This is a genomic window from Paeniglutamicibacter psychrophenolicus (genome assembly GCF_030812255.1).
GTDB lineage: Bacteria > Actinomycetota > Actinomycetes > Actinomycetales > Micrococcaceae > Paeniglutamicibacter > Paeniglutamicibacter psychrophenolicus_A.
Genome location: NZ_JAUSSH010000002.1, coordinates 397,232 through 511,625, shown reverse-complemented (window position 1 = coordinate 511,625; position 114,394 = coordinate 397,232). Strand labels below are relative to the sequence as shown.

At 65.8% G+C, this 114,394-nt stretch carries 103 protein-coding genes (1 of these 103 only partly in view); 48 read left to right on the top strand and 55 right to left on the bottom strand.

Annotation, left to right across the window (positions count from 1 at the left end):
* From J2T21_RS05370 to J2T21_RS05360, 3 genes are all read right to left on the bottom strand, one after another.
* A protein-coding gene (locus J2T21_RS05370; protein WP_307579239.1) for a LolA family protein crosses the window boundary here: on the bottom strand, positions 1-156 show its 5' end (the start). The gene continues 1,089 nt to the left of window position 1, outside the view; the window shows 156 of its 1,245 coding nt (coding positions 1-156); the start codon lies at positions 154-156; its stop codon lies off the left edge, out of view.
* A 160-nt stretch (positions 157-316) separates the two neighbouring features.
* The gene (locus J2T21_RS05365) at positions 317-802 is read right to left on the bottom strand and encodes an SRPBCC family protein (RefSeq protein WP_307579237.1); all 486 of its coding nucleotides are present in this window, start codon (positions 800-802) and stop codon (positions 317-319) included.
* Complete coding sequence (locus tag J2T21_RS05360; RefSeq protein WP_307579235.1) at positions 799-1,149, bottom strand: ArsR/SmtB family transcription factor; 351 nt, start codon at positions 1,147-1,149, stop codon at positions 799-801. The genes J2T21_RS05365 and J2T21_RS05360 overlap by 4 nt, the downstream gene beginning before the upstream one ends.
* A gap of 261 nt (positions 1,150-1,410) precedes the next feature.
* Here J2T21_RS05360 and J2T21_RS05355 point away from each other — a divergent pair, with 261 nt between their 5' ends.
* Entirely contained in the window at positions 1,411-1,659 is a 249-nt protein-coding gene (locus J2T21_RS05355; RefSeq protein ID WP_307579232.1) for a hypothetical protein, read from the top strand.
* A 73-nt stretch (positions 1,660-1,732) separates the two neighbouring features.
* Here J2T21_RS05355 and ltrA read toward each other — a convergent pair whose 3' ends face one another.
* Both ltrA and J2T21_RS05345 read right to left on the bottom strand, forming a co-directional pair.
* A complete protein-coding gene (gene ltrA / locus J2T21_RS05350) occupies positions 1,733-3,154 on the bottom strand; it encodes a group II intron reverse transcriptase/maturase (protein ID WP_307579231.1) in 1,422 nt (473 codons plus the stop codon).
* A 472-nt stretch (positions 3,155-3,626) separates the two neighbouring features.
* The gene (locus J2T21_RS05345; protein WP_307579230.1) at positions 3,627-4,724 is read right to left on the bottom strand and encodes a pyridoxal-phosphate-dependent aminotransferase family protein; all 1,098 of its coding nucleotides are present in this window, start codon (positions 4,722-4,724) and stop codon (positions 3,627-3,629) included.
* 340 nt (positions 4,725-5,064) lie between these two features.
* Between J2T21_RS05345 and J2T21_RS05340 the strand changes: the two genes are divergently transcribed.
* Positions 5,065-5,610, top strand: a complete 546-nt coding sequence (locus tag J2T21_RS05340; RefSeq protein WP_307579228.1) for a YceI family protein — start codon at positions 5,065-5,067, stop codon at positions 5,608-5,610.
* A gap of 103 nt (positions 5,611-5,713) precedes the next feature.
* Here the strand turns inward: J2T21_RS05340 and J2T21_RS05335 are convergent, their stop codons facing one another.
* The gene (locus tag J2T21_RS05335) at positions 5,714-6,301 is read right to left on the bottom strand and encodes a dihydrofolate reductase family protein (protein ID WP_307579226.1); all 588 of its coding nucleotides are present in this window, start codon (positions 6,299-6,301) and stop codon (positions 5,714-5,716) included.
* A gap of 282 nt (positions 6,302-6,583) precedes the next feature.
* Here J2T21_RS05335 and J2T21_RS05330 point away from each other — a divergent pair, with 282 nt between their 5' ends.
* Positions 6,584-7,480, top strand: coding sequence for a hypothetical protein (locus J2T21_RS05330; protein WP_307579225.1), 897 nt, complete (start codon positions 6,584-6,586; stop codon positions 7,478-7,480).
* A 377-nt stretch (positions 7,481-7,857) separates the two neighbouring features.
* On the opposite strand, the gene J2T21_RS05325 is transcribed toward J2T21_RS05330, so the two are convergent.
* Together J2T21_RS05325 and J2T21_RS05320 are read right to left on the bottom strand one after the other, a co-directional pair.
* A complete protein-coding gene (locus tag J2T21_RS05325; protein WP_307579223.1) occupies positions 7,858-8,901 on the bottom strand; it encodes an LLM class flavin-dependent oxidoreductase in 1,044 nt (347 codons plus the stop codon).
* 39 nt (positions 8,902-8,940) lie between these two features.
* A complete protein-coding gene (locus J2T21_RS05320; protein WP_307579221.1) occupies positions 8,941-9,612 on the bottom strand; it encodes an NADPH-dependent F420 reductase in 672 nt (223 codons plus the stop codon).
* Between the two features lie 92 nt (positions 9,613-9,704).
* Between J2T21_RS05320 and J2T21_RS05315 the strand changes: the two genes are divergently transcribed.
* Positions 9,705-10,220 (top strand): MarR family winged helix-turn-helix transcriptional regulator, encoded by a 516-nt coding sequence (locus J2T21_RS05315; RefSeq protein WP_307579219.1) that lies wholly within the window; start codon positions 9,705-9,707, stop codon positions 10,218-10,220.
* An 86-nt stretch (positions 10,221-10,306) separates the two neighbouring features.
* A complete protein-coding gene (locus J2T21_RS05310; protein WP_307579217.1) occupies positions 10,307-10,744 on the top strand; it encodes an acyl-CoA thioesterase in 438 nt (145 codons plus the stop codon).
* Positions 10,745-10,762: 18 nt separating this feature from the next.
* On the opposite strand, the gene J2T21_RS05305 is transcribed toward J2T21_RS05310, so the two are convergent.
* Both J2T21_RS05305 and J2T21_RS05300 read right to left on the bottom strand, forming a co-directional pair.
* On the bottom strand, positions 10,763-10,963 hold the full coding sequence (locus J2T21_RS05305; protein ID WP_307579215.1) for a DUF6186 family protein: 201 nt from the start codon (positions 10,961-10,963) through the stop codon (positions 10,763-10,765).
* Complete coding sequence (locus J2T21_RS05300) at positions 10,960-11,601, bottom strand: hypothetical protein (RefSeq protein ID WP_307579212.1); 642 nt, start codon at positions 11,599-11,601, stop codon at positions 10,960-10,962. Before J2T21_RS05300 ends, J2T21_RS05305 begins: the two co-directional genes overlap by 4 nt.
* Before the next feature lie 144 nt (positions 11,602-11,745).
* Here J2T21_RS05300 and J2T21_RS05295 point away from each other — a divergent pair, with 144 nt between their 5' ends.
* A complete protein-coding gene (locus J2T21_RS05295; protein WP_307579210.1) occupies positions 11,746-12,231 on the top strand; it encodes a septum formation family protein in 486 nt (161 codons plus the stop codon).
* 6 nt (positions 12,232-12,237) lie between these two features.
* Here J2T21_RS05295 and J2T21_RS05290 read toward each other — a convergent pair whose 3' ends face one another.
* From J2T21_RS05290 to rlmN, 6 genes are all read right to left on the bottom strand, one after another.
* Entirely contained in the window at positions 12,238-12,648 is a 411-nt protein-coding gene (locus tag J2T21_RS05290) for a DUF2695 domain-containing protein (RefSeq protein ID WP_307579208.1), read from the bottom strand.
* Positions 12,649-12,789: 141 nt separating this feature from the next.
* The gene (locus J2T21_RS05285) at positions 12,790-13,995 is read right to left on the bottom strand and encodes a pyridoxal phosphate-dependent aminotransferase (protein WP_307579206.1); all 1,206 of its coding nucleotides are present in this window, start codon (positions 13,993-13,995) and stop codon (positions 12,790-12,792) included.
* A gap of 127 nt (positions 13,996-14,122) precedes the next feature.
* A complete protein-coding gene (gene trxA, locus J2T21_RS05280; protein ID WP_307579204.1) occupies positions 14,123-14,488 on the bottom strand; it encodes a thioredoxin in 366 nt (121 codons plus the stop codon).
* A 354-nt stretch (positions 14,489-14,842) separates the two neighbouring features.
* On the bottom strand, positions 14,843-15,658 hold the full coding sequence (locus J2T21_RS05275) for an oxygenase MpaB family protein (RefSeq protein ID WP_307579203.1): 816 nt from the start codon (positions 15,656-15,658) through the stop codon (positions 14,843-14,845).
* Between the two features lie 8 nt (positions 15,659-15,666).
* Positions 15,667-16,134 carry a carboxymuconolactone decarboxylase family protein gene (locus J2T21_RS05270; RefSeq protein ID WP_307579201.1) on the bottom strand — a complete coding sequence of 156 codons (468 nt, stop codon included), beginning with the start codon at positions 16,132-16,134 and terminating at the stop codon, positions 15,667-15,669.
* 53 nt (positions 16,135-16,187) lie between these two features.
* Positions 16,188-17,393 (bottom strand): 23S rRNA (adenine(2503)-C(2))-methyltransferase RlmN, encoded by a 1,206-nt coding sequence (rlmN, locus tag J2T21_RS05265; protein ID WP_071214510.1) that lies wholly within the window; start codon positions 17,391-17,393, stop codon positions 16,188-16,190.
* Positions 17,394-17,725: 332 nt separating this feature from the next.
* On the opposite strand from rlmN, the gene J2T21_RS05260 reads away from it, so the two are divergent.
* Positions 17,726-18,292 (top strand): MarR family winged helix-turn-helix transcriptional regulator, encoded by a 567-nt coding sequence (locus J2T21_RS05260; RefSeq protein WP_307579199.1) that lies wholly within the window; start codon positions 17,726-17,728, stop codon positions 18,290-18,292.
* On the opposite strand, the gene J2T21_RS05255 is transcribed toward J2T21_RS05260, so the two are convergent.
* Positions 18,289-19,761: an SDR family oxidoreductase gene (locus tag J2T21_RS05255; RefSeq protein ID WP_307579197.1), complete on the bottom strand. Its 1,473-nt coding sequence runs from the start codon at positions 19,759-19,761 to the stop codon at positions 18,289-18,291. The two genes, J2T21_RS05260 and J2T21_RS05255, sit on opposite strands and share 4 nt — an antisense overlap.
* Complete coding sequence (locus tag J2T21_RS05250) at positions 19,758-20,570, bottom strand: TspO/MBR family protein (RefSeq protein WP_307579195.1); 813 nt, start codon at positions 20,568-20,570, stop codon at positions 19,758-19,760. The genes J2T21_RS05255 and J2T21_RS05250 overlap by 4 nt, the downstream gene beginning before the upstream one ends.
* Before the next feature lie 123 nt (positions 20,571-20,693).
* Between J2T21_RS05250 and J2T21_RS05245 the strand changes: the two genes are divergently transcribed.
* From J2T21_RS05245 to J2T21_RS05205, 9 genes are all read left to right on the top strand, one after another.
* The gene (locus J2T21_RS05245; RefSeq protein WP_113762483.1) at positions 20,694-21,194 is read left to right on the top strand and encodes a MarR family winged helix-turn-helix transcriptional regulator; all 501 of its coding nucleotides are present in this window, start codon (positions 20,694-20,696) and stop codon (positions 21,192-21,194) included.
* Entirely contained in the window at positions 21,191-22,309 is a 1,119-nt protein-coding gene (locus J2T21_RS05240) for a polyprenyl synthetase family protein (RefSeq protein ID WP_307579193.1), read from the top strand. Before J2T21_RS05245 ends, J2T21_RS05240 begins: the two co-directional genes overlap by 4 nt.
* Before the next feature lie 3 nt (positions 22,310-22,312).
* Positions 22,313-23,245, top strand: a complete 933-nt coding sequence (locus J2T21_RS05235) for a phytoene/squalene synthase family protein (protein WP_307579191.1) — start codon at positions 22,313-22,315, stop codon at positions 23,243-23,245.
* The gene (gene crtI, locus J2T21_RS05230; RefSeq protein ID WP_307579189.1) at positions 23,242-24,864 is read left to right on the top strand and encodes a phytoene desaturase family protein; all 1,623 of its coding nucleotides are present in this window, start codon (positions 23,242-23,244) and stop codon (positions 24,862-24,864) included. Before J2T21_RS05235 ends, crtI begins: the two co-directional genes overlap by 4 nt.
* Entirely contained in the window at positions 24,861-25,220 is a 360-nt protein-coding gene (locus J2T21_RS05225) for a lycopene cyclase domain-containing protein (protein ID WP_307579188.1), read from the top strand. Before crtI ends, J2T21_RS05225 begins: the two co-directional genes overlap by 4 nt.
* Positions 25,217-25,573, top strand: coding sequence for a lycopene cyclase domain-containing protein (locus tag J2T21_RS05220; RefSeq protein WP_307579186.1), 357 nt, complete (start codon positions 25,217-25,219; stop codon positions 25,571-25,573). The genes J2T21_RS05225 and J2T21_RS05220 overlap by 4 nt, the downstream gene beginning before the upstream one ends.
* A gap of 2 nt (positions 25,574-25,575) precedes the next feature.
* Complete coding sequence (locus tag J2T21_RS05215) at positions 25,576-26,433, top strand: prenyltransferase (RefSeq protein ID WP_307579185.1); 858 nt, start codon at positions 25,576-25,578, stop codon at positions 26,431-26,433.
* A 43-nt stretch (positions 26,434-26,476) separates the two neighbouring features.
* Entirely contained in the window at positions 26,477-27,877 is a 1,401-nt protein-coding gene (locus tag J2T21_RS05210) for a cryptochrome/photolyase family protein (protein ID WP_307579183.1), read from the top strand.
* 62 nt (positions 27,878-27,939) lie between these two features.
* Positions 27,940-29,484 carry an FAD-dependent monooxygenase gene (locus J2T21_RS05205; RefSeq protein ID WP_307579181.1) on the top strand — a complete coding sequence of 515 codons (1,545 nt, stop codon included), beginning with the start codon at positions 27,940-27,942 and terminating at the stop codon, positions 29,482-29,484.
* 4 nt (positions 29,485-29,488) lie between these two features.
* On the opposite strand, the gene J2T21_RS05200 is transcribed toward J2T21_RS05205, so the two are convergent.
* Positions 29,489-30,574, bottom strand: a complete 1,086-nt coding sequence (locus J2T21_RS05200; RefSeq protein ID WP_307579179.1) for a hypothetical protein — start codon at positions 30,572-30,574, stop codon at positions 29,489-29,491.
* A gap of 182 nt (positions 30,575-30,756) precedes the next feature.
* On the opposite strand from J2T21_RS05200, the gene J2T21_RS05195 reads away from it, so the two are divergent.
* Genes J2T21_RS05195 through J2T21_RS05185 form a run of 3 tightly spaced genes read left to right on the top strand, consistent with a single transcriptional unit; the run spans position 30,757 to position 32,407 of the window.
* Positions 30,757-31,119 carry a hypothetical protein gene (locus tag J2T21_RS05195; protein ID WP_307579177.1) on the top strand — a complete coding sequence of 121 codons (363 nt, stop codon included), beginning with the start codon at positions 30,757-30,759 and terminating at the stop codon, positions 31,117-31,119.
* A 30-nt stretch (positions 31,120-31,149) separates the two neighbouring features.
* Positions 31,150-31,803 (top strand): VWA domain-containing protein, encoded by a 654-nt coding sequence (locus J2T21_RS05190; RefSeq protein ID WP_307579175.1) that lies wholly within the window; start codon positions 31,150-31,152, stop codon positions 31,801-31,803.
* 22 nt (positions 31,804-31,825) lie between these two features.
* Complete coding sequence (locus tag J2T21_RS05185) at positions 31,826-32,407, top strand: protein-tyrosine phosphatase family protein (protein ID WP_307579173.1); 582 nt, start codon at positions 31,826-31,828, stop codon at positions 32,405-32,407.
* Between the two features lie 39 nt (positions 32,408-32,446).
* Here J2T21_RS05185 and J2T21_RS05180 read toward each other — a convergent pair whose 3' ends face one another.
* Positions 32,447-34,984: an excinuclease ABC subunit UvrA gene (locus tag J2T21_RS05180; protein WP_307579171.1), complete on the bottom strand. Its 2,538-nt coding sequence runs from the start codon at positions 34,982-34,984 to the stop codon at positions 32,447-32,449.
* 140 nt (positions 34,985-35,124) lie between these two features.
* Here J2T21_RS05180 and J2T21_RS05175 point away from each other — a divergent pair, with 140 nt between their 5' ends.
* The 3 genes from J2T21_RS05175 (at position 35,125) to J2T21_RS05165 (ending at position 37,168) form a co-directional block, all read left to right on the top strand.
* Positions 35,125-35,616 (top strand): DUF6328 family protein, encoded by a 492-nt coding sequence (locus J2T21_RS05175; protein ID WP_307579169.1) that lies wholly within the window; start codon positions 35,125-35,127, stop codon positions 35,614-35,616.
* Between the two features lie 159 nt (positions 35,617-35,775).
* Positions 35,776-36,330: a Dps family protein gene (locus J2T21_RS05170; RefSeq protein ID WP_307579167.1), complete on the top strand. Its 555-nt coding sequence runs from the start codon at positions 35,776-35,778 to the stop codon at positions 36,328-36,330.
* Between the two features lie 202 nt (positions 36,331-36,532).
* Positions 36,533-37,168, top strand: a complete 636-nt coding sequence (locus J2T21_RS05165; RefSeq protein WP_307579165.1) for a GNAT family N-acetyltransferase — start codon at positions 36,533-36,535, stop codon at positions 37,166-37,168.
* A 21-nt stretch (positions 37,169-37,189) separates the two neighbouring features.
* On the opposite strand, the gene J2T21_RS05160 is transcribed toward J2T21_RS05165, so the two are convergent.
* Complete coding sequence (locus tag J2T21_RS05160) at positions 37,190-37,876, bottom strand: glycoside hydrolase family 3 N-terminal domain-containing protein (protein WP_307579163.1); 687 nt, start codon at positions 37,874-37,876, stop codon at positions 37,190-37,192.
* A gap of 301 nt (positions 37,877-38,177) precedes the next feature.
* Here J2T21_RS05160 and J2T21_RS05155 point away from each other — a divergent pair, with 301 nt between their 5' ends.
* On the top strand, positions 38,178-39,020 hold the full coding sequence (locus tag J2T21_RS05155) for a pyruvate, water dikinase regulatory protein (RefSeq protein WP_307579161.1): 843 nt from the start codon (positions 38,178-38,180) through the stop codon (positions 39,018-39,020).
* 154 nt (positions 39,021-39,174) lie between these two features.
* Positions 39,175-41,571, top strand: a complete 2,397-nt coding sequence (ppsA, locus tag J2T21_RS05150; RefSeq protein ID WP_307579158.1) for a phosphoenolpyruvate synthase — start codon at positions 39,175-39,177, stop codon at positions 41,569-41,571.
* 61 nt (positions 41,572-41,632) lie between these two features.
* On the opposite strand, the gene J2T21_RS05145 is transcribed toward ppsA, so the two are convergent.
* The 3 genes from J2T21_RS05145 to J2T21_RS05135 are packed head-to-tail and all read right to left on the bottom strand — an operon-like array spanning position 41,633 to position 45,152.
* Positions 41,633-42,412 carry an IclR family transcriptional regulator domain-containing protein gene (locus tag J2T21_RS05145; RefSeq protein WP_307579156.1) on the bottom strand — a complete coding sequence of 260 codons (780 nt, stop codon included), beginning with the start codon at positions 42,410-42,412 and terminating at the stop codon, positions 41,633-41,635.
* 25 nt (positions 42,413-42,437) lie between these two features.
* Positions 42,438-44,279: a bifunctional sugar phosphate isomerase/epimerase/4-hydroxyphenylpyruvate dioxygenase family protein gene (locus J2T21_RS05140; RefSeq protein ID WP_307579154.1), complete on the bottom strand. Its 1,842-nt coding sequence runs from the start codon at positions 44,277-44,279 to the stop codon at positions 42,438-42,440.
* Positions 44,280-45,152, bottom strand: coding sequence for a shikimate dehydrogenase (locus J2T21_RS05135; RefSeq protein WP_307579151.1), 873 nt, complete (start codon positions 45,150-45,152; stop codon positions 44,280-44,282). It abuts the gene before it with no gap.
* A gap of 156 nt (positions 45,153-45,308) precedes the next feature.
* Between J2T21_RS05135 and J2T21_RS05130 the strand changes: the two genes are divergently transcribed.
* Positions 45,309-46,670, top strand: coding sequence for an MFS transporter (locus J2T21_RS05130; RefSeq protein ID WP_307579149.1), 1,362 nt, complete (start codon positions 45,309-45,311; stop codon positions 46,668-46,670).
* 79 nt (positions 46,671-46,749) lie between these two features.
* Here J2T21_RS05130 and J2T21_RS05125 read toward each other — a convergent pair whose 3' ends face one another.
* The gene (locus tag J2T21_RS05125) at positions 46,750-48,117 is read right to left on the bottom strand and encodes a plasmid pRiA4b ORF-3 family protein (protein WP_307579147.1); all 1,368 of its coding nucleotides are present in this window, start codon (positions 48,115-48,117) and stop codon (positions 46,750-46,752) included.
* Between the two features lie 112 nt (positions 48,118-48,229).
* On the opposite strand from J2T21_RS05125, the gene J2T21_RS05120 reads away from it, so the two are divergent.
* Positions 48,230-49,048, top strand: a complete 819-nt coding sequence (locus J2T21_RS05120; RefSeq protein ID WP_307579145.1) for an AraC family transcriptional regulator — start codon at positions 48,230-48,232, stop codon at positions 49,046-49,048.
* Positions 49,049-49,065: 17 nt separating this feature from the next.
* Here J2T21_RS05120 and J2T21_RS05115 read toward each other — a convergent pair whose 3' ends face one another.
* Positions 49,066-49,593, bottom strand: coding sequence for a VOC family protein (locus J2T21_RS05115; RefSeq protein ID WP_307579143.1), 528 nt, complete (start codon positions 49,591-49,593; stop codon positions 49,066-49,068).
* Positions 49,594-49,810: 217 nt separating this feature from the next.
* On the opposite strand from J2T21_RS05115, the gene J2T21_RS05110 reads away from it, so the two are divergent.
* Both J2T21_RS05110 and J2T21_RS05105 read left to right on the top strand, forming a co-directional pair.
* Positions 49,811-51,049: an MFS transporter gene (locus J2T21_RS05110; RefSeq protein ID WP_307579141.1), complete on the top strand. Its 1,239-nt coding sequence runs from the start codon at positions 49,811-49,813 to the stop codon at positions 51,047-51,049.
* Positions 51,050-51,582: 533 nt separating this feature from the next.
* Positions 51,583-52,263, top strand: a complete 681-nt coding sequence (locus J2T21_RS05105; RefSeq protein WP_307579139.1) for an HD domain-containing protein — start codon at positions 51,583-51,585, stop codon at positions 52,261-52,263.
* Positions 52,264-52,671: 408 nt separating this feature from the next.
* On the opposite strand, the gene J2T21_RS05100 is transcribed toward J2T21_RS05105, so the two are convergent.
* Entirely contained in the window at positions 52,672-52,845 is a 174-nt protein-coding gene (locus tag J2T21_RS05100) for a hypothetical protein (RefSeq protein WP_307579137.1), read from the bottom strand.
* A gap of 81 nt (positions 52,846-52,926) precedes the next feature.
* Positions 52,927-53,880: a trypsin-like serine peptidase gene (locus J2T21_RS05095; RefSeq protein WP_307579135.1), complete on the bottom strand. Its 954-nt coding sequence runs from the start codon at positions 53,878-53,880 to the stop codon at positions 52,927-52,929.
* Positions 53,881-54,317: 437 nt separating this feature from the next.
* Between J2T21_RS05095 and J2T21_RS05090 the strand changes: the two genes are divergently transcribed.
* Positions 54,318-54,845, top strand: a complete 528-nt coding sequence (locus J2T21_RS05090) for a very short patch repair endonuclease (RefSeq protein WP_307579552.1) — start codon at positions 54,318-54,320, stop codon at positions 54,843-54,845.
* 175 nt (positions 54,846-55,020) lie between these two features.
* Here J2T21_RS05090 and J2T21_RS05085 read toward each other — a convergent pair whose 3' ends face one another.
* The 3 genes from J2T21_RS05085 to J2T21_RS05075 form a co-directional block, all read right to left on the bottom strand.
* A complete protein-coding gene (locus J2T21_RS05085; RefSeq protein ID WP_307579133.1) occupies positions 55,021-55,851 on the bottom strand; it encodes a polyphosphate polymerase domain-containing protein in 831 nt (276 codons plus the stop codon).
* 2 nt (positions 55,852-55,853) lie between these two features.
* Positions 55,854-56,522 (bottom strand): DUF4956 domain-containing protein, encoded by a 669-nt coding sequence (locus J2T21_RS05080; protein ID WP_307579131.1) that lies wholly within the window; start codon positions 56,520-56,522, stop codon positions 55,854-55,856.
* A gap of 287 nt (positions 56,523-56,809) precedes the next feature.
* Positions 56,810-57,706 (bottom strand): LysR family transcriptional regulator, encoded by an 897-nt coding sequence (locus tag J2T21_RS05075; RefSeq protein WP_307579550.1) that lies wholly within the window; start codon positions 57,704-57,706, stop codon positions 56,810-56,812.
* A 185-nt stretch (positions 57,707-57,891) separates the two neighbouring features.
* Here J2T21_RS05075 and J2T21_RS05070 point away from each other — a divergent pair, with 185 nt between their 5' ends.
* The 7 genes from J2T21_RS05070 to J2T21_RS05040 all read left to right on the top strand — a co-directional run bounded on the left by J2T21_RS05070 (position 57,892) and on the right by J2T21_RS05040 (position 66,388).
* Positions 57,892-59,208 carry an MFS transporter gene (locus tag J2T21_RS05070; RefSeq protein ID WP_307579129.1) on the top strand — a complete coding sequence of 439 codons (1,317 nt, stop codon included), beginning with the start codon at positions 57,892-57,894 and terminating at the stop codon, positions 59,206-59,208.
* A 58-nt stretch (positions 59,209-59,266) separates the two neighbouring features.
* On the top strand, positions 59,267-60,958 hold the full coding sequence (locus J2T21_RS05065; protein ID WP_373457898.1) for an acyl-CoA dehydrogenase family protein: 1,692 nt from the start codon (positions 59,267-59,269) through the stop codon (positions 60,956-60,958).
* A gap of 22 nt (positions 60,959-60,980) precedes the next feature.
* Complete coding sequence (locus tag J2T21_RS05060) at positions 60,981-62,156, top strand: CaiB/BaiF CoA transferase family protein (RefSeq protein WP_307579125.1); 1,176 nt, start codon at positions 60,981-60,983, stop codon at positions 62,154-62,156.
* Between the two features lie 40 nt (positions 62,157-62,196).
* Entirely contained in the window at positions 62,197-63,387 is a 1,191-nt protein-coding gene (locus J2T21_RS05055) for an acyl-CoA dehydrogenase family protein (RefSeq protein ID WP_307579123.1), read from the top strand.
* 14 nt (positions 63,388-63,401) lie between these two features.
* Positions 63,402-64,199 carry an enoyl-CoA hydratase/isomerase family protein gene (locus J2T21_RS05050; protein WP_307579121.1) on the top strand — a complete coding sequence of 266 codons (798 nt, stop codon included), beginning with the start codon at positions 63,402-63,404 and terminating at the stop codon, positions 64,197-64,199.
* Between the two features lie 37 nt (positions 64,200-64,236).
* The gene (locus tag J2T21_RS05045; protein ID WP_307579119.1) at positions 64,237-65,112 is read left to right on the top strand and encodes a 3-hydroxyacyl-CoA dehydrogenase family protein; all 876 of its coding nucleotides are present in this window, start codon (positions 64,237-64,239) and stop codon (positions 65,110-65,112) included.
* A 64-nt stretch (positions 65,113-65,176) separates the two neighbouring features.
* The gene (locus J2T21_RS05040) at positions 65,177-66,388 is read left to right on the top strand and encodes a thiolase family protein (protein ID WP_307579117.1); all 1,212 of its coding nucleotides are present in this window, start codon (positions 65,177-65,179) and stop codon (positions 66,386-66,388) included.
* 106 nt (positions 66,389-66,494) lie between these two features.
* On the opposite strand, the gene J2T21_RS05035 is transcribed toward J2T21_RS05040, so the two are convergent.
* Together J2T21_RS05035 and J2T21_RS05030 are read right to left on the bottom strand one after the other, a co-directional pair.
* Complete coding sequence (locus J2T21_RS05035) at positions 66,495-67,775, bottom strand: type II toxin-antitoxin system HipA family toxin (RefSeq protein ID WP_307579114.1); 1,281 nt, start codon at positions 67,773-67,775, stop codon at positions 66,495-66,497.
* The gene (locus tag J2T21_RS05030; RefSeq protein WP_307579113.1) at positions 67,772-68,329 is read right to left on the bottom strand and encodes a helix-turn-helix domain-containing protein; all 558 of its coding nucleotides are present in this window, start codon (positions 68,327-68,329) and stop codon (positions 67,772-67,774) included. Before J2T21_RS05030 ends, J2T21_RS05035 begins: the two co-directional genes overlap by 4 nt.
* 527 nt (positions 68,330-68,856) lie before the next feature.
* Between J2T21_RS05030 and J2T21_RS05025 the strand changes: the two genes are divergently transcribed.
* The 11 genes from J2T21_RS05025 to J2T21_RS04975 all read left to right on the top strand — a co-directional run bounded on the left by J2T21_RS05025 (position 68,857) and on the right by J2T21_RS04975 (position 80,900).
* Positions 68,857-69,882, top strand: coding sequence for a LacI family DNA-binding transcriptional regulator (locus tag J2T21_RS05025; RefSeq protein WP_307579111.1), 1,026 nt, complete (start codon positions 68,857-68,859; stop codon positions 69,880-69,882).
* A 128-nt stretch (positions 69,883-70,010) separates the two neighbouring features.
* Positions 70,011-71,294, top strand: coding sequence for a sugar ABC transporter substrate-binding protein (locus J2T21_RS05020; RefSeq protein ID WP_307579109.1), 1,284 nt, complete (start codon positions 70,011-70,013; stop codon positions 71,292-71,294).
* A gap of 73 nt (positions 71,295-71,367) precedes the next feature.
* Positions 71,368-72,333 carry a carbohydrate ABC transporter permease gene (locus tag J2T21_RS05015; protein ID WP_307579107.1) on the top strand — a complete coding sequence of 322 codons (966 nt, stop codon included), beginning with the start codon at positions 71,368-71,370 and terminating at the stop codon, positions 72,331-72,333.
* 1 nt (position 72,334) lies between these two features.
* Entirely contained in the window at positions 72,335-73,261 is a 927-nt protein-coding gene (locus J2T21_RS05010; RefSeq protein ID WP_373457892.1) for a carbohydrate ABC transporter permease, read from the top strand.
* A 96-nt stretch (positions 73,262-73,357) separates the two neighbouring features.
* Positions 73,358-74,875: a glycoside hydrolase family 32 protein gene (locus tag J2T21_RS05005; protein ID WP_307579105.1), complete on the top strand. Its 1,518-nt coding sequence runs from the start codon at positions 73,358-73,360 to the stop codon at positions 74,873-74,875.
* 48 nt (positions 74,876-74,923) lie between these two features.
* Positions 74,924-75,868 (top strand): carbohydrate kinase family protein, encoded by a 945-nt coding sequence (locus tag J2T21_RS05000; RefSeq protein WP_307579103.1) that lies wholly within the window; start codon positions 74,924-74,926, stop codon positions 75,866-75,868.
* A 176-nt stretch (positions 75,869-76,044) separates the two neighbouring features.
* Positions 76,045-76,443 carry a hypothetical protein gene (locus J2T21_RS04995; RefSeq protein WP_307579101.1) on the top strand — a complete coding sequence of 133 codons (399 nt, stop codon included), beginning with the start codon at positions 76,045-76,047 and terminating at the stop codon, positions 76,441-76,443.
* Positions 76,444-76,779: 336 nt separating this feature from the next.
* A complete protein-coding gene (locus tag J2T21_RS04990; RefSeq protein WP_307579099.1) occupies positions 76,780-77,556 on the top strand; it encodes a DeoR/GlpR family DNA-binding transcription regulator in 777 nt (258 codons plus the stop codon).
* Positions 77,553-78,533 carry a 1-phosphofructokinase family hexose kinase gene (locus J2T21_RS04985; protein WP_307579097.1) on the top strand — a complete coding sequence of 327 codons (981 nt, stop codon included), beginning with the start codon at positions 77,553-77,555 and terminating at the stop codon, positions 78,531-78,533. Before J2T21_RS04990 ends, J2T21_RS04985 begins: the two co-directional genes overlap by 4 nt.
* The gene (locus tag J2T21_RS04980) at positions 78,530-80,575 is read left to right on the top strand and encodes a PTS fructose transporter subunit IIABC (protein ID WP_307579095.1); all 2,046 of its coding nucleotides are present in this window, start codon (positions 78,530-78,532) and stop codon (positions 80,573-80,575) included. Before J2T21_RS04985 ends, J2T21_RS04980 begins: the two co-directional genes overlap by 4 nt.
* A gap of 49 nt (positions 80,576-80,624) precedes the next feature.
* Complete coding sequence (locus J2T21_RS04975; RefSeq protein ID WP_307579093.1) at positions 80,625-80,900, top strand: HPr family phosphocarrier protein; 276 nt, start codon at positions 80,625-80,627, stop codon at positions 80,898-80,900.
* A 470-nt stretch (positions 80,901-81,370) separates the two neighbouring features.
* Here the strand turns inward: J2T21_RS04975 and J2T21_RS04970 are convergent, their stop codons facing one another.
* From J2T21_RS04970 to J2T21_RS04890, 17 genes are all read right to left on the bottom strand, one after another.
* Entirely contained in the window at positions 81,371-82,900 is a 1,530-nt protein-coding gene (locus J2T21_RS04970; protein WP_307579091.1) for a tripartite tricarboxylate transporter permease, read from the bottom strand.
* Positions 82,897-83,427, bottom strand: a complete 531-nt coding sequence (locus J2T21_RS04965) for a tripartite tricarboxylate transporter TctB family protein (protein WP_071214304.1) — start codon at positions 83,425-83,427, stop codon at positions 82,897-82,899. Before J2T21_RS04965 ends, J2T21_RS04970 begins: the two co-directional genes overlap by 4 nt.
* A 44-nt stretch (positions 83,428-83,471) precedes the next feature.
* On the bottom strand, positions 83,472-84,458 hold the full coding sequence (locus tag J2T21_RS04960; RefSeq protein WP_307579089.1) for a Bug family tripartite tricarboxylate transporter substrate binding protein: 987 nt from the start codon (positions 84,456-84,458) through the stop codon (positions 83,472-83,474).
* Between the two features lie 480 nt (positions 84,459-84,938).
* The gene (locus tag J2T21_RS04955) at positions 84,939-85,778 is read right to left on the bottom strand and encodes an SDR family NAD(P)-dependent oxidoreductase (RefSeq protein WP_307579087.1); all 840 of its coding nucleotides are present in this window, start codon (positions 85,776-85,778) and stop codon (positions 84,939-84,941) included.
* An 84-nt stretch (positions 85,779-85,862) separates the two neighbouring features.
* The gene (locus J2T21_RS04950) at positions 85,863-87,524 is read right to left on the bottom strand and encodes an FAD-dependent oxidoreductase (protein WP_307579084.1); all 1,662 of its coding nucleotides are present in this window, start codon (positions 87,522-87,524) and stop codon (positions 85,863-85,865) included.
* A 41-nt stretch (positions 87,525-87,565) separates the two neighbouring features.
* Positions 87,566-88,630: an alcohol dehydrogenase catalytic domain-containing protein gene (locus J2T21_RS04945; RefSeq protein ID WP_307579082.1), complete on the bottom strand. Its 1,065-nt coding sequence runs from the start codon at positions 88,628-88,630 to the stop codon at positions 87,566-87,568.
* Positions 88,631-88,662: 32 nt separating this feature from the next.
* A complete protein-coding gene (locus J2T21_RS04940) occupies positions 88,663-88,947 on the bottom strand; it encodes a YciI family protein (protein ID WP_071214309.1) in 285 nt (94 codons plus the stop codon).
* 52 nt (positions 88,948-88,999) lie between these two features.
* Positions 89,000-90,766, bottom strand: coding sequence for an FAD-dependent oxidoreductase (locus tag J2T21_RS04935; protein ID WP_307579080.1), 1,767 nt, complete (start codon positions 90,764-90,766; stop codon positions 89,000-89,002).
* A 55-nt stretch (positions 90,767-90,821) separates the two neighbouring features.
* Positions 90,822-91,661, bottom strand: coding sequence for an aldo/keto reductase (locus J2T21_RS04930; RefSeq protein ID WP_307579078.1), 840 nt, complete (start codon positions 91,659-91,661; stop codon positions 90,822-90,824).
* A gap of 20 nt (positions 91,662-91,681) precedes the next feature.
* Entirely contained in the window at positions 91,682-92,527 is an 846-nt protein-coding gene (locus J2T21_RS04925; RefSeq protein WP_307579076.1) for a sugar phosphate isomerase/epimerase family protein, read from the bottom strand.
* A gap of 45 nt (positions 92,528-92,572) precedes the next feature.
* Positions 92,573-93,727, bottom strand: coding sequence for a Gfo/Idh/MocA family protein (locus J2T21_RS04920; protein ID WP_071214312.1), 1,155 nt, complete (start codon positions 93,725-93,727; stop codon positions 92,573-92,575).
* A 197-nt stretch (positions 93,728-93,924) separates the two neighbouring features.
* Positions 93,925-95,307, bottom strand: coding sequence for an MFS transporter (locus J2T21_RS04915; RefSeq protein WP_307579072.1), 1,383 nt, complete (start codon positions 95,305-95,307; stop codon positions 93,925-93,927).
* A 245-nt stretch (positions 95,308-95,552) separates the two neighbouring features.
* Complete coding sequence (locus tag J2T21_RS04910; protein WP_307579070.1) at positions 95,553-96,353, bottom strand: IclR family transcriptional regulator; 801 nt, start codon at positions 96,351-96,353, stop codon at positions 95,553-95,555.
* 55 nt (positions 96,354-96,408) lie between these two features.
* Positions 96,409-97,287: a shikimate dehydrogenase gene (locus tag J2T21_RS04905; RefSeq protein WP_307579068.1), complete on the bottom strand. Its 879-nt coding sequence runs from the start codon at positions 97,285-97,287 to the stop codon at positions 96,409-96,411.
* Positions 97,284-98,633 carry an MFS transporter gene (locus J2T21_RS04900; protein ID WP_307579065.1) on the bottom strand — a complete coding sequence of 450 codons (1,350 nt, stop codon included), beginning with the start codon at positions 98,631-98,633 and terminating at the stop codon, positions 97,284-97,286. Before J2T21_RS04900 ends, J2T21_RS04905 begins: the two co-directional genes overlap by 4 nt.
* A gap of 99 nt (positions 98,634-98,732) precedes the next feature.
* Positions 98,733-99,620 (bottom strand): LysR family transcriptional regulator, encoded by an 888-nt coding sequence (locus J2T21_RS04895; protein ID WP_307579063.1) that lies wholly within the window; start codon positions 99,618-99,620, stop codon positions 98,733-98,735.
* A gap of 33 nt (positions 99,621-99,653) precedes the next feature.
* Positions 99,654-101,417, bottom strand: a complete 1,764-nt coding sequence (locus J2T21_RS04890; RefSeq protein ID WP_307579061.1) for an FAD-dependent oxidoreductase — start codon at positions 101,415-101,417, stop codon at positions 99,654-99,656.
* Between the two features lie 450 nt (positions 101,418-101,867).
* Here J2T21_RS04890 and J2T21_RS04885 point away from each other — a divergent pair, with 450 nt between their 5' ends.
* Positions 101,868-102,710 carry a DUF1684 domain-containing protein gene (locus tag J2T21_RS04885; RefSeq protein WP_307579059.1) on the top strand — a complete coding sequence of 281 codons (843 nt, stop codon included), beginning with the start codon at positions 101,868-101,870 and terminating at the stop codon, positions 102,708-102,710.
* Positions 102,711-102,748: 38 nt separating this feature from the next.
* On the opposite strand, the gene J2T21_RS04880 is transcribed toward J2T21_RS04885, so the two are convergent.
* The 5 genes from J2T21_RS04880 to J2T21_RS04860 form a co-directional block, all read right to left on the bottom strand.
* The gene (locus J2T21_RS04880) at positions 102,749-109,054 is read right to left on the bottom strand and encodes a DUF4011 domain-containing protein (RefSeq protein WP_307579057.1); all 6,306 of its coding nucleotides are present in this window, start codon (positions 109,052-109,054) and stop codon (positions 102,749-102,751) included.
* Between the two features lie 391 nt (positions 109,055-109,445).
* Entirely contained in the window at positions 109,446-110,915 is a 1,470-nt protein-coding gene (locus tag J2T21_RS04875; RefSeq protein WP_307579055.1) for an aldehyde dehydrogenase (NADP(+)), read from the bottom strand.
* A gap of 53 nt (positions 110,916-110,968) precedes the next feature.
* Positions 110,969-112,276 carry an MFS transporter gene (locus J2T21_RS04870; protein WP_307579053.1) on the bottom strand — a complete coding sequence of 436 codons (1,308 nt, stop codon included), beginning with the start codon at positions 112,274-112,276 and terminating at the stop codon, positions 110,969-110,971.
* Positions 112,277-112,356: 80 nt separating this feature from the next.
* Positions 112,357-113,439 carry a zinc-binding dehydrogenase gene (locus J2T21_RS04865; RefSeq protein WP_071214527.1) on the bottom strand — a complete coding sequence of 361 codons (1,083 nt, stop codon included), beginning with the start codon at positions 113,437-113,439 and terminating at the stop codon, positions 112,357-112,359.
* 133 nt (positions 113,440-113,572) lie between these two features.
* On the bottom strand, positions 113,573-114,349 hold the full coding sequence (locus tag J2T21_RS04860) for an IclR family transcriptional regulator (protein WP_307579051.1): 777 nt from the start codon (positions 114,347-114,349) through the stop codon (positions 113,573-113,575).
* Positions 114,350-114,394: the final 45 nt, after the last annotated feature.

Below are 114,394 nucleotides of genomic sequence, written 5' to 3'. Positions count from 1 at the left end.
CTTGGAGCCGGCGATCATCTGCAAGACCTGCTGCGGCGTCTTGGGCTCGAGCTGCACCTGCGCGTCGGCAGAGATCGAGGCACCGATGGCGAAGGCCGCAATGACTGCGGGCGCCAGCACGGCAGGTATCCATTTCTTGAGCACAGCGGGTTTCATGATCTGCGATCCGGTTGAAGCGGCCTGGTATCTCCACGGTACGCCGCGGCCGCGGGCTTGGCGATGGCCCACGGCCTGCTTCTACCTGCCGGCAAACGGTATCCTGGCCCGGAAGCGGGCGGGGCTTCTTGTTGCCGGCCCCGCCCGCCCGCGGGATCGTCTATGCGGCGAGCAAAGCGTCGATCTGTCCCATGGCCAGGCCCATGCCTTCCTCCATGCCCATCTTGACCATTTCTTCGAGCTGCTCGGCGCTCTCGAACGAAGAAACCGTGGTCATCCTGGTGGTCCCGCCGTTTTGCTCAAGGGTCACCACGCAGCGGGTGCTACCGAGGAATCCACTGGGCTCCCCGTCGTCCCCGGCGAATCCGTCCTCGAATTCAAAGCCCCTGGGGCCATCCAGCGCGATGATCTTCCACCAGCCACGCGCCTTCTCCCCGTCGGGCCCGGTCATGTAGTACCGGGATTCCCCGCCGACAGCCATCTCGTGGCGCACGAACGTGGCCGGCCAGGTGGGAGGGCCCCACCAACGTTCGAGTTGGCGCGGGTCCTCCCAGATTTGCCAGACCCGATCGATGTCGGCGGGAAATTCCGCGACAAATGTCAGGGTGAGGTTCTCTGTGTCCTTGTGGGTGCTGATGACACTCATGGTTCCGTTCCTTCGGGTTGGTTGGAGAGTATCTCCCCAATGCGGTTTGCCCGCTCGCGCCAGATGTCTTCGTAGGCTTCCAGCAGCCGCGCTGCACGGCGCAGTGATTCGGGATTTGCCTGCACGATTTGCTCCCGCCCGCGTCGTTGCTTGGTAACCAGCGAGGCCCGCTCGAGCACGGCCACGTGCTTTTGTACGGCCGCGAAGCTCATCACATAGCGCTTCGCCAGTTCGGAGACCGATTGTTCCCGGAGCATTGCCTGCTTGATGATGTCGCGCCGGGTTGCATCCGCCATGGCTTGGAAGATGCGGTCGATCTCGGTTTCGTCCAGTTCATGTACAACCATTTGGTTGTAGATTACTCCGCCCGAATGCCTGACGCAATAGATTCTTGGCACATTCCGAAATTCCCCGGCCGCCCGCCACCGAGGTCCCGAAAGGCCGGATCAAGGCCGGGATCGACCGTGCGCGCCACCAGCGCGCCGCTCCCCCGCCTGCCGCCACCGGGCAGGTCCACTTCCCCAAAATGTCGGAGGCCCCTGATCTAATGAAAATACGGCCGTTCCGTCATAGCACTACCGCCTTGGGGGCAGGGAAAGGCAGGGGAAATGTCTGACCAATACGAAATCGTTGAGGACTACAAGCCGTCATGGAGGCCGATGCACACGGCAACCTGCGCCGAGAGGGAATTGATGTTGCGTGAGCTTCGGATCCTGGGCAGCATCGACCCGGGCGAAGAGCTCAACACCGTCAACCGGATCCTTCGGCACCCGTATCAGTCGCTGGATTCGATCCGTTGGTCCGATGCCAACAAGGTGATCGAGCATTGCCAGCGAGTGCGTCGCCGGCGCTTCTGAATCGAGTAGGTGGGAGGGTTTGCCTCCCACCTCTCACACCACCGTACGTGCGGACCTCGCATACGGCGGTTCGCTAGGTCGTTTGAAACCTGTCCCAACTCTGGCGAAACAACACCAAGCCTTGATCCGCCCAATAAGCATTGGGCAGCGCCCGAGTAAGAATCGGAGATCCCGCAATACGCCAGTACGCACGACTTGCCATGCCCCATTGATACGCCAAATCATGGCGTATCCCGAGCCTACGCAAGTTCGCGACCCGCGTATGCGTTCTTTTCCATTCCTTCCACCGGATCTGCCGCATCCGACGTCTAAACCACTTATCCAGCTCGGAGAACTTCTTCGGCGTCTCAGACAGCCGAAAATAACCCATCCAACCCCGCACATAGCGGTTCAATTGTTCGATGCGGTACCCCATGGACACACTCCACTTCCGCGAGGTCAGAACTCGGATGCGGTCCTTCATGCGTTTGAACGCCTTCGGAGCAATCCTGACCTTGACCCCGCCCTTGACGAAGTAGAACCCGAAACCCAGCAATGTTGCAACCTTCGCTGGATTGATCGTGGACTTCTGCCGGTTCACCCGAAGCGACAGGCGCCCCTCAAGCACTTTCGTGGCTTGATCAAGCACCCGGACCGCGGCCCTCTCCGATTTCAAGAACAACCGGATATCGTCGGCATACCGCACGAAACGGTGCCCCCGACGCCAGAACTCCTGATCGAAATCGTCAAGCATGACGTTAGAAAGCAACGGTGACAAGGGAGAACCCTGAGGTGTTCCCTCCACCGCTTCCCGCCGAACACCATCGGCCATGATCCCTGCCTCAAGATAACGGCGAACCAACTTCAAGACCTTCTTGTCTTCCACTTTCCGCGCAACCCTGGCCATCAGCATGTCGTGGTTCACCCGATCAAAGAACGCATCAAGGTCAACCTCGACCACCCACCGATACCCTTGGGAGATCACCGTTTGGGCGACCTTCACCGCATCGTGGGCGCTTTTGCCCGGCCGGAACCCGTAGGACACCGGCACGAACCCCGGCTCGAAAACCGGGGAAAGGACTTGCGCGAGTGCTTGCTGGATCAAGCGATCCAGCACGGACGGCACCCCCAACATCCGTTGACCGCCGTCAGGTTTCGGAATCATCACCTGACGCACCGGCAACGGTGCATACGTGCCAGCGTCCAACGCTTCGCGGGTCTCCGCCCAGTGCTCGGACAGCCAACCACGAAGTTCCTCCGTGCCCAACCCGTCAACACCGGCAGCACCCTTGTTGCGCTCAACGCGTTTCAACGCGACCGACAGGTTCGCTTGGGAAAAGACACGTTCCCACAATTCCTGTCGATCCCTGACGTCATCCCCGATATCCGCCGGAATCCCACTACTACGCACAGACAGGGGCCCTCCCGGATTCACCGGTACCTCCAACAAACCATCTGCTCCGCTCTCCACGGATTTACTGCGATGCCAATGAGTCACGAGTAATATCGCTTCCAATCATCAATTCCCAGCGTTCGGCCCTTCCCCACCACCAACAAGATTCCGGTGGGTACTATGGCGTCTGCTGACTTCTGCCCCATCAGCCACGACCCTTAAGGCCGAACCGCTTCACCCCAACCGCTGGTGACGCACCGGGACAGATCTCCCCAGATAAGAACATTTACTTTCCCCCTGCCGCCGCCGCATTTACACACTGGCCGTTTTGGTGGGACGGGCTTCACCGTCGTTTGCCGGCTTACCCCAACCAGCATGCCTTCTATGCGGTTCGTGTCCCTCGGTGCAGGGTTTTGCCTCCGGCTTCCTTCCCACCCCACCTCGCGGTGACGCAGTTGCCATTGGCTAGAAGTTAAACCACCTTCTCCTTCAGAGGACTTTCACCTCCAAGCAAATGCCCATGCTGGGCGTACAAAGCAAACTGCCCGCCCCCGGAATGGGGACGGGCAGTAAGCACGCAACGGTGAATCGGTTGTTAGACCTTGGCGATGGCTTCCTTCAGTGCAGCAAGAATCAGCGCGACCGAAGCCGGGTTGGCGTTCGGGCCCATGAGCCCGATGCGCCATACGGTGCTGGCGTACTTGCCCACGCCGCCGCCGATCTCGATGTTGAATCGTTCCAGCAGGTAGCTACGGACCTTGGCCGAGTCCACCCCCTCCGGGACATACACGGTGGTCAGCTGCGGAAGGCGGTGGCCTTCGGCGGCGAAGAGCGTCAGGCCCATCTCCTCAAGCCCGTCCTGCAATGCCTGGCCGGCGGCCTGGTGGCGGGCGGTGACCGCTTCAATGCCTTCGGCCAGGATCCGGTCGATGCCGGCCTCAAGCGAGGCCACCATGCCCACCGGCGCGGTGTGGTGGTAGGTGCGCCCGCCGCCGGCACCTCCGGTCGTGTATCCGCCGAGCAAGCCAAGGTCCAGGTACCAGGACTGCGGCCTCTGCACGCGGCGCTCGAACGCGCGCTCGGAAATGGTGAACGGGGCCAGACCCGGGGCCACCCCGATGCACTTCTGTGTTCCGGCGTAGGCGACATCCACGCCCCATTCGTCCACCTTCACCGGCATCCCGCCGATCGAGGTGACGGCATCCATGATCAACAGGGCATCGCCCTTGATGGCGCCAAGCGCTGCAATGTCGGAGATGACGCCGGTGCTGGTCTCCGCGTGCACGGCGGCAATGACCGTCGGATTCGGGTGTGCATCGGCGACACGCTGGGCGTCGACCGGGGTGCCGTACTCGTGGTCCACGCGGACCACTTCTGCGCCGGCGCGCGAAGCGACCTCGCACATGCGCTCGCCAAACAGGCCGTTGACGGCGATGACCGCAACGTCGCCGGCCTTCACGGTGTTCACGAACGAGGCCTCCATGCCGGCCGATCCGGTGGCACTCAGGGGCAGGGTGCGGGAATTCTCGGTTCCCCACAGGGTGCGCAACCCGTCGCAGGTGCGGTCCATGCGGGCAATGAATGCCGGATCCAGGTGGCCCAGCAGCGGCAGGCCAAGCGCCGCGGTGGCTTCCGGGTAGGGGTTGCACGGGCCCGGCCCGAAAAGGTGGCGAACTGGAACGATCTGGGTCATTTGATCTCTCTCTTCTCACTGCAATCGCTGGATACCTCGAAGCCAGCCTATGCCGGAAGACCCCCGCCCGGGCGCATGTGAAGCCGTGGGCCAACGAAACCAATGCCCCCGACCAGGCAATCGGGAAGACTCCTTCACAAGCCTGCCTCCGACGTGTGCACTGGATGTTCATCGCGCATCAACCAGGCGTTCCCCGGGCCGCAGCAGGGGTGCGAAAGATTAAGGAATGTTTCACCACCCAAAAGAAATGGTTGACACGTCAATCATCTTGTGGCATATTTATATGCATACACATGCAATCCGGTCAGTTGCACCGGCTTCCGACAGAAGGAATTTCCCCATGAGCTTTGAAATCATCCCCGGCACCTGGAACCTCGACACCTCGCACACCGAGGTTGGCTTCACGGTCCGCCACGCAGGCATCTCCAAGGTCCGCGGCGCATTCACCGACGTCACCGGCACCCTGACCGTGGGCGATTCGATCGCTTCCTCCAAGGTCGAAGCAATCGTCAAGACCGAGTCCTTCGACTCGAACGACAACAACCGCGACGCCCACGTCAAGGGCGCGGACTTCTTCAACGTTGAGCAGTTTCCGGAAATGACCTTCGTGTCCACCGGCGTTGCAGGCTCCCCGGAAGAGTTCGAGCTGCAGGGCGAACTGACCATCAAGGAAACCACCAAGCCGGTCAGTTTCAAGGTCGAGTTCGGCGGCGTGGCCGTTGACCCGTTCGGTGCCACCCGCGCCGGATTCTCCGCCACCACGCAGATCTCCCGCAAGGAATTCGGCATCACCTGGAACGCCGCCCTCGAGGCCGGCGGCGTGTTGGTTGGCGACAAGGTCACCATCAACATCGATTCCGCATTCGTGCTCGCTTCGCAGAACTAATACTTTTCTGCCTTCGTGTGGTGCCGTCCGCAGGTGCGGGCGGCACCACACGCATTTAACCTCCGCGTGCGGAAACGCCCTTGAGCACCGCATATCTCTTGCCCTACCAGTTAGCCGGGCGGTACACCGCAATGATGACACCGGTTGTGGTATCCAGCGTTTCAACCAGTTCGAGGTCGGTGGCCGGCAAACCCCGGTCAAAGAGGCCTCCGCCGTTCCCCAGGATCAGCGGATGGATCAGCAAGGTGTACTCGTCGACCAGTCCCTCGGCGATCAGGGAACGCAAGAGATTCCCGCTGCCCATCACCAGCAGGTCCGGGCCGTCCTGGCCCTTCAGCTCCGCGACGCCGGCCGCGGCATCGGGCGGCAGGAGCACGGAGTTCGCCCAGGGCAACGGCTCGGCCAGCGTCCGGGAAGCGACATGCTTGGTCATGTTGTTCAACACCATGGTGAAGGGGTTGTCGCCTTGCCGTGGCCAGTACGAGGCGAAATCCTCGAAGGTGCGACGCCCCAGAACCAGTTCGGCGCCCACTCCCATGCCGCGGGCCAAGAACCCCGACATGACCTCGTCGTTGTACCTCATGGCCCAACCCCCGCGGGTGAACCCGCCGCGGGTGTCCTCGTCGGGACGCCCCGGCGCTTGCATGACCCCGTCCAATGTCAGGTTGTTCAACACCGCCAGCTTGCGCATGACCGGCACCTTCCTTCGTCGATTCCCGGTGCGGACCGGTGCCGGTTTCCCGGACAGACGACGGTGAACCAGGGGTCGCGGGCATCCCGGAATCCGAGGCTACACCCACGGCGGCCAAAGGAACACGACCGGGAAACCACGGCACGGACTTGCGCCGGAGTCGGTGGCGGTGCAACGGACGGACATAACTTTTCGGCTCCTGACCTCCACTTGCGCCCGCAGGGTGTTGTACGTTGGGATCAGTCATGCGTTTAACGAGAAGGTCCGGCTGTGGAGGCACCAATGGGTTCATGGAACAAGATGCCCCCGGACCACTCTGACCATCGGCACACGGAGAACGACCTGGATCTGTACGACGCCAAGATCGTGACCAAGGTGTCCGGGCGGACCGCGCTCACCCGCAAGCGCCTGGCCAATGGCCGCGAGACCAGGGCCTTCCTTGACGCGGCGCTGGACCTCACCACGGAATTGTTCACGCCCGGCCTGTCCGAGCAGCTTCTGGACACCGACGAGGAAGACACGCGCCCGGTGATGTCGTACCTCTCGCGCCGCAAGGTCCTGGCCAAGGCACGAAGCAACTGCGGCGAGAACTTCCCGCTGAGCGAAAACATGATGCGCCACCGCTGGAGCTCGCACGGGGATTTCCTGGCGGATTTCATCTCCTACGCGCTGGCGGACAAGCACTGGAGCCTGCAGGTGGCACTCTCGCAACATGCCAAGGACTTGCTCACCAGCGACGACGACTTTTCCCGCGCCGTGCACCGGGTGGCCTACGAGGACCTCAAGCTGATCATGGAACTTCCGGCCTACCGTTTCCAGTTGTTGGCGGTGGCCACGGCCCGGTCCGACTCCGCGTCCGCAGTGGCCCTGAACCGCATGTACAAGAATCTCTCGCAAGTGTGGATGACCCTCTACACCCAGGTCTTTGAGCACTACGGATTCAGGTTCAGGCCCGGGATTGGCATGCGGGAGTTCAACATCCTGCTGCAGGCCATGGCCGAGGGCCTGGGCCTTCGGCTGCTTTCCGAAGTGGACGAGCCGGTGCTCGACCACGAGACGAAGACATCCCTGCTGGGCACCGCGGCGCTGGCACTTTTCATGGCACTCGTGGATCCCGGCGACGGCCTGTCCCTGGAACGGGCTGCCGAACTCGGGATACATCAGCGGCGCTCAACCTGACCCTCGGGGTGTGGTTCCCCGGCGTCAGGGAACGCTGGTGAAGATTCATGGGGGCGGGAGCCGGCCACCCCCAAGTGGCCAGGCGCTCCCGCCCCGGCTGTGCCATTGACGCATGCGCCGCAACACAGGTGGTTCCTGATCCAGCGGGCATCCGCTACTCTCCCGAGAGGACACCCCAAGCCGAATGCCACGACGGGTTCGACCTCCCCCCCCGGATCCGAACGCACGGTCGGTGGAATGCCATGCCCCATGAATGGGAACCACAACCTCCATCCAAGCAAAGAGCCGGCCGGGGTTCTACACGCGTCTGGGCCAACCCACGCGGGGGCACCCAGCCGGGTCCCGTGGCGGGACGTGGCCGCGTTGCCGCACGTCCGCTACTTCTGCGCCAGCAGGCGCGCCACGCGTGGCTTGACCTCGGTGGCCAGCAGCGTGATCGATTCCAGCAGGAGTTCCTGCGGGATGCCGCCCAGGTCCATCTGCAGGAAGTGGCGCATGTGGCCCAGGTGTCCGTGCAGGTGGGCGATGCGCTCGGCGACCTCGTCCGGGGAGCCGACGTAGTAGGCGCCCGGGGCGTCGGCCTGCGCCAGGTAGGCCCGCTTGTCCGGTGCCGGCCAGCCGCGCAGCTGCCCCATTTCCACGTTGAGGTTGTGCCAGCCCGGGTAGAAGCGCTCCAGCGCTTCCTTCTTGGTCGGAGCCACGAAGCCCAGCGCTCCGACAGAGACCTTCAGGGATTCCGGTGCATGGCCCGCGGCGGCGCCGGAGCGCCGGTAGAGCTCGGTCAGCGGGGCGAAGCGGTGCGGGGCGCCGCCGATGATGCCGTAGGAGACGGGCAAGCCCAGCTGGCCGGCGCGGGCCGAGGAGCTGGCGTTGCCGCCGGTGGCCAGCCAGATCGGCAGCTTGCCGGAGGCGGGGCGCGGCACCACGGCCAGGTTGTCTAGCGCGGAGCGCACGGTTCCGGACCAGGTGACGTTCTCGCTGGTCGCATTGTTGATGGTCATGAGCAGGTCGAGTTTTTCGGCGTAGAGCTCGTCGTATTCCTCCAGGCTGTGCCCGAAGAGCGGGAAGGTTTCCACGGAGGAGCCGCGCCCGGCGGTGATTTCCACCCGGCCGCCGCCGGAAATTGCGTCGGCGATGGAGAATTGCTGGAAGATGCGCACCGGGTCGTCGGTGCCGATGATGCTCGCGGCACTGCCCAGGGTGATCTGCCCGGTGGCTGCCGCCGCTGCGGCGATCATGGCGCCAGGTGAGGAGGCGGGCATCGTGGCGGTGTGGTACTCGCCGACCCCGAAATAGTCCAGGCCCTGCGCGTCGGCGTGTTTGATGGCCTCAAAGAGGTTCGCGATGGCCTCGGTCGTGGAACGCAGGGATCCGTCGGGATTGCGTTGGGTGTCGCCAAAGCTGTAGGCGCCGATTTCCATGTGGGTTCGATTCTTTCGTTGAAGGTTTCGGTGAGCGTGTCAGGCGGCGACGAGGCTGGTGTGCAGCTTCACCGACAGTTCATCGGCATTGAAGCGGCCGTTGAAGACATCCGTGCCCGGTTCGAAGGCCCTGCCGGAGGCAAGGTTCCCGGCGTCCACGGCGTCGAAGCCGAGCGCGTCGATGAAGGCGGCAACCTGTTCCGTGGCTGCCGCGTCGTTTGAGGCAATCGCCAGGGCGCGGCGGTCGGCGGCGCCGGGCGCCGCGGAGTCTGGTTCCATCTCGTGGTAGCCGATGTGGTTGAAGGACTTCACGACCCGCGAGGCCGACAAATGTGCCGCGACGACCTCGGAGGAGGAACGGTCGTCGGCCTCGAAGTCGGCAATGTCCCCGTCGGTGACAGACCAGTAGTTCATGGCGTCAACCACGACCCGGCCAGCGAGCGCGTCGGCGTTGACGGACTTGTACTTGTGCAGCGGAACGGCCACGACCACCAGGTCGGAGCCGGAAGCCTCGGCCGCATCGACGGCCTCGGCCCCCGGGGTCACGATCTCGATGATCAAGGCGTTCTCGGCCGCCGGCTTGGAGGTGGCAATCTTCACGCGGTACCCGGCGGCAACCGCCAGGCGTGCGATGGCCGTTCCCACGCGCCCCGCACCCAGAATGCCAATGGTTCCGCGGGAGGCGGTGTGCGCTTGTGCGCCGATGTCCATGTGCCCTACTCTCCGAAATATATGCTGTTACGCAGACTATATTCTGAACAGATCATCTGTGCAACTCCACATATTCGGGTATGATGGGTGCCATGGCCACCACCGCGCACGCACCCCTTTCACTGGACAAGCCCTTGCCGGGATTCATCCCGGGCGACCTCGCGTGGCACCTCGGCATGATCCTGCGTGGCCACCAAACCCACTTTGCGCAGGCCGTGGAGGAAATGCCCTGCTCGGTGCGCGGATACCAAATGCTCTCCACCGTCGTCCACCACGATCCGGCCAACCAGCAGGCCCTGGGCGCGCACCTGGGCATCGACCGCACGGTGCTGACCTACCTCATCGACGACCTGGTCGAGGCCGGGCTCGTCGAACGCGTGCCCGCGCCCACGGACCGCCGGGCCCGGAAAATCGTTGCCACCGAGCAGGGAACAGAGCTGCTGACCCGGCTCGAATCACGTGTCGCCGCCGCCGAGCAGACCCTGCTTGCCGAACTCGATGCCGCGGAGAGCGCGCAGCTCGCGGGCCTGGTTTCCAAGCTCTCCATGGCCATCCATCGCGCGCAGCCGGGCGCGAATCCCTGCGAGGCCATGGACCACCTCGGGTAGTCCGCCCTGTGCACAGCCGGGTGCCACACGCATGGCACCGGTCACGATGAACGTTCCACAAGGCACCAACGCCATAGACTCGTTCCATGAACGCAGGCGACATTACATTCCACACCCGCAAATGGGTCCGTCCCGAAGACCTCAACGCCAATGGCACGCTCTTCGGAGGCAGCCTGCTGCGCTGGATCGACGAGGAAGCGGCGATCTACGCCATCGTCCAGCTGGGCAACGGCTTCGCCGTCACCAAATACATGTCCGAGATCAACTTTGTCTCCTCCGCCCAGCAGGGCGACCTCATCGAGATGGGCCTGACCGCCACCCACTTCGGGCGCACCTCGCTGACCATGCGTGCCGAGGTCCGCAACATGATCACCCGCCAGTCCATCCTGACCATCGAGAAGATCGTGTTCGTGAACATGGGCCCGGACGGAACCCCCACACCGCACGGCTACTCGGAGATCACCTATGACCGCGACCGCATCCCCGGCGAGCACCTGAAGATCAAGCAGCCCGACGAAAGCTAGCCGTCACTGGCGGGGGCGCTATCCGTCCATCAGGAAGTGCCAGCCGAACCACCAGCAGAACAGCACCAGCGTCAGCCGGGCGGCCCGGTTCTCCCACAGCATCCCCGTGATTTCCGAGAGCGGAACCCAGATATCGGGCCACCGACGCGGCAGCAGGAAGAGCACAAGCCCCAGCACCAGAACGAGCAGGTAGCCGGTGATCGCGACGTCGCGGGTCATGGCTCGCCCACCGTTTCCTTGCCGCGGCGCGCACGCAGCACCAGCGCACAGGCACCCAGCCAGGTCACCGTCGCCAGCCAGCGGGTGAACGGCTGCTGGAAGGCCGGCTCCACCAGGTCGGTCAGTGGCGGATACGTGCTGGCCCCCTGCGGGTGGTAGTGGTCGCTGAAGAACATTCCCAGCTCCCAGGCGCACAGATACAGGACGAGAAGCGACCAGGCCAGAAAGGTCCGCCGCACCGCATTCCGGTGCACATGGTCCGACCTCGACCGGCGGGCCGGCTGCCGCCACGCCAGCAAGACCATCAACGCACCCAGTGCCAGCAGCGCGATCGCCAGCCCGTTGCCCAGTGGCAACATGGCCAAGGCCGTGCCCAGCAACACCACGGCCACCCAAAGCCATGGACCGGTCGCCGTCAACGCCGGCCACTGCCGCAGCCCGGACCGTTCGGACTGCTTGGACCCCTGATGCTCCGAGATGAAGATGATGGCCGCGAGCGCCAGATAGGTGGCCCCGTCGACGGGCGCGCCGCGACCCAGGTGAAAGCCCCCGGCCAGGACGAGGACGGCCAACGAACCGGTGGTGAGCCGGCTTTGCACGGCGGAGCCAACCCTTCCGGCCCGCGAATCCTGTGCCATGGTCACAGTCCACCACTGGACTCCGGCAACAAACAGGGACTTAAGGCCGGGGGCGCTCGCGACACGCATGGGCAACTGCCAGCCCGCATGCAGTCGACGGTTACGATGATCCCAACCATCACCCACCTGCAGCGGGAAGCAGCAATGATTCGATCAACGAAGACGGCCATTCTTTTCATTGCCGGCACCCTCGCGCTCAGTGGCTGTGCATGGCTGGGAGCGAGCGAGGCCCCGCGCGACGACACCGGGGCCATCGACAAGAAAACCAACGCCGACGCCTTCTCCATCCGCGTCGGCGACTGCATCAACGATCCGGGCGAAGGCAACATCGACCGCGTCCCGGTGGTCCCCTGCGCGGAACCGCACGAACTCGAGGTCTTCCACGAATTCAGCATCCAGACTGCAGACTATCCCGAGACGCAGGAGGCCATGGACGAACTGACGTTTGAGCAGTGCGACCCCTCATTCAGGACCTTTGTAGGGCGCTCGTATGAGGACTCCCGCCTGGACTACACCTCGATGCAACCCACCAAAAGCAGCTGGGCCGACGGCGACAGGCTCGTGCACTGCCTGGTCACGGACCCCGAAAGCCCCAAGATCACGGGCTCCCTGGCCGGCGCCAACCAATAATCCCGGCTAGGACGCCTTCGTTGCCTGCCGGAAGACTCCCCCGCCCCACTGGACCCCGTTGCGCATGAGCCAGAGTTCGCATGGCTTGATCGTTCCCAGCCGGACCTTGTGGCACTGCGGAACGTAGGTGTCGTCAACGCTTCCGTCTTCCGCGTGAGGCCAAAGCTCGTCGTTGATCCGGAACACGTTGACCAGGACCTCACAGTCGCAGTAGCCGCCGAGCGCCGGAAATTTCCGCTCCATCGCCGTGGCCCGGGGCGCCCGCAGGTCCCGGTACGTGGTGCACCATTTCAGCCCGTTGCACCCATGGTCGAGCATGCGATGGAGGTAGCAGGCCAGGCATTCGTAGCGTGGCGGCAGCAGCCTCTTGACGACCTTGAGTGCGTCCTCAAGTTCCGTGACTGTGTATTGCTCCATGGTGGACTCCTTGGATCTGTGGAGTCTTCAGCATGGGCATTGGATGTTGCCGCACGGACCGCATGCACCCCTGCTGTGCACAAGTGGAACCGCAGGGACGCAAGCAGGCTGTGCGGAGAAGCGGCACTTCGCCGCAACAAGTCAGGCGTTGGCCTGGAACCGCACGATGCGCTCAATGGCCGCGGTGGCCGCCTCGTACCCGGCGGCGAAGCTCAGGCGCACGTGGCTGTTCCCGTTGACCCGGTCAAAGTCATTGCCCGGAACGATCGCAACGCCCTCGACTTCGAGCAACGCGGTGCAATACGCTGCAGCATTTGCGTGGGATCCAAGCTTGTCGCCCAGATCCGCGTACAGGTAGAAGGCCCCGTCGGCCGGTGCGCATTCGCCCCATCCCAAGCGCCCGATCGATTCCAGGACTGCGACGCGGGTCCGCGCGAATTCGGCCACCCGGGCCTCGGCCTCGGCGTAGGAGGCTTCGGTGAAGGCCTCCAGTGCGGCGTATTGGGCCGGCGCCGGAGGGCAGAGCGCGACATTGCCGGCCAGGGCGTCAACGGTGGGCAGCATGTCGTCGGGCACCAGCGCCCAGCCCAGACGCCAACCGGTCATGCCCCAGTACTTGGAAAAGCTCGAAATCACGACGGTGTCGGTGTCCATTTCCCAGGCACTGACCGAGCGGCGGGCCTCGGCGCCCGGCTCCGGGTAGTCGATGCCGTGGTAGATCTCGTCGCTGATCAACCGGACCCCGCGCTCCTTGCACCAACCGGTGAGGGCAGCCAACTCGTCCCCGGAAACCATGGTGCCCGTCGGGTTTGCTGGAGAGGCCAGCATCAGGCCATCGAGTTGCCCGTGCTGCTGCCAGGCCGCTTCAAGCAGCTCCACGGTGGGCTGGTAGCGGGATTCCTGCCCGGCATCGAGCTCGATGACATCGATGCCCAGCGTGCGCAGGATATTGGCGTAGGCGGGGTAGCCGGGACGCGCCAACGCGACCTTGTCCCCGGCGTTGAAGGCGGAAAGGAACATCAGCAGGAAAGCGCCGGAACTGCCGGTGGTGACCGCGACGTTGTCCGCCGAAACGTCGATGTCGTACCAACGCCTATAGTGTTTGGCGATGGCTTCGCGCAGCTCCCGGATACCCAGGGCCGGGGTGTAGGTCATCGGCGTGCCAGCGGAATGGATCATGGCGGCCCGTTGCGAAACGGCGCTCGGCGCGCCATCGCCCGGCTCCCCGGCGCACAGGGAAATGACGTCCCGGCCTTCGGCCCGCAACTGGGCTACCCGATCCAGGATATTCATGACCTTAAACGCCGGAACCTTGGCCCGGTCGGCGACCTTCAAACTGCGCTGCAATCTTCCTCCAGTGAACGTGTGCCTTCTTGCACTCCCCCAAGGGTGTCACAAGCGACGCAGGGAAAGACCGAAGGCCCCACCCGCAGCACCTGCGGGTGGGGCCTTCGAATCTTGGACGCGCCGGTGTTTACACCTGCGATTCGGCTGCTACATCCTTCTTGACCGCTTCCATGTCCAGTCCCTGGACCTGGCCGATCAGGTCTTCAAGGGCCTCAGCGGGCAGTGCGCCGGGCTGGGAAAACACGAGGATCCCGTCGCGGAACGCCATTAGCGTGGGGATGGAGGTGATGTTTGCGGCTGCCGCCAGCTGCTGCTCGGCTTCGGTGTCGATCTTGCCGAAGGTGATGTCGGGGTACTTCTCGCTGGCCGCTTCGAAGACCGGGGCGAAGTTGCGGCACGGACCGCACCACGCGGCCCAGAAGTCCACCAAGACCGTACCGCTGCCGGAGATGGTGGATTCAAAGTTTGCTGCGGTGAGTTCTGCGGAAGCCATGCGTGCTTCTTCCCTTCGAGAGGTTGCGTTTGTCGCGGATAAATTGGTGTACCGCAAATGGCACAACCATACCCACAGGGGTATTATTCCTAGGAGTTCGTAGAAGCTTATTTCCCAAGGAGACACCACATGTGCAAGAAGATCACCTGCGTAGCCTGCGCAAAGCCGACCTGGGAAGGCTGCGGCGAGCACATCGAGGACGCACTCGGTGATGTGGCTTTGGCGGATCGCTGCACCTGCAAGTAACAAAAGCCATCCGCGAAAGGCCCGGCGCGTGCCGGGCCTTTCGCATTCTGCGCTACCGAGCTGGACTATCCCTGCGTTGAACGACAAGTGGTCATGCCCGTTCCCGGCTCACCTGTCAAGACGGCTGAGGTAGTAGTGCATGGGAAAGTGCCTGAAGACCCGCGGCAGGATGCGCATCGAAGCCCTCGCGCAGCGCAGCACCAGCTCCATTCGGCGTTGGTGCCGGGGCTCGAACTCGAATCCGTACATGGTGCGCACCGGCTCGGGCAGAAGGCCGATGGTCATCAGTCGAACCAGCGGCATCGCCGCACGGATCCACCAGGGAGCGCTCCTGGCCGCCAGCAGTTCATGGGCAACGGCGTGTACCGGCTGGTCAACGCCCAACTGCCCAAGCGTCTCGTTCCAGTACTCGGCGAAATCTGCCCGCGTGGCCGGCCACAGGTGTGCGGGCATGCCCAGCTCGGTCCCCAGCTGCGCATACTCGCGGTACAGCGCCTCGGCCGTATCATCGTCAAGCGGAGGGAAGACCGCGTGCTGGATCTGCATCGCGGAGTCGTAGAGCGTGGCGGCAACCCACAACTGGAGTTTCGGATCACGGGCCGAATAGGCAGGGTGCGATCCATCCTTCGCAGCAGGGGCCTTGACCGGGGCGTGCGCAGCGTGCACGATCTCCCGCACCCTGGCCCGTTGCGCGTCTGTTCCGTTGCTCAGTGCGTAGATATAGGTCAGCGTGCCGTTGAGGCGGCCGAGCGGGTTGGCAGCGAAGTTCGAGTGCCTGGCCACGCCGTGGCCGACACCTGGCATCGCCAGCTGCATGAGGATGGCCCGCCCGCCACCGAGCAGGTAGACACATTCGGGGGCAAAGCGCGAGAGCACCGACTCGGGGCGCGCTGGTGCACCCTGCGTTCCGGTCGCGCTCGCCATTGGCCCTGCTACTTCTTGCTCGGGCGCACCGGGTGCTGGGACAGGATGGAGACGCGGTTGAAGGCATTCATGGCGATCGCGGCCCACTGGATCGCGGAGAACTGCGCGTCGTCCAGCACCAGCCGGGATGCGGCGAGCTCGGCAATCCGGGTCTCGGAATCAGGCAGCTCGGTGGTTGCCTCGGCGACCGAGAGCGCTGCAGATTCGAGGTCATCGAAGAGCGAGGTCTCGCGCCAGGTGGCGAGCACCGCGAGGCGCTGGGTGGTCTCGCCCGCCTCAAGGGCCATTCGCGAGTGCATGTCCAGGCAGAACGAGCACCCGTTGATCTGGGAGATGCGCACATTGAGCAGCTCGATGAGCCTGGTGCCCAGCCCGGCGGCATCCGCGGCTTCCTTGACCTTGAGCGAGAGCCCGTTCAGGGCCTTCCAGCTTGCGGTGTCGGACTTGTCCAGGAAGAACGGTGCTGCCAACGACATCTAAAAACTCATCTCATCAATGGCGCATCGCGCCCCAACGTGGTGGTTACAGCCTATTCAGCCGCGGCGAGCTGCCCGCAGGCCCCGTCGATTTCCTTGCCGCGGGTGTCGCGCAGCGTGGTGGGCACGCCGGCGGACTCGAGGCGGTCGATGAACTCGGCGGTGACATCGGGCTCCGAGGAGGTCCAGACCGAACCCGGGGTCGGGTTCAGCGGGATCGGGTTCACGTGCACCCAGCCGCGGCCACGGGCGTTGAGCTTGCGGGCCAGCAGGTCCGCGCGCCAGCCGTGGTCGTTCATGTCCTTGATCAGCGCGTATTCGATGGAGACGCGGCGTCCGGTCTTCACGTAGTAGGCGAATGCTGCATCGAGTGCCTCGTCGACCTTCCACTTCGAGTTCACCGGGATCATTTCGTCGCGCAGCTCGTCGTCCGGGGCGTGCAGCGACAGGGCGAAGGTGACAGGGACGCCCTCTTCGGCAAGCTTCTTGATGGCCGGAACCAGGCCCACGGTGGAGACCGTGATGCCGCGGGCGCTCATGCCCAGGCCCTCGGGGGCCTCGGCGACCATGCGGTGCACGGCGTTCATGACGCGCTTGTAGTTGGCCAGGGGCTCGCCCATGCCCATGAAAACGATGTTGCCCACGCGCTCTTCGGGGTGTTTCTGTCCACCCAGACCGCCCTCGGCGATGACGCGGTTGGCCTGGACGATCTGGTCCAGGATCTCCGCGGTGGACATGTTGCGGGTCAGGCCCGCCTGGCCGGTGGCGCAGAACGGGCAGTTCATGCCGCAGCCGCACTGGCTGGAGATGCACAGGGTGATGCGGTTGCTGTAGCGCATCAGCACCGACTCGACCAGCGAGCCGTCAAAGAGGCGCCAGAGGAACTTGATGGTGCGGCCGTCGTCGGTGGCCAGTCGCTTGACCTCGGTGAGCAGCTTGGGGAACATGACGTCGGCGATCTCGGCGCGGCGGTCCTTGGGAAGGTCGCTCATCAGCTCGGGATCGGTGGTGTAGTGCTGGAAGTAGTGCACCGAGAGCTGCTTGGCGCGGAATCCCGGCAGACCCAGCTCCTTGAGCTTCTCCGCACGCTCGGCCAGGGTGAGGTCGGCCAGGTGCACCGGAGGCTGGCTGACGCGGGCCTTGGCGGTGAACTGGAGCTGCGGGCGGCCGTCCTCGCCCATGGCCTGCTTCCATCCCTCGGCGGTGGGGCGCACCTGGGCGCGGCCCTCGGCCTTGGCCCGGGATTCGGAGATGCGCATTTGCTGGGCGCCCTGCGCCGCGGCCTGGGCAGCACGGCGTGCCGCGGCGTCCTCTGCGGCGGGCGCAGTAGTGGCAGACTCGGTCACTGGGGTTTTTTCGGGGGAAGTCATCGTTTCCATTCTCCCATGTATGTCCAGGATGTGGGCGGTGAGATTGGGCACCACCCCTCGCACGGGTGCGTTTGGGGGCCCAGACAGGGGCCCAACGCGGGTTCGCACTGCGGCGGGCGCGCGGTTGCGGAACCCGGGCGATACCGGCCGCGGCCTGACCGGGTCGTATCATGGGGACGTCGAACCTATCGGCACGCGCAAGGGAAGGAAAGTGGAATCCGGTGGACCGCGAGGAACTTCCCACGATCTTCAACCTTGCCTCGAGCGACCCGCGCAGCGAGTTGATCGACAGGTCGCAGCTCAGCGCGGAAACGCTGCAGCAGATCGACCGGATCATGGCCGAAATGGGTCGGCTGCGGGCGGTGGAGCGCAAGATCTCCCGCGCCTCGCAAAGCTACATGAACCTGAACGAGACCGACATGCGGGCCATCAGGTTCCTGATCTCGGCCAAGCACACCGAGACCGCAGTGACCCCGGGCATGCTTGCCAAGCACCTGGGCATCACCACCGCCTCGGTGACCAAGATGGTTGACCGGCTGGAGAAGGCGGGCCACGTGGTGCGCGCGGCACATCCCACCGACCGCCGGTCCCTGCGCATCACCGTGACCCCCGAGACGCACCTTGCCGCCCGCCAGCAGGTCGGTCGACACCACGCCGCGCGCTTCGGCGCGGCAGCACGGCTGAGCCCCGCCGAACGCGAGGTGGTCATCCGGTTCCTCGCCGAAACGGCCATGGACCTCGAGGACAGCATCGGCTCGGTCGGCGAGCGCAACCCCTCCGAAGGCTAGGCTTCCTCCGTGGCCTCGAGCCCCTCGGCGGCGGTGGTGATGCGACGGGCCATGGAGGAAAAGATCACCCCGTGGAAGGGCAGGATCGCCAGCCAGTAGAGTCGGCCCGCCAAGCCCTCGGGGAAGAACACCGCACGCTGCCGGTAGTGGCTTCCCGATTCGGTCGGTTCCACCGAGAGCTCCAGCCAGGCCCGTCCGGGGACCCGCATTTCCGCCCGCAGGCGCAGCAGGCGATCGGGCACCAGCTCCTCCACGCGCCACCAGTCCACCGCGTCCCCCAACGCCAGGGACGTGCGATTGCGCCGCCCGCGGCGCAGGCCCACTCCCCCGGCGAGCTTGTCCATCAATCCGCGCAGCGCCCAGGCGCCAGGCAGCGAGTAGTATCCGGTCTCCCCGCCGAGTGACGCGATGACCCGGAACAGCGCGGCGGGACTCGCGCTGGTTTCCCGCTCCCGGACATCGGTGAAGACTGTGTGCCCGGCCCATTGCGGATCCGAGGGCAGCGGCTCGGCGGGAGCTTCCAGGGCGTGGGCGGTCGTCCACGTGGTTTCCACGGTGTCGTCGCGCATCTTGGCCAGCGCCAGCTCGACCGAGCGCCGGTATCCGGTCAGCCCCTCGGAGGGGCGGTCGATGACCGCATCGATGTCGCGGTTTCGCATCACGCAGTCGTGCTGCAGGGACTCGACCAGCGGAATGGCCAGCGAGCGCGGGATCGGGGTGACCAGGTTGACCCACTGGGCCGCCAGCCACGGGGTCAGCACCGGCAGCGCCAGGATGACCGGGCGGCGGATGCCCGCGGCATCGGCGTAGAGGCGCATCATGTCCCCATAGCTGTGTGCCTCCGGCCCGCCGATGTCGTAGGTGCCGGACACTTCCGGCGGCAGGCCCGCGCATGCGCCCAGGTAGTGCAGGGCGTCGCGCACGGCGATGGGCTGGACCCGGTTCAGCACCCAGCGCGGGGCCGGCATCACCGGAAGCACGTCGGTGAGGTGGCGGACCATCTCGAAGCTGGCGGACCCGGAGCCGATGATCAGCCCGGCCTGCAGCGTGATGGTGGGAATGCCGCTGGATTCCAGGATCCGCCCGACCTCGACCCGTGAGGCGAGGTGGCGACTCAGCTCGCCCTCGGGATGCAGTCCCGAGAGATAGACCAGACGCCCGATTCCTGCGGATTGGGCCGCTTCCACGATGGTGTGGGCGCAGCGTTCCTCGACGGGGGCAAAATTGCTGGTGCCGCCCATGGAGTGGACCAGGTAGTAGAGGACCTCGGCCCCCTCACACAGTTGGGCGGCTGCCTGCGGATCGGTGAGGTCCCCTTCCACGATCTGCACCCGCGTTCCCCAGGGAACGTCGCGCAGGGCGTTGCCGCGGCGGGTGAGCACCCGCACGCTATGGCCCTGTTCCAGCAGCAGCGGAACCAGTCGCCCGCCGATGTAGCCGGTGGCCCCGGTGACGGCGATGATGCTCATGCCGCCACCGCTGTCGCTGCGTTCCCGCGGCTCCTGCGCCTTGCGGCCGAAACGAGTGCGAAGAGCAGCAGGGCCCCGGCAGCGCAATAGGCGGCGGTCGCGACGGTGCCGGATTCCAGTCCACCGTCGCTGCGTCCCACTCCGATCCAGGCAATGCCCCACACCATGGCCAGGGCGGCCGCGATGCGGCCCCCGGAGAACGCGACCGTCAGGGCTCCGATGAGGGCGGCCACCACCACCAGGACGCAGGCCAGCGCCACGGTCCAGGTCGCCCCGGCACCCACGCCGAGGGAGGAGAGCCACGCGGCGATGTTCGCCACGGTGGCGACGCTGACCCAGCCCAGGTACGGACCGAAGGTCAAACCCATGATCCAGCGCTCGGCACGCCCCTCGATCCGCGGCCGCATCAGCACGAAGATGCCGGCCAACACGGCCAACAGAAACAGCATCACCACGACACTGGCGCCGAGCCAGCCCAGTTGCACCACGCCGATCCACAGCGCGTTGAGGACGGCCGAGCCGGCAGCCAGGGGGCGGATCCGACGCTGTGTGGCACTGCGGGCCGCCTCGGGCGTCAGCTGCCAGATCGCGTAGACGACGAGCCCGAGGTAGACCACGCTCCAGATCGAGAAGGCTCCGGTGCCCGGGGCCAGCAGTGTCGAGTCGGATCCGAGCCGACCGCCGGCGGCCTCGGCAATGGGCGTGCCGCCCAGCGCGCCGCTTCCGATGAAGGCCCCGGCGATGGCGGCGAACACTGCCGCTGCGCAGATGATCCGGCTCGAGATGGACGCCGGTGGTGTCGATTGCATGGGTTCGGTTTCCTTTGCCTCGGGGAAAAAATGCACTGAATCGAGCTGCCCTACTCGACAAACCCTATCTTGTTAACCCATGATGTATCTATCCAAGCTAGTAATCAACCATTCGAGGCATTCGTGATCCAGGTTTCCACCGGCGAGACATCCGGCCCGCACGCGGCGTCCGCACTGCTGCATTCGGTGCTCAGGCGCAACGCCGCGCTGGAGCATGCCCTGTGCCGCCACCTCGGCATCAACGAGACCGATTTCCAGGCCCTGCAGCACCTGATGCTCGACCATCCCATGACTCCCCGGGATCTGGCGGCGAAGCTGAACATCTCCAGCGCCGCCACCACCGCTTTGATTGACCGGATGAATGGACGCGGGTTCGTGATGCGCTTGGCCCACCCCACCGACCGGCGCAGCCTGTTGCTCAGGCCCAGCCCCCTGGCCGTGACCCGGACCATGGCCGCGCTGCGGCCGCTCTTCGACGACGCCGAACTCGCCATCCAGGGGCTGAACCCCGAGGGGCAACGCGCAGTGGTGCGCTACCTGGAACACATCCTCTCCGTCATGCAAACCCGGATCGATTCCCTCACCCCTCCGCCCGCCACCAAGAAACGGAACGAACGATCATGAGCCTGCCCAGCCAAAGTCCCGCGCAGACTTGCAGACCACGACCAGCCCCGGCATCGGACGCGCTCCAGCAGCCTGTCCGGCTCCACCTGGCGGCCGTCATCCAGGAGCAGCGGGAGGCCGCCGGCGAGTATTCGAAGGCCGCCGAAACACTCTGGACCCGCATCGGGCAGGCCCTGGAAGGAGGCAAGCTCACCCGGCCACGGTTGGTGCTGCTGGGCCACGAGGCCTTCGCTTCCCCCGCCGCCGGCGAAACCGAGTCCGCGGAGCGTCTTCAACGCGTCATCCAGCTCGGCTGCGCCTTTGAGTTGCTCCACGGTTCGCTGTTGATGCACGACGACGTGATAGATCGCGATTTCACCCGCCGCGGGCGCCCCACCCTTTCGGCGTTGTACCGCGACGATGCCCTGGCCCGGGGCAAGACCGCGCAGGACGCCGAACACGCGGGGCACTCGGCCGCCATCATCGCCGGGGACCTGCTGCTGGCCGCCGCCATCAAGCTCGCCCGGTGCGCCGCCGATTCGCTGCCCGCTGCCGACGCCATCGAGAATTCCTTCCACCAGGCCATCCACCACGCCGCCGCCGGCGAGTTGGAGGACCTGCTTTTCTCCCTGGGCCCCGTTCCGGCACAGGTACACGAGGTGCTGCGCATGGAGAAGCTGAAGACCGCCGCGTACTCGTTCCAGGTGCCGCTGCATACCGGGGCGCTGCTAGCCGGTGCCGATGCCGCCGGGGCCGCGGCCCTGGCCAACATCGGCAGCCAGCTGGGAGTCGCCTACCAGCTCATCGACGACATCCTGGGGACCTTCGGCGATCCCGAGCAGACGGGAAAGTCCATCGAGTCGGACCTGCGCGAAGGCAAAAGCACCATCCTCACGGCCATGGCCGCGGCCACTCCCGGATTCAGCACCCACCTGCAGCTCTTCCGTGATCCGGATGCGGACGTCCCGGCCATGCGCTCGGCACTGGAAGCCGCGGGCGCGGAGCGCTTCGCCCGGCAACTGGCGCATGACCTGTGCGCCGGAGCCACTTCGGCCTCGCGCACGCTCAACCTGCCCGTGGCCGTCAGCTCCGAGCTCGAGGCCTTCGCCGACCTGATCCTGAACCGGGGTGCCTAGGACATGAACGCCCACACCATGGCCGGAACCGGCGGGCCCACCGCCCTGCAACGCTATTCGGCCACGGCCAGCAGCAGCGCCCGGGTGGTCATCACCAGGTATTCCACCTCCTTTTCGTTGGCCTGCCGCCTGCTGGGCAGCCCGTCCCGCGAGCACATCTCCAACATCTACGCACTGGTGCGACTGGCCGACGAGGTCGTCGACGGGGTCGCCCGCGAGGCGGGCCTCGAGGCCAGGGAGGTCGCCGCGGCCCTGGAACAACTCGAGGCCGAAACCGAGGCGGCGCTGGCCAGCGGCTATAGCACCAACATGATCGTGCACGCCTTCGCCTGCACCGCCCGGTCCCGGGGCATCGACACCGAGCTGACCCGCCCGTTCTTCGCCTCGATGCGCAGCGACCTGCAGGTCGCCAGCCACGACGCGGAGACCCTGAAGGGCTACATCTACGGATCGGCGGAAGTCGTGGGCCTCATGTGCCTGCGGGTGTTCCGCTCCATGCCCGGCGCCCCGGCCGGGCACGAGGCTGAAACCGAGGCCGCCGCCCGGAGCCTGGGTGCGGCCTTCCAGAAGGTCAATTTCCTGCGCGACCTGGCCGCCGACACCTCCGAGCTGGGCCGCAGCTACTTCCCGGGGCTGGATCCGCGCACCTTCTCCGACGAGCACAAAACCGCCCTGGTGCGGGAGATCCGCGCGGACCTCGACGCCGCAGCCCTCGGCATCGAGCACCTGGCCCCCGGCGCCGCCCGCGCCGTGGCCATGGCCCACGGGCTGTTCAGCGAACTGAACCACCGAATCGAACGCACCCCCGCCGCCGAACTCATGACACAGCGGATCTCGGTGCCGCCCGGACGCAAGGCACTGATCGCGCTGCGCACTGCCCTGGGCCGACGCCCCACCACCGCCACCGCCGACGCGGCGACCAAAGGACGACCATGAAAAACACATCGACAGACTCCGGACGCGCGGTGGTGGTCATCGGCGGAGGATTTTCCGGCCTGGCCACCGCCGGCCTGCTGGCCGCCTCCGGCCACCGGGTGACCCTGCTGGAAAAGCAGGAAGAGCTCGGCGGCCGCGCCGGACGACTGCGGCGCGCGGGATTCAGCTTCGACACCGGCCCCTCCTGGTATCTGATGCCGGAGGTCATCGAGCATTGGTTCGAGCTCATGGGAACCTCCACACAGAACGAGCTGGACCTGGTGGACCTGCCCATCGGCTACCGCACCTGGTTCCAGAGCGACTACACCCCGCTGGACATGCCGTCGGGGGCCGGGGCCCGGGACGCCTTTGAGTCCCTGCAGCCCGGTGCCGGAGACGCCTTGGACAACTACCTGGAAAAGGCCGCCGAGAGCCACGACCTGGCCCTGGAGCACTTCCTCTATGCCGATCTGTCCTCCGCCGCCTCCGTGCTCGATCCCCGGCTGCTGCCGCTGCTGCCCAGGCTCGCGCCGCTGCTGGCCGGCTCCCTGGAGTCCTTTGTGGCCAAGCGCTTCAGCGATCCGCGGCTGCGCCAGATCTTGGGCTATCCCGCGGTGTTCCTGGGCTCGAGCCCCAAGCGCACCCCGGCGCTCTACCACCTGATGAGCCACCTGGATTTGACCCAGGGCGTGAAGTACCCGATGGGCGGCTTCGCGCAGCTGGTCGATGCCATGGCCGCGCTCTGCAAGGCTGCCGGGGTCCAGATCATCACCGGCGCCGAGGCCACCGGCATCGAGGTCTCCGGCACCGGCGCGAACGCCCGGGCCCGCGGCGTGCGCTGGATCCAGGAAGGCACCCTACGGCATCTGGAGGCGCAGACCGTGGTGGGGGCCGCGGACCTGCACCACCTGGAGACCGAGCTGCTCCCGGTGGAACATCGCTCCTCCTCCGCGGCAAGTTGGAAGCGGCGCGATCCGGGGCCCAGCGCCGTACTGCTCTGCCTGGGCATCTCCGGCAAGCTCCCGGAGCTCAGCCACCACAACCTGCTGTTCACCTCCGACTGGGACGACAACTTCGGGCGCATCCACCGCGGGGAGGACCTCGCGGAGGAAACCAGCCTGTACGTCTGCATGCCCAGCGCGACCGATCCCTCCGTGGCACCGGCGGACCACGAGAACCTGTTCATCCTGGTTCCCGCACCTGCCCTGCCCGCATGGGGCACCGGCGGCCCGGACGGCACCGGATCGCATCAGGTGGAGAACGTGGCGGATGCCGCGCTCGACCAGTTGGCCGCCTGGGCCGGGATCGAGGACCTGCGCGAGCGCGTCGTGGTGCGCCAGAGCTTTGGCCCCGGAGACTTCGCGCAGAACCTCAATGCCTGGCAGGGCGGGGCGCTGGGGCTGGCCCACACGCTGGGCCAGTCGGCCTTCTTCCGTCCCTCGAACCACAGCTCGAAGGTCAGCGGCCTGCACTATGCAGGCAGCTCGGTGCGCCCGGGCATCGGCATCCCGATGTGCCTGATCAGTGCCGAAATCATTGCCAAGAAAGTCAACGGGATCACGGGCAAGGGGCCCATCGACCCCGGCCACCCGGCATGGGCGGCCGGGCGCACCGCGGCGGCCCGGGAGGCACGCCCGTGACTTACCTGCTGATCCTGCTGGCGCTGATCGCCTGCATGGCCGCCCTGGATGCCAGATACCGGCTGTTCGTCTTCGCCCGGCCCGCACCCGCCCTGCTGGCACTGGCCGGCGGCACCGCGATGTTCCTGCTCTGGGACGTGATCGCCATCGACCTGGGGATCTTCCTGCACCGCGAGTCGGGGCTGATGACAGGGGTGATGCTCGGTCCCCAACTGCCGCTGGAAGAGGCCTTCTTCCTGTTCTTCCTCTGTTACAACGCGATGGTCCTGTTCACCGGCGCCCTGGCCCTGGGGGCACGGCGCGCCGCGGCGGCCCGCATTTCAACGCCCGTTCCGGCCCCGGAGGAAAACTCATGAGCTTCGCCCACCTGTCCCTCTATTTCATGCTCGGCTCCATGGCGCTCTTCGCCGTGGCACTGCGCGTGCGCGGTGTGAGGCTGCGCGACATTGCCCCCGCGGGCGGGCTCACCCTGGCGGTGCTGCTGGTGCTGACCGCGGTGTTCGACAACGTGATGATCGGCTCGGGCCTCTTCGACTACAACAGCCAGGCCCTGCTGGGCATCCGCGTGGGCCTGGCCCCGCTGGAGGACTTCAGCTACCCGTTCTGCGCGGCGCTGGCGGTCCCGGCACTGTGGTGGTTGGCCGGGGGCTCTCCCGCCGGTGCCACGCCGAAGCAGCCCTCCCCGGACGACTCCGGAAGGGAGGACTGAGCATGCTGCGCGAACTGCTGGCGACCTCCAGGCCCGTCTCCTGGGTCAACACCGCCTACCCCTTTGCCGCCGCCTACCTGCTGGTCGCCGGGCGGATCGACTGGCTCGCGGTGGTCGGAACGATCTTCTTCCTCATCCCCTACAACCTGGCCATGTACGGGATCAACGACGTCTTCGACCACGAGTCGGACCTGCTGAACCCGCGCAAGGGCGGCGCGGAGGGTGCGGTGGTGGACCGCAGCCGGCACCGCGGGATCCTGGTGGCCTGTGCGGTGGCCTGTGTGCCGTTCCTGGCGGTGCTGGGCATCGCCGGGTCCTGGCGGGCAAACCTGGTGCTGCTGCTCTCGATGGCCGCGGTCATCGCCTACAGCGCCCCGCAGCTGCGCTTCAAGGAGCGGCCCTTCCTTGACTCATTGACCTCCAGCACGCACTTCGTCTCCCCCGCGCTCTACGCTCTGGTGCTGGCCGGGGCGCACTTCGACTTCGCCCTGGTGGCGATCCTGCTGGCCTTCTTCCTCTGGGGCATGGCCTCGCACGCCTTTGGCGCGGTGCAGGACATCCTGCCCGACCGCGCCGCATCCCTGGGCTCCATCGGCACGGTGCTCGGGGCCAGGTGGACGGTCCGCTTCGCCGCGGCCGCCTACCTCGGCGCCGGCGCGCTGCTGCTGACCACCGACTGGCCCGGTCCGCTGGCCGCGTTGCTGGCGCTGCCATACCTGGCCAATGTGCTGCCATACGCGCGGCTGCGGGACGAGGATTCCGCCGCGGCCAACGCCGGCTGGCGGCGCTTCCTATGGCTGAACTACGCCACCGGGTTCTTCGTCACCATGCTGCTGGTTTGGCATGTCCTGGGTCGCTAGGCCCGACCCGCACCCTCCCCCACTGATCCCGAAGGACCGGACCATGAACGCACCCACCTCCCTGATGTGGTTTCGCGACGATTTGCGCGTCGCCGACAACCCGGCGCTGTCCGCCGCGATGGCCGCCGGGCCGGCCGTTGCCCTGTTCATCCTCGACGAGCAGTCCCCCGGGATCCGGCCGCTGGGCGGCGCGGCCAGGTGGTGGCTGCACCACGGACTGAACGAACTGCGCGATTCCCTGGCGGGGCTCGGCGTGCCGCTGCTGCTTTACCGCGGGGCCGCGACGAACATCCTCCCGGGGCTGCTGGCCACCGGTTCCTTCACCGCGCTGCACTTCAACCGGCGCTACGGCGGGCCCGAACGTGCGGTGGACACCGCGGCGACGGCGTTGGCGGCCGCGGCGGGAATCGAGGTCCAGAGCCATGCCGGCACCCTGCTGCACGAGCCGTGGACCGTGGCGACGCAAGGCGGAACGAACTTCAAGGTGTTCACGCCCTTCTTCAACGCGCTGCAGGCCCTGCCGCTGCGCCGGGCACTGCCGCGGCCCGCCGCACAACACGCACCGGAGATCTCCCTGCCCGCGGAGGAGCTTGCCGCGTGGGACCTGCTGCCGGTGGATCCGGACTGGTCGCACGGCCTGGCGGCCACCTGGGTTCCCGGCGAGGCGGCGGCCCGCGACCGCCTCGGCACGGTGTTGGAGGACATCGCCGGGGACTATGCGCAGACCCGCGACAGGCCCGACACCGACGGGACCGCACGGCTGTCGGCAGCCCTGCGCTGGGGGCACCTCAGCCCGGTCGAGGTCTGGGAGGCGCTGGGTTCCACCCTGGCCCCGCACCCCGACCGGGCGGCGGGGGCGCGGGCCTTGATGCGGCAACTGGCGTGGCGCGACTTCTGCTGGAACCTGCTCTACCACCACCCGGAGCTGGCCACGGCGAACCTGCGCGCGGAGTTCGACGCGTTCGACTGGGCCCGGCCCGGCGCCGGGGACCCGAACGACGAAGCGGAGAACCACTTCGCGGCCTGGTGCGCGGGTTCGACGGGCTTTGGCCTGGTGGATGCGGGCATGAGGCAGCTGTGGGAAACCGGGTGGATGCACAACCGGGTCCGCATGCTTACCGCCAGCTTCCTGGTCAAGAACCTGGGCATCCACTGGCGCTCCGGCGAGGAATGGTTTTGGGACACCCTCGTTGACGCCGATTCCGCATCGAACCCGGCGAACTGGCAGTGGGTTGCCGGGTGCGGTGCCGACGCCTCCCCGTTCTTCCGGATCTTCAACCCGCAGCTGCAGGCCAAGAAATTCGATCCGCGCGGCGCCTATGTGGCCCGCTTCGCACCGCTGTCCCCGGGCGAACCGATCGTGGAGCTGGGACCATCGCGCGCCGGGGCCCTGGAGGCGCTGGCGCGCATGAAGGAGTTCCGGGCCACCGGCGTCGGGGGCTGATGGCCCCGCCACGCGGGGCTCTACCGGTGCGTTGCCGGTGCCGGGGGCGTAGCGTGGGAACCATGGACACCTCACTGCTACACACTGACGTTCTGGTAGTCGGCGCCGGGCCCACGGGCCTGATGGCGGGGGCCTGGCTGCAAAAATTCGGGATCGACGCCAGGGTCGTGGACCTGAAATCCGGCCCGACCAAGGAATCCCGGGCGCTGGCGCTGCAGGCGCGCAGCATGGAGATCTACCGCCAGCTCGGCCTGGCCGACGAGGTCAAGTCCCGCGCCATCCCCACCGGTGAATTGCGCCCCGGCATCGGGGCCCGCAGCTTCAAGAGCATCAAGCTCAACCGGCTCGGCTACGCCCAGACGCACTACGCGGGCCTGACCATGCTGGAGCAAAGCGTCAACGAGGAACTGCTCGCGGAGCACCTCAAGGACGGCGGCCACGAGGTCTTGTGGGAGCACGGCTACGAATCCTTCGAGGACACCGGGGACCGGATGCTCATCAAGTGCACCGGCCCGGAAGGCCCGGTGCATATTTCCGCGCGCTACGTGATCGCAGCGGATGGCGCCTCGTCCCCCCTGCGCGAATCCTTCGGCATCGCCTTCGAAGGCACGACCGACGACGAGGTCTTCTACGTGCTCGACGCCCAGGGGGTCTCGGGCATGGGATCGGGCATCAACCTGCGTTTCTCCGACGAGAACTTCATGCTGGGATTCCCCATGGGCAGCGATCAGAACGGCGGGGAGCGCCGCCGGCTGCTGGGCATCCTGCACGAACCCAAGAATTCCGGCAAGGAGAAGCCCGACGTTGACGAGGAGCGGGCGCGGGCCAGCCTGCGCCAGGAGTTCGGGGTCCTGTACCGGGATGCCGCCTGGTTTGCCACCTACCGGGTGCACCACCGGGTCGCCGAGCACTTCAGCGAAGACCGGGTCTTCCTGGTCGGGGACGCCGCCCACATCCATTCCCCCGTCGGGGCCCAGGGCATGAACACCGGCCTGCAGGACGCACACAACCTGGTGTGCAAGCTGGCCGATGTGTTCTCCGGCCGCATGCCCGAGACCTACCTCCAGCGCTACGAGGCCGAGCGCCGTCCGGTGGCGCTGCGGCTGGTGTCCACCACCGACAAGCTCTTCAGCGCCGCAACCTCCAGCTCGTTGCTGGCCCGCACGGTGCGCACCCGTGCGCTGCCGGTCTTCTGGCCGGCGGCCGTGCGCCTGGTGGGCAGGATCCCCGCCGGGCGCCGCTTCTTCGGTTACCTCTCGCAGATCCGCATCCACTACTGGATGGACGACCGGTCCAAGGACCGCGCCACCCTGGCCACCGGCTTTGCCCGCACCAGGCGCCGCGGCAAGGTGCTGGGCCGCCGCCTGCCCTGGGTGCCCAACCGCTCCGGAGCCGCACCGGACAACTTCGAGGTGCTCAACGACGCCTGCTGGCAGGTGCACATCTACGGTCCCGCAGGCCGGGACCGCGGGGAGGAACTGGCTTCCGCGTACGGGGTGCCGCTGCATGAGTTCGCGGCCGCCCCCAAGCGCCGGCTGCCCAACGGCTCGGTGGTGCTGGTGCGCCCGGACATGTTCGTCGCACACTTCGAACAGGTCCCGGCCTGATTCCTCAGCCGCTGACCGCCACCACGTCGGCCAGGGCCTTCTCCTTGACGGCGAGCGCCGCGGCGGCGGTCCGGATGAAAACCACCAGCCAGCCAAAGACGATGCCCACCACCGCCAGCTCGAACGCCGTGAGGTTGTAGTAGGCCAGCGGCTGCCAGAGCAGTGCCGCGCCCACCAGCCCCAGGAAGCAGGCGAAGGACAGCAGGTGGAAGACCCAGGGAAACCCCGGGAGCCAGAAGGCCGCGCCCAGGAGCAGCACCACGATGAATCCCGCCGCGATCCGCACGATGACCGAGTGCACCGGGGCCGCGACGTTGACCGGAACCAGCCCGATGCCGATGACGCAGGCACCCAGGCCCAGCAGGCAGGTGCGCACCACCGCGGGCCGCGGCCGGATGAACCTGGGCCGCGGCTTGCCCTGGGCACGGGCGAACTCGTCGTGGATGAGGGCCAACAGCCTGATGTTGCGCACGATGAACGCGGTCAGGGTGCTGAGCACCAGTCCGGAGATCACCAGGGTGACATTGAAGGTCCAGAACGAGGTGAGTCCCGAGGACCGGGTTCCCAGCGAGGAAAACATCGACCTCCACCAATACGGGTTCTCGGCCGCCATCATGCTGATGAAAACGCCCGTCACCAGGAAGACGGCCAGCAGCCCGGAGAGGTTCAGGGCGTTGAGCCTGGCCGCGGAGACCAGCGCCGCGTACCCGGCGATCCCGGCAAAGATGCCCACCATCAGGCTTCCGGCGAACCTGTCCACGGTCAGCCCCAGGAACGCGTCCTGGAACACCCGGAAGATGATGATCGCTGCCATGGCGCAGATTGCGGCATGGATGAGCACGAGCGCGACGGCGTTGATGATCCGGCGGTAGCGGGGAAGCTCGAGCAGCCACACCTGGGTCTGCAGCAGGAAGCGCTGGTATCCCAGGATGGCGCCGGCGGTGGCGGCCAGTGAAGCGAGCATCGCGGCGAAGACGCCCACCGAGCGGAAGCCGGCCAGATCGGGGCGGTAGCCGACGAATCCGATGAGTCCGGCCACGATGCCCGCCACGGTGCAGCCCAGTCCCAGCCATAGCGCCCAGCTCTCCACGCGAAACTGGATTTCGGCAGATGGGGCTTGGGTTCTCGGTCCTGATTCGCTGTCCACCCTTTTGATTCTGCCATTCTTTGGGCGGCCCTTCATGGGGCCTTCGGCCCGCCGGAGCCCCGTCTGCGCAAAATAATCCACCTCTCACTATTGACACATGCTCAGAAACTGCGCATGATGAGTTTATGAACAAGAGGAAGCGCACCCCGATCGATGAAGCCCGACAGCTGCTGGGGGACGTCCCGTCCGACCCGCTGGCAGCGGTCGAACGACTGGGCGAGGTCCGCGAACTGATCGATGCCGCCCTGAACGAGGAGATGGCCAAGGCCGCCCTCGAGGGCGCATCGATCCGTTCGGTGGCCGTCCGCGCCGGGCTCTCGCCCAACGCGGTCCCCCCGCGGCTGGCCCGCACCTCGCAGCTGTCCAGCTACACGGACGCCGGCGGCAAGGTGTCAAGCTCCTCCATCGAGCGGGCCCGCTACGACTCCGAAACCGGGCGCCCCGCGCCCACCGAACCGATGACCTTCAAACCCCGGCGCACCACCTAAACGAAGCGCCACATCCGAAAGGCACTGATCATGTCCGACAAAGACACCGCCATGCTGGTCTTCCTGCTCGACCGTTCCGGATCCATGCACGACATCAAGCACGACATCGAGGGCGGACTGAACGCCTACGTCGCCAAGCAGAAGGCCGAAGCAGGCAGCGCCACCGCCTCCCTGCACCAATTCGACAACGAGTACGAAGACGTCTACGTGGACCTGCCGCTGGAGGACGTGCCCACCTTCACCCTGGAACCCCGCGGCTCCACGGCCCTGTTCGACTCGATCGCCACGACCATCACCAACACCCGCAAGCGCATTGCCGCCATGCCTGCCAACCGGCGCCCGGGCATCGTGCACCTGAATATCGCCACCGACGGACACGAGAACGCTTCCACCCGATACAGCCGCCGGGCCATCCGGGACATGGTCCAAACCCAGCAGGAGGTCGACCACTGGATCATTTCCTACATGGGCTGCAACCAGGACGCCGTCGAGATCGGCACCAGCCTGGGCATCGCCCCCGAGCGCTCCCTCACCTACACCCGGGAAACCGCCGCCGAAGCCATGGACGCCTACAGCCAGATGACCAGCAAGGCCCGCGGCGCCACCCGGCTCGGCGCGGACTGGGACGAGATCCGCGCCGAGTCGGTCTTCACCGCACGCCAGCGCAAGGCCACGGGCAAGTAACATGCGCGCCAACTTGGGGTGGGTGACCGCAGACCTTGCCGTCGGCGGGGACCTGGACGTCGACGACGACGTCATGGTGCAGCAAGTGATCGACATTCTCGACGCAGGGATCACCCACGTGGTGGATCTGCGCAGTGAGGCCAACGACGCCGGGATCTGGAAGCACGTGCATGTCAAGTACCGTTGGCTGGGGACCGACGACGCCGACGGGCACGTGGTCCCGCCGGAAATCTTCGACGCGGGGGTGCGCTTCGCCCGGCTCGCGGCACACGAGGGCGGAAAGGTGCTGGCCCACTGCCATATGGGGATCAACCGCGGACCGTCCATGGGCTTCGCGATCCTGCTGGATCGCGGTTACCCGCCCATCGAGGCCTTCGACATGATCCGCGCCGCGCGACCGCAGGCCTTCATCGCCTACGCGCAGGACGCCTTGGCCGCCCACGCCGCCCGGCAAATGCGCCAGGGGGCGCGGCCGGGCAACCGGGAAAGGCAGGCGCGGTTGCTGCAAGAGCACATCGATGAGGTGCTCACGCCCAGCGCCGTCGGGCGCATCCGCCACCTGATGCGCCAGACCCACCGCCGGGATCTGGGCTTTACGGCCTGATCCCCCCGGCCGGCGGGTGCGAGGCGCCGCGCCCGCCGGCTACCGCGGGTTCGACCCCACGAGCCCCAGGCGCCTGGCCAGGTAGGGAGCGGTCCTGGACTCCGGGTGGAGGGCCAGCTCCCCGGGGGTCCCGGTGGCAACGATCTTCCCGCCCTTGTCTCCCCCGTCGGGGCCCAGGTCGATGACCCAGTCGGCGGCGGCCACCACGTCCATGTGGTGTTCGACCACGACCACGGTGTTCTTCTCCTCGACCAATCGGTGCAGCTGGCCCAGCAGCAAGGCCACGTCCGCCGGGTGCAGGCCGGTGGTGGGCTCGTCCAGCAGGTAGAGCGTGTGCCCGCGCCGGGCGCGCTGCAGCTCGGTGGCCAGCTTGATGCGCTGTGCCTCGCCGCCGGAGAGCTCCGGCGCCGGCTGCCCCAGGGCCAGGTAGCCCAGCCCCACGTCGCGCAGCGTCGCCAGCGACCGGGCGGCGGCCGGGATCCCGGCCAGGAACGCCGCGGCATCATCGACGCTCAGGGCCAGGACCTCGGCGATGTTCTTGCCCGCGTAGGTGACCTCGAGGGTCTCGGGGTTGTAGCGCGAGCCGTGGCATTCCGGGCACGGCCCGTAGCTTCCGGGCAGGAAGAGCAGCTCCACCTCCAGGTAGCCCTCGCCCAGGCAGGTTTCGCAGCGGCCGCCGGCGACGTTGAAGGAGAAGCGCCCGGCCCCGTAGCCGCGCCGCTTGGCCAGCGGCGTGTCGGCGAAGGCCTTGCGCACCGCGTCGAACAGGCCGGTGTAGGTGGCAAGGTTCGAGCGCGGGGTGCGGCCGATGGGCTTTTGGTCCATGGCCACGATCCGCTCGATCCGCTGCGCCCCGCGCACCTCGCGCACCGTGGCCAAGGCCGCATCGACGCCCGGCTCCGGGATCTCGGGCCCGGGGGTTTCGGCGGATCCGATGCGCCGGCTGCCGCCCAACATGTCCGCCAGCCCGTGCGCCAGCGCACGGCTGACCAGGGAGGACTTGCCCGATCCGGACACCCCGGTGACGGCGCTGAGCACGCCCAGCGGGAAGCGCGCATCCAGCTCCGCCAGGTTGTGCAGGGAAATCCCGTCCAGCTCCAGCCAGTGCTCGGCAACCCGCGGCGCCCGCGCCACCGCGGCATCCGTGCGGGGCTCCAGGAACCGCCGGGTCACCGATTCGTCCACGCGGCGGAGCCCGGCCACCGGGCCGCTGTAGAGCACCTTGCCGCCGCCGGCACCGGCGCCGGGGCCCACGTCGACCACCCAGTCCGCCCGGGCCACCACCTCCATGTTGTGTTCCACCACGAAGACGGAGTTCCCGGACGCCTTCAGCGCCTCAAGCACCTCAAGCAGCGGCCTCGCATCGGCCGGATGCAGGCCGGCCGAGGGCTCGTCGAGCACATAGATGACCCCGAAGAGACCCGAGCGCAGCTGCGTGGCGATGCGCAGGCGCTGCATCTCCCCGGGAGAGAGCGTCGGGGTTCCGCGGTCAAGGCTCAGGTAGCCCAGGCCCAGGTTGGCCAGCACCTCGATGCGTCCCAGCAGGTCGGCGGCGATCGAGGCGGCGACCCCGCCGGCAAGGTCCCCCGAGGCCCCCTTCCGGGGGTCGGCCAGCGGCCGCAGCACCACGGCCAGGTCGTCGAGCGCGGTGGCGTTGAAGCCGGCAATGTCCAGGGACGCCACCGTGACAGCCAGCGCCTCGGGGCGGAAGCCGGTGCCATGGCATTGAGGGCAGGGCCCGGAGCGCATGAAGCGCAGCGCCTTGGCCCGCATCGTTTCGGACTTGGAGTCGGCCACGGTGTGCAGCACGTAGCGGCGCGCGCTCCAGAAGCGGCCCTGGTAGGGCTTGGCGACCCGGTCGCGCTCGGGCGTCACCTGGACCACGGGTTGTTCGTCGGTGAACAGCAGCCAGTCGCGCACCTTCTTCGGCAGGTCCCGGAAGGGCACATCCACGTCGTGGCCCAGGTGCGAGGTGATGTCGCGCAGGTTCTTCCCCTGCCAGGCACCGGGCCACGCGGCAATCGCCCCCTCGCGGATGCTCAAGGACGGGTCGGGGACCAGTGAATCCTCGGTGACGGTGTGGGCGACGCCCAGCCCGTGGCATTGCGGGCAGGCGCCCACCGCGGTGTTCGGCGAGAAGGAATCCGAGTCCAGGCGCGGCGCCCCGGCCGGATAGTCCCCGGCACGGGAGAAGAGCATCCGCACCGAGTTCGACAGCGTGGTCAGCGTGCCGACGGTGGAGCGGGAGCTGGCGGTGCCGCGGCGCTGCTGCAGCGCCACGGCCGGGGGCAGGCCGGAGATGAACTCGACCTTCGGCGTGTGGCCCTGGGCGATGAGCCGGCGCGCATAGGGCGCCACGGATTCCAGGAACCGTCGCTGCGCCTCGGCGAAGATCGTGCCGAAGGCCAGCGAGGACTTCCCGGACCCGGAAACCCCGGTGAAGGCGACGATGGCATCGCGCGGGATGCGCACCTCGACGTCGCGCAGGTTGTTCTCGTTGGCGCCGCGCACGTGGACGAATCCGTCATGCGTGCCCGGTGCCGGGGTGTATTCGGTGTCCTGGCCAATGCTGTTCACCTTCCCCACCCTAGGGCCAGCGTGCACCGGAGATCCACCCGCACCGCTTTTCGGTGCAATCCACGGGCCGTGTTGCCATGTCCCGGCGCGATATGTCGCATAGTGTTTTTCACACACCGTCCCCAGCAGAGGAGTTCGCCATGGCCAAGCACACCGACACCGCCAGGAAGTCCGAGGACAGCGACGAGGAGCTGCACCGCAAATGGAACGAGTTGCTGCAGGAGATGCGCGTGATGCAGACCGGTGCGCAAATCCTGGCCGCCTTCCTGGTGGTCCTGCCCTTCCAGTCCCGCTTCGACACCCTGGAGGTGCCCGATGAACGGTTCTACCTGGTGTTGCTGGTCGCCTCGGCCCTGGTGATCCTGCTGCTGGTCACCCCTGTGGCCGTGCACCGGCACTTCTTCGGCCAGCAGCTCAAGGCCACCACCGTCCACCTGGGCCACATCATTTCCCGGCTCGTGGTCGTGGGGGTGGGGGTGCTGGTGGCCGGGTGCGTCTGGTTCGTCGTCCAGGTGCTGCATGGTTGGCAGATGGGCCTGCTCGTAGGCGGGATCCTGATGGCGGCCGCGCTCTTCCTGCTGCTGGTGCTGCCGCGGATCGTTACCCCGCGCTCGACGCTTCCGGCGGAATGAGCGAGGGAAGGGACCGGACCGGGATTTAACCCATCATTGTTTGCCATTCGCGAAATCCCCGGGCGTTTCTTTCCCGGTGCGTGATACGTTGCTGTCACCGCTACATCACATGGATATCCACGGAAGGCTGCGCGGCAGCCGATCATCGAGGAGGCAGTTATGGCAGCAAAAACCAACGCAGGATTCACGGTCCCGGGCATGAGCCTGGCCGACGGGCACAAGGTCGCCAATGCGCTGCAGATGCGGATCCACGCATTCAACGACCTGCAGCTGACCCTCAAGCACGCACACTGGAACGTGGTGGGTCGCGACTTCATCGGCGTCCACGAAATGCTTGACCCGCAGATCGATCTGGTCCGGTCCATGATCGACGCCCTGGCCGAACGCATGGCCACCATGGGGGTTGCCCCCAACGGCCTGCCCGGCGCCCTGGTCGCGGCACGCGCCTGGGACGACTACGAGATCGGCCGGGCCAGCACCACCGAACACCTTGCCGCCCTGGACCTGGTCTACACCGGGGTCATCACCTCCATGCGCAAGACCATCGAGGAGGTCGGCAAGCTGGACCCGATCACCGAGGACATCCTCATCGGCCAGACCGGCGAACTGGAGCAGTTCCAGTGGTTCATGCGCTCGCACCTGGAAAACAGCGCCGGGGAGCTGTCCAACAAGGACACCCGCACCGAGAAGGGCGCGGCCAAGAAGGCCAAGTAGCGCCGATCGCACGGCCAGCCAGGGGACCCCGGAGCATGCTCCGGGGTCCCCTTTCCTTGTCTTGCAGCGCCGCGACGCCGGCTCCCCGGGCCGCTGGGCCTCGTTTACCCTTGACCGCCGGATACTGCGCTGGCAGTCTCGTATCCAGGGTGCCGGACGAACCTCGCCCGGCACATGCCGCCAGGGCGGGAGCGAAAAGGACATGAAAACAAGCCGGGAATCCACCAAGACCGCGGACCTGCGCATCGTGCCGGCCAACCAGGCCGGCAGCGCGGACCTGGAGAAGGTCTTCGGCTCCAGGGGCACCGCGTGGGATTGCCAGTGCCAGTGGTTCCAGAATCCCGGCAAGAGCTTCGACGCACTCTCCGTGCAGGAGCGCGCACACGACTTGCGCACCCAGACCCGGTGCGGGATTCCGGATGCGCAGACCACCAGCGGGTTGGTCGCCTACCTCGGGGACGAACCGGTGGGCTGGTGCGCCGTCGAGCCGCGCACCGCCTACCCGCGACTGCGCACCTCGCGCGTGGCCTTTGGCGGCCGCGACGAGGAGGACCGGGAGGATGGGGGCGTGTGGGCGGCGGTCTGCTTTGTCACCCGCACGGGGTTCCGGCGCCGCGGGGTCAGCCGCGCCCTGGCTGCGGCGGCCGTGGACTTCGCCCGGTCCCGCGGGGCCCGCGCCCTGGAGGGCTACCCGTTGCTGCTGCCCGTGGGCAAGGCCCCGATGTGGGGCGAGCTGTATGTGGGCAGCCGCTCGATCTTTGCCGACGCCGGCTTCAGGGAGGTCGGCCACCCGACCCCGCGCCGCTTCGTGATGCGCATCGACTTCGGGCAGCCCTAGCCGGCCGAATCACCTTTGTTGCTACTGCCCGGCACGGGTCTGCAGCACCTCCAGGGCGGCGGCGTCGACCTTGGCCCGGGGCAGGTTGTACGGGGCGAAGGCCGCGGACGGAACGGTGTCGGCGACCGGGGCCAGGTTCACGTTCAGGCCCGCGGCATGCAGCTGTTTGCCCCAGGTGGTGGCCGCGGCCTTCAGCGTCGAGGGAGCCCAGGTTCCCTGGTGCAGCGCGGTGGGCATGGTGGAAAAGCCGGGCCCCTTGAGCACCTGGACGTATCCGCCCTCCTGGTCGGTGGCGATGAAGCGCTTCTGCCCGCCGGTGCTCGTCAGGGACACGGTGGCGTTGATCTTGGTGACCACGGCCTTGGTGGCGGTGACCCCGGAGTGGCTGTGGCCCTTGAGGAACACGTTGCCGATCTTGTTCTTGGTGAGGATCGACAGGTCCGTGGCGCTGGCTCCGGTGGCCGGCACCCCCATCATCAGCACCTGTCCGACGCGTTGGTCAAGACTCAGCGTGGCCAAGGTCCGGGTCGGGGTCAGGGACGCGACGTTCACCGCGGCACGTTGCACGCCGGTGGTGGCGGCGGCCGGGCCGGGTCTTGCCAGGGGCGGGCCCATCGGCGAGAGGCCCGCCGCCAGCGCGAGCGCCAAGGCTCCGGTCACGGCCGCCCGCGCGGCGGAACGAGGGGTGGATGATGAATGCCCGCGCATGGCGAACACCTCGATTCGAAGGAAACTGACGCAATTCCAGTCTTCGACCGGAGCGTTTGACCCGTCGGTTGCCGTGGATTTTCCTCCGGTTTGCCCGCCCGCCCCGGCAGGGCAGCCACGTGGACCGGCCGGCGGCAGGCGGCCCGACAGCGCCGGCCATCCGAGCCGTCCCACCGGTGCCGACGGCCGTGCTGCAGGCGCATTCCCGGTTCCCTCCGGTGGTTTTTCCGGGGTCTTGGCGTTCCGGCGGACGCACCTGGTTTCCGGCCATCTGCAATGATGGGGAAAAAGGAGATGCATCTTGGGCAAGACAGAAAACCCCGGCGGCGATGAACCGGTGTCCCGCCCCGTCTATTTCCTCTCGGACAGCACCGGAATCACCGCCGAAACCCTGGGCAACACCCTGCTGACACAGTTCCCCGAAAGCAACTTCAACCGCACCACCGTGCCTTTCATCACGACGGTCGAACAGGCGCGGTCGGTGGTGGACGCCATCGACGCGATCGCCGCCCGGGGCCTGCCGCCGATCGTGTTTTCCACGGTCGTGGGCGGGGACATCCGGATGACGCTGGCCGAATGCCGGGCAACGGTCGTGGACCTGATCGGGACCCACATCCGGCAGCTGGAGGGGGCGCTGGGCACCGCGGCCAGCGGCAAGCCGGGCCAGGCGCACGGCCTGGGAAACGCGGTCCGCTACCAGGCCCGGATGACGGCCGTGGAATATGCCATGGAGCATGACGACGGGCAGAGCCTGCGCGCCCTGGAGAAGGCCCAGGTCATCCTGGTGGCCCCGTCGCGCTGCGGGAAGACACCCACCACCATGTACCTGGCGCTGCAGCACGGGATCTTCGCGGCGAACTTCCCCCTGATCGAGGAGGACTTTGAAAGGGACGGGCTTCCGGTGCCGCTGCGGCCGTTTGCGCAGAAATGTTTCGGGCTCACCTCAACTCCCCAGCGGCTGAGCCAGATCCGCACCGAACGCCGCCGGGGTTCCTCGTATGCCTCGCTTCAGCAATGCGGCTACGAGCTGCGCAGTGCCGAACTGCTGTATCTCGCCCACGGGATTCCCTACCTGAATTCGGCCAGCGTGTCCGTGGAAGAGATGGCCGCGACCATCCTGCAGAAAATGCGCCTGAAGCACTAGGCAAGGAATCCCGCCAAGTCAATATGGTGCACATCACCTAGCAAGAAGCCGCCGGAACCTGTCACAGTGGACAGAAACGTCCCCCTGCCCGGCCATCGGCCGCGCTCCGGAGGCAGCAGCACCGCATGTCAGCAATTGCAAAGGAGCAATGACCATGACAACAGACATCCTCTGGTTCTCGGAACTTGGACTCAAAGACCTGGACCGGGTGGGCGGCAAGAACGCGTCGCTCGGCGAGATGGTGCAGAACCTGACCTCGGCCGGGGTCCGGGTTCCCGACGGGTTCGCCACCACGGCCGGGGCCTACCGTGCCTTCCTGGCCGAATCCGGCCTCGACCGCAGGATCGTGGCGCGGATGGAGGGCCTGGACACCGACGACGTCACGGCCTTGGCCGCCGCCGGCCAGGAGATCCGCGACATGATGCGCCGGACGCCGTTCCTGCCGGAATTCGAGGCACAGATCCGTGCCGCCTACCGGGAACTGGTGGACAAGCACGGGGGGTCGGCGGAACTTTCCTGGGCCGTGCGTTCCAGCGCCACCGCCGAGGACCTTCCGGATGCCTCGTTTGCCGGGCAGCAGGAAACCTTCTTGAACATCCGGGGCATCGACAACATCCTGCTGGCCATCAAGGACGTCTTCGCCTCCCTGTACAACGACCGCGCCATCGCCTACCGGGTGCACCACAATTTCGAGCACGCCGAGGTCGCGTTGTCCGCGGGCGTCCAGCGCATGGTGCGCTCGGACATCGGGTCCTCGGGCGTCATGTTCACCATGGACACCGAATCCGGGTTCCAGGACGCCGTCTTTGTGACCTCGTCCTACGGGCTGGGCGAAGCGGTGGTGCAGGGGGCCGTGAACCCCGACGAGTTCTACGTGTACAAGCCGGCACTGCGGGCCGGGCGCCCCGCAATCCTCAAGCGCGGGCTGGGCGAGAAGGCGCTGCAGATGACCTACACCGCCAGCGAGGAGGTCGGCCGCACCATCGACTTCGTTCCGGTTGAACACCAGCTGCGCAACCGCTTCAGCATCACGGACGCGGACGTGGAGACGCTCGCCCGCCATGCCCTGGCCATCGAGGCGCACTACGGCCGTCCCATGGACATCGAATGGGGCAAGGACGGGATCGACGGCGGCATCTACATCCTGCAGGCCCGCCCGGAGACCGTGCAGTCGCGCCGGGTCGCGGGCCGGCTCAGCCGCTTCCGCCTGAACGAGTCGGGCCGCGTGCTCGCCGAGGGCCGGGCCATCGGACAGCGCATCGGCGCGGGACGGGTCCGCATCCTCACCTCCGTCGACCAGATGGCGGACTTCACCACCGGCGACGTGCTGGTCGCCGACATGACGGACCCGGACTGGGAACCGATCATGAAGCGGGCCTCGGCCATCGTCACCAATCGCGGCGGGCGCACCTGCCACGCGGCGATCATCGCCCGCGAGCTGGGGATCCCCGCGGTGGTGGGCACCGGGAACGTCACCGAGGCGCTGGCCGACGGCATGGAGGTGACGGTCTCCTGCGCCGAGGGCGAGGCGGGCTTCATCTACGAGGGGCTGCTTGACTTCAGCCTCGCGGAAACCGAGGTCGACACGCTCCCGCAGGCCCCGGTCAAGGTCATGATGAACGTCGGCACCCCGGAACAGGCCTTCACCTTTGCGCAGCTGCCCAACGACGGGGTGGGCCTGGCCCGGCTGGAATTCATCATCAACCGGCAGATCGGGATTCATCCCAAGGCCCTGCTGAACCTGGAGGACCAGCCGGCGGAGTTGGCCGCGGCCATCCACGAGCGGATTGCCGCCTACGATTCCCCGCGGGACTACTACGTCAAGCGCCTGGCCGAGGGCGTGGCGACCATCGCCGCGGCCTTCGCACCCAAGCCGGTGATTGTGCGCATGTCCGACTTCAAGTCCAACGAGTACGCCAACCTGCTGGGCGGACCCGCCTACGAGCCGCATGAGGAAAACCCGATGCTCGGCTTCCGCGGCGCCTCCCGCTACCTGAATCCGTCCTTCCGAGACTGCTTCGACCTGGAATGCGAGGCCCTGTCCTTTGTCCGCAACGAAATGGGCCTGACCAACGTCAAGCTGATGATTCCCTTTGTGCGCACCCTCGAGGAAGCCGGCGGCGTGATCGGCCTGCTCGCGGAGAACGGGTTGCGCCGCGGCGAGAACGGGCTGGAAGTCATCATGATGTGCGAGCTGCCCTCCAACGCGCTGCTGGCCGATGAATTCCTGGACCACTTCGACGGATTCTCCATCGGCTCCAACGACATGACCCAGCTGGTGCTGGGCCTGGACCGCGATTCGTCCATCGTCTCCGGCGGTTTCGATGAGCGCAACCCGGCGGTCAAGAAGATCCTCGGCATGGCCATCGCGGCCTGCCGGGCACGGGGCAAGTACGTGGGGATCTGCGGGCAGGGGCCAAGCGACCACGCGGACTTCGCGCAGTGGCTGGTCGACGAGGGCATCGATTCAATGTCGCTGAACCCGGACACCGTGGTTGACACCTGGCTGCGCCTGGCCGGCACGGCCGCGGAGGTGCCGGCGCCGCTGTAGCAGCTTCGAAAACGGCGCCTTGGGGGTGCAGCGAGGTCGGCGGCGGGCCGGCGCTGCGCCCCTAGTTCCGTGCCGCGGTGCGTCCGCCGAAGTCGTCGGCGATGTCCTGGGCGGTGCGGCGCATCAGCGGCAGCATCTCCTCGGTGATCGAGGCGGAGCCGATGCGCCCGGGCTGCACCGAGACGTTCAGCGCCCCGAGCAGCTGCGCCCCGCGGTACACGGGAACCGCCAGCCCGCGCAGCCCCTCGTCCAGTTCCTGGGCGACCAGGGACCAGCCCTGCGCGCGCACGGTCTCCAGCTCGGCGCGCAGCTCGGCGATGCCGGACACGGTCTTGGAGGTGTAGTTCCGCAGCCGGGCGTTGTTCAGGAACTCCTCGCGGGCCGCCTCGGGCAGCTCGGCAACCAGCACCCGGCCCATGGAGGTGGCCCAGGCCGGCAGCCGGTTGCCGATGGACACGTTCATCGAATGCAGGCGCGGGTTGCTGATGCGCTCCACGTAGAGGATGTCCTGGTCGTCGAGCACGCACAGGGCCGTGGTCTCGGACAGCTCGGCGGCCAGCTGCGCCAGGTGCGGGCGGGCCACCTGCGGCAGGGTCAGCCCGGAGAGGTAGGAGGCGCCGATGTCCAGCACCCGCGGGGTCTGCCGGTAGGCATTGCCCTCGGCCTCCAGGTACCCCAGGTCCACCAGGGTCAGCAGGAAGCGGCGGGCCGCGGCGCGCGAAACCGAAATGGCCTCGGCCACCTGGGTGACGGTCAGCGCCTGGTGCCCGGCGTCAAAGGCCAGCAGCACCGCCAGCGTCTTTTCCGCCGACTTCACGTAGTAGTCAGGCTGTTCGGCCATGGCTCACCATTCCCCTTGTTCTTCCCTAGTACGTCGTCAGGCGGTTGCGCTCGAATTGCGCGGCAAGCCGGACCGGGGCGTTTGGTGCCCCGTAGCCGTCGTAGCCGCCGCGGCGCTGCACGACCTCGAGGAACATGGTGCCCACGGTTTCGGTGTAGAAATGCAGGAATTCCCCGTGCTCGTCGCGGTCGTAGAGCAGGTTCAGTTCCTGCAGCTGCCCCAGCGTGGCCTCGTCGAGTCCGAACCGTGCCGCCAGATCCTCATAATAGTTGTTCGGGACGGCCAGGAACTCCATGCCGGCATCCACCGCGCGGCGGGCCAGGGCGACGATGTCATCGGTGTGCACCGCGATGTGTTCCGGATACCCCAGGGCACGGTCGGTGGTGTTCTCCAATCCGTGCGGCACGATGTTCAGTGCCAGGCGCACGGTGCCGTCCGCGGTGCGCAGCACCTGGGAGCGGACCAGGCCCATGGGGCTGGGGACCTCGGTGCCCGGGCGGGCCTGGAGGTTCAGCGTGGAGGTGTAGAAGAGGACGGATTCGTCGAAGGCCTGCCAGGGCTGGGCCAGGTTGATGTGGTCGATGCCCGTCACCAGCCCGGTGTCCGCGGGTTTGCTGCCGTTGCCGAATTCCGGGGCCCAGGCAGGCTCGGAGGAGGTGGTCCCGAAGAACACCTCGGTGGCATCAGGCGCGGTGAAGCCGTGCAGCGGCTGCTCGTCCACGGTGTGGTGGCGCGGGACGGCCGGGGCCTTCAGCGCGGTGGCGCGCCGGGTGCCCAGGGCCGCGTCGGGGACCTGGATGCCGAATCCGGAGACCTCCGCGGTGATCCCGCGGCTGCGCTGGGTGTTGATGATGATCCGTGCGTCCCCGGCGCTCCAGAGGGTGACCGGCTTGCGTCGGTGCTGGCCGCGGAAGGTGAAGCCCAGTTGGGCCAGCATCCCGGCCACGGCCTCGGGGTCCTCGGTGCGGATCTCGGCGTAGTCGAAGCCGGAGGGTGCCTGGGCGCCGGGCAGCGCGGCGATCCCCAGCGGGTATTTGGTCGCGCCGTCTCCCAGGTGCGCGATGGCCCGGTCCTGCAGCCAGATCAGCGAGCGCATCCCGTCCACGGCGGTGCGCTCGACGTTGGACTGGCGGAAGACGTCGTTGAAGATCTCCAGCGAGACGATCCCGTCGTAGCCCGAGCGGACCAGGTGTCCCATGAACTTATCAAGCTCGAAGCCGCCCTCGCCGGGGAACACGCGGTAGTGCCGCGACCAGGAGAGCACGTCCATGGACAGCACCGGGGCGTCGGCCAGCTGGACGAAGAAGATCTTTTCGGCCGGGATGCCCGCGATGCCCGCCGGGTCGTCCCCGCGGGAGAGGATGTGGAAGGAATCCAGGCAGAGCCCGACGTTTGGGTGGTCCACCAGTTCAACGATCCGCCAGGAATGCAGGTAGGTGTTCACGTACTTGCCCCAGGCCAGGGCCTCGTAGGCGATCTTCACCCCGTGGCGCGCGGCGAGTTCGGCCAGGGCCCGGATCTGGGTGGCGAACAGTTCGTCGTCGTTGATGGTGGCGGTGCCGACGTTGGAGCACAGCAGGATGGTGTCGATGCCCAGCCGGTTCATGAGCCGGAACTTGGCCTCCGCGCGGGCCAGGTTTGCTGCCAGCGTTGCCGCATCGACGCCCTCGAAGTCGCGGAAGGGCTGGAAGAGGTCAAGGGTGAGGCCCAGGCGGTCGGCCAGGGCGCGGACCTCCTCGGGGGACATGGCCGAGACGGTGAGGTCTTGTTCGAAGATCTCGATCCCGTCGAAGCCGGCCTTGGCGCAGGCGAGCATCTTCTGCTCGAGCGTGCCGGAGATGCAGACGGTGGCGATGGAGGTGCGCATTTACAGACCCGCCTCCAGCATCGAGAGCAGGTGGTTGCGCATGCGCGCGGTGTCCGGGGTGATCGAGGTGATGATCGAGAAGGCATCGACGGCCTGGCCCACGGCCATGTGCCCGCCATCCAGCGTGCGGCAGCCCAGTGCCTTGGCGGCGCGGATCAACTCGGTGTCCACGGGCCGGTAGACCACGTCGCCGACCCAGTGTCCGGGCGTGAGCCCGGCGATGTCCAGCGGCAGCCCGGGGTGGTGGTGCATGCCGATGGGGCTGGCGTTGAGCACGCCGTCCACGCGCGGCAACAGGTCCGGGACCGCCTCCGGGCCGCAGGCCAGGATGGTGCGGTCCGGGAATTGCATGGACAGGGTCGCCGCGCGTTCGGCGGCGCGGGTGGCTTCGGGGTCCACCAGCAGCAGTTCCTGCACCCCGGAGTCCAGCAGCGCGAAGGCCACCGCGGAGCCGGCGCCGCCGACGCCCAGCTGCAGCACCGATCCAAGCTTGGCGCCGGGCAGGCCGTTGGCCAGGGCCCAGGCGAAGCCGGAGGCATCGGTGTTGTGCCCGTGGAACTTCCCGTCGCGGATGATTACGGTGTTCACCGCGCCGATGGCCTTGGCCGTCTCGCTGATTTCGTCGAGGTGCTCGAGCACCAGCTGCTTGCAGGGGTGGGTGATGTTGAAGGCGTTGAATCCCAGCATGGCCCCGGCGCGCAACAGCTCCCCGACGTCCGCGCCCTCCTTGCCGATCTCGGTGAGGTCGATGGGCCGGTAGAGGTAGCGCAATCCGTGCGCGTCCGCCTCGGCCTCATGCATCGGCGGGGTCAACGATGGCATGACCCCGTCGCCGATCAGGCCTACAAGGTACGACTGCGTGCTGGTGCTCATGAGTGTTCCAGTCCTTGAGATTTTTCGCGTGGGGATTGTCTTGGATGTGATTTAGCTCTACTCTAATGGTTGTACGCAATTCGTACAACTGTACGCATTGCGCACAACGAGCCGTTCACCTCCCCCACAGCCCCCAGCTTTACCTAGGAGTATCCGATGCCAAACACCGCGAACACACCGGCGCAATCCGCGCCCGGCACCGGGGGCAGGACGCCGGTCAAGGCCGCCCTGGCCAGCTTCATGGGCAGTGCCGTGGAATATTACGATTTCTTCATCTTCGGCTCCGCCGCCGCACTGATCTTCCCGCACGTGTTCTTCCCCGACGCGGATGCCAACTCCGCGGTCATGTCGCTGGCGACCTTCGGCTTCGCCTACGTCGCCCGCCCCATCGGAGCGGTGATCCTGGGCCACTTCGGGGACCGGATCGGGAGGCAGAAGGTCCTGATGTTCACCCTGGTGCTGATGGGCGCGGCGACGTTCATGATCGGCTGCCTGCCCACCTTCGACCAGGTCGGCTGGCTGGCCCCGATCCTGCTGGTGCTCGCGCGCCTGCTGCAGGGCCTCTCGGCCGCCGGCGAGCAGGCCGGAGCCTCCTCGCTGACCCTGGAACACGCACCGGATGACCGGCGCTCCTTCTTCACCTCCTGGACGCTGACCGGCACCCAGGGCGGACAGATCCTCGCCGCGCTGATCTTCATCCCCGTGGTGGCCATGCCCGACGAGTTCAAGTACACCATCGGCTGGCGCATCCCGTTCTGGCTCTCCGCGGTGGTCGTCATCGTCACCTTCTTCATCCGCCGCTCGCTGCACGAAACCCCGGAATTCGAAAACGCCAAGAAGAACAACGAGATCGCCAAGCTGCCCCTGGGCGTGCTGATCCGCTTCCACTGGCGCGACGTGCTGCGCGTGGTCTTCTGCGCATTCATCGCCGCGGTCTCCACCGTCTACGGCACCCTGGCCATCTCCTACGGCAAGTCCATCGGGCACATGGACGAGTCGGTCACCCTGTGGCTGGTGGTTGCCGGCAACGTCGGGGCACTGTTCACCCAGCCGTTCTTCGGCAAGCTGGCCGATCGGATCGGCCGCAAGCCGGTGTTCATCTACGGCGCACTGTCCTCCGCAGCATTCATGCCCTTCTACCTGCGCTCCATGGAAACCGACAACACCGTGATGCAATTCGCGCTCTCGCTGCTGGTCTTCTCCTGCGCCTACGCCGCGGCCAACGCCGTCTGGCCCTCCTTCTACGCGGAAATGTTCTCCTCCCAGGTCCGCTTCTCCGGCCTGGCCATCGGCACCCAGCTCGGCTTCCTGATGGCCGGGTTCGCGCCCTCCATCGTCGCTGCCCTGGGCGGCCTGGCCCCCGGAGGCTGGGTGGTCATCAGCTTGTTCACCCTGGCGATCGCGCTGGTTGCCTCGATCTCGGCGCTGACCGCCAAGGAAACCTACCGCGTGCCCACGCACCTCCTGGGCCGCACCGCGCACAAGGTCGAAAGCGCTTCCGGCGCCCACGTGCAGTAGCGCCGCGGCACACCGCACACAAGGCCCCGGCGCCTCCCGGTTTCGGGAGGCGCCGGGGCCTTGGCATGAAGCGGAACACTCAGGAGCGCAGCACGGCCAGGGCGAAGGCCCGCTCGAGCCCGGGCGCGCGGCCCCGGTTGCCGTTTTCCAGCACCGCCATGCGGAACGCCTTGGTGATCGCCAGGTACCGGTCCCCGAGCCGGTTGAAGTCCGTATCCTCGATGGTGCGCCCGTCGTGGTGGACGTATTCCAGCAGCCGCATGCCCTCGTTGGTGCGCGCCTCGATGGCCTTGCCATCCGCGTCCCCCTCCCCGGCGGCAGCCAGCAGGGCCAGCATTGTCGCGTCGTAGCTGACCTTGTCCCGGGCCGAATTCCGGGCGCGCTTGGCCAGGTGCGTCCACAGCTTGGCCGGGTCCGCGGCCACGCGCAGCGCGGCGGGCGTGGCCACCAGCTTCTTGCCCTGGGCCTTGAGCAGGCCGACGTCCATGAGCATCAACCGGAAGTCATGGATGCCGTGCAGGTGCACCTCGGTCTTGCCGCCGAACTGCACGAAGTCCTCGTGTTGCCAGCCGATCCCCGCGATCACCTCCGGCAGCACCGACGGGGACAGGTAGCCCGCCGCGGTCAGCGGCAGGCCAGTGCCCTCGCATGCGTTGATCCACCACAGGATCGAGGCCATGGCGCGCGGTGCCTCCTCGGGCATTTCCGCCGTCGCCGGGCGCGCAAACACGTCGATTCCCAAGGTGTGGAGGAACTCGGCCAGCACCATCCGTGCATGCACCGGGAGGGTGGAAAGCCACTTGCCGGTCGCGGTGTCCTGGGGTATCCCGCCGAGCAGCAGGCGCACCCGCAGGTTCGCCGCTGCCGCATCGAAGGCCTCGGGATCCACGGGAGTGAAGTAGCCGAAGTGGGCCCTGAACCAGTCCACGATGTAGCTGCGGTCGGGGTTCGCCGAGGGGACCCGGGACAGCTTGAGCATCTCGTACCAGCCACCCAGTCCCCCGCAGTCCTCCAGCGGTACCCGCAGGGCGCCGTCGAGCACGCGGGCCTCGGGAGCCTCGGGGTCCAGCGGCCGGGAGGATTCCTCGGTGATCAGGTGCATCCAGCTGTCGCCCAGGTCGTACTCGTACCAGAGCGTGCCTCCGGAGCGGGCCAGCGCCTGGGTCAGGGTGGAGCCGGTTTCGTCCTCGCCCTCCAGCCCGTCGTCGATGCTGCTGGCCATCAGCCAGGTTGTTGGCTGCTCGCCCGCTGCGATCTGGCCGCGGATGAAGGGATTGCGGTCCATGTACAGGTGCAGGTGGGAGTTGGTCCAGCCCAGCGCACCCTGCAGGACCTCGTGGAAACGCTCCAGCGTCATGGATCCGTCGACCTCGATGCGCCGCCAGATGGCCGGTTCCGAGCCATGGAGTTGGATATGCAGCGTGTGTTGGGTACGCAGGTTCTTCATGGTTCCAGTCTGGTGCATCGGGGGGGCCATCGGGGCTCCGCGGCGCCCTGTCCCCCGATTTTCCTGCGTCGAACCACGGCTTTCGCCGTGCCGGAGCGACATAATGGCTTCCATGGACACCCCGCGCGGGCCGCTGCAGCCCACAGGAGAAGGAACGGCACACGTCGCGCGCTTCGAGCCTTCGGCGGCGCTGCGCGAGCTGGTGGTCAACTACTGGCTTCCCACCTGGCAGATCCCGGACGGGGCGATCCACGAACAGCGCATCCTTTCCCACCCGGGCTGCAACCTCGCCATCGAAGACGGCATCGGCACGCTCTACGGGCCGGTGACGAGGCTCTCGCTCAAGCGGCTGTCCGGCTCGGGCCGCGCGTTCGGGGTGCTGCTGCGTCCTGGCGCCGGTGCACTGCTGTGCAACATTCCCCTCCCGGAGCTGGTGGACGGCTCGATCCCGGCCCTGGACTGCGGGCTGGATCGCGCCGGAGCCATCCATCAGGCCCTCTACATGGAGGGAACCACCGGGCACCGGCAGCGCCGCGCCATCGAAATCTTCGAGGACTGGCTGGTGGAACGGCTCCCGGGGGGCATGGACGAAGAAGGACTGCTGCTGAACCGGATCTGCGCCGACATCGAGTCCACCCCGGGAATCGGGCGCGTGGCACAGCTCTGCGAGCGCTGGCAGATCGGCGAGCGGGCGTTGCAGCGGCTGGTGCACGCCCGCATGGGCGTCTCGCCGAAGTGGTTGTTGCAGCGCCGCCGGCTCCAGGAGGCCGCGGCGCTCATGGGCCGGGGCACCGGCCCGAACCTGGCTCGCCTGGCCCACGCGCTGGGCTATGCGGACCAGGCGCATTTCACCCGGGACTTCGCCGGCGTCACCGGGATGAGCCCGGGCGAGTACGTGCGACAGGTCCAGGCCGGGTCCGCCGGCAGCTGAGCCGCGCCGGGGTCCAGCTACGCGGTGCCCGTGGCGTTGAAGGTCTCCAACCAGGCCGTGACCCGGGCCTCGGATTCCTCCCGGGACAGGTCTTCCACGCGGGTCATGACGTTCCAACGCCGACCGAACGCATCCACGAAGGTGGCGAAGCGGTCCCCGGAGACGAAGTCGGCGGGTTGCTCAACGGCGGTGGCGCCGCGTTCCAGCGCGCGTGCGAAGACGGCGTCCACATCCTGCACGTAGACCGCAAGGGAATTGTTGGTGTGCTGCGCGTCGGCCGCGACCAGCCCGTACCCCGGCTGCGGGTCCGAGAGCTGCAGGATTCCGTTGCCGAAGTCGAGCTCGGCATGCGAGACGGTCGGGCTGCCGTCCTCCGTCGGGGCACCTGGCATCACCGAGAGCACGGTGGCGCCGAAGACCTCTCGGTAGAACTCGATGGCTGCCTGCGCCGGAGTAACGACGATGAACGGGGTCAGCGCCGTGTAGCCGTGCGGCACCCCGTTGGTCGTGTGCTTGCCGGTCGCTGCCGTGGTTGTTGGTTCCATGGGCATGGTCTCTCACCCTTCAAAAGCCTGGACGGTTGCTTGCCGTTCCATTGAACCCCTCATGCAGGTCCGGCGTCTTGAAGGAATCCGACAGGGTTCCGTGCCGACTCGTGTTCCGGATCACTGCCCGCCCCCCTGGCTCGCCACGACATATCTTCGTATTCCGGTCACTGGCGTGGAAGAATCCGATCAACTGCCCAGCGAAGGACCTGTTCCATTGACCTTGACCCAACCGAGCCTCCAACGCACCGCCAGCGGCAACGCCGCCTGGATCGTGGTGGTGGTTGCCGGCATCACCGCGGCCCTGCATATCTGGAAGCTGCCCGCGGCACTTCCAAGGATCCAGGAGGACCTGGGCCTGTCCCTGCTTGCCGCCGGGGTGTTGCTGGGCATCGTGCAGGTGGCCGGCATGGTCGGCGGCCTGGCGGTGTCCCTGTTGGCCGAGGTCATCGGCGAGCGCCGGACCCTGCTGCTGGGATTGGTCTTCCTGAGTGCCGGGTCGATCTTTGGTGCCCTGTCCATCGGCGCGAACACCCTGCTGGCCTCGCGGGCCATTGAGGGCATCGGCTTCATTGTGGCCACCGTGGTGGGACCGGGCCTGATCCGCCGCCATGCACCGTTTCGCCGCGTCAACCTGGCCGTCGGCTGCTGGAGCGCCTACCAGGGCACCGCGACCTTCGTGGGATTGATCGCCAGCGCCTACTTCCTGCAGGTCGGCACGTGGCAGGCGTGGTGGTGGGTCATGGCCGCCGTCAGCCTGGTGCCGATCCCGTTGGTGCTGCGCATGGTTCCGAAGGACCAACCCGCCGGAGCCGGGGGTGCCAGGGCGGCCGCCGGACGCATCGGCATCACCGCCCGTTCGCCCAAGGTGTGGATCGCCGGGGTGGTCTTCGGCTGCTACACCGTCCAGTGGATGGCCGTGGTCGGGTTCCTGCCTACGCTCTACGGGGACAGCGGATTGAGCGGCACGCACGCCGGGGTGTTGTCGGCCGTTGTGGGCGGGCTCAACGGGGTCGGCGCCATCATCACCAGTATGCTGCTCCAGCGCGGCGCCCCGGCCCGCGCCCTGTTGTTCCTCTCCTTCGTGTTGATGGCCGCGGCGGGCCTGGCGACCTTTGCCGTTGACTGGTCCCCGGTTCCCGGCGGACTGGCCTGGCAGGTCGCTTGCGTCGGGTTCTTCTCGCTCTCCGGGGCCATGATCCCGGCAACCATGACCCGGATGGCGGTGGACCTGGCCCCGGAGGGTGGTTCGGCCCCGGCAGCCATGGGCTTGATGCAGCAGATCTACAACGTCGGCAACTTCACCGGCCCAATGATCGTGGCCTGGCTGGCCATGAGCACCGGCGGCTGGTCTTCGACCTGGTGGATGACCAGCGTCTTCGCCGTCCTTGGCATCATCCTGTCCGCGGTCCTGGTCGGCCGCCGCGGCAGCATGCACTTCTCCCACGCCCAGTAGGCGCGCACACCTGCAATCACATGAAACGCGATGCCGTTGCCCATGAAATGTCCAGAATGATTGCCTAGAGTCGTAGTTGCCTCTTGAAGGTGCGAGTGATGAGAGCACCGGTCGGAAGAATCCCCCCATAATCTTCCGGCCGGTGCTCACCTCTTTAACGGTCGCGTTCGGACGTCCGGGCGAGCCACCACCGCAACCCGTGGACCTTGGATGCCCACGACCGCGGTCCGGCTTGGCCGCGTGACTGAGTTGCTCGAACAACACCTCCGGAACGCGGATGTGTTGGCTGCCCGTTGGTTCCTTCCGTGCAGCCCGAAGCCCCGGGAGCCGTACCCCGTAGTCCTGTTGGAGCCGCTCAAGGTGGAGTCGCAGCCGCCGGGGAAAGCCCCGTTGCCTGTTTGTCGGATCGATGCCCAGGATGAACTCGCCGAGGCCGGGCACTCCATAATTCCTACGTTCGGCATTAATCAGCGATTTCCACCGACGCGAAAACAACCCTTGGGAAAAACAGGTGCAGGTGCAAGTATGTGCCCATGATCAAAGTGCATCCGCAGGCCAACCACTTCGGCCTAGACACCTCCGAGCACATCCCACCCCCGATGCCCGACCTTTTCGAGACCCAGCCGCTTCTGGGTGAAATCTGGGGACGGGCCCGGTCCCTGCTGGCCGTTCGCGACAACGACATGCATACCCTCTACTCCCTGTCCTTGGCATCCGCGCTGCTCGATGAACATCCGCAGGCCGACCCGGGCGTGGTGCTACCTGCGATCATGTTGCATGACATTGGCTGGTCGGAGGTTGAACCGGGGCAGGTTCTCGCCGCAATAGCACCGGGAGGCGGACGAACCGATCTGGTGTTGCAGCACGAAAAGGCCGGCGCCCGGCTGGCCACGGAGATCCTCGAATCCCTCCGCGTGGATCCACTCATCACCAAGCAGGTCGCGGCCATCGTTGACGGGCATGACTCGCGCTCCGAGGCGATAGGCCCCGAAGATGAGATCGTCAAGGACGCCGACAAACTCTGGTTGTTGACCCCGCACGGGCTGGATACCGTCATGGACTGGTTCGGGCTTCACCGCGGTCAGGCCCTACGCCTGTGTGCGTCGCGGGTACTGGACAAGCTATTCACTCCGCAAGCCACCACCATGGCCCATGGACTGCTCGCCTTCGAGCAAGCGAACCTCTGGCCCCGCAGCCGGGAACTCCACCAATGATCCAAGACGCCGGGAATGGGGTCGCCTTCGCGGTGGCGGCCCAGCGTCGGGAAACAGCTGACAAAGCCGGGGGCTTTCGAATCATCGTCCCTCGCGGGTCCTGCCACGAGCAGGCGTCCTCGGCGGGGCGGACTGGAGTGACGACACCGTCCGATGCGGCTGTTGCAAGGCGTCTGCCGGGGACACCTGGGTCAACGGGAGACGCTGGACTTGCAGCCCCGGACATCAGGCTTTCCGGTCGTCTTCCTGACACTCACACCGGACGCCATGGCCAGGCACATCAAATCCATAGGCTCCGGTTCTAGAGTCATTACTACCTCATGAAGGTGCGAGTGATGCGAGCACCGGTCGGAAATATGATTTGTCCCCCGAATCTTCCGACCGGTGCTCAAACCTTTAAGGACCAGGTCAATCCTCGTCGCTGGTCTTCTCCGGGTCGGGCAATTCGATCTCCCGGGGCACAGCGGCCTTGCGCCGATCTTCCGTGAAGTATTCAACCTGTTCTTGGGGCGTCGCCTTCAGTTTGGAGACGGAAGGTGCCTCGCCCTGTGGTTCCTTGTTTGCGTCATCGCTGGTTTCCATGGTGCACGTCCTTAAACGACCGTGGGTGGAATGCCATCATGGCACCCCACCCACGATGCGGGCTACTGGTTCCGTTTGCTTCTAGTTTTGTGCGCTCTGGTAAGCCTGCTCAATGACCGATCCCCAGTATGGACCGAACATCGTGTCGCGGATGCCTCCGTAACCGAAGCTGTTCACCGAGTTCTGGAAACCGTCGGATCCACCGAGGAACCATGGACCACCGGAGGAACCGCCGGTCATGTTGCACGGAATCCCCTGGGACTGGGTCTGTCCGTAGGGATCATCCGTCGCGGTTCCACTGCATGACTGCAAGGTCTCGCCGTTGAACGGCCGTGCGGCCGGGTATCCGAATGCACTGTACGTCAGGCCCCGGGCCTGGTTGAAGGCGACACCCGAGGTGCCGACCTTGTCCGCCAGGCTCACGCCACTCTGGTCGGAGACCACTGCGAAGGCCGTGTCGTAGGTGATGTCCCCGTCATTTGACCACTGGGTCGGAGCGACGAGCTCGGTGGCCGCAAAGGACCCGTAGGGAGCATTGCCGTTTTCGTAGGCGGGCACAAAGACCCACCGGGTAGCAAAGGCGCCCGGACCCTCGTTGACACAGTGGCCGGCCGTCGAGACCGTCGACTCGTTTGCGGAGACAACGGCATTTCCGGAGCACACGTAGTCCGCTCCACCCAAGGTGAAGAACACCTTGCCGATGTGGGAAACGGGGGTCTGTGCCACGTTTTTGCTTGGTTTTCCTGCATTCGGCTTGACCTTGTTTGCGTTTGCGCTTCGCCCGGCAATCTTCGTCGATTTGCCGATATTCAGCGGGGCGTTGGAGGCCGACTTGCCGCGGGCAAGGACGTCGGCCGATTTGGCTTCCTTCATTCGCTGCGGAGTCCAGTAGTCCATCGCCGCATCACCCTGCGTCGCGGAGATCTTCTTAGTGTCGACCGAGTCGGTTTCGGACAGCGGGGCCGAAGTTGCCGTTGACGCGGTCCCGCCGATCAGGGCGCCAGCGAGGAGAAGTGCCGCCACCGTCCTGCTCATGGATTTGGTCTTTGGATTCTGGCTTACGTACTTCGTTTGCAAGTTTTCATCCTGTCCGGTGGCGCCATTGCCACCTTCAAAAGTGTGTGCCGAGGCACCGGGTGCTCAACAGTCAAACACACGCTTCAAACCCTGCATATGGACCTTTGACTATAAATTCCAGGGCGGATCCATCCCGAAGGCAGAAATTTGTGAAACGGTTCCCTGTCCAAAATCAGGGCATTACCCATGAGTAGGCCGTCAACCAACGCTCCCGGTTCTTCCGCAAAACCTTGCATGCCATTCGCCGGGGCCACAGGATTTGGGGCCTCTGCACCGCCAAAACCGGCCACGGCCACGAAGCCGAATCGGTTTGCTTCCCCGATGCGGGAATATGAAGCAAACCGACGGCAAGTAATTCGATGGCGGCAAGAAAATTTTCACTCGGCCGGTTGACCATGACGCATTGTGCATCATGGGTGCACAATCGGTACATGGACAGCATGTCCCAACAGGCGCGCTCGCAACTGATGGGCAGGATTCGCGGAAAGGATACGAAGCCCGAGTTATCCGTGAGAAGGTTGCTCCACGCGGCGGGATATCGATACCGGCTTCACGGCCGCATTCCCCGGGGAACACTCGAAAATCTGAAGAGTGAGCACCCCTCAGCCACACTGCGCGGCGGAAAACTCCCCGGTGCCCCGGACATCGTTTTTAGCGCCCGCCGCAAGGCCGTTTTCATCAACGGCTGCTTCTGGCATCTGCACGATTGCCCCGCAGGCCGGCACGCGCCGGCGACCAACGCCCGGTTCTGGGAAGACAAGCGCAACCGCACACGCGAACGCGACGGGCAGAACGCCGAGGCGCTCAAGGCCCTGGGCTGGGAATCCCTGGTGCTGTGGGAATGCGACCTCGGGGACCCGCAAGCCACCATGGAAACTCTCGCCCGGTTCCTTGGTCCACCCTCGCGACGCCTGAAATCCTAGATTTCGAGGTATTCCCCTTGCTTTGTGGATCGCCGGCTCACCTGTCCCGGTATTTTTCCTGCCGATGCGCCGTTCCAACACCAAGGCATTTCTTGGGCTGCCCTGCACACAGCAACGGAGCGTCGTGGTTCCACCAGTCGATGGTGAAGCCACGACGTTCCGTTGAATCCGCTGCTTAGGCCGAGAATTGCCGCGGGGTGCGTTTCCAGCCGAAGTTCTGCCTGAGCAGCCGGCTCCACTTGTTGGCGGCCAGGTGCGGGTGCAGCAGCGCGATGCCGAGGCAGTACTTGCTCATGCTCACCGGGCGGATGCCCATCTGCGATAACGCCCAGTCCGCCGCTCCGCGTCCGCTGGCGGTCTTCGTCTCGATCACGAACAGGTCCGGGCCATACACCGTGGTGTCCTCCCGGGAGTACACCAGGTTCACGTCGCAGGTCAGCCGCTCCTCGTCCAGGGGGTTCACGAAGGTCCCGCGGACATAGTCGCTGCGCATGATCGGCTCCAAGTGCGGCAGTTCCTGGTTGTACTCGGCGCGCAGTTGCGCACGCAGGAACTCGGTCGCCTCTGGGTTGATGGCATCGCGCTCGGCAAGCTCGTAGGGAATCCGGTGCTTCACAGTCTGCCCGCGCAGCCCCTTGAACTTCGCCTCGAACATGCACAACCCGGAATCGGCGTAGGTGCGCGTGCGGATCTTGTAGCGACGTCGGCGCCCCTGCTTGTGCGCGGTGAACATCTCCAAATCGGGGGTGTCGAAGTACACCGATTCGTAGGTGAACATCCGGCGTCCCTCGATCTCCATGATCCGGAAATCGGGGCCAAGCCGGGACATCAGCTCGGTGAACTGCTCGGCTGAAAGCAGGAACTTCTTATCCACCCGGGTCATCAACGCGGCCTCGCTCACGACCTCCTCAAGCGAGATCGGATCCGCCGCCGTGGCAGCCGAGTCCAACGCCCGGGCGCACGATCCTGCCAGCACCCCGGTCCCGGAACCCTGCATCGTGGTCATGGTTATCGCCCCCGGCGCTGGGCGAGGTCCCGTTCGCCGGCGATGTGCGGCTGCGGTGCGCTTGCCGGGGTCGGGATCGATTCGATGGACGGGGCGTCAAGGAGCTCGCGGCGCTTGCCGGCCACGGTGTTGGCGCGGAAGCGCACGTCCACGATGGTCAGGTCGCGGACCATGTCCAGCTCGATCACCACGGTGCGCAGCACCTTGGCGTTGAGCAACTCGCCCAGCGCGGCGTGCAGCTGGTGCTGTTGCGCATAAGCCGTGTCGAGGGTGACGGTCTGGCGCATGGTGCGTCGGCCGAAGGCCGGGTGGTCGGCGACGAACATGACCAAGACCATGGCCAGGCTCAGTGCCGGCGAGAGCCAGGCCGGGTCCGGGTGCAGCCCGTTGATCAGGCCGATCGCCAGCGAAATGAAGTAGTAGGCGACCTCTTCCTGGGTCAGGGTGTCCGAGCGAAGTCGGATGATCGACAGGATGCCGAACAGTCCCAGACCCAGGCCGGCTCCGGCCCCGGAACCGTTGAGCAGCATCGTCACCCCGAAGATGCCGAAGTTCAAGGCCAGGTAGGCCAGCGCAAGGTCCTTGCGGAAGTGCCGGCGGTAGTAGATGCCACATACCAGCACCAGCATCGCAACCATGTTGGCTGCCAGGGCTATCCAAAAGTTCTGCATATCGAACTCCTTCATCTCAGGTGTTGTTCATTCACTGTCTGACTAGGACGGTATTGATTCTTTATGAGATGAAAAGGAGTTTTTGATGAGAGGGCTCTCATGAAGAGGCGGCAAACACTCGGTGAACCGCGGACCAATCGGGTCTCCACGGTCCGCTGAAATCCCTACGCCCAGACACGAATCAGCGCCACGATATCGTCTCCTGAACAATTCGTGTGGACGCCGAATGTGACAGCACGACTTCCGTGGCCAGCGAATTATCCAGGGCAGGAACCTCCGGCGTCGGATCAGTCGGCAGCCGTTTGCCGGAAGGCGTTTTTTGCCAGCCCCACCACCGTGCGCAGCGCCAACGAAGGATTCGAATCCCGCCACGCCAACGCGATGGGCAGCACGATGTCCGAGTCAGCGAGCGGAAGGTAGGAGACCCCGTCGACCTGAATATGCCTCGATGAGCCGACCACAATCGCAACCCCTACGTCCGCCCCCACCAGGGCCAGCATGCTATACGGGTCCGGAGCCTCCTGGGCAACGTGCGGCACAAAGCCGCCGGCCGTGCACAGGAAAAGCATGGCATCCCGAACCCGGGATCCGTGCGAGGCCGGATAGGCAATGAACCGCTGGTCCCGCAACTGCCCGATCTCAATCTCTTCCCGGTTGGCCAGGCGATGGTCATTGGGGACAGCGACCATCAGGGTCTCGTTGCGCACCAGCAGCGTGGAGATGCCCACGGGGGCCGGAGAGCTGATCACTCCCAGGTCAATTTCCCCGTCACGGAGCATCGACAGGGCCTCGCCAGAGTACATCTGGGGCTGTAGGTCGAGGCTGATCCCTGGATGCGCGCGTGAGACCTCTCTGGCCAAGATCGACATGATCGAATACCCGGTGGTTCCGGCGAAGCCGACCTTGACGCTGCCGATCTCCCCCTGTTGGGCGGAACGGGCAATCCGCCTGACACCGTCCACATGGACGTTGATGACCTTGGCTGGTTCCAGCAGCGCCTCGCCCGACGGTGTGAGCCGAACCTTGCGGGTGGTGCGCTCGAACAACTCGGTTCCCAGCTCCCGCTCGAGCAGGCGAATGATCCGACTGAGGGCGGGTTGTGCCATATGCAGTTTTTCGGCTGCCCGCCCAAAGTGCAGCTCCTCCGCCACCGCCAAAAAAGCCTCGAATTGCCGAAATTCCATGTCCCGATGCCCCCTTGGGTTGCCGCCGATCAGCGCAGATGTGATTATTCTAAAATCTACATCAATGAGTAGCAAATGTTGTCTTGGACTATAATGATCAACCCTGAAATAGTGGTATCCAGCACAGGGGTGAGTGAGCCCCCTCACCCCCACGGAGGAATGTCATGAGCATCAGGAACGCATCAATGTCGGATACACCAGCGGTGGCCGGTATCGATCCAAAGCAGGGTCGCCGAGCCGGCATCGCGGCCTTCGTCGGCACCACCATCGAATGGTTCGACTTCTACATCTACGGCACCGCCTCGGCGCTGGTGCTCGGCAAGCTCTTCTTCCCCGAGGTTTCCCCGGCCATCGGCACACTGGCCGCTTTCGCGACCTTCGCCGTCGGTTTCCTGGCCCGCCCGCTGGGCGGCATCATCTTCGGACACTTCGGTGACAAGTTCGGTCGCAAGAACACCGTCATCACCACCCTGCTGCTCATGGGAGCCGCAACCGTCGGTGTCGGCCTGCTTCCGACCTACGCGCAGATCGGTGTCGCCGCCCCCATTCTGCTGATCCTGTTGCGCGTGATCCAGGGCGTGGCCATGGGCGGGGAATGGGGAGGCGCGGTGCTCATCGCCACCGAGTTCGCTCCCCCGAAGAAAAAGATCCTCTACGGCGCTTTCGCCCAGCAGGGCTCGCCCGTTGGCAACCTGCTGGCCACCTTGGCCTTCCTGGGCCTGACGTTCCTGAGCAACGAGGCGTTCAACTCCTGGGGCTGGCGCCTGCCATTCCTGGCCTCGGCCGTGTTGATCATCATCGGCCTCTACATCCGCCTGCACATCACCGAAACCCCGGAAATGGTCAAGGCCGTCGAATCCAAGTCTCAGAAGCGCGTGCCGCTGGCCGAACTCATGAAGGACCACTGGCGCGTGGTGCTGCTGGGCGTCGGCGCCGTCGTCGCCGGCGTGGCCATCACCTACGTGAAAACCACCTTCGCCCTGTCCTGGGCCACCAAGGACCTGGGCTTCGGACGCACCGAATTCCTGCAGATCATTACCGTCGCCCTCATCGCCCAGGTCATCATCCAGCCCTTCGGCGCCATCCTGGCTTCCAAGATCGATGTGAAGAAGGCGGTGTTGTGGATGCTGTTGCCGGAGATCGTGCTGCTGCCGCTGATGTTCTTCATGATCCAGACCGGCAACTTCGCCCTGGCCATGATCGGCATGGTGCTGGCCACCGCACCTCACGCCATGTACTACTCGGCCCTGGCCGGGGTGCTGGCCCAGCTCTTCCCCACGCACATCCGCTACACCGGGATCTCCGTGGCCTACCAGCTCTCGACCGCCGTCTTCGCCGGCACCGCCCCGTTCGTTTCCCAGGCGTTGCTCACCTCCACCGGCTCGATCTGGCCAGTGGTCTTCCTGGCGCTGGGCTACGTGGTGCTGTCGATCATCTGCATGAGCGTCCTGCTGCGTGGCAAGGCGTGGGCCAACCGCGAAGTCGAAGCCGTCACCAGCTAGCCGCCACGCAGACCCAGAACTTCTCTACGTTCCGAATCTTGAAAGACACGTGAAAACGATGAATTTTGTCACCAGCGACCCGGCCCTGCTGCCCCTCGTCGAACGCTACCTGGACACCGCGGACCAGGACCTGCTCGTCCCGGTCCTGACCGAACTCGGCGCCGATGTCGCCAACCGCCTAGCTGCGCTGGCCGATACGGCCGACAAGAACAAGCCGACCCTGGAGCACTTCGACCGCGACGGCAAGCGCGTGGACAAGATCACCTACCACCCGTCCTACATCGAGCTCTCCCAGGCCGCCTACGAGACCTACGGCCTCTCAGCGCTCTCGCACCGCGGCGTCCACGGCTGGGAGAAGACTCCCCCACATTTGGCCAAGTACGCCATGAGCTACGTCTTTGTGCAGGCCGAGTTCGGCCTGGCCTGCCCGGTCTCGATGACTGACGCCGCGGCGCGCACGCTGCGCAAGTTCGGCGACCCCGAGCTCTTCTCCCCCTACATCGACGGGCTCACCTCCACCGACGCGGACACCCGATTCACCGGTGGCATGTTCATGACCGAAACCCAGGCCGGCACCGACATCGCGATGACCGAAACCCAGGCGGTTCGGGACGGGGACGTGTGGCGCCTGAGCGGCAAGAAGTGGTTCACCTCCAACCCGGATGCCGACGTGGTGCTGACCCTGGCCAAGTACCCGGGCGGGGATAACACGACCCGCGGCGTGGGTCTGTTCATGCTGCCCAAGGTGCTGCCGGACGGAACCCGCAACTCGTACGTGATCGATCGGCTCAAGGACAAGCTCGGCACCCGATCGATGCCCTCGGGCGAGATCACCCTGGATGGTGCCTACGCGCTGCAGGTCGGCGAGCTGGACCGCGGCTTCAAGCAGATGGCCGAGATGATCAACACCTCGCGCCTGTCCAACGCCATGCGCGCCGCGGCATTGATGCGCCGCGCCGTCCACGAATCCGTGGAACACGCCCGGTCACGGGTGGTCTTCGGCAAGCCGCTGATGGACCAGCCGCTGATGCGCAACACCATCCTGCCGCTGGCCCTGGAAACGGAGGCGGCCCTCGGGCTGATCTTCCACTCCGGGGACATGCTGCAGAAGGCAGACGCCGGGGACGAGACCGCCAAGTCGCTGATCCGCGTGCTTACCCCGATCGCCAAGCACTACGTCTGCAAGAAGGCCCGATGGGTCACCGGCGAAGCCATGGAGATCCGCGGCGGCAACGGCTACATCGAGGACTGGCCCAACTCGCGCCTGCTGCGCGACTCGCACCTGGGTTCCATCTGGGAGGGTTCTTCCAACGTCATCGCGTTGGACGTGCTGCGGTGCATGAAGCAATACGGCGCGCACCGGGTCATCACCGACTCGATGCTCGAGAAGCTCGCCGCACTGGAAGCCACCGACGCAGCGCCCGGCGCCGCTCAGCTCACCGAGCTCTGGCACGAATTGCGCACGCGCGGCGATGCGCTGTTGGAAGGCGAGAACAGCGACGCCCAGGCGCTGATCGGGCACTACACCAACGCCCTGGCCCAGGGCATCATGGCCACGTTGCTGCTCGAGCAGGGCATCCATGAGTCGACGTCTGCCACCGGCCACCGCAAGCTGCTGGTCGCCAACACCTACCTCGATTCGATCGTCAACGGCCACACCAGCACGCTGCCGGTCGCCCTTCAATGGCTCGACGAGCTCGTCGACGGCGCCGCGGTGCCGCGCGAGGCCGCCCTCAAGGTCTTCAAGTAAGCACCGGGAAAGACTGATACCCATGGACAAGCACACCACCGCCACCGGCCCGCTAGCCGGCATCAAGGTCGTCGACCTCTCCAAGATCCTCGCCGGCCCCTACGCCACCATGTCCCTGGCGGACCTGGGCGCGGACGTCACCAAGGTCGAACACCCGCAGGGCGGGGACCCCACCCGTTCTTGGGGCCCGCCGGTAAAGGGCACCGACGCCACCTACTATCTGGCCATCAACCGCGGCAAGAAGTCGGTCACCATCGACCTGAAGTCCGCCGAGGGCCAGGAAATCGTGCACCGCATGCTCGAGGATGCAGACGTCTTGGTGGAGAACTTCCGCCCGGGCTCCGGCCTGCAGCGCATCTTCGACTACAAGGTGCTCTCCGAGCGCTATCCCAAGCTGGTCATCTTGCATATCTCCGCGTTCGGCGACCACGGTCCGCTGCGCGACGAGCCGGGCTACGACATGATCGCCCAGGCCGCCGGCGGGCTGATGTCGCTGACCGGCGAGCCGGGCGGCGCACCGCTGAAGGCAGGCTTCGCCATGGGCGATTTGGGTGCCTCGCTGTTCGGGATCATCGGGTTGCTCGCCGCTCTGGTGGAGCGCGGCCGCACCGGCCTTGGCCAGTACGTGACCACCTCGCTGTACGAATGCCAGCTGGCGCTGCACGTGAACTGGGCGACCAACTACTTTGACGACGGGATCACGCCGGGCCCGCTGGGCTCCGGGCACCCGAACCTGGTGCCCTACCAGGCGTACCAGGCGCAGGACGACTACTTCGTCATCGCCGTGGGCAACGACGCGATGTGGCAGAAGCTCTGCGCGGCGATCGGCCGCCCGGACCTGGGCGCGGATGCGGATCTCGCCACCAACAACGGCCGGCTGGCCAACCGCGAGCGGTTGAACATGGAGCTGGGGAATTCGCTCCAGGCCAAGACCGCAACACAGTGGTGTGAGCTGTTCGCCGTAATAGGTGTCCCGGCCTCCCCAATTCGTTCCCTGGACGAGGTCTACGCCCACCCGCACACCGCGGCCCTGGACATGGTCCAGGTCGCCGACCACCCGGTCATCGGGGATTTGAAGCAGGTGGCCTTCCCGGTGAACTTTCGCGGCCAACGCCCCCAGGTGCGAACCGCTCCCCCGATGCTGGGTGCCGACAATGACACCGTGCTTCCGGCCTACTCCCCGCAGCCCACGGCCTAAGCGCCACCGAAGAATTAAGTTCCAGAAGAGAGACTCCACCATGAACACCCTTGCCATCGAACGCGACCCGGCCCTGGCCAACTCCGACGTACTGAACCTCGACGCGCTGTTCAGCGCCGAGGAGCTCGCCTTCCGCGACACCGTGCGCGGATTCGTCAACGAACGCATCAAGCCGAACATCAGCCACTGGTACGAGGCGGCCCACTTCCCGGTGGAAATCGCCAGGGAAATGGGTGAGCTCGGCCTGCTGGGTATGCATCTGAAGGGCTACGGCTGCCCGGGCCGCACTTCGGTCGAATACGGCATTGCCGCCATGGAACTGGAGGCCGGGGATTCGGGCCTGCGCACCTTCGTCTCGGTGCAGGGCTCGCTGGCCATGACCGCGATCCACAAATGGGGCTCGGAAGAGCAGAAGAACACCTACCTGCCCTCGATGGCCAAGGGCGAGATCATCGGCTGCTTCGGGCTGACCGAACCGACCGCCGGCTCGGACCCGTCCTCCATGCAGACCCGCGCGGTGCGCACCGAGACCGGCTGGGTGCTCAACGGCGCCAAGCGCTGGATCGGCCTGGCCTCCATTGCCCAGGTGGCAGTGATCTGGGCTGCCACCGACGAGGGCGTGCGCGGCTTCCTGGTCCCGACCGACACCGCGGGCTTCACCGCGACCCCGATCGAGCCGAAGCTCTCGATGCGCGCCTCCATCCAGTGCGACATCACCTTCGAGGACGTGCAGCTTTCCGAAGATGCGGTCCTGCCGGGAGCCACGTCCCTGCGCGGGCCGTTCTCCTGCCTGAACGAGGCCCGCTACGGGATCATCTGGGGAGCCATGGGCGCCGCCCGCGATTCCTACGAGGTCGCGCTGAAGTACTCGCTGGAGCGCATGCAGTTCGACAAGCCGCTGGCCGCCTACCAGCTGACCCAGCTCAAGCTGGTCAACATGCTGCTGGAAATCCAGAAGGGCACCCTGCTGGCCATCCACACCGGACGCATGAAGGACGCCGGTACCCTCCAGCCGGTGCAGATCTCGGTGGGCAAGCTGAACAACTGCCGCGAGGCCATCGAAATCTGCCGCGAGGCCCGCACCATCCTGGGCGGCAACGGCATCACCCTGGACTACTCGCCGCTGCGCCACGGGAACAACTTGGAGTCGGTGCGCACCTACGAGGGCACCGACGAGGTCCACACCCTGATCCTGGGCAACCACATCACCGGCCAGCCGGCCTTCCGCTAAAGAGAGAACCCCCAGTGCAGACCGCGGCCACCAACACACGGTATGAGACGATCCTCGTTGAGGAAACGGGCAACCTCGGCATCATCACCATCAACCGGCCCGAGGCCCGCAATGCCCTGAATCCCGCGGTGGTGCGCGAACTGCGCACCGCCCTGGAGGAGATTGCGGAGCACGGGCAGGTACGGGCCGTGGTCTTCACCGGTGCCGGCGAAAAGGCCTTCGTGGCCGGCTCCGACATCACCGCGCTGGCCACCTACACGGCCATCGACGGGCTGAACGCGAAGATGCAGCGCTTCTTCGATTTCCTCGAGGACTACGAGCTGCCGACCATTGCCGCGATCAACGGGTTCGCCCTAGGTGGCGGCAACGAGCTGGCCATGGCCTGCGACATCCGCATCGCCGCGGCCGGCGCACGCTTCGGGCTGCCGGAAACCAATCTCGGGATCATTCCGGGGGCCGGCGGCACCCAGCGCCTGTCCCGGCTGGTCGGCCGCGGCCGGGCCGTGGAACTGATCCTCACCGGGAGGATCTTCGACGCCGACGAGGCGCTGCGCATCGGCCTGGTCACCGAGGTCGTGGCGGCCGCGGACCTGCTGGATGCCGCGCGCGCCACCGCCGGGCAGATCATGGCCAAGGGTCCGCTGGCCATCCGGCTGGCCAAACTCGTGATCAAGAACGGCGCCGAGACCGACCAGCGCACCGGACTGCTGCTCGAACGCCTGGCCCAGTCGCTGCTCTACACCAGCAACGACAAGGCCGAAGGCCTGAACGCCTTCCTGGAAAAACGCCCCGCCAGCTTCACCGGCTCCTAACCCGCGCTCCCACGCACTACCTTCAAGGACAACACTTATGCAGATCAACAACATCCTGGTCATTGGATCCGGTGCCATGGGCTCGCAGATCGGCATGGTTGCGGCCCTGGCCGGCTACACCACCACCATCCAGGACATTGCCGAGGAATCGCTGGCCGCTGCCCGCGACCAGCTGTCCTCCCGCATGGACCACTCCCTGGCCAAGGGCCGGCTTTCCCGCGAAGACGCCAATGCGGCCATGGCCCGCCTGCACTTCACCACCTCCCTGGAGGAAGGCGCGGCCAACGCCGACTACGTCATCGAGGCCGCCACCGAAAAGCTGGAGATCAAGCGGGCCATCTTCGCCGCCCTGGACGTCGCGGCCCCGACCCACGCCATCCTGGCCACCAATTCCTCCACGCTGGGCTCCTCCAAGGTCGCCTCTGCCACCTCCCGCCCGTCCAAGGTGTGCAACATGCACTTCTTCAACCCGGCATTGGTCATGAAGTGCGTCGAGGTCGTCCGCCACGGGGAAACCAGCCAGGAAACCATCGACACCACCATGGAACTGGCCCGCTCCATGGGCAAGTCCCCGGTGCTGGTCAACAAGGAAATCCCCGGCTTCGTGGCCAACCGCCTGATGGGTGCGCTGCGCGACGAGGCCCTGGCCCTGCAGGAGGCCGGCATCGCCAGCATCGCGGACATCGACACCACCGCCAAGACCGCGCTGGGCCACCCCATGGGCCCGTTCGAGCTCATGGACCTGGTGGGCCTGGATGTCAGCTACCTGATCCGCATGGCCACCTACCAGGAGACCGGGGACGAATCCGACCTCCCGCACCCCGATGTGAAGGCGCTCTACGAGGCCGGGCGCTTCGGCAAGAAGACCGGCTCGGGCTGGTACGACTACGACGCTTCCGGCGCCAAGAAGTAGTCCTCCTTCCCGGCACCACCTGCCGGGAACCCCACGCACGACACCGAAGCAAAGGAAAAACACCATGGCAGAGGCATTCCTCATTGGCGGGGCCCGCACCCCGGTCGGCCGCTACGGCGGTGCGCTCTCCTCGGTGCGCCCCGACGACCTGGCAGCCATCGCCATCAGGGCCGCTGTGGAGCGCGCGGGGATCGACCCGGACACGGTGGACGAGGTCATCTTCGGCAACGCCAACGGCGCCGGCGAGGAAAACCGCAACGTCGCACGCATGGGCTGGCTGCTGGCCGGCTACGGCGACCATGTCCCGGGCATCACCGTCAACCGGCTCTGCGCCTCGGGCCTGAGCGCCATCATCATGGCCAGCCACATGATCAAGGCCGGAGCCGCGGACATCGTCGTCGCCGGCGGCGTCGAATCCATGAGCCGGGCACCCTGGGTGCAGGAAAAGCCGACGAAGGCCTTCTCCAAGCCCGGCGAAATCTTCGACACCTCCATCGGCTGGCGCTTCGCCAACGACCGCTTCACCACCGGGGACCTGTCCCGCAATGGCAAGATGACCTACTCCATGCCGCAGACCGCCGAGGAAGTGGCGGAGGTGCACGGCATCAGCCGGCAAGACGCCGACGCGTTCGCCGTTTCGTCCCACGAACGTGCGCTCGCGGCGATGGCCGCGGGCCGGCTCAGCGAGGAGATCGTGCCGGTGAGAATCCGCGGGCGCAAGGGCGAGACCGTGGTGGACACCGACGAGGGTTCGCGCACCGGCACCACCGCCGAGGTGCTCGCCGGGCTGCGGCCCATCATCAAGCCCGGCGGCGTGGTCACCGCCGGAAACTCCAGCACGCTCAACGACGGCTCCTCCGCGATCGTGATCGCCTCCGAGTCCGCGGTGAAGAAGTACGGATTGGTCCCGCGCGCCCGCATCGTCGACGGCGCATCGGCCGGAACGGCCCCGGAAACCATGGGCATGGGACCGGTCCCCTCCACCTTGAAGGTGCTGGAACGCGCAGGCTGGGGCATCGGGGACCTGGGCGCGGTCGAGCTCAACGAGGCCTTTGCCTCCCAGTCCCTGGCGGTCATGCGGGAACTGAGGCTCGATGGAGGCATCGTCAACAACGACGGCGGCGCCATTGCCCTCGGCCACCCACTGGGTTCCAGCGGTTCACGCCTGGTGGTGACCCTGCTGGGCAGGATGGAGCGCGAGGACGCGGCACGCGGCCTGGCCACCATGTGCGTCGGCGTGGGCCAGGGAACCTCGATGCTCATCGAGCGGGTCTAGAGCGCTCCGCCCTCGACGGTCCCTGGTCAAGATCGCTTTGAGGTGACTTCTTGGATTCGGTGTGGGCCTTCAACGCCAAATCCAAGAAGTCACATTCTGCGACGCACTATCCGGTGAGCTGCCCAAGGCTAATCTGACACAAATCCGTTACCGGTTGCATGAGCCTGCTCGGAAGGTCGCTACCTTTTATCGCTGCTTGCTCTTCGTCGATTATTTGAACCAATGCTTCGGGTATTGCTGTGGCCATGTAGCGGATGACTTCCGTGAGCCACGACAGGTCAAGGCCTGCATCACTGGCAAATTTTTCCCAGTGCCTTCGTTCGACTTTCCCGAACCTGCGCTCTCCGGAGATGGCCATGGCGGCTTTCCGTAGTCCGTCATTTTTCGCGGGGAAACCATCATCGGTTTGGTGCTCGTACGGCAGACCGGAAGCAATGTCATAGAACGGTGAAAGGGTGACTTCCCCCGAAGGCATCAACATGACTGAATAGTTCTTGGCGTGTGCATCCGGGGCGCCCAGCAGATAATTTCCGATCAGTCCCTCCACGAATTTCTTGACTTCGTCTTCGGAAGCTCTCGCATCACGAAGAGTGCGAATGATCTTTAGTGCGTTCGGTCCCTTGTTGGATTCGTATTTCCGTTTGGGAAGTGTCGAAGTCGCTTGGCAGAAATCTTCTTGGTGCAATCGGATGACGCGTCCATCCCGGGAAATCCGGTCGTACCGGCTAACAACGATGGCTGATGCCCCATCGAATTCCGAGTAGGTCGTGGACGCCACGTTAAGCCCGACCACTCCAAGCGTCCTGAGGCAGAGATGTTCGTTGAGGGCCTGATCCTTGAAATCGTGTATTCCGGGCTTGAATATGTGCGTCGTCGGCTCCGCGCCGGATGCTTTGTGCCAGCCGTTCTCCCAGCGCAAGGCAAATTTGCTTTGCGCGCCGCCAAGAGACCACCTTTCCCGGTTTACAACCCATGATCCGTCTGGTTCAGAAATCAGCGAACGAATTCGTTGCCCGATTTTCTCGTCACTGTATGGAACCAGACCGCCTTTTCTCTGCAAAACATTATCCAGCTCGTCGGGACGGACGAACTGTATGGCCCCGGCACAATCCAGACCAATATGCTCCAGGAGCGCAAAGGGATTGCTGGGAGAAATATCGAATCTCTGCGCAAACGACTCGCGAACGCCGACGCCTTCAGGAACGAGACCTTCTATAAATGGATCGGCCTTCGCTTTCTGGTAGGCGTCTTGCCTGTAGGGAAGCGCAAGAGAGACATCGAGTCCTGTTGGTATTCCAGGCAAGTACTGAAACGTCCGCTTTCCCGAGTCATCCTGCTGCAACACGCCAACGGGCTGCTCATACAGGACTGCAATTAATTCCCTCATTCTGCTGGGCCTTCCTCCGAGGGATTAGCAGTTTCAGGTGATTCATCGGCCGTGGCTTTCGAGGTACCGCCAATTCGCAATGTGCCTTTCGTTGCTTGATTCTGGGCAATGACACCACGAAGCGACTCCAAAGCCGAAGCACTCGGAACATGAGCCCCACGAATGGCATCCAACACCGCCTTGTTCGGAGCCATAACACCACGAAGCGACTCCAAAGCCGAAGCACTCGGAACAGGAGCCCGACGGATCGCGTCCAAGGTGGACGCGGAGATATTCGACGCGGTGGACGGATGCGAAAGTTGCCCTTCTGGTGCGTCGCTCTGGGCTTCTTCCGCTGAGCTGGAAGAAAACTGCATTGAAAGCCCTAGCGCCCGCAGGGTATCGAAAACCTTGCCCAACTCTGCCCGAGTTCGAGCGCCTTGCTCGAGACCTATCAGCCACTTCCTGGAGACCCCCGCCCGCAAGGCCAGATCAGCTTGGGTCATACCCGCCTGTATGCGCGCGTCATGAATATAGGCACCAAGTTGTCGCTCATTCGATATCTGCCGCTTCATGATGTGAACATACCACCACACTCGACAATGTGTACGCTCTGACACATGTCAGAATGTGAACGCTCCGTCACATCAACAAAGGAAATGGCCCTTTCGGTTTCAGGTGAATCTTGATTGATTATCCGAACGTCCGAAGGTGCCGCTCGCTGGAGTCCCGCCTGCACCGGCAGCGTCAGGCTGCGATTCAGAAACGCGTCCGCCATCGTCACGGAAAGGGACCAGCGTCTCAAGGGATCGACTCAACTCACCCGCCTCCCGGGCCCTATCGTGCTGTATCGGCCCATGGCAGTCCCGACCTGGACGCGTGCGCCATCCACGTGCCAGCGGCTGGTTCACATTCGATTCCTTTCCGCTCCAACGGATGAACGTACCGCCACATTGAAGAATGTGAACGCTCCGACACCTCCCGTGGAATCAAGTGTTTTACGGCATCCTCCTTCGACGCCCGCGCCGCATGCTTGACACTGCAAAACGTTTTGCGTACCGTGATTCCCATTACAAGCAAAACGTTTTGCAAGGAGCGTGCAATGAGAAGGATCGGCATCCGCGACGTGGCGAAGGCCGCGGAGGTTTCCGTCACTACGGTCTCCCACGCGCTCAGCGAAACCCATGCAGCACGCGTCAATGAAAAAACCAGGACCCACATACAGGCCGTGGCGAATCGCCTGGGCTACTCCCCCAACAAGATGGCCAGCGGCCTGCGCAGCCAACGCTCAAACGTCCTCGGGCTGCTCAGCGACGAAATCGCCACGACCCCGTTTGCCGGGGAAATGATCCAGGGTGCCCAGGACGCCGCCTACGACCGAGGCTGGCTGGTCATGATCCTCGATAGCTCCATGGACATCGAACTGGAAAAGCACCAAATCAGCACGTTGCTGCAGCACCAAATCGACGGCCTTGTCTACGCACGGATGTTCCACCAAGAGGTAGTAGTTCCCGGGGCCTTGGACAAGACCCCCGTCATCCTGCTCGACGCCATCTCGGAGCACGATGCGTTCTCCTCGGTGGTCCCCGACGAGGAAGCCGCGGCTGCAACCGCAACGGGCGCACTGATTGCTGCGGGACATAAGAAAATCGCGTTCATCAACAACCGGGATGACATCCCCGCCACCCACGCACGGCTTCGCGGGTTCGAGCACAGCATGCGTACCAACGGCCTCGAGGTGGACCCGACGCTCGTGGCCACGGCCTCGGCCGAAGCCACCGGCGGACGCGAGGCTGCGCTCGAGCTGCTCTCTTCCCCCGACCGCCCCACTGCCATTTTCGCCTTCAACGATCGCCTGGCCATGGGCGTCTACCAGGCAGCAGCTGCATTGGGGCTCCAGATCCCCAAGGACCTGTCGGTCATCGGAATCGACAACCTCGAACTCATCGCCGAGGGACTCTGGCCCGGGCTTTCCACCGTTGCCCTGCCGCACTACGAAATGGGCAGCTGGGCCGTCGGCCGGTTGTTGGACGAAATCGAGGGCAAGACGGAACCCGGCCCGATGCACATGAAACTTGCTTGCCCGTTGGTGGAACGGGAATCGATTGCGCCACCGGCGCATACCTAAACACGGGATTCCCTCCACGGGAATCGGGTAACGAGAGAATGGGGTGTGCGGCTGCTGCAACAGCCACACACCCCCAAATGAGGAACCGATTTACTCACGCTGGAATCCATCAGAAAGATTCGCACTCCATGAAAACTCGTTTCACGAGGCTCCTCGCCTCCAGCCTATCGGTTGCCGCGTTGACCGCCGGCTTGGCCGGGTGCGGTGCGGGCCCCAAGGACGGGGCCAACGGTGAACTCACGCTCTGGACCCACAATGCGGGAAACGCCCCCGAGCTCGACGCCATCCAAGAAGTTGTCGACGCATTCAATGCCAGCCAGGACAACGCCACCATCAAGGTCCAGGCATTCCCACAGGACTCCTACAACGACTCGGTGGTGGCCGCGGCCTCCGCCAACAAACTGCCCTGCCTGGTGGACATCGACGGACCCAACGTCCCCAACTGGGCCTGGGCCCAATACCTGCGGCCGCTGGAACTTTCCACCGACCTTTCCAAGCACCTGGACAGCACCCTCGGCAACTGGAACGGGACAACCTACGCGGTCGGCACCTACGACGTTGCCCTCTCGCTCATGGCCCGCAAATCGGACCTGGACGCCGCCGGCGTCCGGGGGGCCACCATCGAGAAGCCCTGGACGAAGGATGAATTCGATGCCGCCCTCGCCTCGCTGAAGGCACTCGGTCGCTGGGACTACCCGCTGGATCTGGGCACCGCCGGCACCGGAGAATGGACTCCCTACGCCTACTCCCCGCTGTTGCAGTCCTTCGGCGGTGACCTGATCAACCGTGACGGAGCCCAGAGCGCCGACGGGTACCTGAATTCGGCACCCGCCGTGGCCTGGGGAACGTGGTTCCGCGGACTTGTCGAGCAGGGCTACATGGCCCAGAAGAGCGGCAAGGACTCCACCCTGGATTTCCTGAACCACAAGAGCGCCATCGTCTACACCGGCAGCTGGGCCGCGGACAAGGCCCGCGAGGCCCTGGGCGATGATTTGGCCGTCATGCCTTCCGTGGACCTTGGAACCGGGCCAAAAATTGGTGGCGGCTCCTGGCAGTGGGGTGTCAGCACGGGATGCGCGAACCCCGAGGCGGCCATGGACTATCTCGATTTCTCCCTGCGGTCCGAAAACATTGCGAAGGTCGCCAAGGCAACCGGGACCATCCCGGCCACCGACGCCGCGGCGGAACTGGTCCCCGGCTTCGAGCCGGGCGGAACCAACAGGATCCTGATGGATTTCTCGAAGAAGTTCTCCGTGCTGCGCCCCGAAACCCCCGCCTATGCGTTCATCTCCTCCGAGTTCGAGAAGGCCACCGCCGACATCCTCGCCGGAGCGGTCCCGCAGAAGGCGCTGAACCGGGCAGTCAAGAACATCGACGCCAACATCAAGTCCAACAAGGGCTACACCAACTAGTCAGCTTCCGGGTGCGGAAACGGATTTGATCCGTCGCGCACTCCCAAGCCCCTTAGAGACCGGGAGCAAACCGATGAATACTTCGTTGGCCCAAACGACCCTGCCAAATCCTTCACACGATGATCCTGCACCGGCCCCGCAGCAGAAGACGTCCATCACCTCACGGTATAAGAGCCGCGAACAACGCACCGGCTGGCTCATGCTGAGCCCCGCGGTGGTGCTGTTGGTGCTCTTCATTCTCATCCCCGCGGTGCTCTCCTTCGGGCTTGCCTTCACCAACGCCCGGCTGATTTCCCCGCACCCCGCAACCTTCGTGGGGATGGACAACTTCGCCCGGCTCTTCACCGATGAGACGTTCTACAGGTCCTTGGTGAACGTCGCCTATTTCGCCCTGATCGTGGTGCCGTTGCAGGGCGGCGTTGCGTTGCTGATGGCGATCCTCATCAACACCAAGGTGCGCGGGGTGACGTTCTTCCGAACCCTGTATTTCCTTCCCGTTGTCACCTCGATGGTCGTCGTGTCGCTGCTGTGGATGTTCATCTATTCCAAGGACGGGCTGCTCAACGAGATCATCGCGAAGCTGTCATTCGGGGCACTGCAGGGTGCCGACTGGTTGAACAATCCGTCCACCGCGCTTCCGGCCATCATGCTGATGTCGGTATGGCAGGGCGCCGGGTTCCACATGATCATCTGGCTCTCGGGGCTGCAGACCATCTCCGCCGAGCTCTACGAGGCCGCCGACCTTGACGGGGTGAGCCGCTGGCAACGCTTCAGGTACATCACCTGGCCCGGGCTCGCCGCGACACGGAACCTCATCCTGATCACCATCACCATCCAGGCGCTCAGCCTCTTCACGCAAATCAACGTGATGACCCAGGGCGGTCCGCTCGACGCGACGACGACCCTCGTCTACCAGGCGGTCCGCTCGGGCTTCAAGCAGCAGGAAACAGCCTATGCCTCGGCAATATCGCTGGTCTTCTTCGCCCTGGTCCTGATCATTTCCGCAATCCAGCGCTACCTCACCCGAGAGAAGTCCTGACATGGCAACCATTCTTGAGACAAAAACCGCCAAGGTTCCTGTGGCCGCACCGGCCAAGCGCCGCCGGATCCGCTCGTTAAGCGCCTGGACCGTTCGGGTGTTGCTGGGCATCGTGTTTTCCTTCCCGCTGCTGTTCATGTTCGTTTCCTCGCTCAAACCCGATGCACAGATCTTCGGGGACCTGTCCTCGATCGCTGCTTTCCTGCCGGTGGGCAACCTGTCCTTCGAGAACTACTCGGCGGTCTTCGACAGGGTTCCGGCCGCGAGGTTCCTGATCAACTCCATCGGCATCTCGGCCGTCACGGTGGTGCTGGGCGTGCTCATCAATTCCCTGGCCGCGTTCGCCCTCTCCCGCATGCAGTTGCGCGGCAAGGGCATCATCCTGACGCTGATCATCGCCACCTTGATCGTGCCCTTCGAGACCCTAGCGCTGCCGTTGGTCTGGTGGGTCAACCAGTTGCCGTGGCTCGAGGTCAACGGATTCTCGCTGTCGCTGACCACCGGCTGGCTTGACACCTACCAGGTGCAGATCATTCCGTTCATCGCCAATGCCTTCTCCATCTACCTCTTCCACCAATACTTCGAGTCCATCCCCAAGGAGCTCGACGAAGCTGCCCGTGTGGACGGGGCCGGCTGGTTCAAGATCTACTCACGGATTGTCATGCCGCTCTCGGGTCCCGCCATCGCCACCGTATCGATCCTGACATTCCTGCCTGCCTGGAATTCCTACCTGTGGCCGCTGATGGTGGTGCAGTCCGAGGAATTGCGCCCGGTCATGATCGGCGTGCAGTACTTCTTCCAGCTCAATGTTTCCTGGGGCGAAATCATGGCCTATTCCTCCATGATCACCCTTCCCGTGGTCGCCCTGTTCATTGCCTTCCAGCGTTCCTTCGTCAACAGCATCGCCACCAGCGGCGTCAAGGGCTAGTCCCCGCGTCCCAGCAACATCCAGCAACACCCACGATGCGGATTCCCCGAGGGGACGAAGCACCAGCACCATTTGAGAATCGAGTCGCAGACCACCATGTCGGCACCCACCACGACCACCACTGAGCTACGCGACGATTTCCGTCCCGCTTTCCACTACGCGGCCCAGGACACCTGGCTGAATGATCCCAACGGGTTGATCTTCCACGACGGGCTCTACCACCTCTACTACCAGAACAACCCGCTGAATTCAGTTTGGGGAAACATGTCCTGGGGGCATGCGACCTCCACCGACCTGCTGAATTGGACCGAGCACCCGGTGGCCATCAGGTTCGACGAACACGAGGACATTTTCTCCGGGTCCATCGTCTTCGACCGCCATAACACCTCCGGGTTCGGCACCGCGGAGCAGCCCCCCTTGGTGGCTCTCTACACCAGCGCCTACAAGCTGGCCTCCGCACTCCACGGCACCCAGGCCCAGTCGCTGGCCTACAGCCTGGACGGTGGCTACAGCTGGAGAAAGCACGCGCAAAACCCGGTGCTGACCCGCAACACCCCGAACTTCCGCGACCCCAAGGTCTTCTGGTACCAGGGACAGAACGAAAGCTACTGGGTCATGGTGACGGTGGAGGCACTCGAGTACCGGGTGCTGCTGCATAAATCCGCGGATCTGCTGAATTGGACGGAGCTTAGCAGCTTCGGCCCGGCCAATGCCACCGGCGGCATCTGGGAATGCCCGGACCTCTTCGCCATGCCGGTGGACGGGGACCCCGAAAACCTCAAGTGGGTGCTGACGGTGAACCTGAACCCGGGAGGCCCGAACAACGGCTCGGCCGGGCAGTACTTCGTCGGGGACTTCGACGGCACCACCTTCGTTTCCCACAGCACCGTGACTGAGGGCATGGGCGACGGCACCCGGGAGCACGACTACCAATGGCTGGACTGGGGCCGGGACTACTACGCCGCGGTCTCCTTCTCCGATGCACCCGATGACCGCCGACTGATGATCGGCTGGATGAACAACTGGGACTACGCCAACCAGATCCCCACCGCCCCGTGGCGCAGCCCCATGTCGCTCGCGCGCGAACTCACGCTGCGCACCGTTGACGGGCAGCCGCGACTAATCCAGCAGGTGGCGTTCGGTTCCGGGGCCGAACCCGAACCCGTCTCGACATTCACGCTGCCTGCCCGTGAGATTCCCGAGGGCACCGAAGTGCTCGACGGCGCCGCCGGCACCGTGCAGCGCATCGAGTTCTCGCTGGCCCCGGACAGCGCCGGCGAAGCCGGGGTGGTCGTGCGCGGGAACGGAACCGAGGGAACCCGCATCGGCATCGATGCACAGCGCGGCATGCTCTTCGTCGACCGCCGCGAATCGGGCGCCACTGACTTCCACGAGTCCTTCGCCTCACTCGACGTGGCCCCGTTGCGCTCCCTGGACGGCTCCTACGAACTGGTCATCCACGTGGATCGCTGCTCGGTGGAGGTCTTTGCCCAGGCCGGGCTGCTGACCATGACCCAGCTGGTCTTCCCCTCCGCCGCCAGCCGGGAGCTTTCGCTCTTTGCCGCGGGCGGGACGGCAACCATCAACAACCTCACCGTCACCACCTACGCCTAGGAATCCCGCGCCGGATCCGACATCCGGCACCACAAGGAAAGCAGAACCATGCAGCACACAGAAGCGGCCGAAGCCACGAACCCGCCCCTCGACGTCGTGGTGGTCGGCGAGGCACTGACCGACATCGTCACCTCGGCAGCGGGAACCAGCGAACACCCCGGCGGCTCCCCCGCAAACGTCGCCTACGGGCTGGGGCGCCTGGGGCTGCGCACCGGATTGCTGACCGCACTGGGGGACGACGCCCGCGGGCAGGCACTGCACGAGCACCTGGGCCGTGCCGCTGTCAGCGTCCTGCCCGGTTCGACGACCCTGGGGCGCACGGCGAGCGCCACCGTCACCCTGGCCGGGGACGGGTCGGCCAGCTACCGATTCGACATCGACTGGTCGCTGGAGGCCGAGCGGCTTGCACAGGTCCCCCGGCTCATCCACACCGGGTCCATCGCCACGTTCCTTGAGCCGGGGGCCTCGGCGGTGCAGGAGCTGCTGGCGAACCACCGGGACGAATGCCTAGTCACCTACGACCCGAACATCCGCCCGGCACTGCTGGGCAGCCAGGCCGAGGCCCGCGCGACGTTCGAGGACATTGCGGGACTCTCGCATGCCGTCAAGCTCAGCGACGAGGATGCCGCCTGGCTTTACCCGGGCTCGACGCTGGAGGAAACGGCAACCCGGATCCTGGGCACCGGGGCGCGGCTGGTGGTCATCACCCGGGGCGGGGAAGGTTCCCTGCTGGCCACCGCCACGACCGTGTTCTCGGCTCCCTCGGTCGCCTCCACGGTCGTGGACACCATCGGGGCCGGGGATTCCTACATGGCCGCGATGATCATGTCGTTGCTGGGCGCCGGGGAACTTCGCGTGGATCGGGCCTCGCTGGAATCGCTGGGACGCACCGCGTCGATGGCCGCCGCCATCACGGTGCGGCGGGCCGGGGCCAACCCTCCCACCGTGGCGGAGCTGCGCGAGCACCTCGCCACGGAGGGCGCCAACGGTTGAAGGACCCGGGTGCTGGGTAGCAACGTGCAGCGCTCACCGAGCACCGAAAGCGGGAGAATGTCCCCACCCCGTACCTGAACCTTCTCTCGCGCCAAGGCACCCACGCCGCGACCCTCGAGTCGGTCAGCTCCGCCTGCAAGCCCTCCATTGCCGGGGTGCTACACCACTTTCCCAACATGCAGGCCCTGCGCCAGGGCATCTTCACCGAGCTCATGGCGCAGGCCTCCGCGGAAGTGGAACAGATGACGGCCGACCTTCCGCGTGCGGCCGAGGGCTACTTGGTCTCCTCGTTGAGCCGGGACAATCTGCTCGAACGTCTCATCGATGCGGACTACCGGCTCGCGCAGACCGGTGACGCGGACGCCCTTCAGTTGCTGCGCAGCTGCCGCGACGACTGGTACGGCGCGCTCTTGCCGGCCACCGGCAACGAAGCATTGGCCAAGCTCGTGCTCTTTGCCGGCGACGGGCTGAACCACCATGCGCTGCTGAGCCTGGATGGAGCCAACGAGTCCTTGGATGCCCTGCCACCGAAACCCAGATGCTGGAACTGGTCAGGCAGCTGCAGCAAACGCTGACCCCGAACAGCTAAAAAGTCCCCGCTCCACTCGGCGGGATGCCGTCGCTTTGCGAGCAACGGGTGAGGCGCTGACTATTCGTCATATGGCACCCCGGAGGGGACGGCAGGGCATCGCCCAGCGTTTCGCCAGGCATCGGGGAAGCGGTGCGCGTCAACGCACAGAAAGGGTGCACCCACCCTCGCGAACACCGCTTGCGATTCCCCCAAGAAAACGGGCACGCCCGCAAGCAATCCCACATTTCCTCCGCAAACCACTTGACGTTGCCACACAAGCGGGCATAAAGTCATTCAAACACAGATTCATGTGTGGCATATCACTGGATGCGAGGAAGCCATGTTCGCCGAAGAACGGCACCGACTGATCACCGAGATGATCGCCGGCAACGGGAAGGTCACCGTCGCCGAACTCTCGGCACGCTTCGAGATCACCCGCGAAACCGTCCGCCGCGACCTGGCACAGCTCGAGTCCGAGGGCACGCTGCGCCGCGTCCACGGCGGGGCCGTGGCCACCCAGGCGGTGAGCACCCGGGAGGAAAGCCACAGCGAACGGACCACCATCCACTCCGAGGCCAAGGCAAGCATCGCCCAGGCAGCCCACCTGCTCCTGCCCGCCGAGGGCGTCTCGGTCATGCTCGACGCCGGAACCACCACCGAGATCCTGGCCGGCCTGATCGCCCGGAACTCGTTCAACACCCCCTCGCTGGTCATCACCCACGCGCTGCCGATCGCGCAGCGCCTGGCCGGAAACCCGCAGATCCCGCTGGAACTCATCGGTGGCCGGGTGCGCGGGCTGACCAGCGCCGCCACCGGCGCCGGAACCGTCGAACAGTTCTCCCGGCTCAGCGCCGACGTGGCCTTCATCGGCACCAACGCCCTGCACTCCAGCTTCGGCCTGAGCACCCCCGACCCCATGGAGGCCACGGTCAAGACCGCCATGGTCGCCAGCGCCCAGCGCGTGATCGTGCTGGCCGACTCCTCCAAATTCGAAAGGCTCACCCTCGTGCAATTCGCGAAACTCGACGCCATTGACACCCTGGTCACCGACGCCGCCCCGACCGGCGAGCTGGCCGCGGCCCTCGAGGCGGCCGACGTGGAGGTGGTGCTGGCATGATCGTCACCCTGACCATGAACCCCGCCCTGGACAAGACCATCGAACTCGGAGCCGCACTGGCGCACGGAGACGTGCAGCGCTCGCGCGGCAGCCACCTCCAGGCCGCGGGCAAGGGCGTGAACGTCTCGCGCGCCATCGCCCAGGCCGGGGTCAAGACCCTGGCGGTGCTGCCCGGTGCCGGAACCGACCCGCTGCTGCGCCAGCTGATCCTGGACGACGTCGATCACCGCTCGGTGCACATCGACCACCTGCTGCGCACCAACATCACCATCACCGACCCCGACGGCACCACCACCAAGATCAATGAGCAAGGTCCGGTGCTCAACTCCGCGGTGCTCGAGGAACTGGTGCGCGTGGTCGTGGACGTTTCCCGCACCGCGACCTGGCTCGTGCTGGCCGGATCGCTGCCCCCGGGCGTGAAACCGGGCTTCTACGCGGACCTGGTCGCCACGGTCCGCACGGCACTGGGAGATGCGGCCCCGAAAATCGCGGTCGACACCTCCGAGGCCCCGCTGCGCGCGCTTTTCGCCGACGGCGTCGCCACGCTGCCGGACCTGGTCAAGCCCAACGCCGAGGAACTGGCCGAGCTCACCGGCCAGGGCACGGCCGCCGGCTTCGAGGACTCCCCCACCGCCGCCGCCACCGCCGCCCGGACACTCGTCGACCGCGGGGTCGGCGCCGTGCTGGCAACCCTGGGCGCCGGGGGCGCGGTGCTGGTCACCGCGCAGGGAGCCTGGACCGCAAGCCACGCGCCCATCGTCCCGCGCTCCACCGTCGGGGCGGGAGACTCGGCCCTGGCCGGGTACCTGCTGGCCGATGTCGCCGGATACTCCCCGGCCCACTGCCTGTCCCGTGCCGTGGCCTACGGGTCCGCGGCCGCGTCCCTTCCGGGCTCCGCCATCCCCACCCCCAACCAGCTGGCTCCCGACGCCGTCACCGTCGCCGAGCTGTCCAACACCCCAAGGACGACGTCATGATCGAACTCATCAACCGGGCTCTTGTCAGCCTGGACGCAGATCTCGGCACCACCACCGAGACGGTGATCGAACACCTGGCATCCCTGGTCTCCGCCCAGGGCCGGGCCACCGATGCCAGCGCCCTGGCCGCCGATGCCAAGGCCCGCGAGGCCAAGACCGCCACCGGCGTGCCCGGCGGAATCGCGATCCCGCACTGCCGTTCGGCCGCGGTGCTCGAGCCCACCCTGGCCATGGCCCGGCTGGCCCCGGCCGTGGACTTCGGCGCCAAGGACGGCCCCGCGGACCTGGTGTTCTTCATCGCCGCCCCCGAGGGCGCCGATACGGCCCACCTGAAGCTGCTCTCCAAGCTCGCCCGCGCGCTGGTCAAGAAGTCCTTCACCGCCGCCCTGCGCGCCGCAACCAGCGAGGAGGAGATCGTGGAACTGGTCTCCGCGGTGCTCTCCGACGACCCGGCGGCCGCCGCAGCAGCCGTTGCGGCAACGGAAAACCCGGCTCCCGCCGAAGCTCCCGCCGCGGCAGACACCTCGGCCGCGGAACGCAAGCCGAAGATCGTCGCGGTCACCGCCTGCCCCACCGGCATCGCCCACACCTACATGGCCGCCGATTCCCTGGCCCAGACCGCCGAGGAGATGGGCGTCGAGTTCACCGTCGAGACCCAGGGCTCCTCGGGCTCCACCCCACTGCCCGCCTCCGTCATCGACGCGGCCGACGCCGTGATCTTCGCCGTGGACGTGGATGTGCGCGACCGCTCCCGCTTCGCCGGCAAGCCGCTGATCCAGGTCCCGGTCAAGCGCGGCATCGACGAACCGGCCAAGCTCATCAACGACGCCATCGCCGCATCCAAGGACCCGCACGCCCGCCGTGTCCCGGCCGGCGCGGGCGCCGAGGAATCCACCGCATCCGAGGGCACCGAATCCTTCGGCGGCGGGCTCAAGCGCGCCCTGCTGACCGGGGTTTCCTACATGATCCCCTTCGTCGCCGGCGGCGGGCTGCTCATGGCCCTGGGCTTCCTGCTCGGCGGTTACGCCATCACCGAGGTCGCCGACACCTACCTGGCCGACAACACGATCTTCAACCTGCCCGATGCCGGGCTGGCCGCCTATCTGGGTGCCGTCGCGTTCAAGATCGGCAACCTGTCGATGGCCTTCCTGGTCCCGGCGCTGGCCGGCTACATCGCTTACGCCTACGCGGATCGGCCGGGCATCGCCCCGGGCTTCACCGCAGGCGCGGTCGCCGGGTTCATGGGCGCCGGCTTCCTCGGCGGCATCGTCGGCGGCGTGCTCGCCGGACTGGCCGCCCGCTGGATCACCTCCTGGAAGGTCCCGCGCTTCATGCGCGGGCTGATGCCGGTGGTCATCGTGCCGCTGCTGGGCTCGATTATCGCCTCCGGGCTGATGTTCCTGATCCTGGGCGGGCCGATCGCCAAGCTGACCGTGGCACTTAACGGCTGGCTCTCGGGCATGACCGGCACCGCCGCCATCACCCTGGGATTGATCCTGGGGCTCATGATGGCCGTGGACTTGGGTGGCCCGGTCAACAAGGTCGCCTATTCCTTCGCGGTGGCCGGACTGGGTGCCGGATCGATCGCCGAAAACCCCGCACCGTTGATGATCATGGCCGCCGTGATGGCAGCCGGCATGGTGCCACCGCTGGCCATGGCCCTGGCCACGGTCATCTCGCCGAAGCTGTTCACGGGTGCCGAGCGCGAGAATGGCAAGGCCGCCTGGCTGCTGGGCTTCTCCTTCATCTCCGAGGGCGCCATCCCGTTCGCCGCCTCCGACCCGCTGCGCGTCATCCCGGCTTCCATGGTCGGCGGCGGAATCACCGGCGCCATGATCATGGGCTTCCACGTGCTCTCGCAGGCCCCGCACGGCGGAATCTTCGTCTTCTTCGCCATGAACAACACCTGGCCGATGTTCCTGGTCTCCACCCTGGTGGGAACCGTGATCTCGGCGGTCCTGGTGATCGTGCTCAAGAAGTTCGTCCGCAAGCCCGTCGCACAGGCGCCGGCCGTCGCCGAACCGGTCAAGGTCGCCGCGTAAGCGGGACCAGGCAACCCCACAAAACCACCCAAACCCCAAGGAGCTCCCCATGGCAGAACGCATTGCCACCATCGCCAGCCGCGTCGGCCTGCACGCCCGCCCCGCAGCCATCTTCGCCGAGGCCGCCGGCAACGAGGACCTCGAGGTCACCATCGCCCGCGAGGGCGAACCGGCCGAGGACGCACTCGACGCCGCCAGCATCCTGTCGCTGATGGGACTGGGCGCCGCACACGGCACCAAGGTCGTGCTGCGCGCCGAGGGCGAGGGTGCCGAATCGGTGCTCGATACCCTGGCCGCGATCCTGGAAACCGACCACGACGCCTAAGCACGGTCCCTGCGTTTGAGCCCTGTGTCCCGGGTGGAACTTCCCAAGGAAGTTCCACCCGGGACTTTTGCGTTTTCGGGACAGATCGACTGCGCGCCGTAGGAAAGTAGGCGAAACCGGTGTCTTCAACTGCTCGTCTCGGTCTTCATTCGCTCCGGAACAGCTGGTCGCCATCCGCGCGGCGCCGGAATGTTCCCCAGCAGTTTCTCCAGAGCGCCCCTGCAGACTCCGTGTTCGAAACCGTGGCCGCGATCCTGGAAACCGACCACGACGCCCAAGCCCTGCTACGCCTGAATATATAAGCACGTCCCGGGTGGGCTTCATTTCGAAGCCCACCCGGGACGTTTCACCATATGGAGGTACTGCTCAGGAGCGCTGTTGCCGCCGCGCCGCCGATGGCCAGCAGCACTTTGTGCGGCGCACCTTGGCTCCGCCCCGACTCGTCACCGGTCGCGAGAGGGATCAGCGCACTACGGCTGCAGCGTCGGCACGTTCTTGCCGACATTCGCTGCCTTGCGGCGGCGCACCAGCTGGCGCAACGGCGGCAAGGTAACTGCCGCAACAGCGATGACCAACAGCACAACTGCGATCGGGCTGGTGAAGATCGAGCCCCAGCCGTCGGTCAGCAAGGCGCGGCGCAGGTTCGATTCGGCAAGGGGTCCCAGGATGAGTCCCAGCACCGCCGGACCCGGAGGGAACCCGAAGCGCAGCATGAACAACCCCACCATGCCGAAGATCAGCATCATGAAGACGTCAAACACCGAGTTGTTGATCGAGTAGGTGCCAACCATGCAGAACACGAGGATGACCACCCACAGGAAATGGTCCGGCAGCTCCAGCAGCTTGATGACACCCTTCATGCGCAGCAGGCTCAGGATCAGCGTGAGCACGGTGGCGATCAGCAGGATGGTCACCAGGGAAGCAATCAGGTCCGGATGGCTGCTGAACAGGCCGGGACCGGGCTGGATGCCCCAGATCATCATCGAGCCGATCATCACGGCCATCACCGAGTCCCCGGGCACGCCCAGGGCCATGGTGGTGGTGATCGATCCGCCCAGCGTCGCCGTCGAGGAGGTGTCCCCCGCGGTCAAGCCCTCGAGCGAACCCTTGCCGAATTCGTGCTTCATCTTCGAGGACTTGCGGGCGTTGTCCCAGCCGATGATCCCGGCGATGTCCCCGCCCACGGCGGGAACCAGGCCGATCACCGACCCCGTGGCGGCACCGATGGCCGTGGGCTTGGCCAGTCGCTTGAGCAGCTTGCCGTCGGGCATCCACTGGCCCATCTGGCTGATGGGTTTGATGCCCTTGCCCTTGCGGTGGGTGAGGATCTGGTTGATGACCTCGGCCAGGCCGAAGAATCCGATGATCACCGGGATGAACGGGATTCCGCCGTTGAGTTCCAGGATGCCCATGGTGAAGCGCTGGTCCCCGGTGATGGGGTCGCGCCCGATGGTGGCCAGGAACAGCCCGAACGCACCAGCGGCCAGGCCCTTGAAGATCCGTCCCGAGGACACACCCACCATCATGGTCAACCCGAAGACCACCAAGGCAAACATCTCGGCCGGGCCGAATTGCATGGCGAAGGCCGAGAGCGGGACTGCGGCGACCGCAAGGATCACGATGCCGCAGATCATGCCGACCGCCGAGCCCAGCGCCGAGGTGGTCAGCGCCAGGCCGGCCTTGCCCTGGCGGGCCAGTGGATAGCCGTCGAAGGTGGTGGCGATCGACGCGGGCGTGCCGGGGGTGTTGATCAGGATTGCGGGGATCCTGTCCCCGAACTGCGCCGCCACGTAGATGGTCAGCAGCATGGCCAGACCCTGGGTGGGTTCCATGGTGAGGGTGAACCCGGAGGCCAGGGCCACGGCCATGGTGGCGGTGACCCCGGGGAAGGCCCCGACGAGCATGCCGATGAGGATGCCGATGCCGATAATCATCAGGGTGTCGGGGGCCATCACCGCGGCGATGCCGTCGGTGACGGGTGAGGTGAAAACGGTGATCATAGCGGGACTCGCAATGCAACGATGAACAGGAAATGGAGGACCGCGGTGGTCACCGTGGGGAAGGCCAGCACGGCCTTCCAGCTGCGCCCGCCCAGGACCAGGGTGAACAGAGCGAGCGCGACAAAGGTGATGATCCAGAACTGCAGGACGTTCCACAGCAGCAGGTAGCCGATGCATACCGCCATCGTCATCCCGAACATCGCCAGCCCCGAGGTGGTGATCCGCTCCGGGACATCGGCCTTGCGGACCCCGCGCATCACGTTGTTCAGCACGATCACCGCGCCGAAGAGGATCAGTCCGGCCCCGAGCATGTTCGGCCAGAAGACCGGGCCCAGCTCCGCACTGCCGCGCACGACGATGCCCTTGCCGGCAACCAGGATCCAGATCCCCAGACCGAGGCAAGCGGCCACGGCGATCAGCTCGCGCAGGCGCACCGGAAGGTCGCGGACCAGTGGTTCCTCGTGGTGGTGCGCGGACTCGATGGCCGCGTCTTGGTCGATTTCTTCAAGCGGTGGTTGGTCAGTCATGCTCTCCTCGCTGACTTTTAGGTGCCCAGGGACGGGCCAGGGAACTACTTGGTGTTGTTCTTGGCATAGTCGATCCACGGGCCATAGCGCTTGGCCTCGTCCTGGATGAAGGCAGCCATCTCGGTGGAGTCCTTGAAGGTCGGCACCAGGTTCGAGGACTTGATGACCTCCTGGTAGCTGGCGTCGGCGGTGGCCTTCTCCATGGCGTCGGAGAGCTTCTTCACGGTGTCCTCGGGGGTGTCCTTCGGCGCCATGATCCCGACCCAGGAGGCGTTTTGCAGGTCCACGCCGGCTTCCTTGGCGGTGGGCACATCCGAGTTGTCCGGATCACGCTCGTCGGTGAGCATGGCCAGGTAACGCAGGTGGCCGCCGTCGACCTGGACCTTCTGCGAACCGATGGCGTCAATGGAGAAGTCGACCTTGCCGGAGGCCGCTGCGGCGATGGCCGGGGCCGACCCGTCAAACGGAACCGAGGTCAGCTTGATGTCGGCCAACTGCTGCAGGCCGGCTGCCGGGGAGTCCCACACCGAGCCGATGCCCGGGGAGGAGAAGGTCACTTCGCCCGGCTTGGCCTTGGCCGCGGCAATCAGGTCTTCGAGGGTCTTGAACGGGGAATCCACGGGGACGGCGATGGCCCCGGGTCCGGCCAGCCCCTGGCCGATCGGCGCGTAGTTCTCGGGTTTGATGTCGTAGTCCATGAACTGCAAGGTAGCGACCTCGACGCCCATCATGGCCAGGTTGTAGCCGTCCGGTTCCTGCTCGGCCAGCCAGTTGTAGGCCACCGAACCGTTGGCACCCGGCTTGTTTTCCACGATCACGTTGACGCCGAGGTCTTTTTCCAGCAGCGGGGCGATGGTGCGTGCGGTCAGGTCGCCGGAGCCACCGGCAGCCCACGGCACGATCAGGCGGACGTCCTTGGACGGGAAGTCCCCGTCGGCCGTGCCACCGGACTTGGCGTTGGCCGAACAACCGGTGACTGTCAGCAGGCCTGCGGCAATCAGTGCCGCGGAACGGAGGATGGTCTTTTTCATGATGGTTCCCCTGGAATTTTGGTGGCCGGGCAGGTGCCCGACGCGGTGCGAATGTATATGTCCTAGCTGGGTGGGCTGGTGGTGCCGGACGGGTTTCGCCAAGGCTTCCTCGCAGTGCCTGCTCGATCAGTACTTGTGCGTAATGCGCACATATGTACTTAATGCGAACAACCTGTAACGTAGCGTACTGCATGCTGTGATGCAAGCCACTGTAAAAATCCGAACTTCAACGGCAGGCATTCGACCGCATTTTCGCACCGACAACACAGCCGATACTTGTTCAAAGTTCCTCGAAAAACCCCGTTGACAAGGTATTTCAAGCTCCATCACCCGGCATCCGAACCGCTCGACAATTGCCCCGTGCGGAATCCTTCCAGGGTTCGGTCAGCGGACGGACGGCCGTAACACTTGCGCGCTTTGCGCACGCCGGGGTCAGCTGCTTCAGCCAGGCCACGCGCGCCTGTGGTCCACGGGTGGAGGTCAGGCACTGTTGCGGCCCCCGCTGAGATCCAGGGTCTGCCCGGTCATGTAACTGGCTTCGGACGAGAGCAGCCAGGCGGCCAGCGCCGCAAACTCGGTGGGATCGCCTACCCGCCCCATCGGCACGCGTGAGAGCAGTTCGGCATTGCGTTCCGGACTAAGTGCCGCAAGCAGCGGCGTCTGGAACATGGACGGAGCGACGCAGTTGATGGAGATGCCATGGCGGGCATTCTCCTTGGCCGCGGTCTTGCCCAGCGCAATCAGACCCGCCTTGGAAACCGAGTAGGCAGCCATGTTCGGGTTGCCTTCCCGCCCCGCGATCGAGGCGAGCATGACGATCCGTCCGTAACGGGCCTCACGCATCACCGGCAAGACGGCCTGCAACCCGTGGAGGCACCCGGTGAGGTTGATTTCCAAGGTCCGGTTCCATCCGGCCTGGGGCATCTGGTCCACCGGCGTTTCCGGTCCCTGGACCCCGTGGCAAAACAGGGTTCCGTCGAGCCGGCCGAAACGCCCCAGTATCCCCTCCAGCACTTGCGACCATTGCCCCGGATCCGTGACGTCGAGGCCCTGCGACAGCCCGTCATCCCCCGGAGCCTCGACGGGCGCAACCACGTCGGTGGCCACCACCACTGCGCCCTCCCGGCGCAGCCGTTCCACGGCGGCGGAGCCCAGTCCCCCGCTGGCCCCGGTCACCAGGACCACCCGCTGGGCGAAGCGGCCCGGCCACGGACTGAAATCCGGCAGGGACGCCAGGGTGCGATCATCCATGAGGTTCTCCTTGGTGTGCGATACGAGTGTGGAGTCCCGGAAGATATCCGGGCCTACAGCTTCGCTCATGGCTTGTGGGCCTTGGGCCCAGGCCATCCATGCAGCAGGTATGCGTTCGGCGGAGCACCTCGGTGCCCCCGGGCATCTGCGGAATCATGCGCGAACGACCCCTGCGGCGGCCCGCTTTCGTGCACCCTCGGCGGCGATGTGCCTGCCCGCAGCAAAGGCACGGGTCACCGCCGAGCCGAGGGTTGCCCCGCCACCGGGGTAGTTGTTGCGGAACACGCTCGCGGCAACATTCCCCGCCGCGTAGAGCCCCTCGATCGGCTTGCCGTGCCGGTCCAGGACCTGCCCGTCGTGGTTGGTGGCCAGCCCGCCCGAGGTGCCGAGCACACCGGCATGCAACGGCACCGCGTAAAACGGTGCGCGCGCCAGCGGTGCCAGACAGGGGTTGGGCAGGTTCGACGCATCCCCCAGGTGACGGTCCTGCTCGCTGCCGCCGCGCCCGAACCCGGTGTCCACGCCTTTTTCGGCGTCCAGGTTGAAGATGCGCACCGTTTCGGCCAGGGCGGCGGCATCGATGCCCAGTGCCCGGCCCAGGTCCTCCAGGGACTCGGCGCTGGTCATCCACTCCTCGGGCACCCCGGGAGTGGAACCGGCCACCGGGTACTTTTCAAGGTAGTTGGCATCGAACACGAGCCAGGCCGGGTTGTTGGCCTGGTGTGAGGTGTTCGGATCGATGTTGGCGAAGACCCGCGCGGCATCGTGGTAGTTCAGGGCCTCGTTCACGAAGCGGCGCCCCGAGGCATTGACGGTGATGGAACCCGGCAACGTCATCTCCACGTTGCCCATGCGGCCCGAGGGCCTGGAGTCGTATTGCTGCGCCGGCGGGGTGATCACCGGCACGCCCCAGACCGCTGTCATGTCCCGCACCGTGGCACCGACGGCGAGTCCAAGTTCCAGTCCGTCGCCCTCGTTCGACGGGGCGCCGATAGGAGTGACCGGCAGCGGCAAAAACGCCCGGCGCAGCCGCTCGTTCCATTCGAACCCGCCCGAGGCGATGACCACCGCATCGGCGCGAACCGCAACCGAGCCGTCCACCGTGAGACGCCATCCCGCGTCTCCGCGCACCATGTCGGTCACCGGTGCCTCGAGGGCCAAGACCACTCCCAGGTCCAGGGCGGTGGCAGCCAGGGAGCCCACCAGGGCGCCGCCCATGGTGCGCACCCCCGAGGCGGCTCGTTTGGCGAGCAGCCCCGCGTCGGGGGCCCGCCCGTTGAGGTTGTCGCGCTCGATCATGCTCAGCAGCGGGAAATAGGTTGGCGGGCGCAGCATGGCGCTGAGCCCGGGGTACCCTTCCCCGGAGAACGGCAGGTTGTCCAGGCTTCGACCGCCGTGCGCGGCGCCGTCCCATTCCATGTGGTAGTCCGGCCGTGCCAGCGGCACGAGGTTCACCCGGGTCTGGCCGTCGAGGAACTCGATGGCCTGCGCCGCGGTGTCAACGAACCAGTCGATGTCGGCCTGCTCCACGGCGTGGCCTGCCGCGGCGTGCAGGTAGGCGGCCCCGGCCGCCTTCGAGTCGGCAAATCCGGCTTCGCGGGCCAAGTGGTTGTTCGGTGCCCAGATCACGCCGCCGCCGGCGGAACTGGTTCCGCCCAGCAGCGCGGCCTTCTCCAGCACCAGCACGTTGGCCCCCGCGTGGGCGGCACGCACCGCGGCGGTCAGGCCGGCGGCACCGGACCCGATGACCACCACGTCATAGCCGGGCTCCAGCTCGGTGATCGGTGTGGCCGGGGAGGCAAGGGGGGTGTTCATGGTTCGGCGCTTTCGTTCGGTGGGACTCGGGGACGGGGCTCTTAGGAGGCCAGGACGCTGGCGGGCATGTCGATGACGATCTTCCCGACGTTTTGCCCGGGATCCAGCATGGTCTCGAAGGCCTGCCCCAGCTGCTTCAAATCGAAGCTGTGGGTGATCAGCTTGTAGGCGAGGTCGTGGTGCCGGTTGAGCACCTCGAGTGCCTCCGGGATCAGATTCAGCGAGTTGCGGCTGCCACGGATGTCAAGTTCCTTGAAGGGGACATCCCTCATGGACAGTGCCGCGGTTGCCGTGGAGATCCCGACCTGGACGATGCGTGCCGTGGGCGCGGCCAGGCGGACCGCGTTCTCGAAGGAGACCGGAACGCCCGTGGCCTCGATGACCAGCGACGGGCCCGACAGCGGGCACCAGCTCTCGAGTTCGGCCTGCTGTTCGGGGTTCGGGAATTCGCCGGAGCCGGCCTTCAGCGTGGCCACGGCCCCGAAGGCCCGGGCCAGTTCGAGGCGCGATTCCGAAAGATCCGAGGCGATGACCGTGACCCCGCGCTCGGCCAGGAACAAGGTGGCCAGCAGCCCGATCGGCCCGCACCCCAGCACCAGCGCGGTTTCGCCCTCCACCGGGGTTCCCCGGTTGACGGCCTGCATCGCGATCGAACCGGGCTCCCCGAGGGCGGCCAGCCTCACGGGCATGCCCTCGGGCAGCACATGGAGCTTGCCGACAGGGACGCTGACCACTTCGGCCAGCGCGCCGTCCTCGTAGCAGCCCAGGCAGGAAATTGACTGGCAGACGTTGTAGCGCCCGGCCTTGCAGGGACCGCACTCGTTGCAGTAGACCATGGGGCTGACCGCCACCGGCGCACCCACCGGAAGCTGCTCTGCTCCCGGCGCTGCCTCGGTGCCAAAGTCGATGGCCTCGATGATGCCGACGAACTCGTGGCCCTGGACCAGCGGAAGGTCCGTCGGATAGTCGTCGTCCCAGATGTGCAGGTCGGTGCCGCACAGGGCGACGTGCTGGACGCGCACCAGGGCGTGCCCGGGACGCAGCGCGGGCATGTCCTCGTCGCGGAATTCGATGGTCCGGCGCTTGGTGGTGTGTGCTCTGAGCATGGTCTTGTCCTCTCCCGTCCGGGCCGCGGGGCCTAGAGCTTGTCCTTGCCGAAGAAGATGTCCCAGCGACGGATGCCGCGCTCGGTGATCAGCCCGGCCTGGGCGAACGGGTCGGCATCCATCATGGCCAGCGCGTCGGCCTCGTCGGCGGCGCTGATGATCAGCAGGGCGCCGGCGCCGGAGTCGACGGGACCGCTGACCAACAGGCGGCCTGCCTCGAAGCGGTCCTTCAGGAACTCGACGTGGGTGGGGCGGACCTCGTCGCGCCTCGAAGCGGTCTCGTCCGAGTAGGTGTAGCTAATGGCGTAGGTGTTCATGGCGTGGTGCTCCTGGGATGTTGTGTGTTTGGAAATCGGTGGGTGTTGCTAGCTAACGGGTGCGATCCTCGAGCGCGGGGGCCTCGGTGCCGTCGTCTTCATAAGCGGTGGCTCCGGCCATGTCGCGCGCTGCGACGTATCCGAAGGTCAGCGCGGGCCCGAGGTTGATGCCGCCGGCCGGGTAGTGCCCGCCCATGACGCTGGCCTGGTCGTTGCCCGCCGCGTAGAGCCCGGCGATCACGTTCCCGGATTCGTTGAGCACGCGGGCCGCGGCATCCACGTCGATGCCGGCGAAGGTGCCGAAGGATCCGGGCACCACCTTGACCGCGTAGAACGGACCCTTCTCGATCGGGCCGAGCGAGGGGTTGGGGGTGTTTTTCGCGTCCCCGCCGTAGCGGTTGAACGCGCTTTCGCCGCGCCCGAACTCGGGGTCGATGCCCTTGGCCGCGTTGGCGTTGAAGTCAGCCACGGTTGCGGCGAGCTGTGCCGGATCGATGCCGCACTTGGCCGCCAACTCCTCCAAGGTGTTCCCCTTGACCAGGTAGCCGCTGCGCAGGTACGGGGTCAGTGGCACCGGAAGCGGCTTGGCCATGCCCAGCGGGAAGCGACGGACGTAGCGCGAGTCGGCGATCTGCCAGGCCTGCACCGCCTGGCCCTCGCCGCTCGCCTTGATCATGGCATCGACGTAGTCGTAGTAGCCGTTGGCCTCGTTGACGAAGCGCTTGCCGTTGGCCAGCACCCCGATGCTGCCTGGCTTGGCGCGGTCCATGATGTGCGGGAAGGTGCCGGTTTTCCCGTTGGGGTACTTGATCAGAGAGACCGGGCACCATGCGGCAGGGGAGGCCACATCGGTGTTGAAGCGTGCGCCCACGGCCCGCGCCATTTCCAGGCCCGCACCGTTGGCCTCGGCCGGGGCCAGGGACCAGTGTTCGTTGCCCGTGGGGGTGTGGGGGAAGAGTTCGGCGCGCAGGGCGACGTTCTGCGGGAAGCCGCCGGTGGCCAGCACCACGCCGCGGCGGGCGGCCAGGGTGTACTCGCCGTTCGGGCCGCTGAGCTTAACCCCGGTGACCCGGCCCGCGTCGTCGGTGAGCAGTTGGCGTGCGGCGGTGGACACACGGATGTCCACGCCCAGGTCGTCGGCGGACTTCATCAAGCGTGCGGTCAGCGCGGTGCCGTTGACCAGCTGCATGTTCCGGCGGTGCACGGCCAGGTCGAACAGGTGGGTGGTGACGCGCTTGGCCGCATGCAGGATGCCTGGGATGCTTCCCTGGGAGGCGGAGAGGAACTTGGACAGGTCTTCCCCGGCCATGATGCCCATGCCCAGGAAGCTGGTGGCGTAGAGCTGGTGGCGCATCTTGGCCCGCAGCCCGGGCTTGATGTTCCGCGCGTTGTACGGGGCGGGGCCCACCGAGCGGTGTCCGGTGCCGGCTCCGGGGGTGTCCCCATAGATGTCGTTGATCTTCGCGCCGGGGGTGAATTGCAGGGAGGTGCGTTGGTGGAAGAAGCCGACCATGTGCGGCACCGCTTCGAGGAAGGCGTCCACGCGTGCAGCGTTGTAGCGAGCCCCCAGCCGGTGGCGCAGGTAGGTGCGGAATTCCTCCCGGTCCTCGTTGACGCCCGCGGCCTTGGCCAGCGGGTTGCCCGGGGTCCAGGCCCAGCCGCCGGACCAGGAGGTGGCTCCGCCGCATACCTCGGCCTTTTCCACCACGACCACCTTCAGCCCGTGGTAGGCGGCGGTCACCGCGGCGGACAGTCCGCCGGCGCCGGATCCGACGACAACGACATCGACCTCGGATGCTTGGATGGGAGTGGTGCTCATGGTGGGTGTTTCCGTTCAGTTCAAAAAGGGAGGGAGGGAAGGTGAAGTCCCGGGCCTAATGGCCGTATTCGTCGGAGTCCAGGCGCGGTCCGGCCCCGGTGTCCAGGGCGTCGATCCCCGCGCGTTCGGCGGGAGTGAGACTGAAGTCGAAGACCTCGCGGTTCTCGCGCTGGCGTGCGTCGCTGGCCGACTTCGGCACCGCAAGGCGGCCGGCGTCAAGGTGCCAGCGCAGCACGATTTGGGCCGGGGTCTTGGAGTGTGCGGTTGCCGGGCCGGTGATGGCAGGATCAAGAAGGAAATCCCCGGCGCGGCCCAGCGGGCTGTAGGCCGCAGTGGCAATGCCGCGTGCCGCGTTGGCCTCCAGCAAGGGTTTCTGCAGGTGCTGCGGGTCAACCTGGATCTGGTTGATGGCCGGTTTCAGCCCCGCGGCCAGCACCTCGTCCAGGTGGGTGGCCTTGAAGTTGGACACGCCCCAGGCGCGCAGGCGTCCGGCGTCCACCAGGTCCTGCAGGCCGCGGCAGGCCTCGACGTAGCCGCCGAGTTGCGGGTTGGGCCAATGGACCAAAAACAGGTCCAGGTAGTCCAGGCCCATGCGCTTCAGCGCCGCATCGTAGCTCTGGATGGCGCCGGCGCGGGAGTGGCCCGGCAGGCTGAGCTTGCTGGTGACCCAGAGCTGTTCGCGGGCCATGCCGCTGCGGCGAATGCCTTCGCCGACGGCGTCCTCGTTGCCGTACTTCTGCGCGGTGTCGAGGTGGCGGTAGCCGTTGGCGATGCCGCGGGCGACGCTGTCGGCGGCTTCCTCGCCGAGCAGCGGCCAGGTCCCCAGACCGAGCATGGGGGCCCGCACGCCGGGAGCAATCTCCAGATCCGCTGCCGCGGTGTTGGTGGTGTTCATGGTGTTGGCCTCTCGAGACTTCACTTGGACTGCGGGAGCAGGGCCGCGGCCCGCAGCGCATTGGCGGCCGCCACGACGGAATCGGCTCCGGCCTTGAGCGTGTTGGCCCAGCCCTGTTCGCCGAGGCGTGCGAGCGTGGAGTCCGAAGGGGCCTCGACGCTCAATGGGAGATCGGCCGGGAGGGCCGCGACCATCTCGGCGAGGCGGAAGTCACCGTCGCCCGGGACCCCGCGCTCGGAGCGCGATTCATGGACCAGGCCGTCACGGTCCGCCGGGGCCACGGCCGGGCCGTCGCAGAGCTGTAGCATCGGGATCAGCCCGGCGTGTTCAAGCAGCTGCTCGTCGGTGGTGCCGACCCGGCTCAGGTGCAGGGTGTCGCCCACGAGCTTGCAGCCGGTGTCCCGGGCCAGGTTCGCCGCCAGGGGCAGCGAGTTGACGCTTTGGTAGGAGATGACCTCCAGGGTCGGGACGATGCCGAAGTCGTCACCGTCGCGGACCATCTGCCCCAGGATTTCGGCCAGCTTGTCGTGGTCGGTGAGCGCGGCGGCGACCGTGAGGCTGTTTGCGCCCAGCGCCTGGCCTGCTTCCATCATTGCCCGCCAGGCGGTGCGCTGGTCGGTGCCGTCGAGCAGCAGGAATTCGATGTCCATGATCCCGACCCCGGTGTCCTTCACGGCACGCAGCGTTTCGGCGAGCATCGCCGAACCCGGCTGCAGGTCGTAGGCGCGTTCGGCGGAGGTGACCGGGCGGACCCGGGCGCCGATGAAATCGAAGCCCGCGGTGGCGGCGATGCGCACCAATTGCGGCGGGGCGGTGCCCACCAGGGAAAGCTGGGCCAGGCCGATCTGCTGGGTTGTGCTTGTCATGTTCTCGCTCAAATCATGGGGGTGGGAAACGAATGGGGCCGGGGCCTAGGCGACCGGGGTGATGGAATCGAGCCGGGCCACGACAGCATCGGGGGCCGTGGGGACATTGGTCGGGAATGGTGCGAAGCGCACCGGCTCCCCGGTGCGTGCCGACTTGTAGATCGCCAGCAGGATGCGCAACGCGTTGGTGGCGTCTTGCCCGGTGACGGCCGGGTCGTGCGAGTGGGTCACGGCGTGGACGAACTCCGCGATCTGTTCGCGGTGGTGCGGGATCAGCGCGGCGTTGATGCCGGCCAGCCCGACGTTGGCGACGGCGTCGGCCGGGTGCGCCGGGGTGCTGGCCACCGTGTCGCCCGCGGCCATGATGGTCAGGCGCCCGTCGCTGCCCTCGGGGAATTCACTCAGCTCCGCGGTGGCTCCGGTGGCACCGGTGATGCGGATCTGCACCCCGAGTGCCGGGTTTGCGGCGGTGGAGGCGGTCAGCGTGGCGATCGCCCCGCTGGTGAACCTCAGCACCGCGGAGGCCGAATCCTCGACTTCGATGTTCGCTGCGTGCTTGAAGGTGTTGATCGCCCCGTAGACTTCGGCGACAGGGCCCATGTACCACTGCAGTAGGTCGATGTAGTGGATGGCCTGGGTCATCAGCACCCCGCCGCCGTCATTCGCCCAGGTGCCGCGCCAGGCGTCGGCTGAGTAGTATTCCGGTTCGCGGTGCAGCAGCACCGAGACCTGGCCCATGACCGGTGCGCCGAGCGTGCCGTCGTCGATTGCCTCGCGCAGGGCGCGGGCCGCGGGCCAGAAGCGGCGCTGGAAGAGCACACCGAGTTTGACCCCGGCGGTCGCACAGGCATTGGCCATGCGTTCCGCCGAGGCAACATCCACGGCAATCGGCTTTTCGCACAAGACATTCACGCCCGCAGCCGCGGCGGCCAGGACCACTTCCTCGTGGGTCGGGTGCGGGGTGCAGACCGAGACGATGTCCAGGCCCAGCGCCAGCAGGGCGTCGACCGAGTCCACCGCGTGGGCGAGGTTCCAAGACTTGGCGGTGGCCTGCGCGCGGGTGATGTCGACGTCGCAGACCCCGATGACCTCCACATTCCCGAGGGAGGTGAAGGCCTCGAGGTGGTTGCGGCTGATGTTGCCGCATCCCACGATGCCCACGCGCAAGCGCGGGGTGGATGCGGTGGTGGATCCGGACATGGTCCAGGCCTTTCTGTTGGGGTCTGTCGGGTGCTTCGCGGTTGCCCGCCGTGCATGGATTCAACTCTAGGAAGTGGCGCAGGACACGTGGTCAGGTTGCCTGTTGAATGGGAAGCACGTTCGAAAACATCGATTCCACTTGCACATTTACTGGTTGCCTCGCCATCCGGCGAGGGGTTGGCGGGCCAGGGGTGACGCTAGTTGGCGCGTGCCCAGCTGCCGGTGCCCAGCTCCTCGATCGGGGTGAACGCGGTTTCCCGGGCGGTCATCACGAAGATCGCGGAGACCAGCGCGCAGCTGACGGCGAAGATTGCCACCGGCAGCCAGCCATATTCGCCCGGACCGGTCAGCAGGGTGGCCACGGCCGGGGCGAAGCCGGTGAGGACCAGGCCGAACTGGTTGCCGATGGCCATGCCCGAGTAGCGCACGGGGGCGGCGAACATCTCCGGGAAAAACACCGTCCACACGCCGTTCCAGGCCGAGTAGAAGACCGACATGTTCAGCAGGCCGAAGACGAAGATCAAGACGATGTTCTGCTCGCCGATGGCCCAGAAATAACCGAAGATGGTCACGGAGCAGCCCAGCATTCCAATGAGCAGCACCGGCTTGCGCCCGAAGCGGTCCGAAAGGTGGCCGGCCAGCGGGATGGTGAAGATCGACAGCCCGACTGTCACCGCGCTGATGACCAGCATGGTGGTGCGGTCGATGCCGACCTGCGGGCCGGTGGCATAGGCCAGGGCGTAGACGGTGAAGATGGTTTGCATGACGGCGTACATGGTGATGAACACGATGCGCAGCACGTCGCGCCACTGGGTGCGCAGCACGATGAGGGCCGGGGCCTTCTGCTTGGCGCCGGAGTTTCCCGCCTTGATTTCTTCCTCGAAGACCGGGGTCTCATCCAGGTGTGTCCGGACCCAGTAGGCCACGGCCAGCACGACCACCGAGAGCAGGAACGGGATCCGCCAGCCCCAGCTCATCAGCTGGTCTTCGGGGAGCGCGGCGATGGGGATGAACACCAGCGTCGAGAGCACCATTCCGGAGGCGTATCCGGTCATGACAAACGAGGTGTAGAAGCCGCGCTTGCCTTCCGGGGAGTGCTCCACGGTCAGCGTGGAGGCGCCAGCGGCCTCGGCTCCGGCCGAGAATCCCTGGGCCAGCCGGCCCAGGATCAGCAGGCCGGTGGCCCACCAGCCGAGCTGTTCGTAGGTGGGCAGCAGCCCGATGCCCAGGGAGGCGACGCCCATGATCAGCAGCGTGATCATCAGCGCTTGTTTGCGCCCCACGCGGTCCCCCACGTGGCTCATCACGATGCCGCCCAGCGGTCGGGCCAGGTAGCCGACGCCGAAGGTGGCCATCGAACCCAGCAGGGCGACCGCCGGGTCGGCATCCGGGAAGAACAGCTTGTTGAAGACCAGTGCCGCGGCGGTGCCGTAGATGAAGAAGTCGTAGTACTCGAGCGTCGATCCCAGGAAGGATGCCAGGGCGGCCTTGCGCGGGCTGCGCACCGGTTCCGGTGCCAAGACCTCATCATTGGCGCGATCCTGCACGTGGGTGGCGGGGTCATTCTGTGTGCGGGGCATGGGGGCCCTCCTGGGGGAACGTAGGAAAATGCGGGGAGTCTGCTCGGTGGGCATCAGCGGCGACGGCCGGGGTGTGGGTCGCGGGAGCTGCCCGGCTCGATGGAGATGATAGTGATGCCCATCTCGTGCGCTGGATTACAACCTTAGGAAGCTTCCGAACCCCACCGCCACACTTTCCCGTCCAATGGGAAAGTGCCTTCGGCCGCGACAGGCGGGGCGCACTCCGGCGGCCTGGCCGCGTGCCGCTACTTGCCCCGGGGAAGCCAGCTGCGCGACCCGTAGGGACGCTGTTCGGAACCCATGGAACGCGAGAGCGAACGCCCGGCGGCCACCAGTACCGGGATAATCAGGTTGGGGTCTTCCTCGAGAAGCGGGGTGACCACGGTGATCGCCCCAATAACCTCGTTGCCCATGCCGAACACCGGCACGGAGTAGGCGGCGTTCTCCTTGACCAGGACCCCGGCCAGCCGGGAAAATCCGCGCTCACGGATCTGTGCCAGGTGCGCCCGGACGCGGGCCGGGTTGGTCTCCGTGCGCGGGGTCGACTGCGCCAACGCGCCGGCCAGGAGCTCGTCCTGGATCCGGTGCGGCGCATGCGCCACCATGCACAACCCGGCGGAGGTCGAGTGCATGTCCAGCCGCCCCGCGACCTCCGCGAGATTCACCGCGGCACCCAGCTTGTCCAGGCGCTCCAGGTAGAGCACCGTGAAGTCCTCGAAGCTGGGGATGGACAGCGAGACGTGTTGGCGAACCGCCTCATGGATGCCCTCGAGCACCGGCAGGCCGCGGCGGCGGAATTCCTCCACCGGGTTGGAGCGGGCGGCCAGCTCCCACATTTTCACCCCGATGCCAAAGCGGCCCTCTTCGTCGCGGTCCAGGAAGCCGGCGGCCAACAGCTCGCCGGCCAGCCGGTGGGTGGTGCTGGTGGGGAGGTCGGTGGCGCGGGAGAGCTCACTCATCGTCAACACCGGGGTGGAGCGCTCAAAGGCACTGAGCAGCTTCACGATCCGGTCGACGACCGATTCCCCGGAACGGGAATTCGCCATGATCCCTCCACCTCCCTGCGTAACCACCGAAGACCAGTCTACAAACGTGCAGCCCCTACGGTTTCGCCGAGGCCAGAAGGCCCGCAAGCCTCTCGCGCATCCTCTCCCGCCGCGGCGAACGGCCGGTGACCAGCTCGAAGGTGTCGGCGGCCTGCTCGACGAGCATGGCGGTGCCATGAACCACCGGTGAGCCGAGGTCCGCCGCCGCGGCGAGAAGATCGGTCACCACGGGCCGGTAGATGACATCGGCCACCCACTGCGATCCAGTCAGCCACGAGGGGTCAAACGGGGTCCCGGGGATGTGCTCCATCCCGATCGGGGTTGCGTTCACGATTCCCTGTGCCCCACCCACCCAGGCCTCGGCCATCTCGGTGCCCGCGATCTCGACGGTTGCAGCGCTGCCCTCGGGCAAACTTCGCACCAGCAGCCGGCGCAGCTGCTCCCGCCGCCCATGGTCGGTGTCGATGATCCGCAGCCGGTCCACTCCGTAATCCAGCAGCGCGGCGGCGACGGCCGAACCGGCTCCGCCAGCCCCGAAGAGAACCACCGAGTGGTGCCCCGAGCCTTCGGGCAGGCTGCGGCGCAGCCCGGCCAGGAATCCGGTCCTGTCGGTGTTGTGGCCGACCAGCCGGCCGTTGTCGATCACCACGGTGTTGACCGCTCCCAGCGCGGCGGCGTCCGGGGCGACGTCATCCAGGAACGGGATGATCGCCTGCTTGTGCGGGTGTGTGACGTTGAATCCGGTAAAGCCGTCGGCGATGGCGGTTGCCAGCACCCGGCCCAGGTCCGGCTCCGGGATCCCGGCCAGGTCGATGGCCTCGTAGCTGAAGCCGGCCAGGCCCAGCGCAGCGGCCTCCCCCTGGTGGATCGCCGGGGAAAGCGAGGTTCCCAGGTCGTTGCCGATCAGCCCGACGCGGTGCGTGCGGATGCTCACTTGTTCCCCAGCGCATTGCGTTCGGCGCGGGTCAGGCCCAGCTGCGCGGTGGGGATCTTGTACGTTTCCGGCCCGGTGGCGAAGGCAATCGCCGAGAGCACCGTGAATCCTGCGCACATGATGGCCACCGGCATCCAGTTGGAGGTGTCGCCGGCCGTCATCATGGTGCCGATGGCCGGGGTGAAGCCCGAGACCAGCAGGCCAAGCATCAGGCCGATGGCCATCCCGGAGTAGCGGACGGTGGCCGGGAACTGCTCCGGGAAGGATGCCATGTAGGAACCGTTCGGCGCGGCATACAGACCACCCATGAGGATGATCGAGGAAATGAAGATCAGGGCCACATTGCCGGTGCCGATGGCGTTGAAAAAGACGAAGATCATGGCCCCGGCGCCCAGGACGCCGCCGATGAAGACGGGTTTGCGCCCGATCTTGTCGGCCAGGTGTCCATAGAGCGGCTGGGTCAGCACCGCGGCGAAGTTTGCGGCGGCAATCGCGGCGAGCATGGTGGTGCGTTCGATGCCGTTGTGTTCCACGGCGAAGGCCAGTGCGAAGACGTTGACGATGGTGTTGATCATCGCGAAGGTCGAGGAGAGCATGACCCGGACAACGGCGGTCCAGTGGTGCTTGAAGAGCTCGATGAAGGGGATCTTGGCAACCTCGTTGGACTCCTTGACCTCCTCGAAGACCTCCGGTTCTTCGAGGTGGCGGCGGATCCAGAAGGCGAAGAAGGTCAGGAAGATGCTGATCCAGAACGGGATGCGCCAGCCCCAGCTCCAGAGCTGTTCGTCGGGCATCGAGGCGACCGGGATGAAGACCAAGGTCGCCAGCACAATGCCGAACATGATCCCGCTCATGGTGAAGCTGGCGAAGAACGAGCGGCGGTCATCCGGCGCGTGTTCCATGGACAGCGACGCGGCGCCCGGGGACTCGCCGCCGGCGGACAGGCCCTGGAAGAGGCGCAGGACCACCAGCAGGATCGGGGCGAAGATGCCGATCTGGTTGTAGCTTGGCAGGCAGCCGATCAGGAAGGTGGACAGGCCCATGAGCACCAGCACCGCCATCAGCGTGTTTTTCCGGCCGAACCTGTCGCCCAGGTGCCCCCAGATGACCGCGCCCAGCGGGCGGGCGACGTACGCGACGCCAAGGGTGGATATGGACAGCAGGACCGCGTTCGCTCCATCCGCTGGGAAGAAGACGTGGGAGAAAACCAGGGCGGCGGCGGAGCCGTAGATGAAGAAGTCGTAGTACTCAAGCGTGCTTCCCAGGAATCCGGAGAGCGCTGCGCGCCGAGCCTGCGGCCCGGCCTTGGGCCGGGCAACTCGGGCGGTGGGGGTCGTGGTGTTCATGATGATCCTTTCTCTCCCCCGATGGAGGAACTTCATCAAGTGTGACCCCGCGCACTTATTATGTCCACGACCTAATTGCACATAGACAATGTGTGAAAACTACACAATCATTTCCGGTGACGGAAGCACCTTTTCACTCAGCTCAAGAAAGGCCTCACGCGCCAGGGACCCCGGCCTGGTCGACCACGCCAGCCCGTGGTTCATGTAGCGGGGGACGCCGCTCAGCGGAACGTACACGGCTCCGGGCGGCACGAAGGCGGCGATGCCCTCGGGCAGCAGGGCGACGCCGATGCCGGCGGCCACCAGCATCATGATCATGTAGGGGTCGCTGACCTCCTGGGCCACCTGCGGATAGAATCCGGCATCGGCGCAGGCCCTGATGGTGGACTCGTGCAGGGCCGAACCCGCAGCCAATGGCGGCGTGATGAATTGATCGTCCGCAAGGTCGGTCAGGTCCACGGCTGCCCCGGTTGCCAGCGGGTGCTCGGTTGGGAGCACCACGCCGAAGGCCTCCTGGGCGAGCAATCTGGAATTGATCCGGGTCGAATCCACCGGCAGCCCGACAAAGGCAAGGTCAAGGGCCCCGGAATCCAGTTGGTGCACTGCATCCTGGGTCATCACCCGCCCCACCAGGGTGAGTTCGATGTCCGGGTACGTCTTGCGCAAGGCGCGGGTCAGGGGCGGCAGGGAGAGGTGGTTGAGCACCCCGGTGAATCCGAGGGCCAGGCTTCCGTACACCCGCCCCTCGGGCACCTTGACGGCCTGCGCCGCGATGCGCAATTGCTCAAGGACTTCGCGGGCATGCGGAAGCAACGCATGCCCCGCAGTGGTCAGCTCCACGGAGCGGGTACTGCGCACAAAGAGCTCGGCCCCCAGTGAGCGCTCGAGCTTGCGAATGGTCTGGCTCAGGGGCGACTGGGCCATGCGAAGCCGCACTGCCGCGTTGCCGAAGTGCAATTCCTCGGCAACCGCGATAAAGGCTTCCAACCACCGAATTTCCATGTCGACCTCCGCGCGTTCCTACTTGGCCTTGAGCTTCTCCAGACTACCCGCAGCACGGTCGCCGCCTGCCGCGTGGCGTGCGGCCGCCCAGCCAAAGGCCATGCCGGCACCCACCTGGACCCCGGCCCCGGGATATTCCGATCCCATGACCGAGGCGGCGTCGTTTCCGGCGGCGTAGAGCCCGGCCACCGGCTCGCCCTCCGCATTCAGCGCCTGCCCGTTTGCGTTGGTTTCGATGCCATAGGACGTGGCCAGCGGGGTCGGCACCACGGCCATGGCATAGAACGGGCCCTCGGCCACCGGGCCGATGTTCGGGTTCGGGCCGTGGGCGGGATCCCCGGCCACCTGGCCGAAGAGCAGCTCGCCCTTGTGGAAGTCCTCGTCCACACCGGTGGCGGCAAAGCCGTTGTAGCGTTGCACCGTGGCTTCAAGGCCCGCGGCGTCCACACCGATCTGCCGGGCCAAATCGCCCAGGGTTGGGGCCTCGTAGAGGTATCCGTCGTTTATGTAGCGCCGCAGGGCGACCCTAGGCAGGTGCGGCATGGTGATCATGCCCAGTCCGTACTTGGCCAGGGTGCGCGAGTCGACGACCAACCAGGCCGGCACGGCCTCGGCTTCCGGGGAATCGAACATGGCGCGCACGAAGCGGTGGTAGGAGACGGACTCGTCCACGAAGCGCGTGCCGGCGGCTCCCACGGCGATGACGCCGGGCTTGGCCCGGTCCCAGATGTGCGGGAAGACCACCTCGGAACCGTCCGCGCGTCGGCCGATGGAGCTGGGGAACCACAGCGCGTTTTCCCCGTCGTCCCGCCCCAGCGCGGCGCCGGCCTTCTCGGCGAGCGCCAGGGTGTCGCCTGTGGCACCTTCCCCGGCCCTCGAGTAGCGCGGGGTGGGCTTTGGCATGAGCTTTTCGCGCAGTGCCGGATTGTGGGAGAAGCCTCCCGCCGCCAGCACCACGCCCTGGCGGGCGCGGATGCGCAGCGTCTTGCCGTTGTGCACGACCACGGCCCCGACGACGCGTCCGGCCTCCGTGAGCAGCTCTGTGGTGTGGGCTCCGAAGAGGAATTGCGCACCGCGGTTCCGGGATTCGTGGAAAAGCCGGGCCACCAGCCCGTTGCCCATGACCAGCCGGGTGCCGCGAGGGCGGGTCAGCCGGTCGAGGGCCCATTGGAGCCCGAGCTTGGCGGCCAGCATCACGGCCTTGCCGCGCTCGGCCAGCGAGCCGGTGTAGAGCTTGAGCAGCGCGGCGACGTCGGGGCGGCGCAGCATCAGGGTGCCGCCCATGAGGGCAAACTCCGGCACCGGAGGACGGACGCGGCGGAAATCGGAGGCGCTCAAGTGGCGTCCGTCGAACGGCTCTGGTTCCAGCGCCCGGCCCGTCTGGCCGGTTTCGGGCATTTCCGAGTGGTAGTCGACCACGGCCGGCGAGCGCAGGAACCTGACTCCAAGGTCGTGCATTTCGTCGAGCATCTTTGGCGCGGCGTCCAGGTAAGCCATGCGGCTTTCGCGCGGGGCCTTGTCCCCCACCACGGCATCGAGGTAGCGCACGGCACGCGCGTAGTCATCCAGGTTTCCGTCTTCGCGCTGGAAGCGGTTGTTGGGCACCCAGCAGGTGCCCGCCGAATAAGCCGTGGTTCCGCCTAAGTACTCGGTCTTTTCCAAGGCCAGGACGTTGAGGCCCTGTGCCGCTGCGGTCAACGTCGCCGAAAGACCTGCCGCTCCGGTTCCAAGGACCAGGAGATCCACTTCCTGGTCCCACTTGCTGTCCGGATTCTGGTTCATGGCTCTCCTTCAAGGCACAGGTGCTGTGCGCCACTAGCTTTGTCCCCCCATTATGGGACGCGAATCTATGTAGTGTCCATGACAAATTTGGTCATCAATTATGTGTTTTTGCGTCTATATTGCTTGGGCTGACAATGCTTTCACGGTTGCTCCGGCGATCGACCATTTCCCGGTAATCGGCAGCAACGTCCCAACACCGGGTCCGCGCTGCGTAATATTTCGCTTCACGTCGCAGGAAAACCTGCCCCCGCTGGGCTATATATGTCCTTGGGTAAAGCATCATGACCCTCCGCGTCCCCGGCGCTCGACGGCAAATCTTCACGGTGCAACGATGTCCATGGACCACCGCCCTGCACCACCGGTGAAAAACCGCCCAATCTGCACACACCATGCCCCGTTCCGTCCGTTTCCGAAGCGGCCCGGTTCGCGGCAGAAACGGAGGAGACCCCCATGACAGCAGCGACGCTTGCCCCCATCGTGCCGGATAAACGAGATTCCGCCGGGTTTGCCGCGGACTGGCGCAGCTGGCACCAACACCGCCTGCAGTCGCTGTCGGCACCCTTCGAGTTCCTTGCCGTCACCGCCCTGCACTGGGTCACCGGCGATGCCACGCGCTTCGAGGGGCTCCCGGGACAGTGGTGGGTCCACGACGACTGGCTCTATGTGGATCTGGCCAAGAACGAGACCCTGCTCTTCAACGGTGTCGCGGTCACCGGCCTGCAACGACTGGGCAGCATCGCCGAACGCGAAGGCTTTGAGGTGGGCCACGGCGAAACCGTCATCGAGGCCGCCAAGCGTGGCGGCAGATACATCCTGCGCCCGCGGCACCCGCAAAACCCGCTGCTGCAGGACTTCAACGGCGTCCCGACCTATGCGGCGGATGAGCGGTGGCGCGTGAACGGTACCTTCCGCCGTTTCGCCGAACCCCGCCCGACACGGGTAGGCGCGGCGGGCGAGGGCATTGAGCTTATCTACCAGGCCCCCGGCGAGGTCTCCTTCGAACTCGACGGCACCACCCACGTCCTCACCGCCTTCAACGGGCACGCGGACGGATCGCTGAACGTGTTGTTCACCGACGCCACCTCGGGCAAGACCACCTATGCCGCCAACCGCTCGTTGCACGTCGAGGCGCCGGGCCCCGACGGCAGCGTCGTCCTGGACTTCAACCGGGCGGTGAACCTGCCCTGCGCGTTCACCGACCTGGCTACCTGCCCGCTGCCACCGGCGGAGAACCGCCTGAAGGTCGCCATTGCGGCCGGGGAAAAGATCCCCTACGAGCGCTCCACCACGTAACAAGGCATTCGGGCGTGCCCCGACCCACGACCCTGCGATTAGGCGGTCGGACGGATCCGCCCGGCCACGGATTCCAGGCGCTGCTCACGCACCGCGAGTTCCAACCCCTGCTGCAGCCATGCCGATACCTTCCCGGTCATGCGCCCGTACCCCAGGATCCCCATGGCCTCGCGCTTGAGCTCCTCGACTCCGGATTCCCCGGCGAGGGACGCCCGCGCACACATGAGATTGGCGATCTCCCGGGGACTGATCTCCTCGATATCCAGGCCGTGTGCCGCGAAGTCGGTCCGGTAATCCAGCCACCGGGCCCCTTCCCGCCCGGGGGGCCAGATGAACCCGTCGGCGTCGATGGCAAAGGACTTCTTGTCCAGGGCCGCCAGCATCGACTTTTCCCGGGCCGCTGATACCCTGCCCAGGCCGTAGGCGTTGATGGCCAGCCTGGCCAGTCGCCGTTGCTGGATCGGCCCTTCCGCTTCCACGATCTCGGCCAGCAGCGCGGCGGCCTTTCGCTTGCCCGCTGCCCTCTTCAGGTTCTCGAGTTCATCGACGGTTCCCGCGAGGCGGGCAGCCCACGACGTGAACGGCACGGCCTTGCCCGGATAGCCGCGCGGCTGCACCTCGGCTTCCGCCTCCGGAACATCGTTTGCCACCAAGGCCGCGGTTTCGGTTTTTCGCTTGTTCGAGGAAACCTTGTGTGGCGCCGCTTCCCTGGACATCCGAACCTTGGAAGCCTTTGCCAGTTCGGCTTCGAGGGAGTCGAGGACCGCTTCGGAATCCTGGAGCCAGGCCGGCAGCCAGATCCGCGCCACGGATTCCCAGCCCAGCAGGTTGCCCAGGATCTCCTGCGGCAAGCCGTCGCGGTCTCCCACGGTCTTCCGGGCCGCCCAGGGTTCGCCATCGAGCAGGATCGCCATCAATGGCTCGTCCGGACGATCGGGAAGCGCCACCGTCGCATCGATCCTGAAGTCCGAAAGCCCGACATTCGTGTGAACCCGGTGGCCGCGTCCCCGCAGGGCCGCGGCCACCTGTTCGCGGTGCCGGTCACGCGCGATCGCGGCCAGCGAGCCGTTGCCCAGGGCATGTGTGCCCTCGGCGGCCAGGTCCAGGTAGGCGCGCAGGTGCTTGATGCCCAACGCCGAGGATTCCTCGGCGCGCAGGTCGGCCGGGTCGAAGCTGGTGAACACCATGACCTGGCGCCGGGCGCGGGTCACCGCAACATTCAAGCGGCGTTCCCCGCCGATGTTGTTCAGCGGGCCGAAGTTCAACGGCAGCCGCCCACGCTCGTTGGCGCTGAAGGCCGTGGAAAAGAGGATCACGTCCCGCTCGTCGCCCTGCGCGTTTTCCAGGTTCTTCACGAACAGGCCTTCGTCCTGTGCATCCAACGCGGCACCCAGGCGTTCGTCCGCATGGTCGCGCAGCAGGGACTCGACCAGGTCGCGCTGCGGTGCGTTGAACGTGACCACGCCGATGGAGGGGACGGCTTCCGGTGAGGCATCGAAGCGCCCCTTGATCTCCGCGACGATGTGCCCGGCCTCCACCGGGTTGGTGCGCAGGATGCCGGCGGCACCCGTGCGGTGGAAGGTGCCCTGGACCCGGCGAAGGGAAATGCCGTAGCCGTCGATTCCCGTCCGTGCTGCCCCGTGGCGCGGGGAGGGGAAGGAAGAGAGCTTGCCGGCGTAGTAGTGCTTGTTGCTGAAGGCGATCAGGGATTCGTCCTGGCTGCGGTAGTGCCAGGACAGCCAGCGGCGGTGAACCCGGCCCATGACGGCCTCGGAGAGGATCGATTCCTCGTCGGCGACCAGCAGCTCTGATTCCCCATCGTCCTGCGGGTCGATGGACACCTCGGCAAAGGAGCTGGGCGGCATCTGCTTGGAGTCCCCCACGATGACCGCCGACTTGGCCCGGCCCAGGGTGCCAATGGCGTCGGCGACGCGGATCTGCGAGGCCTCGTCGAAGACCACGATGTCGAATTCCCCGGCCCGCGGCGGGAAGAACCGGGCGGCGGAGTCGGGGCTGACCAGCACGCACGGCAGGATACTGGTAACCAGGTCCCCATAGGAGTCCATGAGCCTGCGCACGCTCAGCCCTCCGCGGCGGCGCTCCAGCTGCCGCGCCAGCTCCCCCATGCGGCTCTCGGCCCTCTTCAGTTTTTCCGCACGCTGCCGGCTGATCGCCTCGGGCAGGGACTTGCCCACGTGCTTGCGCAGTGCCGTCGAGGATGAGGCGAACCGTTGGACGGTCCGGGCCTGGGCCTCGGAATTGAAGGCATCGAATCCGTTGGCCGCAAGCCTTTCGACCAGGGCGGATTCGGCGGTGCCGCGCATGAATCCGCGCAACGCATCACCTGCCGGGTATGCCCCGGTGGCCAGTTGTTCCCAGGCGGCCTCGAGCCCGTGGGATTTGAGGGGCTCGAGGTTTTCCATGAACGCGTTCCAGCGTTTCAGGTCCCGTTGGGCTTGGCTCCCGGTGCCGCGCTGTTCGGAGCTACGGAAGAACCTGCCCAGGAATCCCGGTGTGTCGCTCCAGGGGGACGGTGTGTGGGTTTCGCGCGGGACCGCATCGCGCAATGCCTCCCAGGCCGCGGCAACCTCGCGCAGTTCCCCAACGAGCGCGGCAGGCAGCGGAGCGCTCCGGCCCAGCACCTCGCGCAGCAAGGTTGCATACCGGTCATCGGCTTCCGTGGCCCCGGCTTCGGAGAGCAGCCCGGCCAGGTGCACCAGTTGCTCGCGCTGCCCGGCCACCGAGGCGATGTCGCCGTCAACAAAGGGATTCCAGTGCGCGTTCGGCTCCAGGCCCGACAGTTCCCCGAGGCCTCCCACGAGTTTTGCGCACCGGGCCCGGGCCTCGATCAACGACTCGATGATGGACACAAGGTTCTTGGCGTCGTCGTCGGTGCCCTTCCACTGCGGGCCGAAGTGTTCGGCGATGACCCGCAGCCGACGCTTTTTTCGTCCAATGCCGAGGAAGCCGAATTTGTTGGCCTCGGTCGCCGCCGCATGGGCCGGGGAAAGGTCGTTTTCCAACACCGCGGGTACGACAAGGTTCGGCAGCCAATCCAGGCATTGCGCCAGTTCCGTGGCTTCGGCCAGCAATGCGGCGGAGCGTTCCTGCCAAGCGGAGGTGGCGGCGGCATCGAGCACCGGCAGCGGGACTGCGGCGGTGAGCAGGTCGGCCAGGTTCACCAGGCGTTCCGGTGCCGCGGCGCCATCGACCAGGGCGGCAACGCCGTCGTCGTTTCGTGCGGCGGCCGCCTGGGACATGGCGTGTTCCAGGGCGCCCGCGGATCCCCGAAGGGCGGCTTGTTGGTCGTCGGTGAGCGGGCCGCCAATGAATCCCCAGGGGTGCTCGAACCGCGGGTTGGCCGGCTGGGCGGTGTCCGGAAGCTGGAGCAACGCCTCGCGCACCGCGGCAACCTCGGCCTCGCCGGCCAGCGCGGCAAAGGCCTCGGGGATCGGCAGGGCGGCGATGTCGGGATCCATGGACAGCGCCACGTTGTGTGCCCCGTAGGCGGAGTAGCCGGCAGGGTTCGCTTCGTGCAGGCCATGGGCGTAGCCGCCCAGGCGGCGGACCGAGGTTTCCAGGTCGCCGGTGGCCAGTTTCATCCCCGCGGTGTCGGCAAAGACCAGGTGGTCGAGGGACGCCTTGATCTGTGCGCGCACCGCGTTCGGGGAGGATCCCTTGTCATGCAGGTCCAGGGCGAATTCCCCCAGCCCCACCTCGTTCAGGCGCTTGGCCACCACCTCGAGCGCGGCACGCTTCTCCGCCACGAAGAGCACCCGCTGCCCGTTGGCCATGGCGTGGGCCAACAGGTTGGTGATGGTCTGGGACTTCCCGGTGCCCGGAGGTCCCTCGAGCACGAAGGTCCGCCCGGCCCGGGCGGCGGCGACGGCCTCGAGCTGGGAGGCGTCGGCCGGCACCGGGAGTTGGGCGGCAAGCCGGTCCAGGTCAATGACAGGCTCGGCTTCGGTGCCTGCCGGGTCGATGAATTCGCTGGTCGGGCTCTGCACCAGGTGGCGCACCAGCGGGGCGTCCATGAAGGTTTCCCAGTTCTCGTCCAGGTCGCGCCACATGCGGAACTTCGCGAATTGCAGGATCGCCAGGTCCACGGTCCCCTCCACGTGGAAGGGAAGCCCGGCCGCCACCAGCGCCTCGCGCAGTGCGGCGAGTGCGGCGGCCAGGTCGATGCCCGATTCGTCGCGCATCGGGTCCTCGAACCCGGGGATGCGCAGGCCGAACTGCTCGTGCAGCTTCTCGCTCAGGCAGTAGTTCGGGGTGGAGGTGCCGGTCTCGTCGATTTCGATGCGGTAGTGCTTTCCGCGCCCGGCCGGCAACAGGCGCACGGGAATCAGGAACAGGGGAGAGCGCAACGCCCGCCCGTCCATCGACCAGTTCAGCGACCCCACGGCCAGGTACAGGTTGTTGGCGCCGTTCTCCTCGACGATCCGCTTGGCGTCACCGGCCATCCTGCGAAGCCGGGTCAGGTAGCGGTCCGCCTCCAACCGGGTGTAGACCTTCCCGCGGTTCAGCAGCAGCTCGATGCGCCGCTCGACCGGAAGCGACGGGCCCGCGGTGTAGCGCTGGGCATCCAGGGCGGAAATCTCGTCGGCGGGCAGCAGCTCGATGGCCCGCCCGTTGTTGACCAGGTCCTCGAATCCGTCCACCACGGATTCCGGAACCGCCAGCGGGAAGCGCGCGCGTTCGGTGAAGTTCAGCAGGCGGTTGCGCAGGGACAGATCCAGCAGCCCGTTTTTCCAGGCGGTGATGCGCGGTGGTGCCGGCTTGCCCGCGGAGACCGGGGCCGAGCGTTGTCGCTCGGACTTTTCCTTGAAGAAGCGCGCCAGGGTGTCCGGGGCCGCCGCCTTGTACTCGATGACGACCGGCCGGCCGCTCTCCGAAAGCCCGCGGGCAGGCAGCGGGGTGATCCCGCTGCGCCTCGAGGCGCGGATGTCGATGGCGAAGACCAGGTGTTCTTCGGCAGCTGCACCCCGGGCATGGTCGTGCATGGTTGCGGCGGAGGACTCGGCGAGGGGGGAACGCCGGTCGGTGGTGATGGCGGTGCTCTCCACGATGCGCAGGTGGCCGGCCGCCACCAGGTTTGCCAGTGCCCCGGCGCCCTCGGCATCGAGGCTGCTGCTGGGTAATGCCCCCTCCGGGGTGCGCCAATAGGCCAGGAAGGCATGGTCCTTGGCCAGCCAGATCACCGAATTGATGCCCACGGCTTCCAGCAGCGCGGAGAACAGCAGCGTGGTTTCCAGTGAGGAACCAACACGCTCGGTGAGGACCTCCTGGGCACCGCGGAGGTATTGCCCGCCCAGATCGGCCAGGTCCCAGTTCGCCGGCGGGGACCCGAAGCGGATGCCGCGGGTGCCAAGCACCTCGAAGATCGACTCGACCGACGCATCGACCCGTTCGGATCCGCCGAGTCCGGCGTCGGGGTTCCCGGTGCCGGTGCGGGCACGGAAAATGTCGCCGGCCTCGGAAAGAAGCGCGGTGAGCAACGGGTGCTGCGGTTGCACGAACGCCGCCAGCAGTTCGGCGTTGGCCTGGGTTCCGGCCCCGGGCCAATGGCTCGCCGGCAGCAACTCGATGGAACCGGATTGCTCGGCAACAAGCTTCCCGTTTTCGGCCACCCGCACGATCAGCGTGCCCGGGCGCCTCGAATCGATCAGGGCAAAGGCCGCCGGATCGAGCACCACATCCAGGTCGTGGAGGGTACTCACACCCGCAGGAAGTTCCAGGCGGCGATCGGCCACGGCGGAGACCGGCAGGTTCCCGCTCATCACCACGGCGGTCACCAGGACCGAACGTGGTTGGCCGGCGCGGTTCTCCAGCACCACCCGCTCGAGGATGCGCGTGTGCGTATGTGCCGTGGCGTAGTTGACCGACTTGCCGTGTGCGATGTCGATCGAAATGGATCCGTGGCTTGGTCCCCGGACGGAGGCTGGCGGATGGTCGCCCGCGGCCGAGGAATGGAGCAGTTCCGCCACTTGCTCGGCCGAGTGTTCGAAATCCAGCCCGGCCAGGAAATCTCTGCTGGTTTCCAGGGCGCGTTGCATGTCCGCTGCCGTGAAGGCGGTGCCGTTCGCCCAGGCTTGGTGGATTTCCTGCAGCCGGCGCGCCTGCTGGCTCTGCTCTTCGGACAGGCCAAGGTCTTCGGTGGCGGAGCACAACTGGCGCAATTGCGCGGCGAGGCCAACGACACCTGTGGATACCCCGGGGCTGCCCAGGGCGTGGTCGAGTTGTCCCGCCAACCCCGTCCAGCCTGCGGCCGCAGTTCGCGCCGCGCGCTTCTGGTCCGTGAACGCCGCGAGGGCACCGGAGACGATTTCCAGTGCATTTCCCATATAGTCACTGTGAATCGTCAAGTGTGCCGTCCTTTGTTTCCCCGCGGGCTCGACATTTGCCGTGCCCACCCAATCGTTCCTTAGAACTTATCCCACGCAGGCAAAGGAAATTCATGGGTCCCATCGTGGGTGCTACGTTATGCCTCTTCGTGGAGAAGCCGCCTGCGGAAGATGCTGATCTTCCGCAGGCGGCTTCGTCGGGTCTTGTTAGGTTGTTGTCAGTTGAAGCATCGCGGCATCGCTGACGGCGCATGGACGACCGCGACTTCCACCGATGTGAGCGGAATCGGCCAGACGGTACGCCGAACGCGAATCAAATGCGATGCTGCTGCTCGGGGATGCGGCCTCTTCAGGGCACGCGGTCAGAAACTCTTGCTGTGGCAATCAGCTTTCAATCACCCTCGCCATTAACTTGTCGCGGAATTCCCAAGGGATTCGATTCCCGCAAATGGGTTGGCAAGAGGTGCTCAGGGAATCCTTGGAAAGCCAGAGGGCGGAGGAACCGATCCATAGCCGCCGTGCCTACAGAGGTGCTTTGCACCGCGGTGCTTGCTGGGTAGGGGCCACCGTGCTGCTGTGCGTAAGTGACAGAAACACCCGTTGGCCACTGATTCCAGAGGACTCGTCCGGCCTTATGTGAGAGCACTTGCAAGAGGGATCCCACTTCACATGAATCAGTGCCATGGATCGAAGCCGTTAGTTGACCTTCGTAGAGCCTTGCCACTTCGCTGAGCTCCGAAGAGTCTTCATACGTGATGACCAGTGCTGCCGGACCGAAACACTCTGCAAGCAACGACTCTGGGTCCCTGCGAATTTGCTCCAAGGTGGTGTGAAAGAGTATCGGCCGGGCATCGCCACTCGTTCGTGAATTGGATTCGTTCAGTAGTTGTACCCCGGCGTGGCCCTCGAGCTTCTCTTTGGCATCGGAGAATGCAGCCAAAATTCCTTCATTGAGCAGGGGCGCTTCCGATGGAAGTTTCATATTGCGAAGCTCTTCAAGAATTGCGCTCTCGCTCGGTATGAACAGAGTTCCTGGCTTTGTGCAAAGTTGCCCCGCACTCTGAGTAAAGGAGGTCACGAACTCACGGGCGATGGATCCGCCACGCTCCGCGGCTGCTGCCGGAGTAACGAATACGGGGTTGTTGCTGCCCATTTCACCATAGAAGGGGATTGGTTCTGCACGTCCCGAGGCAATGTCGAACAACGTTCGACCACCTGGAATTCCCCCGGTAAACGCGCCAGCTTTGATGCGAGAATCCGCCAGCGCTTCAGCGCCATTTCGGGTTCCAAAAATTATGTCAAAGGTTCCGTCCGGCGCTCCTGCATCCACGAGTGCGGTTAGAACCACATCCGCGGTCTTGCGGGATAACGCCGGGTGTCCGCGGTGAACCTTGAGCACTACGGGGCAACCAGCGGCCAGTGCAGATGCAGTGTCACCGCCGGCGACAGAGAACGCAAAAGGGAAGTTGCTGGCGGCAAACACGAGAACTGGGCCAAGAGGCTGCATAGTTCGGCGTAGATCGGGACGAGGAGCACCCATGGGCCACTCGTCGTCTTTATGGTCAATTCGCGCATCCAGGAATTCTCCTCCGAGAACCTGCTTGGCAAAGAGCCTCAACTGGAACGTTGTTCGTTTCAGTTCACCCCGGAGACGGGGTTCGGCCAGGTGTGTTTCCGCCACTGCCAATTGGATGAGTTCGTCCGAGGCTTCGTCGAGCCGATCGGCGATGAGTTCCAATGCTTCTGAACGCTCGGTCAGTGTGGTGCCGGCCCATGGCTCGAAGGAGGATTCCGCCTTTGCCAGAATGAGTTCCAGTGCGGCTGCCGATGTTTCATTTATGGTCTCAAGTGTGAGCGCCATGATTGCCTTTCTTAGGAGCTTCACCCAGGCCTCAGCCAAGGTTGCAGCAGAAATTAGTCGATTTCTTGATTTCGCTTTTCTTTGGCGAATGAAACTGCCACGACCGAAATGGCGCCACAGAGCATAACGAACAGGCCGACCGGGACGTAGCTGCCGGCAAACGCGGTCAGCAGTGCCGTTGCAATGAGCGGAGCGGGCCCACCGGCGATCGCTGCACCAAGCTGGTACCCCAAAGAAGCGCCCGTGTAGCGGATATCCGGAGTGAAGCTCTCGGCAATGAGCGTTCCGATGAGCGATCCATAACTTGGCCAAATGATCGCGAAACCAATGAAGCAACCGATAGCCAAATGAATGAGCGATTTCTGGTTCAGGAGCCACAGGTAAGGCAGGATGAAGGCCATAACAGCGATGGACCCACCAATGAATACCGGTTTGCGACCAATCTTGTCGGACAGCGCGCCAAATTTAACCATGGAGAAGACGCCGAGTATCGAGCAGATCAGAATTATCGCTAGTACGGGGGTCCGTTCGTAACCCAGTGAAATGGCGTATGAGACGGTGAACGTCGCGAAAATGAAAAACGTAGATGTCTCGACAATCTTGGCACCGGTTGCGATGAGGACCGATCGCCAGTGGTACTTGAGCGTTTCTACGATCGGAATACGCTTTTCGTTGCCGGCAAGTTTCATCTGACGGAAGGACGGGGTTTCATCGACTCGATGTCGGATCCACAAACCCACCAAAAGCAGAACCGCAGAAAGCAGGAACGGAATTCTCCATCCGTAGGTGAGGAACGCTTCCTTGGGGAAAAGTGCGTCGGCGCCCAGCGTGGCAATGTTTCCCAAGGCCAGTCCCAGGAGCGCACCAGTTTGCGGAACTGCGCCGAAGAATCCTCGGCGTTCCTTCGGAGAATATTCGACGGCCAGCAACAGCCCCCCGCCCCATTCACCGCCCAACGCCAGACCCTGGATGAGGCGCAAGATTGTCAGGAGGATGGGGGCACCTACACCAATGGCTGCATAAGTAGGCATCAGGCCAATAGCAACAGTTGCGGCGCCCATCATAGTCAGGGTGACTAGCAGCGTTTTCTTCCGGCCGATTCGGTCACCGATGTGGCTAAACAATATGCCGCCAATGGGTCGTACGAAGAAGGCAAGAGCAAACGATGCAAGTGAGAGCATCTGGCTGGCGGTTGGATTATCCGAGGGGAAGAAGAGCGGACCGAAAACGAGGCCCGACATTGTGCCGTAGAGGAAATAGTCGTACCATTCGATGGTGCTTCCGACCGCGCTGCCCCAGAGAGCGCGCTTTCGGTCTTGATTGGTGACTTGGATGGTCACCGCAGATGTTTGGGCTGACATTTAGAACTCCTGTGTGAGTGATCAGGGAATGCCATAGCTACGCCGCTGTGGCATTCCTATGCCGTATTAGGTCGCGCTGGCTAAGTCATGAGGATGACGGCTCGGCCTGCGCCGCCGCCAGACAAGTCGTCGAAAGCTTCGTTGATCTCATCGAGCGCGAAGCTGTTGCCCAGCATCGCGTCCAGAGGCAGTTTTCCGGCCAGGTACATCCGCAGGATTTGTGGAATCTGAACCGAGAGATTTGAGGAACCGTACAAGCTTCCTCGGATGGTCTTTTCCTGTTGGACCGCTTGATTCAGGGGGAAACGGATGTCGGTATTCGGGTTGCCCAGTCCAATTACGAAGGCGGTGCCTCGTGGACGCAGTGCGGTAACGGCCGCAGTAATGGTTTCTTCACGCCCGATCGCTTCGATGGCCCAGTGAACTCCCGTTTCAGTGATCTCGAGAACTTGAGTAACTAAGTCCACGAGTTTGCTGTTGATCGTGTGGGTGGCACCTAGCTCCCGCGCTTTATCAAGTTTCTGGTCGTCGATATCGGCAACGATGATGGGGTAGGCGCCGACTGCGGCTGCCCCAATGACTGCCGAAAGTCCGACTCCGCCGGCACCAACAATAAGCACGGATTCACCGGCAGCATGCGGCATACCGTTGAGCACCGTACCCATGCCAGTTACGACGGCGCATCCTACGATTGCCGCAATGGCTGAAGGAACTTCCTTAGGAACCTTGATGAGGGATTCTTCGGAGACAACGCACTCTTGCGCAAAGCAGGAAACACCCATGAGGTGATGGACAGCCGTGCCATCATGATCCAAGCGAGAACCGCCGCGCAGCAAGCCATTAGTGACGGCGTGGATCTTGCCCAGAGTGCAAAGCGCCGGACGACCAGAAGAGCAGTATTCGCAGGATCCGCATCGAGGTCGCCACGTCATGATTACCTTGTCACCCACTGCCACGCTTCGGACCCCGTCACCAAGTTCTTCGACAATCCCAGCACCTTCATGCCCCATGACAATCGGCGTCTTGCAGGCCAGATCGTTCTTCATATAATGAAGGTCGCTGTGGCACACGCCTGCTGCCTCTATCCGGACCCGGACTTCCCCAGGGCCCGGCGCGCTAATGACCAACTCGGTCACCCTCAGGGGCACATTGGGCTCTGTCATGACTGCGGCTTTCACAAACGACTCCTCGTAACGATTTTGTCGCTCGTGACGTTTGTCACGGCGACTAGGAAATAGCCTGTGATCACGTGTCGTTGAAGTCAAAAAATCGTCCCACTCAGCGGGACGTTCTACGCTAGAGACTTGCCCAGTAGGGCGTAGCCCGCACCTGGCGGTTCAAGCCGAGCGTGGCGGCATGAACGGCTGGCCCGACAATGCGCATATCTACGCTACCTACTGGTGCGGTTATTGAAATTGCCGCGAGAGCCGTTCCATCGCTTCGAAGGATCGGGCTCGCGGCACACGACAAACCGACATGGGACTCTTCCACCTCGTAGGCAATACCCTCCCGGCGTGTACGTTCCAATTGGGCGGCCAATTCTTTTGGATCGACGATGGTCCGAGGCCCGATTTTTGTGAGGACGCTACTGAGGACCAGTTCCTGGACTTCCACGGCCGAGTGGGCCAATAACGCCTTGCCTCCAGCAGTGGCATAACTGGGCACCCTCCCGCCGATTCGTGAGGGAATACGAAGCTCTCGGTGCTTTCCGCGGAGGATCTCGATATATACGACATCCAAGCCATCAAGCACGCCAAGTTGCACTGTCAGACCAGTTGCTTGCCGAAGATCAGACATGGTGGCCAAAGCCAGTCGGCGCAGGTTCTTGGGCTGCTGTGCCCGTTCCCCCAATTCAAAACACTTCATGCCAATCTGGTATCCGGACTCGGTGTGGGCAACGAAATCGTGCCGATCAAGGTCCACGAGTATTCGCGCGACAGTCGCCTTGGGCAGGCCCGTACGACGCGCAATTTCCGAGCCCGTCAACACCGGGTCATCAACATTAAACGTCTCGAGGATGACACCAATGCGATCGACCATCGAGACCGGTACCTGAGGGAGAGAAACAACCATGCGAATTATTATGCGTCTTACTCAGTGAGACATGCAACACAAATG

Coding starts and splice junctions, on each gene's coding strand:
- J2T21_RS05365 (WP_307579237.1), bottom strand. CDS start 802: ATGAGTGTCATCAGCACCCACAAGGACACAGAGAACCTCACCCTGACA.
- J2T21_RS05360 (WP_307579235.1), bottom strand. CDS start 1,149: ATGGTTGTACATGAACTGGACGAAACCGAGATCGACCGCATCTTCCAA.
- J2T21_RS05355 (WP_307579232.1), top strand. CDS start 1,411: ATGTCTGACCAATACGAAATCGTTGAGGACTACAAGCCGTCATGGAGG.
- J2T21_RS05345 (WP_307579230.1), bottom strand. CDS start 4,724: ATGACCCAGATCGTTCCAGTTCGCCACCTTTTCGGGCCGGGCCCGTGC.
- J2T21_RS05340 (WP_307579228.1), top strand. CDS start 5,065: ATGAGCTTTGAAATCATCCCCGGCACCTGGAACCTCGACACCTCGCAC.
- J2T21_RS05335 (WP_307579226.1), bottom strand. CDS start 6,301: ATGCGCAAGCTGGCGGTGTTGAACAACCTGACATTGGACGGGGTCATG.
- J2T21_RS05330 (WP_307579225.1), top strand. CDS start 6,584: ATGGGTTCATGGAACAAGATGCCCCCGGACCACTCTGACCATCGGCAC.
- J2T21_RS05325 (WP_307579223.1), bottom strand. CDS start 8,901: ATGGAAATCGGCGCCTACAGCTTTGGCGACACCCAACGCAATCCCGAC.
- J2T21_RS05320 (WP_307579221.1), bottom strand. CDS start 9,612: ATGGACATCGGCGCACAAGCGCACACCGCCTCCCGCGGAACCATTGGC.
- J2T21_RS05315 (WP_307579219.1), top strand. CDS start 9,705: ATGGCCACCACCGCGCACGCACCCCTTTCACTGGACAAGCCCTTGCCG.
- J2T21_RS05310 (WP_307579217.1), top strand. CDS start 10,307: ATGAACGCAGGCGACATTACATTCCACACCCGCAAATGGGTCCGTCCC.
- J2T21_RS05305 (WP_307579215.1), bottom strand. CDS start 10,963: ATGACCCGCGACGTCGCGATCACCGGCTACCTGCTCGTTCTGGTGCTG.
- J2T21_RS05300 (WP_307579212.1), bottom strand. CDS start 11,601: ATGGCACAGGATTCGCGGGCCGGAAGGGTTGGCTCCGCCGTGCAAAGC.
- J2T21_RS05295 (WP_307579210.1), top strand. CDS start 11,746: ATGATTCGATCAACGAAGACGGCCATTCTTTTCATTGCCGGCACCCTC.
- J2T21_RS05290 (WP_307579208.1), bottom strand. CDS start 12,648: ATGGAGCAATACACAGTCACGGAACTTGAGGACGCACTCAAGGTCGTC.
- trxA (WP_307579204.1), bottom strand. CDS start 14,488: ATGGCTTCCGCAGAACTCACCGCAGCAAACTTTGAATCCACCATCTCC.
- J2T21_RS05275 (WP_307579203.1), bottom strand. CDS start 15,658: ATGGCGAGCGCGACCGGAACGCAGGGTGCACCAGCGCGCCCCGAGTCG.
- J2T21_RS05270 (WP_307579201.1), bottom strand. CDS start 16,134: ATGTCGTTGGCAGCACCGTTCTTCCTGGACAAGTCCGACACCGCAAGC.
- rlmN (WP_071214510.1), bottom strand. CDS start 17,393: ATGCGCATCTCCGAATCCCGGGCCAAGGCCGAGGGCCGCGCCCAGGTG.
- J2T21_RS05255 (WP_307579197.1), bottom strand. CDS start 19,761: ATGAGCATCATCGCCGTCACCGGGGCCACCGGCTACATCGGCGGGCGA.
- J2T21_RS05250 (WP_307579195.1), bottom strand. CDS start 20,570: ATGCAATCGACACCACCGGCGTCCATCTCGAGCCGGATCATCTGCGCA.
- J2T21_RS05240 (WP_307579193.1), top strand. CDS start 21,191: ATGAGCCTGCCCAGCCAAAGTCCCGCGCAGACTTGCAGACCACGACCA.
- J2T21_RS05235 (WP_307579191.1), top strand. CDS start 22,313: ATGAACGCCCACACCATGGCCGGAACCGGCGGGCCCACCGCCCTGCAA.
- crtI (WP_307579189.1), top strand. CDS start 23,242: ATGAAAAACACATCGACAGACTCCGGACGCGCGGTGGTGGTCATCGGC.
- J2T21_RS05220 (WP_307579186.1), top strand. CDS start 25,217: ATGAGCTTCGCCCACCTGTCCCTCTATTTCATGCTCGGCTCCATGGCG.
- J2T21_RS05215 (WP_307579185.1), top strand. CDS start 25,576: ATGCTGCGCGAACTGCTGGCGACCTCCAGGCCCGTCTCCTGGGTCAAC.
- J2T21_RS05210 (WP_307579183.1), top strand. CDS start 26,477: ATGAACGCACCCACCTCCCTGATGTGGTTTCGCGACGATTTGCGCGTC.
- J2T21_RS05205 (WP_307579181.1), top strand. CDS start 27,940: ATGGACACCTCACTGCTACACACTGACGTTCTGGTAGTCGGCGCCGGG.
- J2T21_RS05195 (WP_307579177.1), top strand. CDS start 30,757: ATGAACAAGAGGAAGCGCACCCCGATCGATGAAGCCCGACAGCTGCTG.
- J2T21_RS05190 (WP_307579175.1), top strand. CDS start 31,150: ATGTCCGACAAAGACACCGCCATGCTGGTCTTCCTGCTCGACCGTTCC.
- J2T21_RS05175 (WP_307579169.1), top strand. CDS start 35,125: ATGGCCAAGCACACCGACACCGCCAGGAAGTCCGAGGACAGCGACGAG.
- J2T21_RS05170 (WP_307579167.1), top strand. CDS start 35,776: ATGGCAGCAAAAACCAACGCAGGATTCACGGTCCCGGGCATGAGCCTG.
- J2T21_RS05165 (WP_307579165.1), top strand. CDS start 36,533: ATGAAAACAAGCCGGGAATCCACCAAGACCGCGGACCTGCGCATCGTG.
- J2T21_RS05160 (WP_307579163.1), bottom strand. CDS start 37,876: ATGCGCGGGCATTCATCATCCACCCCTCGTTCCGCCGCGCGGGCGGCC.
- ppsA (WP_307579158.1), top strand. CDS start 39,175: ATGACAACAGACATCCTCTGGTTCTCGGAACTTGGACTCAAAGACCTG.
- J2T21_RS05145 (WP_307579156.1), bottom strand. CDS start 42,412: ATGGCCGAACAGCCTGACTACTACGTGAAGTCGGCGGAAAAGACGCTG.
- J2T21_RS05140 (WP_307579154.1), bottom strand. CDS start 44,279: ATGCGCACCTCCATCGCCACCGTCTGCATCTCCGGCACGCTCGAGCAG.
- J2T21_RS05135 (WP_307579151.1), bottom strand. CDS start 45,152: ATGAGCACCAGCACGCAGTCGTACCTTGTAGGCCTGATCGGCGACGGG.
- J2T21_RS05130 (WP_307579149.1), top strand. CDS start 45,309: ATGCCAAACACCGCGAACACACCGGCGCAATCCGCGCCCGGCACCGGG.
- J2T21_RS05125 (WP_307579147.1), bottom strand. CDS start 48,117: ATGAAGAACCTGCGTACCCAACACACGCTGCATATCCAACTCCATGGC.
- J2T21_RS05120 (WP_307579145.1), top strand. CDS start 48,230: ATGGACACCCCGCGCGGGCCGCTGCAGCCCACAGGAGAAGGAACGGCA.
- J2T21_RS05115 (WP_307579143.1), bottom strand. CDS start 49,593: ATGGAACCAACAACCACGGCAGCGACCGGCAAGCACACGACCAACGGG.
- J2T21_RS05105 (WP_307579139.1), top strand. CDS start 51,583: ATGATCAAAGTGCATCCGCAGGCCAACCACTTCGGCCTAGACACCTCC.
- J2T21_RS05100 (WP_307579137.1), bottom strand. CDS start 52,845: ATGGAAACCAGCGATGACGCAAACAAGGAACCACAGGGCGAGGCACCT.
- J2T21_RS05095 (WP_307579135.1), bottom strand. CDS start 53,880: ATGAGCAGGACGGTGGCGGCACTTCTCCTCGCTGGCGCCCTGATCGGC.
- J2T21_RS05090 (WP_307579552.1), top strand. CDS start 54,318: ATGACGCATTGTGCATCATGGGTGCACAATCGGTACATGGACAGCATG.
- J2T21_RS05085 (WP_307579133.1), bottom strand. CDS start 55,851: ATGACCACGATGCAGGGTTCCGGGACCGGGGTGCTGGCAGGATCGTGC.
- J2T21_RS05080 (WP_307579131.1), bottom strand. CDS start 56,522: ATGCAGAACTTTTGGATAGCCCTGGCAGCCAACATGGTTGCGATGCTG.
- J2T21_RS05075 (WP_307579550.1), bottom strand. CDS start 57,706: ATGGAATTTCGGCAATTCGAGGCTTTTTTGGCGGTGGCGGAGGAGCTG.
- J2T21_RS05070 (WP_307579129.1), top strand. CDS start 57,892: ATGTCGGATACACCAGCGGTGGCCGGTATCGATCCAAAGCAGGGTCGC.
- J2T21_RS05065 (WP_373457898.1), top strand. CDS start 59,267: ATGAATTTTGTCACCAGCGACCCGGCCCTGCTGCCCCTCGTCGAACGC.
- J2T21_RS05060 (WP_307579125.1), top strand. CDS start 60,981: ATGGACAAGCACACCACCGCCACCGGCCCGCTAGCCGGCATCAAGGTC.
- J2T21_RS05055 (WP_307579123.1), top strand. CDS start 62,197: ATGAACACCCTTGCCATCGAACGCGACCCGGCCCTGGCCAACTCCGAC.
- J2T21_RS05045 (WP_307579119.1), top strand. CDS start 64,237: ATGCAGATCAACAACATCCTGGTCATTGGATCCGGTGCCATGGGCTCG.
- J2T21_RS05040 (WP_307579117.1), top strand. CDS start 65,177: ATGGCAGAGGCATTCCTCATTGGCGGGGCCCGCACCCCGGTCGGCCGC.
- J2T21_RS05035 (WP_307579114.1), bottom strand. CDS start 67,775: ATGAGGGAATTAATTGCAGTCCTGTATGAGCAGCCCGTTGGCGTGTTG.
- J2T21_RS05030 (WP_307579113.1), bottom strand. CDS start 68,329: ATGAAGCGGCAGATATCGAATGAGCGACAACTTGGTGCCTATATTCAT.
- J2T21_RS05025 (WP_307579111.1), top strand. CDS start 68,857: ATGAGAAGGATCGGCATCCGCGACGTGGCGAAGGCCGCGGAGGTTTCC.
- J2T21_RS05020 (WP_307579109.1), top strand. CDS start 70,011: ATGAAAACTCGTTTCACGAGGCTCCTCGCCTCCAGCCTATCGGTTGCC.
- J2T21_RS05015 (WP_307579107.1), top strand. CDS start 71,368: ATGAATACTTCGTTGGCCCAAACGACCCTGCCAAATCCTTCACACGAT.
- J2T21_RS05010 (WP_373457892.1), top strand. CDS start 72,335: ATGGCAACCATTCTTGAGACAAAAACCGCCAAGGTTCCTGTGGCCGCA.
- J2T21_RS05005 (WP_307579105.1), top strand. CDS start 73,358: ATGTCGGCACCCACCACGACCACCACTGAGCTACGCGACGATTTCCGT.
- J2T21_RS05000 (WP_307579103.1), top strand. CDS start 74,924: ATGCAGCACACAGAAGCGGCCGAAGCCACGAACCCGCCCCTCGACGTC.
- J2T21_RS04995 (WP_307579101.1), top strand. CDS start 76,045: ATGCAGGCCCTGCGCCAGGGCATCTTCACCGAGCTCATGGCGCAGGCC.
- J2T21_RS04990 (WP_307579099.1), top strand. CDS start 76,780: ATGTTCGCCGAAGAACGGCACCGACTGATCACCGAGATGATCGCCGGC.
- J2T21_RS04985 (WP_307579097.1), top strand. CDS start 77,553: ATGATCGTCACCCTGACCATGAACCCCGCCCTGGACAAGACCATCGAA.
- J2T21_RS04980 (WP_307579095.1), top strand. CDS start 78,530: ATGATCGAACTCATCAACCGGGCTCTTGTCAGCCTGGACGCAGATCTC.
- J2T21_RS04975 (WP_307579093.1), top strand. CDS start 80,625: ATGGCAGAACGCATTGCCACCATCGCCAGCCGCGTCGGCCTGCACGCC.
- J2T21_RS04970 (WP_307579091.1), bottom strand. CDS start 82,900: ATGATCACCGTTTTCACCTCACCCGTCACCGACGGCATCGCCGCGGTG.
- J2T21_RS04965 (WP_071214304.1), bottom strand. CDS start 83,427: ATGACTGACCAACCACCGCTTGAAGAAATCGACCAAGACGCGGCCATC.
- J2T21_RS04960 (WP_307579089.1), bottom strand. CDS start 84,458: ATGAAAAAGACCATCCTCCGTTCCGCGGCACTGATTGCCGCAGGCCTG.
- J2T21_RS04955 (WP_307579087.1), bottom strand. CDS start 85,778: ATGAGCGAAGCTGTAGGCCCGGATATCTTCCGGGACTCCACACTCGTA.
- J2T21_RS04950 (WP_307579084.1), bottom strand. CDS start 87,524: ATGAACACCCCCCTTGCCTCCCCGGCCACACCGATCACCGAGCTGGAG.
- J2T21_RS04945 (WP_307579082.1), bottom strand. CDS start 88,630: ATGCTCAGAGCACACACCACCAAGCGCCGGACCATCGAATTCCGCGAC.
- J2T21_RS04940 (WP_071214309.1), bottom strand. CDS start 88,947: ATGAACACCTACGCCATTAGCTACACCTACTCGGACGAGACCGCTTCG.
- J2T21_RS04935 (WP_307579080.1), bottom strand. CDS start 90,766: ATGAGCACCACTCCCATCCAAGCATCCGAGGTCGATGTCGTTGTCGTC.
- J2T21_RS04930 (WP_307579078.1), bottom strand. CDS start 91,661: ATGAACACCACCAACACCGCGGCAGCGGATCTGGAGATTGCTCCCGGC.
- J2T21_RS04925 (WP_307579076.1), bottom strand. CDS start 92,527: ATGACAAGCACAACCCAGCAGATCGGCCTGGCCCAGCTTTCCCTGGTG.
- J2T21_RS04920 (WP_071214312.1), bottom strand. CDS start 93,727: ATGTCCGGATCCACCACCGCATCCACCCCGCGCTTGCGCGTGGGCATC.
- J2T21_RS04915 (WP_307579072.1), bottom strand. CDS start 95,307: ATGCCCCGCACACAGAATGACCCCGCCACCCACGTGCAGGATCGCGCC.
- J2T21_RS04910 (WP_307579070.1), bottom strand. CDS start 96,353: ATGGCGAATTCCCGTTCCGGGGAATCGGTCGTCGACCGGATCGTGAAG.
- J2T21_RS04900 (WP_307579065.1), bottom strand. CDS start 98,633: ATGAACACCACGACCCCCACCGCCCGAGTTGCCCGGCCCAAGGCCGGG.
- J2T21_RS04890 (WP_307579061.1), bottom strand. CDS start 101,417: ATGAACCAGAATCCGGACAGCAAGTGGGACCAGGAAGTGGATCTCCTG.
- J2T21_RS04885 (WP_307579059.1), top strand. CDS start 101,868: ATGACAGCAGCGACGCTTGCCCCCATCGTGCCGGATAAACGAGATTCC.
- J2T21_RS04880 (WP_307579057.1), bottom strand. CDS start 109,054: ATGGGAAATGCACTGGAAATCGTCTCCGGTGCCCTCGCGGCGTTCACG.
- J2T21_RS04875 (WP_307579055.1), bottom strand. CDS start 110,915: ATGGCGCTCACACTTGAGACCATAAATGAAACATCGGCAGCCGCACTG.
- J2T21_RS04870 (WP_307579053.1), bottom strand. CDS start 112,276: ATGTCAGCCCAAACATCTGCGGTGACCATCCAAGTCACCAATCAAGAC.
- J2T21_RS04865 (WP_071214527.1), bottom strand. CDS start 113,439: ATGACAGAGCCCAATGTGCCCCTGAGGGTGACCGAGTTGGTCATTAGC.
- J2T21_RS04860 (WP_307579051.1), bottom strand. CDS start 114,349: ATGGTTGTTTCTCTCCCTCAGGTACCGGTCTCGATGGTCGATCGCATT.